101 protein-coding genes (2 of these 101 cut by a window edge) are annotated in these 115343 nt (G+C 55.9%); 32 read left to right on the forward strand and 69 right to left on the reverse strand.

Going from position 1 to position 115343, the window contains the following annotated elements; translation table 11 throughout:
- The 4 genes from pssA to Mag101_RS14320 all read right to left on the reverse strand — a co-directional run.
- Positions 1 to 840, reverse strand: partial view of a CDP-diacylglycerol--serine O-phosphatidyltransferase gene (gene pssA, locus Mag101_RS14305; protein WP_077406441.1) — the 5' portion only. 93 nt of this gene lie to the left of the window's left edge; the window shows 840 of its 933 coding nt (coding positions 1-840); its start codon is at positions 838 to 840; the stop codon falls past the left edge of the window.
- Positions 841 to 967: 127 nt separating this feature from the next.
- Positions 968 to 1993, reverse strand: a complete 1026-nt coding sequence (gene ilvC / locus Mag101_RS14310; RefSeq protein WP_077406444.1) for a ketol-acid reductoisomerase — start codon at positions 1991 to 1993, stop codon at positions 968 to 970.
- Between the two features lie 77 nt (positions 1994 to 2070).
- Entirely contained in the window at positions 2071 to 2562 is a 492-nt protein-coding gene (gene ilvN / locus Mag101_RS14315; RefSeq protein ID WP_077406447.1) for an acetolactate synthase small subunit, read from the reverse strand.
- 15 nt (positions 2563 to 2577) lie between these two features.
- Positions 2578 to 4314, reverse strand: coding sequence for an acetolactate synthase 3 large subunit (locus tag Mag101_RS14320; protein WP_077406451.1), 1737 nt, complete (start codon positions 4312 to 4314; stop codon positions 2578 to 2580).
- Between the two features lie 556 nt (positions 4315 to 4870).
- On the opposite strand from Mag101_RS14320, the gene Mag101_RS14325 reads away from it, so the two are divergent.
- Positions 4871 to 5353, forward strand: a complete 483-nt coding sequence (locus Mag101_RS14325) for a DUF4124 domain-containing protein (protein WP_077406454.1) — start codon at positions 4871 to 4873, stop codon at positions 5351 to 5353.
- A 57-nt stretch (positions 5354 to 5410) separates the two neighbouring features.
- On the opposite strand, the gene Mag101_RS14330 is transcribed toward Mag101_RS14325, so the two are convergent.
- From Mag101_RS14330 to rluD, 5 genes are all read right to left on the reverse strand, one after another.
- Positions 5411 to 8509 carry an efflux RND transporter permease subunit gene (locus tag Mag101_RS14330; protein WP_077406457.1) on the reverse strand — a complete coding sequence of 1033 codons (3099 nt, stop codon included), beginning with the start codon at positions 8507 to 8509 and terminating at the stop codon, positions 5411 to 5413.
- Positions 8510 to 8538: 29 nt separating this feature from the next.
- Positions 8539 to 9732 carry an efflux RND transporter periplasmic adaptor subunit gene (locus Mag101_RS14335; RefSeq protein WP_077406460.1) on the reverse strand — a complete coding sequence of 398 codons (1194 nt, stop codon included), beginning with the start codon at positions 9730 to 9732 and terminating at the stop codon, positions 8539 to 8541.
- Positions 9733 to 9841: 109 nt separating this feature from the next.
- Positions 9842 to 12448 (reverse strand): ATP-dependent chaperone ClpB, encoded by a 2607-nt coding sequence (clpB, locus tag Mag101_RS14340; RefSeq protein ID WP_077406463.1) that lies wholly within the window; start codon positions 12446 to 12448, stop codon positions 9842 to 9844.
- Positions 12449 to 12591: 143 nt separating this feature from the next.
- Entirely contained in the window at positions 12592 to 13353 is a 762-nt protein-coding gene (gene pgeF, locus Mag101_RS14345) for a peptidoglycan editing factor PgeF (protein ID WP_077406466.1), read from the reverse strand.
- Between the two features lie 58 nt (positions 13354 to 13411).
- Entirely contained in the window at positions 13412 to 14398 is a 987-nt protein-coding gene (gene rluD / locus Mag101_RS14350) for a 23S rRNA pseudouridine(1911/1915/1917) synthase RluD (protein ID WP_077406469.1), read from the reverse strand.
- Positions 14399 to 14562: 164 nt separating this feature from the next.
- Here rluD and Mag101_RS14355 point away from each other — a divergent pair, with 164 nt between their 5' ends.
- Complete coding sequence (locus Mag101_RS14355) at positions 14563 to 15471, forward strand: outer membrane protein assembly factor BamD (protein WP_077406472.1); 909 nt, start codon at positions 14563 to 14565, stop codon at positions 15469 to 15471.
- 76 nt (positions 15472 to 15547) lie between these two features.
- Here Mag101_RS14355 and Mag101_RS14360 read toward each other — a convergent pair whose 3' ends face one another.
- Complete coding sequence (locus Mag101_RS14360) at positions 15548 to 17176, reverse strand: NAD+ synthase (RefSeq protein WP_077406475.1); 1629 nt, start codon at positions 17174 to 17176, stop codon at positions 15548 to 15550.
- Positions 17177 to 17275: 99 nt separating this feature from the next.
- On the opposite strand from Mag101_RS14360, the gene Mag101_RS14365 reads away from it, so the two are divergent.
- On the forward strand, positions 17276 to 18964 hold the full coding sequence (locus Mag101_RS14365; protein WP_077406478.1) for a sensor histidine kinase: 1689 nt from the start codon (positions 17276 to 17278) through the stop codon (positions 18962 to 18964).
- A 40-nt stretch (positions 18965 to 19004) separates the two neighbouring features.
- Positions 19005 to 20426, forward strand: coding sequence for a sigma-54-dependent transcriptional regulator (locus tag Mag101_RS14370; RefSeq protein ID WP_077406481.1), 1422 nt, complete (start codon positions 19005 to 19007; stop codon positions 20424 to 20426).
- A 52-nt stretch (positions 20427 to 20478) separates the two neighbouring features.
- Here the strand turns inward: Mag101_RS14370 and Mag101_RS14375 are convergent, their stop codons facing one another.
- From Mag101_RS14375 to Mag101_RS14400, 6 genes are read right to left on the reverse strand one after another with little or no spacing between them, the layout of a single operon-like run.
- Entirely contained in the window at positions 20479 to 20892 is a 414-nt protein-coding gene (locus Mag101_RS14375) for a type IV pilin protein (RefSeq protein WP_077406484.1), read from the reverse strand.
- 27 nt (positions 20893 to 20919) lie between these two features.
- Positions 20920 to 24354 carry a pilus assembly protein gene (locus tag Mag101_RS14380; protein ID WP_198039995.1) on the reverse strand — a complete coding sequence of 1145 codons (3435 nt, stop codon included), beginning with the start codon at positions 24352 to 24354 and terminating at the stop codon, positions 20920 to 20922.
- Between the two features lie 33 nt (positions 24355 to 24387).
- The gene (locus Mag101_RS14385) at positions 24388 to 24927 is read right to left on the reverse strand and encodes a pilus assembly PilX family protein (RefSeq protein WP_077406490.1); all 540 of its coding nucleotides are present in this window, start codon (positions 24925 to 24927) and stop codon (positions 24388 to 24390) included.
- A gap of 25 nt (positions 24928 to 24952) precedes the next feature.
- A complete protein-coding gene (locus Mag101_RS14390) occupies positions 24953 to 26032 on the reverse strand; it encodes a PilW family protein (RefSeq protein WP_198039996.1) in 1080 nt (359 codons plus the stop codon).
- 25 nt (positions 26033 to 26057) lie between these two features.
- Positions 26058 to 26483 (reverse strand): type IV pilus modification protein PilV, encoded by a 426-nt coding sequence (gene pilV, locus Mag101_RS14395; protein WP_077406496.1) that lies wholly within the window; start codon positions 26481 to 26483, stop codon positions 26058 to 26060.
- A 30-nt stretch (positions 26484 to 26513) separates the two neighbouring features.
- Positions 26514 to 27065, reverse strand: coding sequence for a GspH/FimT family pseudopilin (locus tag Mag101_RS14400; protein ID WP_198040178.1), 552 nt, complete (start codon positions 27063 to 27065; stop codon positions 26514 to 26516).
- Positions 27066 to 27376: 311 nt separating this feature from the next.
- On the opposite strand from Mag101_RS14400, the gene Mag101_RS14405 reads away from it, so the two are divergent.
- Positions 27377 to 27892: a GspH/FimT family pseudopilin gene (locus Mag101_RS14405; protein ID WP_077406503.1), complete on the forward strand. Its 516-nt coding sequence runs from the start codon at positions 27377 to 27379 to the stop codon at positions 27890 to 27892.
- Between the two features lie 13 nt (positions 27893 to 27905).
- On the opposite strand, the gene ispH is transcribed toward Mag101_RS14405, so the two are convergent.
- From ispH to murJ, 6 genes are all read right to left on the reverse strand, one after another.
- Positions 27906 to 28841: a 4-hydroxy-3-methylbut-2-enyl diphosphate reductase gene (gene ispH, locus Mag101_RS14410; RefSeq protein WP_077406507.1), complete on the reverse strand. Its 936-nt coding sequence runs from the start codon at positions 28839 to 28841 to the stop codon at positions 27906 to 27908.
- A gap of 34 nt (positions 28842 to 28875) precedes the next feature.
- A complete protein-coding gene (locus Mag101_RS14415) occupies positions 28876 to 29316 on the reverse strand; it encodes an FKBP-type peptidyl-prolyl cis-trans isomerase (RefSeq protein ID WP_077406510.1) in 441 nt (146 codons plus the stop codon).
- Positions 29317 to 29349: 33 nt separating this feature from the next.
- Positions 29350 to 29895 (reverse strand): signal peptidase II, encoded by a 546-nt coding sequence (gene lspA / locus Mag101_RS14420; RefSeq protein ID WP_077406513.1) that lies wholly within the window; start codon positions 29893 to 29895, stop codon positions 29350 to 29352.
- Positions 29896 to 29960: 65 nt separating this feature from the next.
- Positions 29961 to 32765 carry an isoleucine--tRNA ligase gene (gene ileS, locus Mag101_RS14425; protein ID WP_077406516.1) on the reverse strand — a complete coding sequence of 935 codons (2805 nt, stop codon included), beginning with the start codon at positions 32763 to 32765 and terminating at the stop codon, positions 29961 to 29963.
- 426 nt (positions 32766 to 33191) lie between these two features.
- Complete coding sequence (gene ribF, locus Mag101_RS14430) at positions 33192 to 34169, reverse strand: bifunctional riboflavin kinase/FAD synthetase (RefSeq protein WP_077406519.1); 978 nt, start codon at positions 34167 to 34169, stop codon at positions 33192 to 33194.
- Between the two features lie 105 nt (positions 34170 to 34274).
- On the reverse strand, positions 34275 to 35828 hold the full coding sequence (gene murJ / locus Mag101_RS14435) for a murein biosynthesis integral membrane protein MurJ (protein ID WP_077408360.1): 1554 nt from the start codon (positions 35826 to 35828) through the stop codon (positions 34275 to 34277).
- A gap of 289 nt (positions 35829 to 36117) precedes the next feature.
- On the opposite strand from murJ, the gene Mag101_RS17905 reads away from it, so the two are divergent.
- From Mag101_RS17905 to rpsT, 5 genes are all read left to right on the forward strand, one after another.
- Positions 36118 to 36258: a hypothetical protein gene (locus Mag101_RS17905; RefSeq protein WP_157520416.1), complete on the forward strand. Its 141-nt coding sequence runs from the start codon at positions 36118 to 36120 to the stop codon at positions 36256 to 36258.
- A gap of 195 nt (positions 36259 to 36453) precedes the next feature.
- The gene (locus tag Mag101_RS14440; RefSeq protein ID WP_077406522.1) at positions 36454 to 37164 is read left to right on the forward strand and encodes an OmpA family protein; all 711 of its coding nucleotides are present in this window, start codon (positions 36454 to 36456) and stop codon (positions 37162 to 37164) included.
- 311 nt (positions 37165 to 37475) lie between these two features.
- Positions 37476 to 38168 (forward strand): proteobacterial dedicated sortase system response regulator, encoded by a 693-nt coding sequence (gene pdsR / locus Mag101_RS14445; protein WP_077406525.1) that lies wholly within the window; start codon positions 37476 to 37478, stop codon positions 38166 to 38168.
- A gap of 57 nt (positions 38169 to 38225) precedes the next feature.
- On the forward strand, positions 38226 to 40286 hold the full coding sequence (locus Mag101_RS14450) for an ATP-binding protein (protein WP_077406528.1): 2061 nt from the start codon (positions 38226 to 38228) through the stop codon (positions 40284 to 40286).
- A gap of 160 nt (positions 40287 to 40446) precedes the next feature.
- Positions 40447 to 40713: a 30S ribosomal protein S20 gene (gene rpsT / locus Mag101_RS14455; RefSeq protein ID WP_010132154.1), complete on the forward strand. Its 267-nt coding sequence runs from the start codon at positions 40447 to 40449 to the stop codon at positions 40711 to 40713.
- A gap of 49 nt (positions 40714 to 40762) precedes the next feature.
- Here the strand turns inward: rpsT and proB are convergent, their stop codons facing one another.
- The 4 genes from proB to rplU all read right to left on the reverse strand — a co-directional run bounded on the left by proB (position 40763) and on the right by rplU (position 43877).
- Positions 40763 to 41896, reverse strand: coding sequence for a glutamate 5-kinase (gene proB / locus Mag101_RS14460; RefSeq protein WP_077406531.1), 1134 nt, complete (start codon positions 41894 to 41896; stop codon positions 40763 to 40765).
- 72 nt (positions 41897 to 41968) lie between these two features.
- Positions 41969 to 43174, reverse strand: a complete 1206-nt coding sequence (cgtA, locus tag Mag101_RS14465; RefSeq protein ID WP_077406534.1) for an Obg family GTPase CgtA — start codon at positions 43172 to 43174, stop codon at positions 41969 to 41971.
- 102 nt (positions 43175 to 43276) lie between these two features.
- Entirely contained in the window at positions 43277 to 43534 is a 258-nt protein-coding gene (gene rpmA / locus Mag101_RS14470; protein ID WP_010132157.1) for a 50S ribosomal protein L27, read from the reverse strand.
- A gap of 31 nt (positions 43535 to 43565) precedes the next feature.
- Positions 43566 to 43877: a 50S ribosomal protein L21 gene (rplU, locus tag Mag101_RS14475; protein WP_077406536.1), complete on the reverse strand. Its 312-nt coding sequence runs from the start codon at positions 43875 to 43877 to the stop codon at positions 43566 to 43568.
- Positions 43878 to 44241: 364 nt separating this feature from the next.
- Here rplU and ispB point away from each other — a divergent pair, with 364 nt between their 5' ends.
- Positions 44242 to 45204, forward strand: a complete 963-nt coding sequence (gene ispB, locus Mag101_RS14480; protein ID WP_077406539.1) for an octaprenyl diphosphate synthase — start codon at positions 44242 to 44244, stop codon at positions 45202 to 45204.
- A gap of 81 nt (positions 45205 to 45285) precedes the next feature.
- Here the strand turns inward: ispB and Mag101_RS14485 are convergent, their stop codons facing one another.
- Positions 45286 to 46635: a phosphomannomutase gene (locus Mag101_RS14485; RefSeq protein ID WP_077406542.1), complete on the reverse strand. Its 1350-nt coding sequence runs from the start codon at positions 46633 to 46635 to the stop codon at positions 45286 to 45288.
- A 1-nt stretch (position 46636) separates the two neighbouring features.
- On the reverse strand, positions 46637 to 47473 hold the full coding sequence (gene galU / locus Mag101_RS14490) for a UTP--glucose-1-phosphate uridylyltransferase GalU (RefSeq protein ID WP_077406545.1): 837 nt from the start codon (positions 47471 to 47473) through the stop codon (positions 46637 to 46639).
- A 329-nt stretch (positions 47474 to 47802) separates the two neighbouring features.
- On the opposite strand from galU, the gene fabA reads away from it, so the two are divergent.
- Both fabA and fabB read left to right on the forward strand, forming a co-directional pair.
- Complete coding sequence (gene fabA / locus Mag101_RS14495) at positions 47803 to 48327, forward strand: 3-hydroxyacyl-[acyl-carrier-protein] dehydratase FabA (RefSeq protein WP_010132163.1); 525 nt, start codon at positions 47803 to 47805, stop codon at positions 48325 to 48327.
- Between the two features lie 76 nt (positions 48328 to 48403).
- Positions 48404 to 49627, forward strand: coding sequence for a beta-ketoacyl-ACP synthase I (gene fabB, locus Mag101_RS14500; RefSeq protein WP_077406548.1), 1224 nt, complete (start codon positions 48404 to 48406; stop codon positions 49625 to 49627).
- Positions 49628 to 49726: 99 nt separating this feature from the next.
- Here the strand turns inward: fabB and Mag101_RS14505 are convergent, their stop codons facing one another.
- The 3 genes from Mag101_RS14505 to Mag101_RS14515 all read right to left on the reverse strand — a co-directional run bounded on the left by Mag101_RS14505 (position 49727) and on the right by Mag101_RS14515 (position 52561).
- Positions 49727 to 50575 (reverse strand): sugar nucleotide-binding protein, encoded by an 849-nt coding sequence (locus tag Mag101_RS14505; RefSeq protein WP_077406551.1) that lies wholly within the window; start codon positions 50573 to 50575, stop codon positions 49727 to 49729.
- Positions 50576 to 50591: 16 nt separating this feature from the next.
- Positions 50592 to 51176 (reverse strand): single-stranded DNA-binding protein, encoded by a 585-nt coding sequence (gene ssb / locus Mag101_RS14510; RefSeq protein WP_077406555.1) that lies wholly within the window; start codon positions 51174 to 51176, stop codon positions 50592 to 50594.
- Positions 51177 to 51388: 212 nt separating this feature from the next.
- The gene (locus Mag101_RS14515; RefSeq protein ID WP_077406558.1) at positions 51389 to 52561 is read right to left on the reverse strand and encodes an MFS transporter; all 1173 of its coding nucleotides are present in this window, start codon (positions 52559 to 52561) and stop codon (positions 51389 to 51391) included.
- Positions 52562 to 52754: 193 nt separating this feature from the next.
- On the opposite strand from Mag101_RS14515, the gene uvrA reads away from it, so the two are divergent.
- Complete coding sequence (uvrA, locus tag Mag101_RS14520) at positions 52755 to 55580, forward strand: excinuclease ABC subunit UvrA (protein WP_077406561.1); 2826 nt, start codon at positions 52755 to 52757, stop codon at positions 55578 to 55580.
- Between the two features lie 22 nt (positions 55581 to 55602).
- Here uvrA and Mag101_RS14525 read toward each other — a convergent pair whose 3' ends face one another.
- Positions 55603 to 57780 carry a penicillin acylase family protein gene (locus tag Mag101_RS14525; RefSeq protein ID WP_077406564.1) on the reverse strand — a complete coding sequence of 726 codons (2178 nt, stop codon included), beginning with the start codon at positions 57778 to 57780 and terminating at the stop codon, positions 55603 to 55605.
- Positions 57781 to 58107: 327 nt separating this feature from the next.
- Between Mag101_RS14525 and Mag101_RS14530 the strand changes: the two genes are divergently transcribed.
- Genes Mag101_RS14530 through Mag101_RS14540 form a run of 3 tightly spaced genes read left to right on the forward strand, consistent with a single transcriptional unit; the run spans position 58108 to position 66180 of the window.
- Entirely contained in the window at positions 58108 to 58917 is an 810-nt protein-coding gene (locus tag Mag101_RS14530; RefSeq protein ID WP_077406567.1) for a CheR family methyltransferase, read from the forward strand.
- Complete coding sequence (locus tag Mag101_RS14535; RefSeq protein WP_198039997.1) at positions 58914 to 64838, forward strand: non-ribosomal peptide synthetase; 5925 nt, start codon at positions 58914 to 58916, stop codon at positions 64836 to 64838. Before Mag101_RS14530 ends, Mag101_RS14535 begins: the two co-directional genes overlap by 4 nt.
- A gap of 43 nt (positions 64839 to 64881) precedes the next feature.
- Complete coding sequence (locus tag Mag101_RS14540; RefSeq protein ID WP_077406573.1) at positions 64882 to 66180, forward strand: GNAT family N-acetyltransferase; 1299 nt, start codon at positions 64882 to 64884, stop codon at positions 66178 to 66180.
- A 137-nt stretch (positions 66181 to 66317) separates the two neighbouring features.
- Here the strand turns inward: Mag101_RS14540 and Mag101_RS14545 are convergent, their stop codons facing one another.
- The 5 genes from Mag101_RS14545 to Mag101_RS14565 form a co-directional block, all read right to left on the reverse strand.
- Positions 66318 to 67172, reverse strand: coding sequence for a glycosyltransferase (locus Mag101_RS14545; RefSeq protein ID WP_077406576.1), 855 nt, complete (start codon positions 67170 to 67172; stop codon positions 66318 to 66320).
- Positions 67165 to 68115 carry a glycosyltransferase family 2 protein gene (locus Mag101_RS14550; protein WP_198039998.1) on the reverse strand — a complete coding sequence of 317 codons (951 nt, stop codon included), beginning with the start codon at positions 68113 to 68115 and terminating at the stop codon, positions 67165 to 67167. Before Mag101_RS14550 ends, Mag101_RS14545 begins: the two co-directional genes overlap by 8 nt.
- A 30-nt stretch (positions 68116 to 68145) precedes the next feature.
- Positions 68146 to 69495: a hypothetical protein gene (locus Mag101_RS14555; protein ID WP_077406581.1), complete on the reverse strand. Its 1350-nt coding sequence runs from the start codon at positions 69493 to 69495 to the stop codon at positions 68146 to 68148.
- A gap of 94 nt (positions 69496 to 69589) precedes the next feature.
- Entirely contained in the window at positions 69590 to 70843 is a 1254-nt protein-coding gene (locus Mag101_RS14560) for a Coenzyme F420 hydrogenase/dehydrogenase, beta subunit C-terminal domain (protein WP_077406584.1), read from the reverse strand.
- A gap of 196 nt (positions 70844 to 71039) precedes the next feature.
- Positions 71040 to 72317, reverse strand: coding sequence for a polysaccharide pyruvyl transferase family protein (locus tag Mag101_RS14565; protein ID WP_077406587.1), 1278 nt, complete (start codon positions 72315 to 72317; stop codon positions 71040 to 71042).
- 330 nt (positions 72318 to 72647) lie between these two features.
- On the opposite strand from Mag101_RS14565, the gene Mag101_RS14570 reads away from it, so the two are divergent.
- Both Mag101_RS14570 and Mag101_RS14575 read left to right on the forward strand, forming a co-directional pair.
- Positions 72648 to 74135 (forward strand): oligosaccharide flippase family protein, encoded by a 1488-nt coding sequence (locus Mag101_RS14570; RefSeq protein WP_198039999.1) that lies wholly within the window; start codon positions 72648 to 72650, stop codon positions 74133 to 74135.
- Positions 74136 to 74145: 10 nt separating this feature from the next.
- The gene (locus tag Mag101_RS14575) at positions 74146 to 75708 is read left to right on the forward strand and encodes a hypothetical protein (RefSeq protein WP_157520419.1); all 1563 of its coding nucleotides are present in this window, start codon (positions 74146 to 74148) and stop codon (positions 75706 to 75708) included.
- 19 nt (positions 75709 to 75727) lie between these two features.
- Here the strand turns inward: Mag101_RS14575 and Mag101_RS14580 are convergent, their stop codons facing one another.
- Positions 75728 to 77224: a right-handed parallel beta-helix repeat-containing protein gene (locus Mag101_RS14580; protein WP_077406596.1), complete on the reverse strand. Its 1497-nt coding sequence runs from the start codon at positions 77222 to 77224 to the stop codon at positions 75728 to 75730.
- A 221-nt stretch (positions 77225 to 77445) separates the two neighbouring features.
- On the opposite strand from Mag101_RS14580, the gene Mag101_RS14585 reads away from it, so the two are divergent.
- From Mag101_RS14585 to Mag101_RS14645, 13 genes are all read left to right on the forward strand, one after another.
- On the forward strand, positions 77446 to 77868 hold the full coding sequence (locus Mag101_RS14585; protein ID WP_157520422.1) for a hypothetical protein: 423 nt from the start codon (positions 77446 to 77448) through the stop codon (positions 77866 to 77868).
- Between the two features lie 139 nt (positions 77869 to 78007).
- Positions 78008 to 79417 (forward strand): undecaprenyl-phosphate glucose phosphotransferase, encoded by a 1410-nt coding sequence (locus Mag101_RS14590; RefSeq protein ID WP_077406602.1) that lies wholly within the window; start codon positions 78008 to 78010, stop codon positions 79415 to 79417.
- Between the two features lie 289 nt (positions 79418 to 79706).
- Complete coding sequence (locus tag Mag101_RS14595) at positions 79707 to 80765, forward strand: outer membrane beta-barrel protein (protein ID WP_232325041.1); 1059 nt, start codon at positions 79707 to 79709, stop codon at positions 80763 to 80765.
- 17 nt (positions 80766 to 80782) lie between these two features.
- Positions 80783 to 81346 (forward strand): polysaccharide biosynthesis/export family protein, encoded by a 564-nt coding sequence (locus Mag101_RS14600; protein WP_077406608.1) that lies wholly within the window; start codon positions 80783 to 80785, stop codon positions 81344 to 81346.
- A gap of 12 nt (positions 81347 to 81358) precedes the next feature.
- Positions 81359 to 84457, forward strand: coding sequence for a GumC family protein (locus Mag101_RS14605; protein WP_077406611.1), 3099 nt, complete (start codon positions 81359 to 81361; stop codon positions 84455 to 84457).
- A gap of 335 nt (positions 84458 to 84792) precedes the next feature.
- Positions 84793 to 85926 carry a non-hydrolyzing UDP-N-acetylglucosamine 2-epimerase gene (gene wecB, locus Mag101_RS14610; protein ID WP_077406614.1) on the forward strand — a complete coding sequence of 378 codons (1134 nt, stop codon included), beginning with the start codon at positions 84793 to 84795 and terminating at the stop codon, positions 85924 to 85926.
- Positions 85901 to 87226, forward strand: coding sequence for a UDP-N-acetyl-D-mannosamine dehydrogenase (gene wecC / locus Mag101_RS14615; RefSeq protein WP_077406617.1), 1326 nt, complete (start codon positions 85901 to 85903; stop codon positions 87224 to 87226). The genes wecB and wecC overlap by 26 nt, the downstream gene beginning before the upstream one ends.
- Before the next feature lie 19 nt (positions 87227 to 87245).
- On the forward strand, positions 87246 to 88286 hold the full coding sequence (locus Mag101_RS14620) for a polysaccharide deacetylase family protein (protein WP_077406620.1): 1041 nt from the start codon (positions 87246 to 87248) through the stop codon (positions 88284 to 88286).
- Positions 88287 to 88373: 87 nt separating this feature from the next.
- On the forward strand, positions 88374 to 89159 hold the full coding sequence (locus Mag101_RS14625; protein WP_077406623.1) for a WecB/TagA/CpsF family glycosyltransferase: 786 nt from the start codon (positions 88374 to 88376) through the stop codon (positions 89157 to 89159).
- A 104-nt stretch (positions 89160 to 89263) separates the two neighbouring features.
- Positions 89264 to 90013: a 5-oxoprolinase subunit PxpA gene (pxpA, locus tag Mag101_RS14630; RefSeq protein WP_077406626.1), complete on the forward strand. Its 750-nt coding sequence runs from the start codon at positions 89264 to 89266 to the stop codon at positions 90011 to 90013.
- A complete protein-coding gene (gene pxpB / locus Mag101_RS14635; protein WP_077406629.1) occupies positions 90010 to 90780 on the forward strand; it encodes a 5-oxoprolinase subunit PxpB in 771 nt (256 codons plus the stop codon). Before pxpA ends, pxpB begins: the two co-directional genes overlap by 4 nt.
- Positions 90774 to 91730, forward strand: coding sequence for a biotin-dependent carboxyltransferase family protein (locus tag Mag101_RS14640; protein ID WP_077406632.1), 957 nt, complete (start codon positions 90774 to 90776; stop codon positions 91728 to 91730). Before pxpB ends, Mag101_RS14640 begins: the two co-directional genes overlap by 7 nt.
- A gap of 269 nt (positions 91731 to 91999) precedes the next feature.
- Positions 92000 to 93994 carry a glycoside hydrolase family 19 protein gene (locus Mag101_RS14645; RefSeq protein ID WP_157520425.1) on the forward strand — a complete coding sequence of 665 codons (1995 nt, stop codon included), beginning with the start codon at positions 92000 to 92002 and terminating at the stop codon, positions 93992 to 93994.
- A gap of 108 nt (positions 93995 to 94102) precedes the next feature.
- Here Mag101_RS14645 and Mag101_RS14650 read toward each other — a convergent pair whose 3' ends face one another.
- From Mag101_RS14650 to Mag101_RS14800, 31 genes are all read right to left on the reverse strand, one after another.
- A complete protein-coding gene (locus Mag101_RS14650; RefSeq protein WP_077406635.1) occupies positions 94103 to 94366 on the reverse strand; it encodes a YeaC family protein in 264 nt (87 codons plus the stop codon).
- Between the two features lie 129 nt (positions 94367 to 94495).
- The gene (gene rplQ / locus Mag101_RS14655; protein ID WP_010133817.1) at positions 94496 to 94888 is read right to left on the reverse strand and encodes a 50S ribosomal protein L17; all 393 of its coding nucleotides are present in this window, start codon (positions 94886 to 94888) and stop codon (positions 94496 to 94498) included.
- A 122-nt stretch (positions 94889 to 95010) separates the two neighbouring features.
- On the reverse strand, positions 95011 to 96015 hold the full coding sequence (locus tag Mag101_RS14660) for a DNA-directed RNA polymerase subunit alpha (protein ID WP_010133820.1): 1005 nt from the start codon (positions 96013 to 96015) through the stop codon (positions 95011 to 95013).
- A gap of 45 nt (positions 96016 to 96060) precedes the next feature.
- Positions 96061 to 96681 carry a 30S ribosomal protein S4 gene (rpsD, locus tag Mag101_RS14665; protein ID WP_077406639.1) on the reverse strand — a complete coding sequence of 207 codons (621 nt, stop codon included), beginning with the start codon at positions 96679 to 96681 and terminating at the stop codon, positions 96061 to 96063.
- Between the two features lie 15 nt (positions 96682 to 96696).
- Positions 96697 to 97086 (reverse strand): 30S ribosomal protein S11, encoded by a 390-nt coding sequence (gene rpsK / locus Mag101_RS14670; protein WP_010133822.1) that lies wholly within the window; start codon positions 97084 to 97086, stop codon positions 96697 to 96699.
- A gap of 48 nt (positions 97087 to 97134) precedes the next feature.
- Positions 97135 to 97491: a 30S ribosomal protein S13 gene (rpsM, locus tag Mag101_RS14675; protein ID WP_010133823.1), complete on the reverse strand. Its 357-nt coding sequence runs from the start codon at positions 97489 to 97491 to the stop codon at positions 97135 to 97137.
- 395 nt (positions 97492 to 97886) lie between these two features.
- Positions 97887 to 98003, reverse strand: coding sequence for a 50S ribosomal protein L36 (gene rpmJ / locus Mag101_RS14680; protein WP_010133825.1), 117 nt, complete (start codon positions 98001 to 98003; stop codon positions 97887 to 97889).
- 39 nt (positions 98004 to 98042) lie between these two features.
- A complete protein-coding gene (gene secY / locus Mag101_RS14685) occupies positions 98043 to 99389 on the reverse strand; it encodes a preprotein translocase subunit SecY (RefSeq protein ID WP_077406642.1) in 1347 nt (448 codons plus the stop codon).
- Between the two features lie 12 nt (positions 99390 to 99401).
- Entirely contained in the window at positions 99402 to 99836 is a 435-nt protein-coding gene (rplO, locus tag Mag101_RS14690) for a 50S ribosomal protein L15 (protein WP_077406645.1), read from the reverse strand.
- A 1-nt stretch (position 99837) separates the two neighbouring features.
- Complete coding sequence (gene rpmD / locus Mag101_RS14695; RefSeq protein ID WP_077406649.1) at positions 99838 to 100023, reverse strand: 50S ribosomal protein L30; 186 nt, start codon at positions 100021 to 100023, stop codon at positions 99838 to 99840.
- 62 nt (positions 100024 to 100085) lie between these two features.
- Positions 100086 to 100595: a 30S ribosomal protein S5 gene (gene rpsE / locus Mag101_RS14700; RefSeq protein ID WP_010133830.1), complete on the reverse strand. Its 510-nt coding sequence runs from the start codon at positions 100593 to 100595 to the stop codon at positions 100086 to 100088.
- 10 nt (positions 100596 to 100605) lie between these two features.
- The gene (gene rplR / locus Mag101_RS14705) at positions 100606 to 100956 is read right to left on the reverse strand and encodes a 50S ribosomal protein L18 (protein ID WP_010133831.1); all 351 of its coding nucleotides are present in this window, start codon (positions 100954 to 100956) and stop codon (positions 100606 to 100608) included.
- A gap of 9 nt (positions 100957 to 100965) precedes the next feature.
- Complete coding sequence (rplF, locus tag Mag101_RS14710) at positions 100966 to 101499, reverse strand: 50S ribosomal protein L6 (RefSeq protein WP_077406652.1); 534 nt, start codon at positions 101497 to 101499, stop codon at positions 100966 to 100968.
- A gap of 12 nt (positions 101500 to 101511) precedes the next feature.
- A complete protein-coding gene (gene rpsH / locus Mag101_RS14715) occupies positions 101512 to 101904 on the reverse strand; it encodes a 30S ribosomal protein S8 (RefSeq protein ID WP_077406655.1) in 393 nt (130 codons plus the stop codon).
- Between the two features lie 27 nt (positions 101905 to 101931).
- A complete protein-coding gene (rpsN, locus tag Mag101_RS14720) occupies positions 101932 to 102237 on the reverse strand; it encodes a 30S ribosomal protein S14 (RefSeq protein ID WP_010133834.1) in 306 nt (101 codons plus the stop codon).
- A gap of 9 nt (positions 102238 to 102246) precedes the next feature.
- Positions 102247 to 102786 (reverse strand): 50S ribosomal protein L5, encoded by a 540-nt coding sequence (gene rplE, locus Mag101_RS14725; RefSeq protein ID WP_077406658.1) that lies wholly within the window; start codon positions 102784 to 102786, stop codon positions 102247 to 102249.
- Positions 102787 to 102800: 14 nt separating this feature from the next.
- Complete coding sequence (gene rplX, locus Mag101_RS14730; protein ID WP_077406661.1) at positions 102801 to 103118, reverse strand: 50S ribosomal protein L24; 318 nt, start codon at positions 103116 to 103118, stop codon at positions 102801 to 102803.
- Positions 103119 to 103138: 20 nt separating this feature from the next.
- Positions 103139 to 103507, reverse strand: coding sequence for a 50S ribosomal protein L14 (gene rplN / locus Mag101_RS14735; protein WP_077406664.1), 369 nt, complete (start codon positions 103505 to 103507; stop codon positions 103139 to 103141).
- A gap of 50 nt (positions 103508 to 103557) precedes the next feature.
- Positions 103558 to 103821, reverse strand: a complete 264-nt coding sequence (gene rpsQ, locus Mag101_RS14740) for a 30S ribosomal protein S17 (protein ID WP_077406667.1) — start codon at positions 103819 to 103821, stop codon at positions 103558 to 103560.
- A gap of 2 nt (positions 103822 to 103823) precedes the next feature.
- Positions 103824 to 104015 (reverse strand): 50S ribosomal protein L29, encoded by a 192-nt coding sequence (rpmC, locus tag Mag101_RS14745; protein WP_010133840.1) that lies wholly within the window; start codon positions 104013 to 104015, stop codon positions 103824 to 103826.
- The gene (gene rplP, locus Mag101_RS14750; protein ID WP_077406670.1) at positions 104015 to 104428 is read right to left on the reverse strand and encodes a 50S ribosomal protein L16; all 414 of its coding nucleotides are present in this window, start codon (positions 104426 to 104428) and stop codon (positions 104015 to 104017) included. Before rplP ends, rpmC begins: the two co-directional genes overlap by 1 nt.
- An 11-nt stretch (positions 104429 to 104439) precedes the next feature.
- Positions 104440 to 105120 carry a 30S ribosomal protein S3 gene (gene rpsC / locus Mag101_RS14755; protein WP_077406673.1) on the reverse strand — a complete coding sequence of 227 codons (681 nt, stop codon included), beginning with the start codon at positions 105118 to 105120 and terminating at the stop codon, positions 104440 to 104442.
- Positions 105121 to 105139: 19 nt separating this feature from the next.
- Complete coding sequence (gene rplV, locus Mag101_RS14760) at positions 105140 to 105472, reverse strand: 50S ribosomal protein L22 (protein ID WP_010133843.1); 333 nt, start codon at positions 105470 to 105472, stop codon at positions 105140 to 105142.
- Positions 105473 to 105487: 15 nt separating this feature from the next.
- The gene (gene rpsS / locus Mag101_RS14765) at positions 105488 to 105766 is read right to left on the reverse strand and encodes a 30S ribosomal protein S19 (protein WP_010133844.1); all 279 of its coding nucleotides are present in this window, start codon (positions 105764 to 105766) and stop codon (positions 105488 to 105490) included.
- Positions 105767 to 105803: 37 nt separating this feature from the next.
- Entirely contained in the window at positions 105804 to 106628 is an 825-nt protein-coding gene (gene rplB, locus Mag101_RS14770; protein WP_077406676.1) for a 50S ribosomal protein L2, read from the reverse strand.
- A 14-nt stretch (positions 106629 to 106642) separates the two neighbouring features.
- Positions 106643 to 106939 carry a 50S ribosomal protein L23 gene (gene rplW, locus Mag101_RS14775; protein ID WP_077406679.1) on the reverse strand — a complete coding sequence of 99 codons (297 nt, stop codon included), beginning with the start codon at positions 106937 to 106939 and terminating at the stop codon, positions 106643 to 106645.
- Positions 106936 to 107550 (reverse strand): 50S ribosomal protein L4, encoded by a 615-nt coding sequence (gene rplD / locus Mag101_RS14780; RefSeq protein ID WP_077406682.1) that lies wholly within the window; start codon positions 107548 to 107550, stop codon positions 106936 to 106938. The genes rplW and rplD overlap by 4 nt, the downstream gene beginning before the upstream one ends.
- Before the next feature lie 18 nt (positions 107551 to 107568).
- On the reverse strand, positions 107569 to 108204 hold the full coding sequence (gene rplC, locus Mag101_RS14785; protein WP_077406685.1) for a 50S ribosomal protein L3: 636 nt from the start codon (positions 108202 to 108204) through the stop codon (positions 107569 to 107571).
- 110 nt (positions 108205 to 108314) lie between these two features.
- Positions 108315 to 108626: a 30S ribosomal protein S10 gene (gene rpsJ / locus Mag101_RS14790; protein ID WP_010133849.1), complete on the reverse strand. Its 312-nt coding sequence runs from the start codon at positions 108624 to 108626 to the stop codon at positions 108315 to 108317.
- 107 nt (positions 108627 to 108733) lie between these two features.
- Positions 108734 to 110425: a ShlB/FhaC/HecB family hemolysin secretion/activation protein gene (locus Mag101_RS14795; RefSeq protein WP_198040001.1), complete on the reverse strand. Its 1692-nt coding sequence runs from the start codon at positions 110423 to 110425 to the stop codon at positions 108734 to 108736.
- A gap of 116 nt (positions 110426 to 110541) precedes the next feature.
- Positions 110542 to 115343: the 3' end of a leukotoxin LktA family filamentous adhesin gene (locus Mag101_RS14800; RefSeq protein ID WP_077406691.1), read on the reverse strand. It continues 17200 nt past the right edge of the window; the window shows 4802 of its 22002 coding nt (coding positions 17201-22002); its start codon lies beyond the right edge, outside the window — the gene reads right to left on this strand; it ends in the stop codon at positions 110542 to 110544.

The raw sequence follows: 115343 nt of genomic DNA on the forward strand, positions 1-115343 counted from the left end.
GTGTATTTCCGCAGCTGCGGCATTCGCGCTGCGGCGCTCGGCAACAAAGTTCCAACCCCACATGGCGGGACCAGAGAAGGTATAGATAATTGCAATCACCAACAGCACACGCGGTGGGTCAATGGTGACCAGGCTGAACACCAGGATGATTGCCAGCATCATCACAAAGGGCACACGCCCCTTGAAATCGAGCTTTTTGAAGCTGGTGTAGTGAAAATTCGAAACCATCAATAAGCCAGCGGCGGCAGTCACCAGCGCAGCAACAATGGCCAAACCCGTCCCTACATCTGTCTCGTGCCCCGCCCACACCATACTGGCAACGATGGCTGCTGCGGTCGGACTGGCGAGACCAATAAACACACCTTTATCGACGGTATCAACCTGTGTATTGAAGCGAGCAAGCCGCAATGCAGCGCAAGCCGCATACAGGAATGCTGCGGCCCAGCCAAGCTTACCCAAGGGCGCCAGGCCCCAGCTAAAGACCACCAGCGCCGGTGCAAGACCAAAGGAGACCATGTCTGACAGGGAGTCGTACTGCACCCCAAAAGCACTCTGGGTGTCAGTAAGGCGTGCAACCCGCCCATCGAGACCATCGAGGATCATCGCCGCAAAAATAGCGATCGCTGCCGCTTCGAACTTGCCGCCCATGCCTGCAACAATGGCATAGAAGCCACTAAACAACGCGCCGGTGGTAATCAGGTTTGGCAGCAAATACACGCCTTTTGCGCGGACCTTTTTGCCATTCTCCCAAACCTCTTCTTCCACATGCTCATCCACAGGCAAGCGGATTTCTTCATCGGATCCCGGGCCCTGCGGCCGGGCGTCCTTGTTATCGCTCATACAGGCTTCCTTAAAAGCACGACTGACTAATTACCCTCGCAGTGTACAGTGGCGCAGCGGCAAAAAAAAAGCGGTGAGGCCATCAAGCCCCACCGCTTTGTGATCGAACGCTGCTAATTCAACGGAATTAGCTGTTGCCTTCGGTCTTGTCGATGATCTTGTTTGCCTTGATCCAAGGCATCATCGCACGCAGCTTGGCACCAACCTCTTCGATCTGGTGCTCGCCACCGATACGGCGCTCCGCTTTCAGGCGAGGCTGGCCAGCGAGAGATTCCAGCATGAAGTCTTTGGCAAATTTTCCGGTCTGGATGTCGCTCAGCACGCGCTTCATCTCAGCCTTGGTCTCTTCGGTTACGATGCGAGGACCGGTTACGTAGTCGCCGTACTCTGCGGTGTTGGAGATAGAGTAGCGCATATCCGCGATGCCGCCCTGATACATCAGGTCAACAATCAGCTTCAGCTCGTGCAGACACTCGAAGTACGCCATCTCCGGCGCGTAACCCGCTTCGGTCAAGGTTTCGAAACCAGCCTGCACCAGCGCGGAAACACCACCACACAGTACCGCCTGCTCACCGAACAGGTCGGTTTCGGTTTCTTCGCGGAAGTTGGTCTCGATGATACCGGAACGACCACCGCCATTTGCAGAAGCGTAAGACAGTGCCAGCTCTTTCGCGCCACCGGAAGCGTTTTGGTAAACCGCAATCAGAGTCGGCACACCACCACCTTCCAGGTAAGTAGAACGCACGGTGTGGCCCGGGCCTTTCGGTGCGATCATGATTACGTCAACGTCCTTCGGCGGCTCGATCAGCTCGAAGTGCACGTTGAAGCCGTGTGCGAAAGCCAGAGCAGCACCGGCCTTCAGGTTCGGCGCTACCTGCTCGCGGTATACCGCAGCCTGGTACTCGTCCGGAGTCAGAATCATTACCACGTCGGCATCTTTTACTGCGTCAGCTACTTCGGCTACGCGCAGGCCGGCTTTTTCTGCTTTGGCCCAGGAAGCGGAGCCTTTGCGCAGACCAACAACAACATTGCTAACACCAGAATCTTTCAGGTTGTTGGCGTGGGCGTGACCCTGGGAGCCGTAGCCGATGATGGCTACCGTCTTGGACTTGATCAAAGAGAGGTCACAATCTTTATCGTAATAAACGTGCATAACTTACTTCCTGCTTAATGTGCTTTGAATTTCACTCTGGACCCAAATCCAGAAATTCCTGTTTGGTTGTTTGACGCTCAAATACTGAGAATTTTCTCACCGCGGGCAATACCGCTCACCCCGGAACGCACTGTTTCCATAATGGTGTGCTCACCCAGGGCCTGTAAGAAAGCGTCGAGCTTTTCACTGGTGCCAGACACCTGCACCGTATACATGTTGCTGGTGACGTCGACAATCTGACCGCGGAAAATATCCACACTGCGCTTAACTTCATCGCGCTGTGCACCGGTCGCGCGCACCTTCACCAGTAGTAGTTCGCGCTCAATGTGCGAACCCTCGGTGAGGTCCACCAGCTTCACGACATCGATCAGCTTGTTCAGATTCTTGGTGATCTGTTCGATCTTATGATCATCCCCGACGGTCGTCAGCGTCAGACGCGACAACGTCGCATCTTCGGTTGGCGCCACCGTGAGACTTTCAATGTTGTAGCCACGTTGGGAAAACAGGCCAACTACCCGCGACAATGCCCCGGGCTCGTTCTCCATCAGAACTGAAATGATTCTGCGCATCCTGTTTATCTCCCTTTACGTCCGTTCCGTCTTGCTAAGCCACATATCCCGCATGGAGCCACTCGGCATCACCTGCATTGGGTATACATGCTCAGTCGGATCGACATAAACATCGATAAACACAGTGCGATCTTTGATCGCGAAGGCTTCGGCCAGCTTGCCGTGCAGCTCGTCGCGATGTTCGATCTTCATTCCAAGGTGCCCGTAGGCTTCCGCCAGTGCGATAAAGTCCGGCAGGGACTCTTCATACACACTGTTGGAAAGACGCCCCTCGTACTGCATTTCCTGCCACTGCTTCACCATGCCCAGGGCCTGGTTATTCAGGCACAGAATTTTTACCGGCAAGTTGTACTGGGTCGCCGTAGACAGCTCCTGGATACACATCTGGATGCTACCTTCACCGGTCACACAGACGACTTCTGAATCCGGGTGTGCCATTTTCACCCCCAGTGCCGCCGGCAGGCCGAAGCCCATAGTGCCGAGGCCACCGGAATTGATCCAACGGCGCGGCTTATCAAACAAATAGTACTGCGCTGCGAACATCTGGTGTTGACCCACATCAGACGTCACGAATGCATCGCCACCGGTGATCTTGTGCACCGCACTGATCACCTCTTGCGGCATGATCATGTCGCCATCGGTGCGGTAGCGCGGCGCGGTGTAAAGGCCGTGACGCTCACGCCAGTCGTCGATCTGACGCCACCAGTCAACAATTGCAGACTGATCGGGCATCTCTTTCGAGGACTTCAGCATTTCCAGCATTTCACCCAGCACCGACTGTACTGTGCCAACGATTGGCACGTCTGCGGTGATGGTCTTGGAAATAGACGCGGGATCCACATCGATGTGGATTACCTTAGCCCCAGGGCAGAACTTGTTCGGGGTGTTGGTTACCCGATCATCAAAGCGTGCACCCACTGCCAAAATCACATCGGCATGGTGCATCGCAGTGTTCGCCTCAAAGGTGCCGTGCATACCCAGCATACCCAGGAAGCGCTTGTCGGTACCGGGGTAAGCACCAAGGCCCATCAGGGTATTGGTTACCGGGAAGTTCAGGCGCTGCGCCAGTTCGGTCAGCAGCTCAGAGCCATCGCCCTGAATCACGCCGCCACCGGCGTAAATTACCGGGCGCTTGGCAGACAGCAATAGCGCTACGGCTTTACGAATCTGGCCGGCGTGGCCTTTACCCGCTGGGGTATAGGAACGCATGCGCAGCTTTTCCGGGTACTGGTAAGGGTAGCGGTCTACCGGGTTGGTAACATCCTTCGGAATATCGATGACCACGGGGCCCGGACGGCCGGTCGCAGCAATATAAAACGCCTTCTTGACCACCTCGGGAATATCTTCGGCTTTCTTCACCAGGAAGCTGTGCTTCACGATCGGGCGGGAGCACCCCACCATATCGGTTTCCTGGAAGGCGTCTTCACCAATCTTGTCGGAAGGCACCTGACCAGAAATCACCACCATAGGAATAGAATCCATATAGGCAGTGGCAATACCGGTAATGGCATTGGTAGCACCGGGACCAGACGTCACTAGCACGACACCGGTGTTACCGGTAGCACGGGCGTAGCCGTCTGCAGCGTGCGTGGCACCCTGCTCATGACGCACTAGCACGTGTTTGATGCTCTTCTGCCGGAAGATTGCATCGTATATATGCAGCGCTGAACCGCCGGGGTAACCAAAAATCAGGTCTACCCCTTCATCCTGCAGCGCGCGAACCAACATATCGCCGCCGGAGAGTAATTCCACGTGAGCCCCCTCAAAAATACCTAAATTTTAGGATCCGCATCATCCACAAGCGAAAGAAACGCCAGGCGTGCGAAAGCCAGACGGCGATTCTAAAGGAAAAGCGTGATAAATATCAGCCTTAAACGCACAAATAGCCCGTTTTTTAGGATAGCTTCACGGCAGTGCTATTTTTGCGCGGAACCCGACCGGTCATCGAACCGGAGTGCGCGTTCCAAGGCCTCCAGATGGGGAGGACCTCCTCGGCAGGAGGTAGCGGGTGCTTAACCCGCTGGGGAGAGAGTACAGGCCGCAGGGTGTTGCGGGGGCATCTACTTCGCCGAGCGAGGCGCAAATTGTCCAGTTTGAACCGCCAGTGTCAACCAACCCGGGGCCTCAGGGGCCAAATAGAGGCAAATAGAGGGCAATCACCGGCCAATTTGCCCCGGATTGGGTCTGCTCGGACTGACTACCGCCGGCAAAGTGTTAACTGGGTTGCGAGATACCCGCCTTCGCCCGGTACAATGGCCGCATAACAACACTGATAGCAACAACAGCAATTCTCACAAGGCGACTTCCCATGCGCACTCTGCTTGTATCCCTTTCTCTATCTCTGGGCCTGATGGCGGCCGCCCATGCAGATGGCATCTATAAATGGGTAGACGAAAATGGGGTGGTGCACTTTGGCTCGCAGCCACCGCAGAAGGGCCAGGTCGAAGTCGTCAAAGCGCCCAAGTCCGAACGCTTCCGTCAATGGCAAAATGAACAGCAGACCCTGCAGGCCAACCGCCAGCTTGCCACCGAAGCAAAGCCCGAAGAAACCCCGGCAACCGCGCCCGCGCAAACTGCTCAAGCTGATCAAGAGCAGCAGGAACAACTCGATCAGGCCGAAATGGCCGCTCGCGCCCAGCGCTGCCAGAGTGCTCAGCGACGCCTGCAAGAGCTTGAGGCTCGATCTCGTGTACGTGAAGTGGATGCCAGTGGTAATTACCGCGTACTTGGGGAAGACGAGCGCCAGCAGCGCATCCAGCAGACCCGTGAAATTCTGCTCAACAACTGCTGATTACTGACACCAGACACCCCTCCCCCCCGAGGCCCCGCTCACTCAACGCGCGGGGTCCTAGCTTTCCGACAGTTCACCATCATTCCCCGAATCGCCCCTCTGGCGCTCGCGCGCAAAATCCGTCCCCAGCAACAGATACATTGCCGGCACTACAAACAAGGTAAACAGAGTGCCGATGGTCATGCCGGATGCGACCACCAGCCCCATGGCGAAACGCGCCCCACCACCGGGACCGGCGGCGAGTAACAGCGGCACCATCGCCAGCACCAGGGAGGCGGTGGTCATCAGGATCGGGCGCAGCCGGATGCTCGACGCCTCCTCAATGGCCTGCCGTTTACTTCTTCCCTGTAGCTGCAGTTGATTGGCAAACTCGACGATCAAGATACCGTGCTTAGAGATTACTCCGATCAGGGTAACCAGCCCCACCTGGGTATAGATATTCAGAGTGGTCAGGCCGAGACTCACGAAAATCATCGCCCCGCACACACTCATGGGAACCGTCACCAACATGATTAATGGGTCGCGCCAGGATTCAAACTGTGCGGCGAGCACCAGGTAAATCACGATCATGGCAAAGAAGAATGTCACTACCAGATCAGACCCTTCTTTTTTGTACTGGCGCGACTGGCCGGAGTAGTCCACGGAATACTCCCGCGGCAACACTTCCTGCGCTGCACTCTCAAGCACCCCCAGGGCCTCACCCAGTGGTACGCCCGGCCGGGGCACGCCGGATATGGTCACCGCATTTAGCTGCTGGAAACGCTTCAGTTGTTGGGGCTCGACGGTTTCTTCCAGACGCACCAGTGTCGACAAGGGGACCAGAGTGCCGTCACCGGCGCGAATATAGTATTGCTTGAGCTGATCGGCGGAGAGGCGCTCGACACGCACTACCTGCGGGATCACTTTGTAGCTGCGGTTTTCCAGGGCAAAGCGGTTGGTGTAGGCACCGGACATCATGGCGCCAAGTTCGCGCGCGATATCCGCCATGGTTACACCGATGGAGGCCGCCTTGTCGCGATCGATGACCACTTCTATGCGCGGCTTGTCGATCTTCAAATCTGCGTCGAGGAAGATGAAGCGGCGGCTGGCGCGCGCGCGCTGCATAATGTCATCGGCAAAACCGGCCAACGTCGATATCGGCTCGGTGGTACCCACCACAAACTCCACCGGTAACCGCCCACCGGCCGTCGGCAGGCTCGGCGGTACAAAGGTGGCGATCTTCAAGCCGGCAATCTGTGAAACCTCACCGCGGATAACCTCGCGCATTTCCTGGGTATCCTTGTCGCGCTTGTTCCACGAAGACAGCACGAAACCAGCAATCGCACTATTGGGGCTATTTCCCGCGCCGCCCACACCATTTAGCAGAAACAGGTTCTCCACTTCCGGATGCCGATCGCGCACGCCGTTAATTTCCTCGGTGAACTGCTCCATATAGTCCAGGGTAGCGAAGGAGTCGCCGCTGGCAATGCCGAGGATAAAGCCACGATCCTCTTTCGGTTCAAGTTCGCTGGGGGAAGTAATAAACAGGAAGTAGCAGCTGCACAGAACCACACCACCAAATACCAGAATGACCAGCCGCGCGTCCAACGCGCGGTGCAAGCGACGGCGGTACCCAGACTCCAGCGCACCGAGGCGCCGTTCAATCCAGGCCTCAAAGCGGTTGCCCCGCTTACCATCTTCCGGGCGCAGTACCTTCGCCGCCATCATCGGTGACAAGGTTAACGCCACAACACCCGACAGGAGTACTGCTGCGGCGAGGGTAAACGCAAACTCCACAAACAGGGTGCCGGTAAGACCGCCGAGAAAACCGATGGGCAGGTATACCGCGATCAAGGTTGTGGTCATGGCCACGATGGGCCAGGCCAGCTCGCGCGCCCCCTTGATCGCCGCGTCCATCGGCGTCATTCCCTCTTCGATATGCCGATGCACGTTCTCCAGTACGATGATTGCATCATCCACCACGATACCGATGGCGAGCACCATGGCGAGGAGTGTCAACAAATTAATGGTGAACCCCATCAGCAGCATCAGGAACAGCGCACCGACCATCGACAGCGGCACCGCGATTGCCGGAATGATTACACTGCGAATCGACCCCAGAAACAGGTAGATCACCACGATCACAATCAACACCGCCTCGGCGATGGTTTTTACCACCTCGTTGATTGAATCCTGAATGTACTCGGTGCTGTCGTAGGGAATCTCCCCCAACATACCCTCGGGCAGCTGCGGGAAGATTTCGTTATAAAGTTCGTCGCGCACATCGGCAATCACATCCAGCGCATTCGCATCTGGCGCCACCTCAACCGCGACAAAGGTGGCAGAGCGCCCATTGAAGGTCACCGAGGTTTCATAGGATTCCGACCCAAGCTCTACATCGGCGACATCCTCAAGGCGCACCAGCTGATCGCCGTCGGCACGCACCACCAACTGGCGAAATGCCTGCTCCGTCGCAATATCCGTATCCGCGCGGATATCCATTGCCACACGCGTGCCTTTGGTACTGCCAATGGAGGCCAAAATATTGTTCTGGCGCAGCGCACTGCTGACATCTCCCGGGGTAACACCCTGTGCAGCCATCTCCGCTGGCCGCAGCCAGACCCGCATGGCAAAAGTGCGATTGCCCAGCAGCTGCGCCCGCTGCACACCGGCAATGGTGGAAAGCTTGGGCTGCACCGCGCGCGTGATGTAGTCAGTAATCTGATTGTTATCGAGGATTTCAGAGGAGAACGACAGGTACATGGCAGCAATGGTTTCACCCACCGCCAGATCTACCGTGGAGTCTTCCGACTCCAGCGGCAATTCATTGCGCAATTTGTTGACCTTGGCCACCACCTGGGTAAGGACCTGATTGGGGTCGTAATCCAGCCGCACATAGGCCTGAATGACCGAAATACCCTGAATGCTGGTGGAAACAATGTAATCAAGCCCATCAGCGGTGGAAATCTCCTGTTCAAGAGGTGTTGTAATAAACCCCTGTACCAGATCCGCGTCGGCACCGACGTAGACGGTACTGATGGTGATGACCGCATTTTCCAGCTCGGGGTACTGACGCACATTGAGTTCGGCAGTGGAGCGCAAACCGAGCAGAAAAATAAACAGGCTGACTACACAGGCCAAAACCGGTTTACGAATGAAGATGTCGGTAAACTGCACTCGGCGTCCCTGCCAGCGGCGTTTGCGCGTTAACTATTACCCGGCTTTGGAGCCAACTGCTCCGGCGGTGGGTTGTCGTTGTTGATAATCACCCCACCCTCGTTACGCAGTTTCAGCAGGCCACTGGTTGCCACTTGCTCGCCGGCCTGGACGCCCTCGGTGATTTCGATCATGTCACCGCGCACCTCACCGGTTTTGACAAACCGCTTTATTGCCACCAGATCCGTTTGCGGTGGCGGTGCCCGCCCGAGTATTGGCTTTTGTGGTGCCTTTGGCTCGGGCTTACCCTGCTGCTTGCGAATAATAAATACCGAATTTCCGTAGGGCGCATAGCTGATCGCGGTGCGCGGCACTACGAGCACAGTGCGAAACTTCTCCACCTTTACCGCAACGTCGGCAAACATGCCTGGGCGCAAGCGCCCCTCGGGATTTTCCAGCGTAGCCTGTAGTAAAAAAGTGCGATTGCGCGGGTCGATGGCAGGGTCGATAGCGGTGATACGCCCTTCAAACGTCTGCGAGGGAACCGCCGGAGCACTGAGCTCTATACCCTGCCCTTCCTCAACGCGCGAAAAGTCCTGCTCGGAAAGGGAGAAATCCACAAAGATGGGGTGCAACTGCTGCAGAGAGACGACGGCATCACCCGGGGCCACGTTTTGCCCCAGATCAACCCGGCGAATGCCCAGGCGCCCGGAAAAAGGGGCAGTAATCGAGCGTTCTTCAATGGTGGCCCGCTGTACCAGCAGGCTTGCGAGGACCTGGTCGATATTCGACTGGGCTTCGTCCAGTTCGCGCAGGGTGGCGACACCTTTCTTGTAAAGCTCAGATATCCGCCTGAATTCCCGTTCCGCCAGACGGCGTTCCGCTTCCAGCACTTCGATCTGCGCGGTTTCCGGTTCCGCGATCAGCTCAACCAGCAAGGCGCCCTTGTCGACGGGCTGGCCAGATTCAAAATAGATCGCTTTTACTTTGCCCTGGGCCTGAGTGGTGACGTCGACGCCATTGACGGCACGTAAACTACCGACCGCATTCAGGCGGGCCTGCCAGCGCTGCTGCTGTACGCGAGTCGCGGTCACGGTAGCAGGGGGCAGCGACATGTTGTCCATGGCCCGGTTCATCATGTGCAGGCCAAAAAACTTAAAACCGAAGATACCGCCAAACACTACAAGGCAGGCCAGCAGCATCCAAAACATGCGCCAGTTAAATAGCTGCCTTGCCAGTGTCATACATCCCTTCCATTACCACCGATCTAATACCACCTACCTATTACCAGCGGCCTATCACCGGTGCCCATCCATGGGACTATCCCGGTATCAAGTAAACGTCACCTGAATATCATTTGTTGAAAACCGCCTTGTCTCCCTCAAGGGTCGCGTGAATGGTGTCACCCGGCACGAATTTGCCGGACAGCACATCCTGAGCCAGTGGATTTTCGATCCACATCTGGATGGCGCGCTTGAGTGGACGGGCGCCGTATACGGGGTCGAAGCCCACGTCGGCCAGCTTGCCCAGCAGTTCGTCGGAGATCTCCAGTTTCAAATCCCGATCCAGCAGGCGCTTGCGCAGATTCTGCAACTGAATCTCGGCAATCGCGCGCACCTCTTCGCGTCCCAGCGGATGGAATACCACGACCTCGTCGATACGGTTGATAAACTCCGGACGGAAGTGCTCACCCACCACCTCCATCACTGCAGCCTTCATCTGCCGATACTGGATTTCCGAGTCGATTTCATCGTCGTCGCGGCCGCTGGCATATTTCTGAATCAGGTCCGACCCGAGGTTGGAGGTCATCACCACAACCGTGTTGCGGAAGTCCACGGTGCGCCCCTGGCCATCGGTCAGACGGCCGTCTTCGAGAACCTGCAGCAAGATGTTGAACACATCCGGATGCGCCTTCTCTACCTCATCCAGTAGCAGTACCGAGTAAGGTTTACGACGCACTGCTTCAGTAAGATAACCACCCTCCTCGTAACCCACATAGCCGGGAGGTGCGCCGATCAGACGGGCAACCGAGTGTTTCTCCATAAACTCCGACATATCCACCCGCACCATGGCGTCTTCGGTATCGAACAGGAATTGCGCCAAAGCTTTACACAGCTCCGTTTTACCCACGCCGGTGGGGCCAAGGAACAGAAATGAGCCGTTGGGACGATTGGGATCTGCGAGGCCGGCACGAGAGCGGCGCACGGCATTGGAAACCGCTTCAACGGCTTCGTCCTGGCCAATCACCCGGTCGTGCAGCACATCCTCCATGCGGAGAAGTTTCTCGCGCTCACCTTCGAGCATTTTCGACACCGGAATGCCGGTCCAACGGGATACTACCTCGGCGACTTCCTCGTCGGTTACTCGATTACGCAGCAACTGATTTTCACTGGTGTCGCTGCTATCCGAGGCGAGCTTCAGTTGCTCTTCCAGCTGCGGGATTACTCCGTACTGGATTTCGGACATGCGCGTGAGGTCACCGGCGCGGCGGGCGGCATCCATATCCAGCTTGGCCTGCTCCAGCTTGTTTTTAACGTCGGCGCTGCCGGCGAGCTTGGCCTTTTCAGCCTTCCAGATTTCTTCCAGGTCAGCGTATTGTTTTTCGATCTGGTGGATATCTTCTTCGAGTTTTTCCAGACGCTTCTTGGCGGCCTCGTCGTCTTTGTCTTTCTTGACCGCTTCGCGTTCGATTTTGAGCTGGATCAAGCGGCGTTCGAGCTTATCCATCTCTTCCGGCTTGGAATCGATTTCCATGCGAATGCGACTGGCAGCTTCATCGATCAAGTCGATGGCCTTGTCCGGTAGCTGGCGATCGGTGATATAGCGTTGGGACAGTTTGGTCGCGGCGATAATTGCGGAGTCGGTGATATCCACACCGTGATGCACTTCGTAGCGCTCTTTCAGACCACGCAAAATCGCGATGGTGTCTTCTTCCGAGGGCTCATCCACGAGAACCTTTTGGAAGCGCCGCTCCAGCGCCGCATCCTTTTCAATGTACTGGCGATACTCGTCGAGCGTCGTCGCGCCGACACAGTGCAACTCACCACGAGCGAGGGCAGGCTTGAGCATATTGCCCGCGTCCATGGCACCTTCCGCTTTACCGGCGCCCACCATGGTGTGCAGTTCATCGATAAACAGAATGATGCGCCCTTCCTGCTTGGATAGTTCGTTGAGCACGGCTTTTAAGCGCTCCTCAAATTCACCGCGGAATTTTGCCCCGGCGAGCAAGGCGCCGAGGTCCAGCGACAGCAGGCGCTTGTCTTTCAGCCCTTCCGGAACTTCACCGTTAACGATACGCTGGGCGAGACCTTCAACAATGGCGGTCTTGCCCACGCCGGGCTCGCCGATCAGTACCGGATTGTTTTTGGTGCGGCGCTGCAATACCTGAATAGTGCGGCGAATTTCGTCGTCGCGACCGATCACCGGGTCGAGCTTGCCCGCCTCGGCGCGCGCGGTCATATCCATGGTGAACTTGTCCAGGGCCTGACGAGCCTCTTCCGCTTGCGGGTCGTCTACCTTCTCATCGCCGCGCACTTTGCGAATCGCGTCTTGCAGGTGTTTCAGGTCACCATTGGCGTTAAGAATCTTGGAAACTTCACCGGCTGCGGGATCGAATGCCGCCAGTAGTACGGTTTCACTGGCGATAAAACTGTCGCCATTTTTCTGGGCTTGCTTATCTGCGAGATTAAACAGGCGCATTAACTCTTGCGACATTCCCACATCGCCGGTCGGGGTGGCGACGGTGGGCAAGTTGTCGAGGCGTTTGGCAAGGTCGTTGCGCAGGCCGTTGATATTAAATCCGGCCTGATTCAAAAATGCGGAGACACTGCCGCTGGACTGATCCAGTAGCGCCTGCAAAAGGTGTTCGGGATAAATTTGATTATGGTCGCGGCCGACGGCAATAGATTGAGCGTCGGCAATCGCCGCCTGCAGCGGGTTGGTCATCCGGTCGATGCGCATGCGTACTCCCCTCTCCTGATCATTGGCGCGTCGAAAAAGAAAAGTGCGACGCGCGGAAACACAATGACGAATACAGTCTAGTGCTGATCAGTAATTTGCGGGCTTACTGCGAATTTTCAAGTTCGCAGAGTCGAAGACACGCTTTACTCAAACCAGATAAGGGACGCCATGCGACCGGTATCACGGTCCCTGCGGTAGGAAAAGAAGGCGGATTCCTCGGTGACGGTGCAGCGATCTCCTCCAAAAAATTGGGTGACACCGAGGTCGGCCAGCTCCGCGCGACCGAGAGCGTAAATATCCGCAAGGAAATGCAACGGTTTTTGCGCGTGCGGCACAAAACATTGGGCAATCGCTTCGGCATGGGCTTCGCTCATGGACGACTCGAACGCCGCCTCCAACACGTCCACACCACACTCGAAGGCCTGCGGGCCAATAGCGGGCCCCAGCCATACCAGCAAATCCTGCGGGTCACTTTGCATTACAGACAGGGTTTCCCGAATCACACCGCCGGTGAGTCCTCGCCATCCCGCGTGAATAGCGGCGACCTCGCTACCCTCGCGGTTGGTCACCAGCAGCGGCAGGCAGTCCGCGGTAAGTACCGCACACACGGTGCCGGGTTCGCCGGCAATACTGGCGTCGGCAGTAAGCACCTTGCCATCGGTGCCGGCAACCACCGCCTTATCGCTGTGAATCTGTTCCAGCCACTGGGGTGCGTTAGGCAGGTTCAATTCCTGCTGCAGCTGTCGTCGGTTTGCGGCTACGGCCTCCGCTGCATCGCCCACGTGATCAGCCTGGTTGAAAGCGGCATAGCATCCCTCGCTGTGACCGCCCTCGCGCAAAGTGACAACAGCGCGCACATTTGCCGGTGCCGGCCAGTCGGGTTTGAGGTAGTGATCCGCAGACATGGATGATCCTGTGTAGCAATAAGTCGTTTTGCGAAAAGCTGTAAAAAGCGCCGGGTAATCAAACCGAGCCCGGACCAGAATCCTTGCGATCGGCACGCAGCAGTGTGAGCAGCTGCAGCATATCCTCCGGCATCGGCGCCTGCCAGTGCATTGGCTCACCGGATTCTGGGTGAATCAGTGCCAACTCCGCGGCATGCAGTGCCTGGCGGGAGAACTGCTGTAAGGTTTCCACCAGTTCTCTAGTGGCGCCCTGTGGCAATTTTCCGCGCCCGCCATACAGCGGATCGCCCACTAATGGATGGCGGATATGCGCCATGTGTACCCGGATCTGATGGGTGCGCCCGGTTTCCAGCTGACAGCGCACCAGCATATGGCTACGAAAGCGCTCCTGTAGGCGATAGTGAGTAATCGCTTCCTTGGCGCCGCCCATTCCTGCGTTGGGTAGTACGGCCATTTTCAGTCGATGCGTGCGATGGCGGCCCATAGGTGCGTCTACGGTACCGCCGCCGCTCAAGGTCCCCTGCACAACGGCGTCATACAAGCGGCTCACACTGCGCTCCTTGAGCTGGTCCACCAGATCCGTCTGCGCCTGCAGGGTTTTGGCCACCACCATCAAGCCGCTGGTGTCCTTATCCAGGCGGTGCACGATACCGGCGCGAGGAATGTTCTGCTGCCCCGCATTGTGTGCCAGCAGGCCATTTAGCAGCGTATTGTCCGGATTGCCCGCCGCCGGGTGGACCACCAGGCCTGCGGGCTTGTTGATGACCAGGATGGCGCCATCCTCGTAAACGATGTCCAGATCCATTTTTTGCGGCAGCCACTCCCCTTGCGGCTCCAATTCCGCGCGTAAAACCAGCCGCTCTCCACCGAAAAGCTTGTCTTTCGGCTTGCCGGAACGCCCGTCAACAGTAAGCTGGCCGCCTTTTATCCAAGTTTGTAGACGCGCGCGTGAATAATCAGGGATCAAATCCGCCGCAGCCTGGTCAAACCTCTGCCCGGCACATTCCGCGGGCACTTCAATTTCAAGATGTATTTGATTGCTCATCCGAGAGGGTCTAATACTTTGGGCTGGCGAGGCGCTGTGGTTAAATAGCTGCCCTTCAGTCCCCAGTGAATTTTTGGGCGGCTAGTTTAATAAGGTTGAGACGAATAATGATAGAGCGAGGGGCCATGTGGTCTTGGAATAATCAGGCCTGGAAAACCCTATTTATGGCAATTCTGGCTGTATTGGTGGCTTCGTGCGCCAGTACGGACGAAGAAGAAGAGGGCCTGCCCAGCGGAAACCGCACCGAGCAGGCGTTCTATGAGGCTGCCCAGCGGCAGCTCCGCTCCAGCCAGTGGGAAATGGCCATCAAGAATCTGCGAGCGCTGGAAGATAACTTCCCGTTCGGTAACTACGCCGAACAGGCACAGCTGGAGCTGATCTACGCCTACTACCGCGACTACCAGAACGATGCGGCTATTTCTGCGGCGGACCGTTTTATTCGCCTGCACCCACAGCATCGCAATGTGGATTACGCCTACTACATGAAAGGCCTGGCCTCCTTTACCGAGGGCAGTGGTCTGTTCGAGCGTTTCCTGCCAACAGATATGACCCGCCGTGACCCGGGATCGGCGCGGGAGTCTTTCGCGTATTTCGCCCAGCTGATGGCGCGCTACCCGGAGAGCCGCTATGCCCCGGATGCACAGAAGCGCATGATCCACCTGCGTAACCTGCTGGCGCGCTACGAGATCCATGTGGCCAACTACTACTTTAAGCGCGGCGCCTACGTAGCTTCCGCCAACCGCGGCCGCTTTGTGGTAGAAAACTTCCAGCAGACACCTTCTGTACCAGATGCGCTGGCGGTGATGGTGCAGGCCTACCATCTCCTGGAGATGCCCCAACTGGAGTCCACCTCCCTGGCGGTACTGCGGGATAACTACCCGGATCACCCGGCATTCCGCAGCGATGGCAGCTTTAACTACAAGTATTACGCCGGCGCCAGCGGCCGCAGCTTCCTGCACCGCATCACCCTGGGCCTGTTCGAGAAATCCGACCCCAGAGGGTTCGATAGCCGCGAACTCTACAATGCCGAGTTCCAGCGCGAGCAAGCGCCACTGCCCCCGGAACTGCAGTAATCCGCAGGCACAAAAAAGCCCCCGCTACGCAAGTAACGGGGGCTTTTTTATTGGGCGGCTGTTAGTGGCGCATTGGTTACTCGCCAGCCTGCCAGCCATTGGTGATCGGGTAACGCCGGTCGCGGCCGAAGCCGCGCTCGGAGATACGCACCCCAACCGCCGCCTGACGGCGCTTGTATTCGTTGCGATCCACCAGGCGCACCACGCGCATGACGATGTCTCGATCAAACCCTTTGCCGATAATCGTCTCGGCGCTGTAGTCGTGATCGACGTACAGACGCAAGATCTCATCCAGAATTTCATAGGGCGGCAGACTGTCGGAGTCTACCTGATCTGGCGCCAGTTCCGCGCTCGGCTCGCGGGTGATCACGGTTTCCGGAATGACCTCGGACACCGAGTTGCGGTAGCGGGACAGGGCATACACCAGGATTTTGGGCACGTCTTTCAGGGCGTTATAGCCGCCCACCATGTCCCCATAGAGCGTGGCATAGCCCACGGCCATCTCGCTTTTGTTACCGGTGGTCAGCACCATGTAACCCTTTTTGTTGGAGATCGCCATCAACAGCATGCCGCGGGCACGAGCCTGCAGGTTTTCCTCGGTGGTATCCCGCTCGCTGCCTTCAAATTCCTTGGCGAGCGCCGCCATCGCCGCATCGAAGATTCCCTCGATACCGATCACCCGGTAGTGGATACCCAAGCGTCGCGCCTGATCCGCCGCATCGTTTTTCGACAGATCGGAGGTATAGCGGAACGGCATCATTACCGCTTCCACCCGGTCCGGACCGAGTGCGTCCACCGCGATCGCCAGCGTCAACGCGGAATCGATACCACCAGACAGCCCCAGGACCACCCCCCTGAAGCCATTCTTATTCACATAATCACGCACCCCTAACACCAGCGCCTGATACACCGAGGCGAGGTCTTCCAACGGCTCCGCGTCATTGCCCTGGGCAATGCGCACATCGTCGCCACCGGCCTCTACCGTGACCGGCAGCAAGCTCTCGATAAATTCGGGAGCCCGTCCACGCAGGCTGCCGTCTTTATCTACGGCAAAGGAGCCTCCATCAAATACCAGCTCGTCCTGGCCACCGACGGAATTGACGTAGACGATCGGCATGTCACCGGCCTGCGCCTGTCGTGCCAACAGCGCGAGGCGTTCCACTGCCTTGCCGCGATGGAAGGGAGAGGCATTGATATTCAGCATCAGTTTGGCACCGGCATGCTTGGCCTGCGCCACGGGTTCCGGGTGCCAGATGTCTTCACAAATGGTAATCGCGGTAGGGATACCCTGGATGTCCACCACGCAGGGCTGCTCGCCGTGGGCAAAGTAGCGCAGCTCATCAAACACCTGATAGTTGGGGAGCTTCTGCTTGGCGTACTCGGCAACCAGCTTGCCACCCTGAATCAGCCCCGCCATGTTGAGCACGGTACCGCCGACGACACGGGGGTATCCCACCAGTATCGCGCAGGGGAGCGCCGCTTCCTGCAATTGATTCAGGGCGTCGTCAATACGCTTTTGCATACTGGGGCGCAGCAGTAGGTCTTCGGGTGGGTAACCGCACAGGGTCAGCTCCGGAAACAGAACCAGATCGGCACCGTGCTCGCGGCGAGCCCGGCGAGCGACCTCGACCACTTGGTCGGTATTGGCCGGGATATCCCCCACCATTAGATTGATTTGCGCCAGTACTAGCTGCAAAGTAGACATCTTGTAACCCCATTACGTTGAGGCGGCTATTGTAGCCGCGCAGCCAGAGCGCACAATATCTGCCGGGGCAAGAACTTACTCACACCAAGAGAATAAAAAGTGAGCGACCAATCCCCGCCGGCCAACCAACCTGCGAGTAGCTCGGGTTTTTCCATACCATCCGCTACGAATACAGAAACCCTTGCAAACACCAGGGCCAGCTCGAGCCGAACACCGAGGCAGTTACGCCTGCGTCAGCGCGATCTGCTGAAGATCTATGCCTGGTACCGAGTTGCCATCAGCCTTGTCCTGCTCGGGCTTTTCATCTCCGGCATCAGCCGCGGTTCTGTTGGCACCCTGTTCCCAGCGCTCTATCTCAACACCGCTATCAGCTATTCGATCCTGAACATCGCCTGGCTCATGTTCCTGTACCCCAGCGGATTCCGCACATCGCCCCGGCGCATCGGTAGCATCCTCGGCTGCGATATCCTCGCCTTTTTGCTATTGATTCAGGCGAGTGGCGGGCTCGACTCCGGCATTGGATACCTGTTGCTGACAACCTGTGCCGTGGGCTCACTGTTGCTGGATCGACGCATGAGCGCCTTCCTGGCGGCAATCGCCAGTATGGCGGTGATAGGCCAGCAGGTACTAAACACCTTGAGTGGCCGGGGAGATACTCAGGATATCGTATCTGCGGGCAGTCTCGGCATTCTGCTTTTCACCTGCGTAACCGTACTGCAATACCTTTCCATCCACATCCAGCTAGCGAATGAGAAAGCAGAGCAACAGCGTAGACAGGCCGCACGGCTACAACGCCTGACCCAGCAAATTGTGGCGCAAATGCGCACCGGTGTGATGGTACTGAACGCGTCGGGGGAACCCGAGCTAATCAACCGCGCCGCGCGCCAGCTACTCGGCCCGAAGCAACTGCAAGATCGCGGTCTGGAAGGCGACCTGCTCATGCATTTGGTCGAACTACGTCATCAACCCGGCAAAACCAGTGGTATTGTCCAGGGTGATCCTGGTAGCGAAATCCGGGCCACTGTCACTGCACTAAATGGCGACACTTCCGATAGTTCGCTGGTGTTCCTGGAGGACAACCGCAAACTGACTCAGCAGGCACAACAACTCAAACTGGCCTCTCTCGGCAGGCTTACCGGCTCCATCGCTCACGAAGTGCGCAATCCACTCAGCGCAATCAACCACGCTGCCGAGCTACTCGCGGAATCCGAGTCAATCAGCGGTGAAGACCGTCAGCTTACCGAGATCATCGGCCGCCATAGCCAGCGGGTGAACCAGATCATCGAAAATGTGATGCAGCTATCGCGCCGCAAGGCACCACAAACAGGTATGCAGGACCTTCTCCAATGGACCACCACATTTTTGGAGGAATATCGACGTGAAACCAATCACCAGTACGAAATAACGCTCACATGCCCCGACTCGCCAGTACACGCACGTTTTGACCCGAATCAAATGGCGCAGGTTGCGACTAATTTATGTAACAACGCGGTGCGACACTCCCATCAAGCGCTTGGGCGTTCCGCTGCAGAAATCGCTATTCGATTTAACCCGAGCCGGGAGTGTGCGCAACTAGATTTTATCGACCTGGGCGACGGCGTAACGGAAGAGCACAAAGACAAGATTTTTGAGCCTTTTTTCACAACTGCAGCAACCGGAGCCGGACTGGGGCTGTATATTGCCCGGGAATTATGCGAATCTAATCAGGCTAACCTGTACTATTGCAGAGACCCAAAAAATCGCAGCTGCTTTCGAATAGATTTCGCCAGCACCGAACAGATTTTCTGACGATGTTTCTGATTGTCGATCAATAATAACGCTGAACAAGATGACCGACCGTCAACCCATTGCCCTGGTTGTCGATGACGAACCAGATATTTGCGACCTGATCTCCATGACACTGCAGCGCATGCATGTGCGGGCGGATATTGCGATGTCGGTTGCTGAAGCGCGCCGGCGCCTGCACGAAAAGCAGTACGATTTCTGCCTGACGGATATGCGCCTGCCTGATGGCGACGGACTCGATCTGGTAGCAACCATACAGAACCTTCCCGCAGATCGTTCCCTGCCCGTGGCGGTAATCACCGCCCACGGCAATATGGATACGGCAATTGCCGCGCTCAAGCTTGGCGCCTTCGACTTTGTCAGTAAGCCTGTTAACCTCGCACGCCTGCGTACGCTGGTGCAAATGGCACTGCGCCTTGGTGAAGATCGATACCTGCAAAAGCAGGAGTTTCCTGCACTCCTGCAAGGGCAATCATCCGCCATACAGACGCTGCGCAATACAATTGAGAAAGTTGCGCGGAGCAACGCACCAGTTCACCTTGTTGGCGAAGCTGGTGCCGGTAAAGAACTCACCGCACGCAGTATTCATCAGCTAGGCCCGAGGGCTGATAAATCGTTTACAACGGTCCATTGCTCAGGCATTCCTGCAGAGCAATTTGAGCAGGTATTGTTCGGCGATAAAGACGATGAAAGCGAGGGGCTTCTCGCTGCCGCCAACGAAGGCACTGTATTTTTTGACGAAATCGCCGAGCTACCGACAGAAATTCAGGGAAAACTGATTCAGGTTATTGAGGAAAAGCGTCTTCCCGCGGGTGCATATAAAAGTTCGATGCCACTCGACGTGCGCATTATCAGCAGTACCCGAAAACGACTTTCCAATCACACACGCAGCGGTCACTTCCGCAGTGATCTGTACTTCCGACTGAATGTGATTGAACTCGTGGTACCGCCTCTGCGAGACAGGATCGACGACATTCCTTTACTGTCGCGTTTTCTACTGCGCAGACTAAACGAAAATCAGAGTGGCAGTACGCCGCGGGCCAGTCAGGAAGCAATACATTCTCTGCAGTCCTATTCCTTCCCCGGTAATTTACGCGAGCTGGAAAATATCCTTGAGCGGGCACTGACGCTGTGTGAGTCCAGCACCATTCGCCCGCAGGATCTGGATTTAGGCGGTACCCACCCGGTACCCGTACCGCCCTTACCCGCGAAGGCAGTGGGTAGCGAATTCAGCGAGCCAGCCTGCGGCGAGCGCAGCACCAGTGAGGGAGCCAGTTACCCCGGGCAATTTAGTGCAGCCGATCATGAAACACTAGACGACTTCCTGGAGACCATTGAGCGCGATGCCATTGAATTGGCGCTCAGTCAGACCCGCTGGAACAAGACCGCAGCGGCAGCAAAACTCGGCATCAGCTTTCGCTCACTACGATACCGTTTAAAAAAATTAGGTCTGGAAAACGAATAACCCGGCAAGCGCCGGGTTATTTTTGTCCGTTAACAACTAGCAAACCATCAGATCACCAGCACTCGGCACCATAGGAGCCAGTGGCATTACGTATTCCCGCACTGGTTAAGGTCAGGCTGCCGCACTTGGTATCAGCCGCCTGACTGCTGCCCGCTACTGGGGCCGCGGTCAGCGTGTAGGTAGTCGCCGTTACCGCCGCTGTTACGCTGTACATTCCTTCCGCCGAGGTAATAGTTCCGCCATCAAGCGTGTTCGCCACTGAGCAGTTAGCATTGTTGTATGCGCTATACGTGGTGAAGCAGCGCTGCAGACGGTGTGCTACATCATTCAGCGTCGCCTTGGCATCGGCACGATTACTCTTGCGCACGGATTCCATATAAGACGGATAAGCGATCGCCGAAATAATACCGACAATAGCCACAACGATCATCAGTTCAATTAAGGTAAAACCTTTCTGTTTTTGCATCTTATTAACTCTCAACCTTAATAAAATTTATCGTAACTGGCGCCAGGACATACGGCCTACCGCATCGATAGGGAAGTCACCCTCAGGCACAGCTACATCACCGCGAATATTACTGGTGGGCAGATAGGCTTTTTCGCCGCTGCGGATGATTTCCGAGTAACTGATTACCGCATAATCCACTTCCACACCATCTTCGCCGAAGATACTGTGGCCTTCATAACGGTCACCTACCGCCACCAGTTCCATCAGCCAACCACTACCGCCAAACGAACAGGGGTCGGTTGAAGTAATAGTGGTGGGGAACAGCAGGCGATCGTATACCAACAGGGGCTTGCTGATTACGCGCTCACCGGTAACACCTCCTCCGTAAGACAGGTCGAGGTACCAACCTTTTTTGGTCTCCCAGAAACTGGTATCCGTATTACCGGCCACTTCGCGCACGCCATCCGCTTCCGTGGAAATGGTTTTCTGGAACAGCTGATCCCGCCCTGTCACCTGAGCGCCTTCATCCGCAATCGCATAGAAAGTATTAACCACAGTGCCCACAGTATTGTCAGTACTCGCCATGTATTGACCAGTACCGAAATAAAGCATGATTGCATTGCCCAATTCACCATTGAGACCAAGTGTCGGCGTCGAGGTGATCGGCTGTGGATTGCCGCTCGCATCTACCGCAGTAAACAATGGTAAATTGGTTTGCCCCTGGGATAAGGCTACATCCCAGTTACTCGCATTATTTGCACTGAGATCGAACTTCCACATATTACCGAGTAGGTCACCAGCATAAGCGGTAATTACCTCGCCATCTGCATTGGCAATCAGCGCCGGACCGGCGAGACCATTATCACCCGCGTCATTTACTTCAATCACCTGAGTTTCCGTCAATGGGTTTTCCAGGTCTACCGCAAACAAGCGCGCACGATCATTTTCAGAGTTATAGCCGTTACCGAAAAACAATTTCCAGCCATCATTGGTCGGGGCAATCAGGGGCTCTCCGGTGATGTTGCCGATACCCGGGAAGTCCGCATCGGTCAATTCAAACAAGATATCCGATGCGTCGAAGCCATCCGGGTTAGTGACGTCCAGGGCAAAAATACCGCGGCCTCCAGCACCTAGCGAGCCCACCAAGATGTTCTTCCAGGCACCGTCAACAAAGGCATCGCCGACAAATAGCTTGCCGTCCATGCTGTAAGCATGTGGGTTCGTGGTAGAGCCATAATCGGTCTCACTCATATTTGCCAGCTGATCGTATACACCGGAGGGAATATACGCGAACAACTCGTCACCGGTAGAGGCATCGAACGCGTGTAGCATGCCGTCATTTGCGCCGACATAGATAACCTGGCGACGGTTGTCCTTCTGGCTGGAATGGTAAGTATCGTAGGCGAGGCCACCCAGCGCTTCGGAAAGATTGCTGAAGTTGTACTTCTGATCACCGGCAAACACGGGGCTGGAGTTTACAATATCCCCCAGCAGCGAACTGCGCTCACGCAGGCCGGCAACGTCCGCACCGCGTACCCAATTCAAACGCGCCTGCCCCTCTGCATCGGTTTCACCATCTTTCAGAGCATCTTGTTGTGCTGTCGAAAGGTTAGCCCAGACAAAATCGGTACCTGCGGTACCGTTGTGAGTGTAGATATCCCGCAAGGCCGAACTGGCAAAATCAGCATCTTCAGTCTGCCACTTGGTAGCGCCAACGCTGCCGTCACTGTTCAGGTTCAGCGCTCGGATTTCACCGCTCCAATCGGTGCTATTAAAGCGCGCCTGATAAATCACGGTATCGGTACCGAGCCGGGTGGAGTTGGTGGCTACCGAGGAGGCTGATCCATCGGTACGGCCAACGATGTTTTCCAATACCTCAGACAGATCGTCGGCAAACGCCTGCGGGTCGGCGGCACTGAAGAAGCCGCCGCGACCGTTCACGGAGGCATGTAGCAGGTCATCTACTTTCGCCGCGTTGGAATTTGGATTCGGCCAGGTGATGGTTGCACCGGATTCAATCGCGGCAAAGGCTGTGTCCTTATTCACCGAACCTTCCACACCAAACGCCACGCCGAAGGTAACCATGTGCTGCCAGAAGGCAGGATCGATGGTGTCGTCTTTTACCGGCACTTGGTTGGAAAGCCCCGGGCGCAGGTCATTCTTCCAGTAATACATTGCCACATCGGCGAGGGTGTTACTGTGCGTATCCTTAAATGGCGATACCGCGCTATAGGTATAGGACTGCCCTTCAGGGCCGGTAATTTCCGCTCCCGCATTACCGTCGACATTACTCCGCGCGGCTTCTGTGTCAGCTTGGCTCGAGTTCCAATAACCATCAGTCATTAGAATCGTATAGGCAGCGCGGCATGCAAGCTGAGGAGTCGTATCGTCGGTACCAGGATTAAGTCCCCAAGGGCCTTTATTATCGGTACGCGAGAAGTACTGCCCGGCGTCATCCAGCGCACGGCGCAGCGGTGTGCCAGAGGTAGGAACATCACCCTGATACAGTTTATCGAAAAAGTTGGATCGATCAGTGCCAGAAAATGCCCGCACCCCCGTATCGACGGTGCGCGTACTCACACCGTCGACATCGTTGTTGCCCTTATTGATTGAACCGTAACCAACGCGCAGATCTTCACCCTGAGCATGGAACGCCCGGCCGATTCCCGCACGCGCTGCCAACGTCCGCGAGCGATAATAGGTATACCAGTTGGCGAAATTTTGGATTTCTTCGGCGTAGGTACAGCTATCCGCAGCGCAGTCGGTACGCTCATCTCGACCATGACCGGCGTATGAAGTTGTAGAATCGCGGATTTCAGTTTTACTAAAATTTGAAACGTCCCACTGATCGCCGGAGCTATACCAATAGTAACTTGCCGGCCAATACTCTTTACTCTCATCGGTCGATGTACAGCTAATATTGCCATCCGTACCTTTACTGCAGCTTCTCCAACCGTTTCCGTTATAGTTACTATTAGTGACAGTAAGATTTCTCGCTTTCGAATTGACCGTATTATCACCCGTGGGGCAATCACTGGTCGTATGATCTGGATTATGCAAAGCACAATTTGTAGTGGCATTCGGATAGTAAGTCCCATCGGATTTAATCCACGGTGTATAGGTAACCGATGGATCATAGTAAGACTTATTTATTTGCGGTGAACGCATCATAGCGCCATACGCATTCGTTGCATCTACGGTAGGTACCTGATAATCCCCCCCCGTTGACTGGTTAAAGTTTCCTGAACCGTACACACCATCGGCACGCGGAAAAATAAAGGCTGTATCACGTCGATAATCTTCCGGGGTGATTTCAAACTGCATTGAACCCGAGTCATCGAGAACAAACATAACGTTCGGCGGTGCGCCAGTACTGAGAAACAGCGGGCTCTGCGCCATGTCTACCGACATTGCACTATGCGTTACACCCAGACTTAGTACAGCGGCAGCCAGTCCGGCAGAGAATTTTTTTGCGTTCATTTTTATGCTCATCAGTTATTCCCTTCCCCAGACTTAGCGCTTGTAGGTGGACTGGAGAATCACCACTGCATCCGCGGTACCGCCTTCGGCGCGACTGGTAACCCGGTAATACACGGTATCTTCCGTCTTCAGGGTGCTGGCGAAGTCCACCGCACCACCATCGGATGCATTAATCGTGATAGTTGAAGTCACTTCTTCGATCACATACTGGGGCTGGCTCGTCACCATCTGAACCCCCTCCGAGGAACGCACCGAGCCCGCGTCCCATCCGTAGCTATCCCAGTAGCCGGTACTGCTGGAACCATCCATCGCCTCTACCAAGCCTGCAGTGGTGCCATCAAATACAGGAATGGTTGCACCGGTGAGCACTTCCTCCCCCGCGCGCAGACCGGCTTCCGCAGACTGAAACGCGAGGTTGCGGTCGCGCATATTACCGGCCATGAGTTCCTGCATGCCGCTGCCGCGAATCGCCGCCATACCCACCAAGGTCATCAGCAGCACCATAATAAGGCCAACAATCAGCGTCATACCCCGCTGACCATGCATTGCATTGAAGCTTGTTACTTTTTTCATAATCTTCTCGTGATTGACGCTTCGATCAGGGCAAGCGACTGCGGATGCCTACGGTATTGATAAAAACCTGGCGCAGGCGGCGATCACCGGGAGCGGCATTGGTTGTCCCATTGAAGGTATACGGCTGCTCTTCCGGCAATAGATTGTCTTCCGTGCTCTGGATTAACAGCTGAACGCGCACGCTGGAAACATCCTCCCAGGCAGCAGCCGTGGTGAGAGCAGAGGCATCCACATAGCTATCGGGAATACTGTTACCCGAGGTATCGCGGCCGTAGGTGAGCTGCATATCTTCGACGCCCTCAAGCAACTCCAACGGAGTGCCGCCGTTGGTTTGCTGCCACAGGCTCGGTTGGCCGCTGGCGGCATTATTGGCAATGTAATACACGGAGGTATTCATTTTGATGATCTCAGAATCATCTCCAAAGGTTTCCTCCGGGTTGCTGTTGCCGCCCCACGAAGAGATTGCATTACCGGGCGTGACACTATTATTTCCGGAGTGCACAACGTTGACTTCAAGCGTACTGCCACCGGTTGCCTGCAGGTTTGTCACCTGAAAAATGCGTGCCTTACTGCAGTCCGTAGCAACCAGAATATCCTGCTCACACAGCCCGCTGAAGCTATCGAGACCCGTACCACAACTCGCTGTTACCCCGGTGTTTTCCGCAAAAAGCTGGGCACTATTATTATTTTGGGTAACGTCCACGCCATTGCCATTAGCGCCACGCACGACCAGTACATCGGTGCCCGCCACAATATCGCTCGGATAGCCCGCCGGGGGCGTAGCGCCAACGTTATTCAGTCCCTCGATACCAATCTCGAAGTTGTACGCGAGGTCGCCTGAATTGTTCAATGTATTGGTCACATTCAGATTGCGGCTCATACACCCCATATAACCGGCCATGCGAATATCTTCGGCAAGAAACTCCATGGCGAGGCGGCCACTTTCCTGCACCCGCGCCAGCGCCTGTTGAGTAGAAAAGGTGGCCCGGCTGGACAGGAACAGCTGAACCACACCTGTCATCAAAATCAGGCCGATAGTAATGGAGATCATCAACTCAACCAGAGAGATACCCCTCTGGCCATACATGGTCCTTTGAGTATGCATTTTTCTTAACATTGCTTACTTCTCCTCAAAGCCGCGTGGTGTAGACGAACTCACTTTCGTCTTCGTTAGCATCGCCGGAACTGTTTTGCTCGCCCCATTGGATAGTGACGGTACAAAAACTGGTGGCGGACACACATTCAATACCCCCATCGGCACCCGGCAGCATGGTTTCCACATTGGTGAGCCACTCGTTCATATCCTGTTGTGCCAATGTGCCCCCAGTAGGCTTGGCATCGTCAACCCCGAGGGAATAACTCGCGACATTGGCGCGGTTGATGCGCGCGCGATCGAGAATGTCGTAGGCAAGAATATTGGCCTGGGAGCGCAAATAGGCGCTGTGGTTGTATTGCAGGGATTTACTCTGCAGTGCGGCAAGTGCGAGCAGTGAGGTACCGAGAATCAGCACGGTTACCATGACTTCGATCAGGCCAGCGCCTTGTTGTTTCTTCATTGGGATTCCCTTTGTAGGTCCGGCCGTTGATCAGGAGCAACCCGAGGTGCTGCGTTTGGTATTCAACATGCCCGCTGCGCCCACGGTAATCTGCCGCGCACGGTTGCTGCTGCAGCCACTAACGCTGGTGGTCAGGGTCACCTCACCGGTGCCCGACAGGCCCAGCGTTCCCTTACGGGTAAAGCGCACAAAGGTTGGCGTCCCACCACCCTGGGCGGCAGCTACCGCGGCACCATTTTCCGGGGCCTCCCAGAAGCGCAACACCGCTGCGGCATCGGCCACAACGGGAGAGGCAGCGTCATCGGTCGCTGCTGTATCCACTACCACAATCCAGTTATCCATCCAGCCACCATCACAACTGGAGCCATCGGAGCTGCCACACAAGGTCACCCGCGCACCGCGCTTGATAGCTTCACTGCGCGCAAACTGGAGTGCGCCGACCATTTCTTCGCCGAGAGTGGCGGAGCGGGTGTTCTGGATCATGGTATTGAAGCCTGGTACGGCAATGGCAACGATCACTCCAAGAACGGCGAGCGTGATCATTAGCTCGATCAGGGTGAGCCCCTGCTGTTTGGATCCCATAGTGTGTAAGTCCCGGATATTCTGCTTTTTATGTCTGCTGGAATATTGTTCAACTTTCAACCATCGATTGTCGGTAAGGTCTTGCATTACAGATGGTACGGTTGAACCTCTAATACTGGCGCTGATTCTATCTTATGCGGCATTTCCAGTATGCCCTCACTGGATGCCCAGCTGGCGCGATGCTAACTTTTGCGCACCCTATCACGCTCGTAGCGCGTAAAGCAGCAAAGGCCGACAAACGGTGAGTTGAAGGGAACAAGCGGCGGCCAGGACGGCAGCCGCTGAAAATACATACAATTCAGGGAGGAATTGTGCACCAACGCGGTCTCACACTGATTGAGCTGTTGATCACATGCAGCGTTCTTGGCGTATTGCTCGCCATCGGGATACCCAGTTTTCAACAGCAGCTGGAAGCCAACCGCACAAGGGTAGCCGCCGATACACTGCTGCAAGCAATCCACCTGACACGCAGCAAGGCCATTAGCACAAACCGCCGGGCAACCCTGCGCAGGCTCGACACCTGGCACGCAGGTTGGGAAGTCTTTTACGATCGGGATTTCGACGGAGAGCGAGATACCAACGAGCAACAAATCACCAGCGCGTCAGCTCTCGACGGAGTGACGATAAATGGTAATGGGCCACTTGCGGACTACATTTCGTTTATTGGCTCAGGGGAAAGCCGCTATGCGGGCACCGCCAGCGGTGGTGGTTTTCAGGCTGGAACCTTCACGATCTGCCCGACAACCCCGGGGGAGGGTTACCAGTTGATACTCGCGCGCAGCGGCCGTGTCAGAATAGACAGGGCCGCTGCTGCAGACTGCGAGTAGGTTACAGCGCCGGTCAGGCCCGCAACTCTTTGGGCAGGCTAAAACTGATGTTTTCCGGGATACCGGCCACCTCATCCGGGGCGTCCGCGCCCAGGTCACGTAACTTCTTGATCACCCGCTCCACCAGCACCTCCGGTGCAGATGCACCGGCAGTGATACCAATGCGTTTCTTGCCCTCTAGCCAGGATGCATTAATACAATCCGGGCCATCAATCAGGTAGGCCTCGGCACCACAGCGCTCGGCGAGCTCGCGCAGACGGTTGGAATTGGAACTGTTCGGGCTTCCCACTACCAGCACCAGGTCACACTCCAGCGCCAACTGCTTCACCGCATCCTGACGATTCTGGGTGGCATAACAGATATCGTCCTTGCGCGGACCTCGAATACTCGGGAACTTGGCTCGCAGGGCGTCGATGACACGGGAAGTGTCATCCACGGACAGTGTGGTTTGAGTAACGAAGGTCAGGTTGGACGAATCCTTTACCTCAAGCTCCGCCACGTCTTGTTCATCTTCCACCAGATAGATAGCGCCGCCATTACTGGTATCGTACTGGCCCATGGTGCCTTCCACTTCCGGGTGCCCCTCGTGGCCGATCAGAATACATTCGCTGCCATCGCTGCTGAATTTACTGACCTCGATATGCACCTTGGTGACGAGCGGACAGGTCGCATCAAACACTTTCAAACCGCGATCGGCGGCCTCCTGCTGTACGGCCTTGGATACACCGTGCGCGCTGAAGATCACGATCACGTCGTCTGGCACTTCATCCAGCTCGTCCACAAACACCGCACCGCGTTCACGTAAGGTATCCACAACAAACTTATTGTGCACCACTTCATGGCGTACATAGATAGGGGCTCCAAACACATCCAGCGCACGGTTCACGATATCAATAGCGCGATCGACACCGGCGCAGAAACCGCGGGGATTGGCGAGGCGAATTTGCATCTTTCTGTGTCCTTGACCTGTTTATGCCGTCTAATTAATTGACCGAGGCCACTTCGAGAATTTTCACATGGAAGAATACGGTTTGACCGGCGAGAGGGTGATTGAAATCCACCTCGACATCGTCCTCACCAATTGCGCGAACCACACCCGGCAATTCACCATCTCCGTTATCAAACGAAACCACCAACCCCTCTTCCAGCTCCATATCCGGTGAGAAATGGCCTTTTTTCACCTTCTGGATATTGGATGGGTTACGCTGCCCGAAGCCCGCTTCCGGAGGCACTTCGATTTCAGCCTCGTCACCCGCCTTCAGGCCGAGTAACGCGCTTTCAAAACCAGGCAGCAGATTACCGTCACCAACGATAAATGTGGCCGGCTCACCTTCAAAATTGGAATCAATTTCCGAACCGTCATCCAGCTTCAATGCGAAGTGCAAGGTGACCCGGCTGTGTTCGCCAATTACGTTATTACTCATACTACTTCTCTAACAGATACGCCTGTTCAGCGATTAGGCTTCCGCGCCGCCCTTGTTCGATTCTTCGTCTTTTTCTTTAAAAAACAGCAGTTCGATCAACAACATTGCGGCGCCTACGGAAATCGCCATATCGGCAACGTTGAATACCGGAAAATGCCAGTCTCCGTAGTACACGGAGATAAAGTCACGTACATAACCGAGCAACATACGATCCCACAGGTTACCCAGCGCGCCGCCAAGAATCAGTGCCAGCGCCATAGGCTCCCAGCGCTTAGCCGCCGGCAGCTTCTTAATCCAGACGATCACCACCGCACTGAATATCACTGCCACCGCGCCGAAAAACCAGCGTTGCCAGCCACCGGCATCCGCCAGAAAACTAAATGCAGCTCCGTAGTTTTCGGCATAAGTAAACTGCAGAAAGCCAGGGACAATCTGCAATGGCGGCCCATACATAAAACGGTCCACCGCCCAAACCTTGGTGGCAATATCAATCACGATGACCACCAGCGACAGCAGGTACCACCGCCAGGGTGCCGCGAACAGGCCAAACGAGGGCTTGGGCTTGAGACCGTTAGGCATAGTGTTCCTCATGCAAAATCGCGTTGTTCATGCAAGGTCGCGTTGTTCATACAAAATAGCGCTTATTATGCGAAGTGACGCTCTTCGCCATTGCCACTCACGTTTTCTACACAGCGCCCGCACAATTCCGGGTGCTCACTGTTGCTGCCAACATCTTCACGATAGTGCCAGCAACGGCCACATTTCGGTGCATCCACTTTATGCACAGACACACGCAAGCCGGCAAGTTCGGTCTCCTCGGCACCGGCCGCATCGGCAATCGGCTGCACGGAGGTGGAAGAACAAATCAGCACAAAGCGCAATTCATCTTTCAGTGCATCCAGCTTGGCTTGCAATGCTGGGTCGGCAAACAAAGTAACCGCAGCCTGCAGGGAGCCACCGATATTGCCCGCCGCACGCTGCTCTTCGAGCACCTTGTTCACTGCAGTTTTCACATCGGCAATGGCAGCCCAGAAGTCGTCTCCCATTTCAGTGCCCTGCGGTAACTCGGGGAACTCGTGCCATTCCGCCAGCATAACGCTGTCTTCGGTATTGCCCGGAATGAATTTCCACAGCTCTTCCGCAGTAAAACTCAGGATCGGCGCTACCCAGCGCACAAACGCCTGCATGATGTGATACAGCGCAGTCTGTGCGGAGCGACGCGCGACGCTGTCTGCCTGGGTGGTGTACTGGCGATCCTTGATGATATCCAGGTAGAAGCCACCCATTTCCACTACACAGAAGTTGTGCAACTTCTGATAGATCTGGTGGAACTGATAGCGATCGTAGGAAGCGATAATTTCTTCCTGCAACTTCGCGGCCTGCTCCAACGCCCAGCGGTCCAGCGCCAGTAGATCTTCTACCGGCAACAAGTCTTTCGCCGGGTCAAAACCCGCCAGGTTAGACAGGAAGAAGCGCGCGGTGTTGCGCAGGCGGCGGTAAGAGTCCGCGGTACGCTTCAGGATTTCATCGGAAACCCCCATCTCGCCGCTAAAGTCGGTGGCCGCAACCCACAGACGTAGTACGTCTGCACCCAGTTTATTGATCACATCCTGAGGCGCCACCACGTTGCCAACGGACTTGGACATCTTGCGGCCCTGCGCATCCACGGTGAAACCGTGGGTCAGCACCTGCTTGTAGGGGGCGCAATCATTGATAGCGATCGAGGTTTTCAGGGAAGACTGGAACCAGCCACGATGCTGATCCGAACCTTCCAGGTACAGGTCCGCCGGGAACCGCAGGCCTTCACGACGCTCAAGCACCGCCTGATGTGTCACGCCGGAATCGAACCATACATCCAGGGTATCGGTGACCTTCTGGTAATTATCCGCTTCATCACCCAACAGTTCTTTGGCATCCAGTTCGAACCAGACGTCCATACCGCCTTCTTCGACCTTCTGCGCCACTTTTTCCATCAGTATCGGAGTGTCCGGGTGTATCTCCTGGGTTTCTTTATGCACGAACAGCGCAATAGGAACACCCCAGGTACGCTGACGGGATATGCACCAATCGGGGCTGGCATCCAGCATGGAGTCGATGCGCGCTTTACCCCAGCCCGGGATCCACTCTACTTCGTCCGCCGCTTTTTGCGCGTGCTCCAGCAAATCGTTCTGTTGCATGCTGACAAACCACTGCGGGGTAGCACGGTAAATCAGCGGCGTTTTGGTGCGCCAGCAGTGCGGATAGCTGTGCAGCAGTTTGTCCTCAAACAGCAGCACACCTTTTTCTTTCAGCAGCTCGACAATTTTACCGTCAACTTTATAGACATGCTCACCGGCAAACACCGGCACCGCATCGCGGAATACACCGTTGTCGTCAACATAATTCAGGGTCTCGATGCCGTAACGCTTGCCCACATTGAAGTCGTCCGGGCCGTGGTCGGGTGCCGTGTGCACACAGCCGGTACCGGCATCGGTAGTGACGTGATCACCGAGGATGATCGGCAGCTCTTTGTCATAGAAGGGGTGCTTGATCTTAAGGTGTTCCAGCGCGGCACCGCGAATATGGCCAACCACTTCACCTTCCAGGCCGGCACGCGCCAAAACGTCATCTTTAAGTGCCTCGGCGAGTAGCAGACGCTTGTCACCTACCTGAACAACCACGTACTCCAGGTCGCCATTTACGGATACAGCCTGGGACGAAGGCAGGGTCCAGGGGGTGGTGGTCCAGATCACTACGGACAGCTGACCATCACCTGCGTGGCCACCGGCAGCATCGGCAATAGCCAACGCGGTTTCGTCGGTTACCGGGTAGCAAACGTCGATGGAGAAGGAGGTTTTATCCTGGTACTCGACTTCCGCTTCTGCCAGGGCAGATCCGCCCACTACGCTCCAGTAGACCGGCTTGAAGCCGCGGGAAAGGTGGCCATTTTTTACCACGCCCGCCAGGGAGCGAATGATGTCAGCTTCGAACTGGAAGTCCATGGTGCGGTAGGGGTTGTCCCACTCACCGAACACACCGAGACGAATAAAGTCTTTCTTTTGACCTTCTACCTGCTTGGCTGCGTACTCACGACATTTCTGGCGGAACGTTTTGTGATCTACCTTGACGCCAGCCTTGCCAACTTTCTGCTCCACTTTGTGTTCGATGGGCAGACCGTGGCAGTCCCAACCGGGCACGTAAGGGGCGTCGAAGCCGCTGAGGGTTTTCGACTTTACGATGATGTCCTTGAGGATTTTGTTAACCGAGTGGCCAATATGAATATCGCCGTTGGCATAGGGAGGACCGTCGTGCAGGATAAATTGCTCGCGACCGGCGCGGGCTTCACGAATTTTTTCGTAGAGCTTGCCTTCTTGCCATTTTTTCAGAATCTCCGGCTCCCGGTTAGGCAGGTTGCCACGCATCGGGAAATCGGTTTGAGGAAGATTCAGGGTCGCTTTGTAATCGGTCATTGGCTATCTACTTCGGTTGTAGCTCAGAAATAATTCATTCTTTGAGCCTTCACACACTTCGTTAGGAAAACTTTCTTACGAAGTGCAAGGCTAAAAACCTAAGCTGGAGTGCTGGGGATCAGGTTTCAAAACCGTCGGTGACAGGACGTCACCGCCGGAGCGTACATGGATGTACTCGCAGCGATTTTGAAACCTGATCCCCAGTGCTCCAGCGCCACCGGAGAAAAGAAAGAGCTCCGGGGTTCTTTAATCTCGTTCAGTGGCGGCAGGGCACTGGGGGCGAGTTTTCAGGACCGCTGTAAACCCATCCCTGGGCGCTGCGGCGCAAACTTCCTGTTTGCGACGCTCCTGAAAACTCGCCCCCAGCCCCCTACCTTCGCATCTCACAAAATACTTCGTTGGATGCGACGGGGTAATTCGTGATGCTCAAGCTGGCTTGCGGTTAGCAAACCAGGCTTTTGCATTTTCAATGTCGTCGGCGATTTTTTGTTTGAGGATATCCAGCGACTCAAACTTTTCTTCATCGCGCAGTTTGTGGCAAAAGGTCACCGCAATTTCACGGCCGTAAAGGTCGCCGTTGAAATCGAATAGATGCACTTCCAGCAGCGGCTTGGCGCCCTCGCCTTCTACCGTGGGGCGGAAACCCACATTGGCAACGCCGGCTACTTCCATACAGCTGCCACTCATCGGAGTGCCATTAGTCCGCTTAGCCGCCACCGTGTATACGCCAACCAGTGGTGAACGGTAGCGGTGCAACCGCACATTAGCCGTGGGCGCGCCGAGCTGCCGGCCGAGCGCACGCCCGCGGGCGACAAGCCCGGTGATGCGGTACGGCTTGCCCAAAAGCTGCTCCGCCAGGGCAAAATTCGCATCCTGCAGGGCCTTGCGAATGCGTGTACTGCTCACCCGCTCACCACCGATCTGCAAGGTGGCGGTATCCTCGACACTAAAGCCGGATTTGGCGCCGGCCTGCTGTAGCAAGGCGTAATCACCGCTGCGGTCACAGCCAAAGCGGAAGTCATCGCCCACTACAAGGTGGCGCACCCCCAGGCCATCAACCAGAACCTGCTGGATAAAAGCGTCGGCGCTCAAGCTGCGCAGGCGCTCGTTGAACTGCAGGCACAACACCCGGTCCACACCCGCATCAAACAGGGCCAGCACCTTCTCCTTAAAGCGCATCAGGCGCGCTGGGGCTTTTTCGCCGGAGAAGTACTCGTGGGGCTGGGGTTCGAAAATGATCGCCACCGAGGGCAGCTGGTGCTCAGCAGCCCGCGCGCGCAGCTGGGTGATAATGGCCTGGTGCCCCAGGTGTACGCCGTCAAACGACCCGATGGTGGCCACGCATCCGCGGTGGTGCGGCCGCAAATTGTGCAGCCCGCGTATCAGCTCCCGTTGTTCGGTCACAGTGCTCCAACCACCCTTTTCCGTCCTGGCAAAATCGAGCGGCGCAGTATACCGGATTTCACCGGCCTCTGGGCACCGCCAACCGTCGTGCAACCCCCCGAGAATTCAGGAAGTCGCCCGGAAATGCCGCGGCCGCAGGCCGCTGGCCAGTAGGACCAAGCCGTAGGTGGCGCCACCGGCGGCAACAAGCGCGCCCATGCGCCAGGCTCGCTCCCACCACAGCCACTGATTCCACTCGCCCCAGAAATGCAAGATTGTTAGCAGTATTGCGGCCATGGCCAGATTAGCCAACAGCAGGCGCACAAGATACATCCGCCAGCCGGCCTCTGGCGCATAGACGCCGCCCTGGCGCAGGCCGCGGTACAGGAGCCATGCGTTGATTGCCGCCTGCCCGGCGGTGGCCATCGCCAGCCCCATATGACCAAGCTTAAAGTAGATATGCAGCGGGACGACGAACAGCAGGCTCAACAGCATCTTTGAGGCGATGGCGATCAGACCAAACTTCACCGGTGTGGCGGTGTCCTGACGCGCGAAATACCCCGGAGCTAACACCTTGATCAGCATGAACGACAGCAGGCCGAAGGTATAGGCACGCAGTGACCAGGCAGCCATCTCCATGTCCCGCGGGGTCATATTGCCGTACTGGAACAAAACGGTGAGCAGGGGCTCGGCCAGCACAAACAGGGCGACCGCTGCCGGCAGCGCGATCAGAGTGACGCTGCGCAGCGCCCAATCGATGGTGTGGCGGAACTTGCGCGGATCGCCGCCGGCGTGCTGACGGGAAAGGTTCGGCAGAATGACCGTTGCCACGGCCACCCCAAACACGCCCAGCGGCAGCTCGGTCAGGCGATCGGAAAAGTACAGCCAGGTCACCGAGCCGGTTGGCAGGAATGAAGCCAGTACCGTATCCAGCACCAGGCTGATCTGCGTCACCGACACCCCGAAGATTGCCGGCGCCATCAAGCGCAGAATCTTGCGCACCCCCGGGTACTGCCAGTCCCATTTTGGTCGCGGCATCAGCCCCTGCTGGATCAGGAAGGGGATCTGGAACAGCAACTGTACAACGCCCGCCGCCAGCACCCCCCAGGCAAGCGCCATCACCGGCGGCTCAAACCAGCCGGCGGCAATCGTGGCCGCACCGATCAGTACCAGGTTCAGCAATACAGGGGTCAGCGCAGGGATTGCGAAGCGGTCGAAGCTGTTCAGCATGGCACCGGAAAAACCGGTCAGCGAGATCAGCATCAGATACGGAAAGGTAATGCGCAGCATTTCCGTGGTCATGGCGAATTTCTCAGGCTCGTTGCCGCCCCACCACCAGCCAAACGCGAAGATACCCGCTACCAGCGGCGCACACAGAACGCCGAACAGCGTCACCAGTAGCAGGGTGCCGCCCAGCGCACCCGCGACACGATCGTTCAGTTCCCTAACCGCAGCGATACCACCGTTCTGGCGATATTCCGCCAACACCGGCACAAAGGCCTGCGAGAAAGCGCCCTCGGAGAACAATCGACGAAAGAAGTTGGGGATTTTGAACGCCACGAAGAAGGCATCGGCGGCATCACTGGCGCCGGTAAGGCGGGCAAATACGATATCCCGGGCCAGCCCCAGCACCCGCGACAATAAAGTGGCGCTTCCAACCACCGAACTTCCGCGCAACAGCCCCCGTTGCGGACTATCTTTTGGAGCCTGCGGGGCCTGCTCGGGAGGGTCCGGGTTCGGATTGGAGGTCTGGTTTGGCGAAGATCCTGCCACTTCCCTGATTCCTGGTTCACGATCACAACATAATGGCCGGCAAGTCTACCGCAATCTACCTACTCGGCCATCTGGTCTGGGGAACTAATCCCGCATTTCATCCGCGCCGCGCCCTACGCTTGGCGCAAGAGGGAACTATACTCAAGTTATGCAGTTGGCGCGCTACAGGGACTAGTGGCAACAGAGGAGTAACGGAATGACCATCAACGCCTTGATTATTGCACTGATACTGGCGGTTCTGCTGTATATCGCCGTAGCCATGGGCCCGCGCCCAAGGCGAGTGCGTGTTCGCATCGAGCAACCCAGAGACCGGCGATACCGCCGTCCTCAAGACTGAGACGCCCCTCAAACCAAGAGGCAGAACTCAGTCACAAGGGGCGACGCCATATTTCGCCATAATTGTTGCGGAATTCGCCCGAGGGGCGCCACGCCAGTGCCTCCTTGCGGGATTTAAATAACTCTCAACCGAAGCGGGAAACACCCGATCGGAACCAAGAGAAGTTATTTCAATCCAATCGCAAGGAACACGATCATGAAAAAGTTGTTGATGGCAGTAACCCTGAGCACTCTGACCCTGAATGCTATTGCTTCCGCTGAAGCCGCTACTGACACCGAAATTGATTCACAGGGCTCTGTCCTGACCCCGGCCGCACAGGCCAGCGTATTCACCGGCGCCGCAGTTGCGGGAGCCGTCGTAGGAGGCCCCATCGGCTTTATCGCCGGGGCAATCGGCGGAGCCTGGCTGGGCGATCAGATCAAGCAAGCAGAAGAGGCAGACATGCTCGCAACGCAACTTACCGAAAGCCGCACCGAACTGGGCAACCTCGCACAACAACTGGATGCGGCGCGACTGTCCGCCAACGACGCCCGCGAGCTGGCTCTGGAGAGCCTCGAATTCCAGATGCTGTTTACCACCGGCGACGACGAACTCCAGGAAGCTCAGGAACGTCAGGCTGCAGCCATGGCCGACTTCCTCAACCGCCACCCGCAGCTGCAGGTGTACCTGGAAGGACACTCCGACCCTCGCGGCAGCGACGGTTACAACAATGTGCTGTCTGACCAGCGCGCACTGAGCGTACAGCGTGCCCTGGAAGCCTACGGTGTCGCTCCGGAACGCATCGAACGCCGCGCCCTCGGCGCCAGCCAGTCCCAAGCCAGCAAAGGCGACCACGACGCCTACGCACTGGAACGCCGCGTCGACATTCACTTCGGTATGCCGGAAGCGGTTGCGGGCTCCTTCTGAGCGAGCAAACTATCGCAACGCACTAAACAGGCCGGCCACCGCTCTACAAAAGTGGCGGCCGGCTTCCCCGAGCACGACTCCCCCTAGGGCAACGGCTCAGACCCCCTCAAGCTCAACCCTGTATGTGGTATTTTGCGCGCGGCACGCCTGTAGCTGCGCGCCTTTTTACTGCCTGAGTTGCCGCCTGAATTGCCGTCCAAATTGCCGCCCGAGCAGATTCAACCTCCAGATATCTTTGCCTCCGGCACCGCTAATCGGGCATGATTTTCCGCTGAACCAAATCTAATAATTCGTCACAGCGCCGGAAACCTATGAGCAGCCCCACCATTGCCATCGTCGAAGATGAAATCGCCATTGCGGAAAACTACCGCGACGCCCTGCGCCGCAGCGGCTACCAGGTGAACCTCTATCACACCCGACCGCACGCACTGGCCGCTTTTCAGCAGAGGCTGCCAGATTTGGCGGTGATCGATGTGGGACTGGGGGCTGAAATCGAAGGGGGCTTCGAACTGTGTCGCGAACTGCGCGCCATGGCGCCAACACTGCCCATTCTGTTTCTGACCGCGCGGGATTCCGAGCTGGATATCATCTCGGGCCTGCGGCTGGGCGCGGACGACTACCTGACCAAAGATATCTCACTGCCTCATATGCAGGCGCGGATTAGCGCCCTGCTGCGCCGTGTCAGCGTCATGCAGTCGAATACCGGCGATGACGATACCATCACCCAGGGTAACCTGAAGCTGGACGTATCCCGCCTGCACTGCCACTGGCAAGGCGAGCCGGTGGATCTTACGGTGACCGAATTCTGGATTGTACACGCGCTGGCCAAGCGCCCGGGTCACGTCAAATCCCGCAGCCAGTTAATGGAGGCCGCGCGGGTGGTGCTCGACGACAACACCATCACCTCCCACGTAAAACGTATCCGCCGCAAATTCCAGGCAATTGACGCACAGTTCGATGCCATAGGCACTGCCTACGGCATGGGTTACCGCTGGCAGACCTGATAAAGCACCTTTTGATAACGCATCCTCTGATAAAGCACCCTCTGATAAAGCACCTCAATGAATTTACGTCGCCAACTGGTCCTGCTGAGCCTTTGCACGCTCGCCCTACCCTGGGCGGGCTGCCAGTATTTACGCCAGGTCGACCAGGCCCTGAGCCAGGGGCAAATGCAGACACTGGAGGCCACCGGTAACGCCATCGCTGCGCGCCTCGCCAGTGCACCGGAGCTGGTTGCACCAGATCCCAGACGCACCGGCCGCCCGCCCGGAGCCCAGCTATACCTGCACCCGCTGGAGGCGACACCGCAATTGGACGGCTACGGAGCGGAATGGCATGGGCGCGGTTTGCAACCGAGGGTACTGACCGACTCAGAGGGCGAACCTCTCGCCCAGGTCACCCTGGGCAAACGCGGCAGCCAGGTTTACCTGATGCTGACTGCCAAGGATGCCAGCCCCAGCTACAAGGACCCACGCGTCCCGGGAATATCCAACGGCGACACCGTAGAAATTCACACCGCCCACCAACAGTACACCTTGCCTGTGGCCAGCCAGGGGCCGGTGCAAGCCATGTGGTACAACCCACGACGGGGCGAATACGAACGCGAGCTGCGCATCCGCGGACGCTGGACCGCATCCCCGCAAGGCTACCAACTTGAACTGGCGATGCCGTTTGCACTGACCGGCGGCGAGCTTGCACTGCGCGTGCTCGACCGCCAGCGCAGCGACGGCGGCAAACCCGCGCGCCAGGCCAGTACCCTGCCCGCCGATGGCCGCCCAGGCATATTGGTAGAACCGCTGCCCGCGCTGCAAAGGGAGCTGGAGCACTTCGCCCGCCCGGAGCTGCAACTCACGATTGTCGACCAGGAAGGCTTCGTGCTGGCCCGCACCGGCCGCGACTGGTATCAGGACAGTGGGCAATACGCTAGCGGTGCAGAGAGTAACTGGCTGCAGGGCTGGCTCAACCGCCAGATTCTTGCCACCGACAAGCTGCCACCGCTCCCGGAAGACGCATTACCAGAGACCCTCACACAAAACCGGGAAACCGCGAGCCAGTGGTTCAGTTTGCCGACGGCGCGCGCAAACGGTGTCTCCGAAGAGCGCATCGCTGCGGTGAGCGTGCCGGTGGTAACCCGTGCCGACAATATCATCGAGCGGCCGCTACTCGGCCGAGTCATTACCACCCAATCCTCCAACGCCCTGCAGTCGCTTACCGAGTCTGCGGCACAACGGCTCTGGCTGACCACCGCCGCCGCGGCAGGACTGGTGCTGCTGCTGCTACTGGGTTACGCCAGTTGGCTGTCCTGGCGTATTCGCAAGCTGCATCGGGCCGCGCAGACCGCGGTGGACAGCAGCGGCCGCCTGCGCGGCGAATTCCCCAGGGCTTACCTGAACGACGAGCTGGGGGCACTAAACCGCGCCTTCGCCAGCCTGCTGGCAGAACTGGACCACTACCACCAATATTTGCGCAGCCTCGCCAGCAAGCTGTCCCACGAGCTGCGTACCCCCCTTGCTGTGGTCCGCTCTTCGCTGGACAACCTTGCGGAGGGGGAGCTGGATACGGACAGTCGGCGCTATGCCGAGCGCGCCGCAGAGGGTGGGGCGCGCCTGTCGTCCATCCTCAACGCACTTTCAGCCGCCAACCAGCTGGAAGCCAGCATCAGCCAGGCGGAGCGCGAGGAATTCGACCTGCGCGACCTGCTGCAGCTACTCACCCAAAGCTACGCCGACGCCCACCCCGAGCAACAGTTTGCGCTGGACAGCCCGGACGGCCCTCAAAACTACTACGGGGCCCCAGAATTGCTCGCCCAGCTACTGGACAAGCTTGTGGATAACGCCGCCAGCTTCGCCCCGGAGGGCAGCACAATTCAGCTTAGTCTGGAGGCCGACGATGCAACCTACCGCGTCAGCGTCAGCAATGTGGGGCCACTCTTGCCTGAGGGCTTTGAGCAGAAGCTGTTTGACTCGCTGGTATCGGTGAGGGATGACGGCGGCAAGGCAGGCCATCTGGGGCTGGGGCTGCATATCGCACGCTTGATCGCCGACTTCCATCACGGGGAGCTGCAGGCGGCCAATCGCAGCGATAACAGTGGAGTAGTTTTTACCCTGAGACTGCCACGCTGAACGGTGCTGCGCACGCCACCTCGGCAAAGCTATCCCCAGCGGTCACAAACAAGCCGCCAAGGCGGTTGACAAACAACCAACGCTGGGGATAATGTCGCGTCCCAAACGGGCCCCCGGCCCGATTGTTCGAGATTTTATAGATTCCAGACAGGAGCAACCGGTGGCCAACTCACCCCAAGCGAAGAAACGCGCGCGCCAAAACGAAAAGCGCCGCAATCACAACGCCAGCCTGCGCTCCATGGTGCGCACCTACATCAAAAAGGTAGTTGCGGCCATTGATGCAGGTGACGCAGAAAAAGCCAAGACCGCTTACGCGGAAGCTGTGCCGGTTATCGACCGCATGGCTGACAAGGGCATCATTCACAAGAATAAGGCTGCTCGCCATAAGAGCCGCCTGAATGCCCAAATCAAGAAGCTGGCTGCCTAAGCCACCGCTTCCTGAGCACAAAAAACCCCGCTTATGCGGGGTTTTTTATTTACAACAGAATAAGATTGTCGCGATGGATTAGCTCATCATCGTCGCGATAACCAAGCAGCTCAACAATGCGGTCGGAAGACTGGCCACACACCTTGGCAGCCTCTGTACTGTCATAGTTGACCAGCCCGCGGGCAACCTCCACACCAGTACTGCTCACGCAGCTCACCAGTTCACCGCGGTGAAAACGCCCCTCCACGCCAACAACACCCACCGGCAACAGGCTTTTGCCCTGGTTACACAGCGCGCGCTCGGCACCAGCGTCCAGCACCAGCCTGCCGCGAACCTGCAGCTGCCCCGCCAGCCAGCGCTTGCGCGCCGTCAACGGGTCCGCTTCCGGCAACAACAAGGTGCCCACATCTTCGCCAGCAGCGACACGCTCGATCACCCCGTCGATACTGCCACCAACGATCACCGTGCGCGCACCTGAACGCGCCGCCAGTTGCGCTGCGCGCACCTTGGTGGCCATACCGCCGCGCCCGAGACCACTACGAGAGTCCCCCGCCATCGCCGCGAGCCGCGGATCTGTCGCGGCTGCTTCGCGCACCAGCTCCGCATCCGGATTATCCCGGGGATCTTCGGTAAACAGGCCGTCCGCGTCGGTGAGAATCAGCAGGGCATCCGCCTCCACCAGGTTCGCCACCAACGCCCCCAGAGTGTCGTTATCGCCGAAGCGAATCTCGTCGGTGACCACGGTATCGTTTTCATTGATGATGGGCGCGGCGCCCAGGGACAGCAGTGTCTTGATGGTACTGCGCGCATTGAGATAGCGAGTGCGATTGGAGAAGTCGTCATGGTCGAGCAGGATCTGCGCGGTACGGCAGTCGTACTGCCCAAACGCGTGCTCGTAGACCTGCACCAGGTGGCTCTGACCAATGGCGGCGGCCGCCTGTAACTGATGAATGGAGTCCGGGCGCTTACGCCAGCCCAGGCGGTCCATACCTGCGGCGACCGCGCCGGAGGATACCAGTAACACCTCGATCCCTTGCCGGCGCAAAGCGCTGATCTGGCCGGCCCAGTTCTGGATGGCCGCGCGATTAACCCCGCGACCATTGTCGGTTAACAGGGCGCTGCCAATTTTTACGACCCAGCGCTTGCTCGCCGCAAGCTGCCGGCGTGGCGAGATGGAATCCATTTCTTCCTCATATGGAGCATGCCCCCGGCAAAAAACCCTTATTCAGGCTTTTACGCTGCGAGGACCGATAAATCAGGGACGATATTCTATATCGACGTCGTGGTCGTCGTCGTCCCATTCTTCATCATCTTCCCCAAGTTCTTGTTCACCCTTGCGCTTGGCACGCTGCGCCTCACGCAAGTGCTCGATGCGCTCGCGGGCCTCACGCTGCATCTGGCGCTGCGCTTCCTGCTCAGCCTCAAACAGATCGCCGTCCAGCTCTTCCTGCTCCTTACGCTCTTCGAGGTAGTCCATCAGCTGGCCGGACAACACATCGGTGCCATCGCCACGAATGGCCGCCACGCGGAATACCGGCCCCTGCCACCCCAGCGCGTTTACCACGGCCTGGCAACGCTCTTCCAGCTCCTCCGCCGGTACCAGGTCGGTCTTGTTCAACACCAGCCAGCGCTCGCGCCCAGCCAACGTCGGACTAAAGGATTCCAGCTCGCGCTCGATGGCCAGCGCATTCTGCGCGGGGTCGGAGCCGTCGAACGGCGCCAGGTCCACCAGATGCAGCAACACACGACAACGAGTCAGATGCTTGAGGAAGCGAATACCAAGTCCCGCCCCCTCGGCGGCACCCTCGATCAATCCGGGGATGTCGGCAATGACAAAGCTGCGGTACTTCTGCACTTTCACCACGCCGAGGTTTGGCACCAGGGTGGTAAACGGGTAATTAGCCACCTTGGGCTTGGCCGCGGACACCGCACGGATAAACGTCGATTTGCCCGCATTCGGCAAGCCCAGCATGCCCACATCGGCGAGCACCTTCAGCTCCAACTTCATATTGCGGCGGTCACCCTCGCTGCCCGGGGTGGTCTGGCGCGGCGCGCGGTTGGTACTGGATTTAAAGCGGGTATTCCCCAGGCCGTGCCAGCCGCCCTGTGCCACCAGCAACTTCTCACCGGGCTCCAGCAGGTCGCCGAGGGTCTCCCCGGTGTCCACGTCAATGGCGGTGGTACCTACAGGCACCTTCAGCACCAGGTCTTCACCCTTGGCGCCGGTACAGTTGCGCCCGCGCCCACCTTCGCCGTTCTGGGCTTGGTAGCGGGGCTGATAGCGGTAGTCCACCAGGGTATTCAGTGACTCATCGGCCACCAGATACACGGAGCCGCCGTCACCGCCGTCGCCACCGTCGGGGCCACCCTTGGCGACAAACTTCTCGCGACGAAAGCTCAAACACCCTTTACCGCCGTTGCCGGCCTGCACCGAGATCGGCGCCTCATCTACAAATTTCATGTGTCTACTTACCGGGTTATCCGGTCTTCAGTGTAATTTGCGGTCCATCAATACAAAAAAGCCCCGCGAGTGCGGGGCTTTTCGATCGGGCGTTGTGACCGCTTAGGCTGTTTCGATAGAAACAAACTTACGGTTGTTAGCGCCTTTCACCTCGAACTTCACTACGCCATCAGCGGTAGCGAACAGGGTGTGATCTTTGCCCATACCAACGTTTACGCCAGCGTGGAACTTGGTGCCGCGTTGACGAACGATGATGCTGCCTGCGGAAACCGCTTGGCCGCCAAAGCGCTTAACGCCCAGGCGCTTACTTTCGGAATCGCGACCGTTTCGCGTACTACCGCCAGCTTTCTTATGTGCCATGAGTAGTTACTCCTCTTTTATTACCCGGGGATTAGCCTTTGATGCCAGTGATTTTAACTTCGGTGTACCACTGACGGTGGCCCTGACGCTTCATGGAATGCTTACGACGACGGAACTTGATGATCCGTACTTTTTCGCCGCGGCCGTGGCTCAGCACTTCTGCAGTCACCTTGGCACCTTCCACTACCGGCGCACCGATGTTGATGGAGTCACCGTCCACTACCATCAGAACCTTGTCGAAATCGACAGATTCGCCAGTAGCGACTTCAATTTTTTCCAGGCGCAGTACTTCGCCTTCTTCTACACGGTGTTGTTTGCCACCGCTCTCGATAACAGCGTACATATCTCTATGCTCCAAAATGGACGACACGAAGCAGCGGCAGGGTCACAACAAGGGAGGTGACTGACTAACCAGCATTTTGGGAGCTTGCGCCGTTGGTGTTAAGAACTTCTTCCCCACCCACACTGCATCCACAAAACACGGAGGCGGCTTGAGCGGGGCGCAGATTCTAATCAATTCGCTGGCTGGATACAATAGTGCGTTTTTCGGACAGATCAGCCCCCGACTGCCCGCCAACCGGGGCGTTGCAGGCCCTTTCTAGCCAAGCGCCTTTCCCAGTGAAGACAAAACCGCTAGTCTTGCCGCCGTGAGAGAGATAAGCGCGGAAATCGAGCGCAGTAATAAGGAACCTTGTAAGGACCCCCGCATGTTGCCCTTCCACCAGGTAGCCGCCGATGACTTCGCGGCCGTCAACCAGCAAATCATCGACCAACTGCATTCCGACGTCCCTCTGGTGGAGAATATCGGACACTATCTGGTCGAGGCCGGCGGCAAACGCCTGCGCCCATTACTGGTACTACTGTGCAGCCGCGCTGCGGGTTATGAGGGGAATGCCCACATCACCCTGGCGGCGATTATAGAATTTATCCACACCGCCACCCTGCTCCACGACGACGTTGTGGACACCTCCGACATGCGTCGCGGCCGCCTGACCGCCAATGCCCAGTGGGGCAACGCACCGGCGGTACTGGTCGGTGATTTCCTGTACTCGCGCGCCTTCCAGATGATGGTGGCACTGAAGGATATGGACATTATGTCGATCCTCTCGGACACCACCAACACTATTGCCGAGGGCGAGGTACAGCAGCTGGTGAACGCCGGTGACCCCGCGGTGAGCGAAGCGAACTACCTCAGCGTAATCCACAAGAAAACTGGCGCCCTGTTCGAAGCAGCCTGTGAAACCGCCGCGGTGCTGGCGGGATGCAGCGCCGACGAGCGCGAATCCCTCAAGCTCTACGGTCGCCACCTGGGTTCGGCGTTCCAGCTGGTGGATGACGCGCTGGATTACCGCGGCAACCCGGAAGAGCTGGGCAAAAATGTGGGTGACGACCTGGCTGAAGGCAAGCCGACCCTGCCGCTTATCTACGCAATGGCAAACGGCACGAATGAACAGGCGGCGCTGGTGAAAGAAGCCATTGAACAGAAGAGTTCCGAAAAACTGACGGAAATTGTTGCGGCCATCGAGAGCTGCGGCGCGCTGGACTACACCTTTGAACGCGCCAACAAGGAAGTCGAACTCGCGCTGGAGAAGCTGGAATTCCTGCCCGACGGGGAGCACAAAACAGCGCTGCGCCAGCTCGCAGAATTTTCGGTAGCGCGCACCAAGTAACACGCACACCCAGCACCAAACAAAAAAGCCCCGGATTGTTCCGGGGCTTTTTATTTTACAGTCGTTAAGATTAAAAGACGGTTAACCGTCAATCAGGGTTAACAACTCTTCGGTCTTGGCCTTCATCAACGCCGCATCGCCACGGGATTCGACGTTCAGTCGAACAACCGGCTCGGTATTGGACATGCGCAGGTTAAAGCGCCAGTCGTCAAAGGCCACACTCAGGCCATCCACGTGCTCCACGCTATTCGCGCCCGCGGCATACTTTTCTTCCGCCGCTTGCAGCAGCGCCTTGGGGTCTTCCACCTTGGAGTTAATCTCGCCACTGCAGGGGAAAGCAGCCATGCGCTCACCCACCAGCTGGGACAGAGACTTGCCGCTGCGGCTCACCAGCTCGGCCACCAGCAGCCAGGGAATCATACCGCTGTCGCAGTAGGCAAAATCGCGGAAATAGTGGTGTGCACTCATCTCGCCACCGTAGATGGCGTCTTCCTTGCGCATGCGCTCCTTGATAAACGCATGGCCAGTTTTACTCTGTACCGGAGTGCCGCCAGCAGCTTGCACGATGTCTTCGGTGTTCCAGGTCAGCCGCGGATCATGCACGACCTTCGCACCCGGGTGCTTCGCCAGGAACGCCTCGGCCAGCAGGCCAACGACGTAGTAACCTTCAATAAACTCACCACTTTCATCAAAGAAGAAGCAGCGGTCAAAGTCGCCATCCCAGGCAATACCGAAATCGGCGCCGCTTTCACGCACCGCAGCGGCGGTAGATTCGCGGTTCTCCGGCAGAATCGGGTTGGGAATACCGTTGGGGAAGTTGCCATTGGGTTCGTGGTGCACCCGCACAAATTCAAATGGCAGACTTGGGGCCAGTGCATCTACCACAGAGCCAGCGCCACCGTTACCCGCATTGACTACCAGTTTTAATGGCTTCAGTGCAGAGGTATCTACGTAGCCGAGCAGGTGCTGTACAAAGTCATCGCGGTGGGCAAAGGTGTGCAGCTCGCCACGCGTCTCGGCCGCGGCAAAATCATTGTCCTCAGCCAGCTTCTTGATATCCAGCAAGCCGGTATCGCCGCTGATCGGGCGCGAACCCGAGCGGACAAACTTCATACCGTTGTAATCCATGGGGTTGTGACTTGCGGTCACGCAAATGCCACCGTCAAAGTCCCCGTGAAATGTCGAGAAATAGATTTCCTCGGTACCGCACTCACCAATGTGATAAACATCTGCACCAGCATCGCGCAGGCCATTGGCCAGCGCATCGGTCAGCTCGCCACTAGTCAGGCGAATATCATGGCCCACTACGACGCGACGGGCATCGAGAAATTGGGCGAAAGCCCGACCTACGCGATAAGCGACATCCGTGTTCAGCTCATCCGGCACTCGGCCGCGCAGATCATAGGCTTTAAAACAGGTTAATTCAGACATCTCAGCCACTCTCCCCTGGCAAATAGACATTTTGGTAAACATGATTGGTGGCTTCGATAAAGCCGTCGACAGAACCGCAGTCAAAGCGGCGCCCTTTGAATCGATATGCAAGAACACAGCCACGTTTGGCTTGGGTCAACAGGGCATCGGTAATTTGGACCTCACCATTTTTGCCCGGCGGTGTCTCGCGAATCAGGTCAAAAATATCCGGCGTCAGCACATAGCGGCCGATAATGGCCATATTACTGGGGGCGTCTTCCGCCTTGGGTTTCTCCACCATGTCGGTGACCTGGTACAGGCCCGGTTTGATTTCGTTGCCGGCAATCACCCCGAACTTGTGGATCTGCTCCTTCGGCACTTCCTCGACGGCGACGATGCTGCAGCGGAACTGTTTGTACAGCTGCACCATCTGGCCCAGCACACCGAGGTCATCGTTCAGGCACAGGTCATCCGCCAGTACCACACCGAAGGGCTCGTCACCAATCAGGCGCTGCCCCTGCAGGATCGCATCCCCCAGACCGCGCATTTCCCCCTGACGGGTGTAGGAAAAACTCGCGCAGTCGATCACTTTGCGCACGCTATCGAGGTATCGCTCTTTGCCGGTGCCCGCAACCTGATGTTCCAGCTCAAAATTTGTGTCGAAATGGTCTTCGATCGCACGCTTGCCGCGGCCGGTGACAAAACCGATCTCGGTCAGGCCCGCCTCAATGGCTTCCTCGACGCCATACTGGACCAACGGCTTGTTAACCAGCGGTAACATCTCCTTGGGCATGGCTTTGGTGGCCGGCAAGAACCGCGTGCCGTAGCCCGCGACCGGGAAAAGACACTTTTTGAGCATTGCAGGTCCCTCATTATTAAATCGATTCCGTGTAACTTGTGCCGAAACGCTGTATTTCAAGAGCAAAACGGCAAAACCACGGATATCCGTTGACCGCGCAACTTATCACAAATGAATGACAGTCTTCAGGCACACATCGTCACAGCAACACAGGACTAGCGGTCTCTGCGGGCAATCTGGCAAGATGTCCGGAGTTTCGAGCCAAACACCGAGGGTCAAGGGCTAATTGGGACAGTTCCAGTCACAAAAAGCGTTATGACTGACTGGACAAGATATCCTTAGCGCTTAGAATGCCGGCTCGTGTAAGAAATACCCAGAATGGGGACCCAATGAGTAATTTCGTTCAAAAAAGCAGCTACACCCGTGAGGAACTTCTGGCCTGTGGCCGCGGTGAAATGTTCGGACCGGGCAATGCACAGCTGCCGACTCCCAACATGCTGATGCTGGATCGCATCACCCACATCGCCAAAGACGGCGGTGAATTCGGCAAGGGAGAATTGATCGCCGAATTGGATATCACTCCAGACCTGTGGTTTTTTGACTGTCACTTCCCCGGCGACCCGGTAATGCCCGGCTGTCTCGGTCTCGACGCCATGTGGCAACTGCTGGGTTACTTCCTGGCATGGAAAGGCAACCCCGGTCGCGGCCGCGCACTGGGTTGTGGCGAAGTGAAGTTCACCGGCCAGATCCTGCCGACCAACAAAAAGGTCACCTATCACATCCAGATGAGTCGTCTGGTAGAGCGCAAGCTGGTCATGGGTATCGGCAATGGCTCTGTGTCCGTGGACGGCCGGGAAATCTACACCGCAAAAGACCTGCGGGTGGGCCTGTTTACCCGTACCGACGACTTCTGATACGGCAGACAGTCACAGCAGTGACTGTCACATAGAAATATAACAATTCACTCTACAAGTTTTATTGGAGATCACTATGCGCCGCGTAGTCATTACCGGAATGGGTATCACGTCTTGTATCGGTAACAACACACAAGAAGTGCTGGCCTCCCTGAAAGCTGGTCGCAGCGGTATCCGCGCGATGGAAGAGTACGCAGAGCTTGGCCTGCGCAGTCAAATCGCCGGTGTGGTCGATATCGACTTCAAAGAGCACATTGACCGCAAGCACCTGCGTTTCATGGGTGACTCCGCGGCCTACGCCTATATCTCCATGGCGGAAGCGATCGCCATGGCAGGCCTAGAAGAATCTGAGGTTTCCAACCCGCGCACCGGCCTGGTGATGGGCTCCGGCGGCACTTCTACTGCAGCCATCATCGAAGCAGCCAACATCCTGAAGACCAAGGGTGTGCGCCGCGTGGGCGCCTATCGCGTTCCCCAGGTGATGGGCAGCACCGTATCCGCGTGTCTGGCCACGCCATTCAAGATCAAGGGGGTGAACTACTCCATCTCCTCCGCCTGTGCCACCTCCGCACACTGTATCGGCAACGGCGCAGAGCTGATCCAGATGGGCAAACAGGACGTGGTATTCGCGGGCGGCGGCGAAGAGCTGGCCTGGAGCCTGACGCACCTGTTTGACGCCATGGGCGCCCTGTCTTCCAAGTACAACGACGCCCCAACCACCGCATCCCGCCCCTACGACGCGGACCGCGACGGCTTTGTAATTGCCGGCGGTGGCGGCTGCCTGGTACTGGAAGAGTACGAACACGCCAAGGCCCGCGGTGCAAACATCATCGCGGAACTGGTGGGCTACGGCGCTACCTCAGACGGTTACGACATGGTGGCTCCGAGCGGCGAAGGTGCGGCCCGCTGCATGCAGCAGGCACTGGCCGGTATGGACGGCAAGGGTCTGGAAGGCAAAGTGGACTACATCAACACCCACGGTACTTCCACGCCGGTGGGCGATGTCGCCGAACTGCGCGCCATGAAGGAAGTGTTTGGCAACGATGTACCTGCCTTCGCCTCCACCAAGTCCCTCACCGGTCACTCTCTGGGCGCCGCCGGTGTACAGGAAGCCATCTACTCCCTGCTGATGATGCAGAACGACTTTATCGCGGCCTCGGCCAACGTTGAGACGGTAGATGAGGCAGCGGAAGGACTGGACCTGGTCACAGAGCTGCGCGAGGCCAAGGTCAGCCGCGCGCTGTCCAATTCCTTCGGTTTTGGTGGCACCAACGCCAGCCTGGTGTTCGACAAGATCTGATCGCTGCGCGAGGGCCATTCGCGGCCCTCAACGCAACAAAAAGGGCGAACCGCTATGCGGTTCGCCCTTTTTTATTCTGCGTATTTCTAGGAGCCAGTTTCAGGAGGCCGGCTTTTGCAAGCGTTCCAGCCACAGCTCCACCTGGCGAGTGAGCCCCTGCCGCCAGCTGCGCTGCTGGATACCGAACACATCCCGCAGGCGAACACAGGCGAGCACATAGGAGCGATCCTTTTCCGCGGGCTCCAGCACGGTCAACTCCGCGGTGAAGTCATCCCCGTTTAGCGAGCGCATCCGATCGACCACCTCATGCCCAAAATCCATGGCGGTGCAGGTATCAGCGGAACCGTAGTGATACAGGCCGGATGTAGGTGCGCCGCTGGCAAGCTGCTGGGTAATCGCCACAACAACACGCACCAGATCGGACACGGTCACCGGATTACCCAGGCTGGCGTCATCCAGCGACACCGCGCGCCCGTCCAACAGGCTGCGAATGATACGGCCCAGTAGCGCCTGCTCGCTGCGATCTACCTGCCAACCCAGGCGCAAGATACTGACGTTATCCAGCGAGGTGAGTGTTTGCTCGCACGCGAACCAGTCGCGGCCGCGCTCGGAAAGCGGATCCGGTTCGGCATCCTCATCAATTTTTCTGCTGCCTACATGGCCGAAGACCCCGTAGGAAGAAAGGTGCAGTATGGCGTGGCACGATTGGTTTAGCAGTGCGTGACACACCGCCTTGGCCTCGGGCATGCGAATACCGCCAGCACAGCTGGCGGCATTAACGATAATCGGGCGTACACCTTCCGGGAGGCCGCCCTCGATAAATTGCTCGGCACTCAGCAATTGCACCCGGAACCCTACTTTCTGCAGGCCCTTTTGCAAGGCGCTATCCATTGCGTTGCCCGCACCGATCACAACGACGGTATCGGGCTTGTAGCCAGTGTGGTGCATGGCGGTTCAGGCCAACTTAGAAGGGAATGTCGTCGTCGAAGCTGTTATCAAAGCCACCGGCGGGAGGCTGGTTACCCGCGGGGCGATTCTGCGGCTGGCCGCCACCCTGCTGCTGGTTGGACGGCGCCATCGGTGAAGGCGCAGAGCGGCCCTGGGCGAATTCGTCCTGGTAGCCACTCTGATCCTGCTGGAAACCACCGCCCTGGTTTTGCTGCTGGAAGCCACCACCCTGGCCCTGCTGCTGGTAGCCACCTTCGCCACGGCTATCCAGCATCTGCATTTCGCTGGCAACGATTTCGGTAGTGTAACGGTCCTGGCCGGAGTTCTTGTCCTGCCACTTGCGGGTACGCAGGGAACCTTCCAGGTATACCTTGCTGCCTTTGCGCAGGTATTCACCGGCAATTTCAGCGAGGCGATTGAAAAACACCACACGGTGCCATTCGGTACGTTCCTGCTGCTGACCGCTCTGCTTGTCCTTCCAGGTCTCGGAAGTCGCTACGGTCACGTTGGTTACGGCACCACCGCTCGGCATGTAACGGGTCTCGGGGTCACCGCCCAGGTTGCCCACCAGGATTACTTTGTTCACGCCTCTGGAAGCCATGTGCCTCTCCTCTCTGCGCCCCGGGGCGACCGGGACTCTCATGTTCTAGAAAATGTTAAAAATATTGTCGGAAAACCAACGGGGCTGCGGCAGGGCAAGCCCCGGCGCAGCCAACGGTGTATTTATATCCAGCAGCATACAATACTCGGCAAGGGCCGTCACCGCCGGGGCGAATGGCTGCAGTGGCCCTGGCTAAGATACGGGGTATGTGGTTAGTTGCTGGCAACCGGCACGCGGATTCCTCGCAGCTGCCACCAGCTGATCGACCAGAGCACCAGCACCCCCAACACGAAGGTCGCGACGCTGCCAGCGCCGCCCTGGCCGTATAGAAGCCCGCCAAGGCTACCGCCAGCAAACGCACCCAGAAACTGGCAAGTCGCATAAAGGCCAGAAGCCGCACCGCGGCACTCGGCCGGTGCTTCCCGAGTCAGTTGTGCGGGTAGCAGCGCCTCGAGCAGGTTGAACGCCAGGAAGAACAGCGCCAGACAGGCGACAATCCAGCCCCCCTGGGTCGACGGCATCAGCGCAACTCCGCCAAAAACCAGTCCCAACAGGGCAAGTCGCATTGCCGCGGGCACCTGCTGGCGTTTTTCCGCCATACGCATCAGCGGCACCATCACCACGAAGGTACCCAGCAACAGCGGCGCGTAAAGCTTCCAGTGGTCCGCACTGGGCAACTGCAGTTGTTCCACCAGCAATAGCGGCAGGGGAATAAACAATGCGGTCAGTAACAGATGCAAGAAGAAAACCCCACACACCAGACGCCACACCGAGGCATTACTGAGCACACGCGCGAAATCGCCCGATACCGGGCCACGTCGTATCTGAACTGGCGGGTTGGGTACCAGGCGCCACACCAACAGTATCCCCAGCAGCGCGAGAAGCGCGGTCAGCCAGAATATTGCGGACAGGCCACCCAGATTTGCCAGCAGCGGGCCGAGCACGACTGCGAGCACGAAGGCCACACCAATGGAAGCGCCGATGATCGCCATCGCCTTACCGCGATTCTCATCCCGAGTCAGATCGGCTGCCAGCGCCATGGTTGCTGCGGCAATGGCACCGGCCCCCTGTAGAATGCGTCCACCGATCAGGCCGAACACCGACTCGCTCGTGGCAGCCACCACGCTGCCGATCGCGAACACCGCCAAGCCCAGAAATATCACCGGCTTGCGCCCCCAGCGGTCGCTCAGCACGCCCAGGGGGATCTGCAGGATAGCCTGACTCAACCCATAGGCTCCAAGCGCCAGCCCCAGCAGGGCCGGGGTGCTGCCGGTATAGTCACTGCCGTATAGAGACAGCACAGGCAGGACCATAAACAGGCCGAGCATGCGGAACACATACAGGGAGGCGAGGCCGGCGAGCGCGCGGCGTTCGGTGGAGTTCATGCAAAAAATCCGGACACAGGAGAAATCGGGGCGCATTGTACCAGTGCGGGCCGCAGGAATTGATCCCCCTCGGCGTATCGCGTTACGCGGATTTTGGCACGTCGGCGCCTGGGATTATACTTGACCGTTTGTTTCCGCCGGGCCACACATGGTCCGACGCGCGAGTCACACACTTTTTGCAACAGGAAGACGAGTGGACACGATTTACGTCAGGGGTGCACGCACCCACAACCTGAAGAATATCAACCTGGATATTCCCCGCGACAAACTTATTGTGATTACCGGCCTGTCCGGATCGGGTAAGTCCTCACTCGCCTTCGACACCCTGTATGCCGAGGGGCAGCGCCGCTACGTGGAATCCCTGTCCACCTACGCGCGCCAGTTCCTGTCGATGATGGAAAAGCCAGACGTGGACACCGTGGAGGGGCTGTCGCCAGCGATATCCATCGAGCAGAAGTCCACGTCCCACAACCCGCGTTCCACCGTCGGTACCATCACCGAGATTTACGACTACCTGCGCCTGCTGTTCGCCCGTGTCGGTGAGCCGCGCTGCCCGGATCACGACGTGCCACTGCAGGCCCAGACCATCAGCCAGATGGTAGACCACGTGCTGGCCCTCCCGGAGGGCACCAAGATCATGCTGCTGGCACCGGTGGTGCGCGACCGCAAGGGTGAGCACCTGCATGTGTTTGAGCAGTTGCGCCGTGACGGTTTTGTGCGCGCGCGTATCGACGGTACCGTGTGCGACCTGGATGACACCCCCAAGCTGGACAAGCGCAAGAAGCACACCATCGAAGTGGTAGTGGACCGCTTCAAGGTGCGCGAGGACCTTCAGCTGCGCCTGGCCGAATCCTTCGAAACCGCCCTGAACCTCACCGATGGCATCGCCTCGATCAGCTTTATGGATGGCGACCGCGACGACTACCTGTTCTCCGCCCGCCACGCCTGCCCCATCTGTGACTACTCACTGGAAGAGCTGGAACCGCGGCTGTTTTCCTTTAACAACCCCGCCGGCGCCTGCCCCAGCTGTGACGGCCTCGGCGTGAAACAGTTCTTTGACGAAGACAAGGTGATCCTCGATCCCGAGAGCAGTATCTCCGAGGGCGCTATCCGCGGCTGGGACCGACGCAACATTTACTATTACCACATGCTCGATTCCCTCTCGCAGCACTACGGCTTCGACCTGGACAAGCCGTGGAAAAAACTGGCGAAGAAGTACCGCGCGGTAATTCTGAATGGCAGTGGCGAGACTGACATCGACTTCAGCTACGTCAACGACCGCGGTGATATCACCGTGCGCCGCCACACCTTCGAGGGCATTATCCCCAACTTCCAGCGCCGTTACCGGGATACCGAGTCCCAGTCGGTACGGGAAGAGCTGGCCAAGTACCTGAGCACCCAGAAATGCCCCGAGTGTCACGGCACCCGCTTGCGCCGCGAAGCGCGGCATGTCTTTGTGGATGACCGCACCCTGGCGCAGATTACCGAGCTACCCGTGGGCGACGCCTTCGAATACTTTGCCAACCAGCTGAAATTCAAGGGCGCGCAAAAAGAGATTGCCGACAAGATCCTCAAGGAACTGCGTGATCGCTTCCGCTTTCTGGTGGATGTGGGCCTGAACTACCTGACCCTGAACCGCAGTGCCGAAACCCTGTCCGGCGGTGAGGCCCAGCGAATTCGCCTGGCCAGCCAGATCGGCGCCGGCCTCGTCGGTGTGATGTATATCCTCGACGAGCCCTCGATCGGCCTGCACCAGCGCGACAACGAACGTCTGCTCAACACCCTCACCCACCTGCGCGACCTGGGCAACACCGTGATCGTTGTCGAGCACGATGAGGACGCCATTCGCAGTGCCGACTTTATTGTGGATATCGGCCCCGGTGCCGGGGTACATGGCGGCGAAGTGGTGGCTGCAGGTACCTCGAAGGAAATTACCGAGTGTAATCGCTCGCTTACCGGGCAGTACCTGTCCGGTGAGAAGAAGATCGCGATACCGGAAGAGCGCTATGTGTTTGACCCGGATTACGTACTGCGCATAGAAGGTGCCACCGGTAACAACCTACAGTCGGTCAATCTGGAAATCCCGGTGGGCCTGTTCACCTGTATCACCGGTGTATCCGGTTCCGGCAAATCCACACTGATCAATACCACCCTGTATCCGCTGGCGGCTACTGCCTTGAACAAGGCCACCACCCTCAAAGCCTCGCCGCACAAACAAATTGAAGGGCTTGAGCACTTCGACAAATGTGTGGATATCGATCAGAGCCCTATCGGCCGTACACCGCGCTCCAACCCCGCCACCTATACCGGCATCTTCACCCCCATCCGCGAATTGTTTGCCGGTACTCAAGAAGCCCGCTCACGGGGATACAAACCCGGGCGTTTCAGCTTCAACGTCAAGGGGGGCCGCTGCGAGGCGTGTCAGGGCGACGGTGTGATCAAGGTAGAAATGCACTTCCTGCCGGATATCTATGTGCCCTGCGATACCTGTAAAGGCAAACGCTACAACCGGGAAACGCTGGAAGTGCAGTACAAGGGCAAGAACATCCACGAAGTTCTGGAAATGACCGTGGAAGATGCGCGGGAATTCTTCGACCCGGTTCCGTCCATCGCGAAAAAACTGCAGACACTGATGGATGTGGGCCTGTCCTATATCAAGCTCGGCCAGGCCGCTACCACACTTTCCGGCGGTGAAGCGCAGCGGGTAAAACTCTCCCGCGAGCTTTCCAAACGGGATACCGGGCAAACCCTGTATATCCTCGACGAGCCCACCACCGGACTGCACTTTGCCGATATCCAACTGCTGCTGGATGTACTGCACCGGCTGCGCGATCACGGCAACACCATCGTGGTGATCGAGCACAACCTGGATGTAGTGAAGACCGCAGACTGGGTTGTCGATCTCGGTCCGGAGGGCGGCTCCGGCGGCGGCCAGATTATTGCCACCGGTACGCCGGAAGACGTCGCTGAGGTAGAGGGTTCCCACACCGGCCGCTTCCTTGGGCCGATGCTCGGTTAAGACCTCGATTTAAGAACTTGGCTTATTCGCCTGCAGCAGAGTCCGAGTACTGCTGCGGGCGATAGCGACGCACCGCCTGTCGCTCAATCTGTGCACGATCAAAATACACGGCACGCAATTGCTCATTGGCAAACAGAGTCGCCTGGTCCGCGTAGTGCGGTGAGGTAGTGTCCAGCGTGGCGCTGCCAAAGTTATGCACCGCGCGCGATTGCACCTCACCGCCCTCGGGCCAGCTGATAAACATCACGTAGCTGTCGCCGGCGCGATTCTCCCAGAAGCCCTCGTCGTTTAACTCACCCCCATAAACCGCACGCAACGTATCCGCGGCGCCGCTCAATGGCAGGCTAAGATCTCCGCGCACATGTCGGTTGACCTCGCCGAATGGCACCCGATGCTGCCCGTGCGCGTCAACCAGATCATCCACCGCGGTACGGAAGGCCTCGTCCACTAGCGTGTCGGCAACCTGCGCAGAGTTCGCAGCCTGGAAAGGGGCAAGGGTCAACGCCGCCAGCGCGGCCAAATTATCGGTCTGCGCAAAGCTCCCCGACCAGCTGCGCAAATCCTCCAGCGCAGCGGCATAGTCCGTATCAACGAAACGTTCGTGGGCGTCACTTAACCACGCATTCAATCCGGTTAACTGATAGGAGTCCGGGTGGTAATCGGCATCGTACTTGAAGGTTTCAAATTGCTCGGGAGAGATTTGCACGCTGTCGCCATACAGGGCTTCGATCTGCAACGCGCGGTTGGTGTATACCGACTCGATACCCATTGATGCGGGGAACAGCCCGACGTGCGGGTCGTCGTCGCCATCGGTCGCCTGGAACGGTGGATTGTTCGCGTTGTATACCAATCCGGAAACGGGGTTAACGGTTTTCGGCATTTGCACGAATGGACGGTACCCCTGCCAGATCAATTCGGAGCGGTCGCCCGGCAACACCTTGGACCAATCCCAACCTTCGATCCGCTGCGGGAACTGCGCGTTGTAGTAATGGGCGATATTGCCGGCGCGATCGGCGTACACATAGTTGATGCTGGGCATTGCCTGCAGGCGCAACGCGGCTTCGAAGTCATCCAGGTTTCGTGCCTTGTTAAGTGCCAGCATAAAATCCAGCGTGCGCGATTCCTGCATGCCCGCCCAGCGCAGTGCATAAACACCGTGCTCGGTTTCCATCACCGGTCCGTGTTTTGAGCGCAGCACGTCCTTGTCAAAGGTCCAGTGCAATGGCCCGAAGAACTTCACCGTCATCGAAGCTGTCTCGCGCTCAAACTCTACCCATTCGCCATCCAACCGATACTCGTTGGCGTTTTCCGGGTTAATGCGCAACCGGTAGATATCCACAAGGTCTGGCTTATTCACCGTATTGGCCCAGGCAACATCGCGGTTGTGGCCGTGAATAATCACCGGCGAGCCGGGGAAGGTACTCCCCGCCATATCCAGCCCCTCATCGGAGTGAATACTCGCTTCATACCAGGCCACCGGCCCGGTCAGTGGCTGGTGCGAGTTCACCAGCAATCGGGTCGCACCATCCGACGAGCGATGGGGGGCCACGGCGATACCCTGGCTACCAATAGGCAGGTTACTGCGCGGCTGCCAGCTCAGCGCGTCGTCACCGGCCACCGCAAGCTCAAGGGGCTGCTCACTATTCAGCAGCTCGCCGAGCGCCTTGTCGAAGCCATAGAACATTGGGGTCTTGAAGGTAAAGCCGGCAACAAGGTCTTTCCCCGTGACCGGTAACAGCGCGCGCGCAACAGCATCTGGATGCTGCACCGCATACAGATTAATTCCCGCCGCGTAGGCTTCGGCCATGGCCCGCCCTTCTGGTGTCAGGCGCTGCTGGTAGCCGCTATTCACCGCATCCCATACCCCCATCCACTGCACCAGGTAGTCCGTCTTGATCGCGGACCAGCCCTTGTGTGTTGCCAGGCGACCGCGTGTCGCCAGGACCACATCCTGAATGGTGGCGAAATCATCCTCGGCATGGGCGTATGCGAGTCCGAAGGACGCATCCGCATCGGTGACACCAAAAACATGCGGAATACCCCATTCGTCGCGCAGGATCTCCGCGCTGTAGTGGCTCGCGGCAGTTTCCATTTGGGCACGCAAGGTGGCGTCGACAGGGGCTGGCAAGTTCTGTTCAGCAGCATACCAAGCGACCGCAAGGCAGCCGGAGGTGGCCAATAGAGATGTGAGCAAACGCATTGTTATTTTCTTATTGCAAATAATTCGTCAGTTTCATGCCCAATGCGCGACAGGTAAAGCAGCGAACCTGTCTGGCTGGTCAACTTCACCAATAATTAATTGTCCGGTCATTCATCGACTGCGCCGGTGATACCGCAACCAATATCTATAATTTTCGCGGTAAACCGGAGCGGGAAGCACGGACAAAGGTGTTTCTTCCACACCATACCAACGACCTCCGAAAACCAAAAAGCAACGAAGCTCTGACGATCCTTCCCGCCGAATAACAGTAATTGCCGGCGCGGAAACTTATCGCCCTGAACAAGCCGACAAAGGACGTTCTCCTACATGGAAAACCCATCGCCCATCAAAAATTTACTGCGGCATTTAAAACACTGGTATGTCGTGAAAACCACGCCGCGCACCAATCGTGTGTACACCCAGTTCCACCGGTTCCCGCACCAGTATCGCGCTATGGTGGAGCGCGTGTTGCCGCAGATAATCAGCGATCCGGCCGCACAATTACGCATCCTTATTTTCGGTTGCTGTAGTGGTGCCGAGCCAATCTCTCTGGCCACCACCCTGCGCCGTCACTTTCCGGATCTCGATTTTCATATCGAAGCGTTCGACATAGTCCCTGAGGTAATCGAGCGCGCACAAAACCCGATGTACTCGCGCGAAGAGGTCTACCAGGGTCCATTTGTCACCGAAGATTTTGTCAGCAGAACCTTCGATATAGAGGGCGACAACTACCGGGTTAAACCAGAAATACTGGACAGCATCCAGTTCCATGTCGGCGACATGCTGGACAAAAACTTTATCGCGGGATTGGGGCATGCGGATTTGGTGTTTGCCCAAAATGTTCTTTTCCACCTGCCGGCCGCCAATGCACGTCAGGCATTTGTCCATCTGGAGAAGCTGCTGGCGCCGGGTGGTGCGCTTTTTGTCAATGGCATGGATATGGACATGCGCGTGCAGCTCACCAAGAAATTTCAGCTGCAACCGGAAGACTACCTGATCGAAGAAATTCACAACGATGCCCGGCGCGACCGCGGTGACGGTTGGGCTGGCGCCTACTGGGGCAGAAAACCATTCAGCCGCCGCTCTCGCGAATGGATTCGCGAACACTGCACTATTTATCGAAAGGCCACCGTATGACCACTGTCGAAGCAACCGCACAGAACGCCACCGAATTTACCCTTGCAGATACCGAGCAATCTGTTGCCCAGCGCTTTGAGAAACTGGTTGAGCGTTATGGAGATCGCCTAGCCATCACCGACGCCAGCGGGTCGGTTACCTACAGCGCCCTCAATCAGCTGGCAAACCGCTTCGCACACCAGATTATCGCCCGGGTCCCCGCCGAGAAACCGGCGCGGGTAGCTCTGTATCTGGAAAAAGGAATTCCGCAAATTGCGGCCATTCTGGCGATATTAAAGTGCGGTCACACCTATGTCCCCATCGACCCAGCGTTTCCTCAGGCACGCAACCGATACATCTATCAGGAATCCCAGGCAGCCCTGATCATCGGCAATGGGGCAAGCCTGAAAGCAGCCCGGGAACTGGCGGGCGACGACACCGCGGTAATCAATCTCGACAGCGTCTCCGAACATAACGACAGCAACAACCTCGATATATCTGTTTCACCGGACACACTGGCGTACATTATCTACACGTCAGGTTCTACCGGCACCCCGAAAGGCGTGGTGCAGAACAATCGCAATTTGCTGCACGGCTGCATGCGGCGCAGCAACCTGCAAAATGTAGTACCCGAAGACCGCATGACGCTATTGTACTCCTGCAGCGTCATCGCTTCTGTTTACTGTATTTTCGGCGCCCTGCTCAATGGTGCGGGCCTGTTCCCCTACGATTTCCACCGGGAAGGTGTGGAAAAGTTGGCAGATTGGTTGAAGTCACGGCGCATCACGATTTATCACTCGGTGGCCTCACTGTTCCGGGAGTTTTCCGCCCAATACCGCCCGAAAGAAAACGATGAATTCTCTATTCGGCTTGTGACCTTCGGCGGCGAGAGAGTCCTGACCAGCGACATCGAGTTGGCGAGAAAAGTCTTTGCTCCGAACATCGAGTTCTATACCGGGCTGGGTTCCACCGAGACCGGTACCATACGCTACTTCCACATAGGTCCAGACACCGAGCTCGATGGCGACGTGGTGCCCATTGGCTACCCGGTAGAGGGTGTGGACATATTGCTGCTCGATGAAAACGGTGCAGAAGTCGCGCCGGGAGAAGTCGGTGAAATTACCGCGCGCAGTCGCTACCTGGCACTTGGTTACTGGAAAAACCTGGAGGCGAGCGCCAAGGCATTTAGCCGCGACCGCCAAGACCCCAGAATCACAATTTATCGCACCGGCGACCTCGGCCAGATGGATGCCGATGGCCTGCTGCACCACCGTGGCCGCAGGGATTTTCAGGTGAAAATTCGCGGGTTTCGCGTGGAAGTCAGCGAAGTCGAAGCGCGACTTCTGGCCCACCCGGACATCGCCGAGGCGGTAATCGTTGCGCGCGAACATGCGCGGGAAACGCAACTGGTCGCTTATCTGGTGCCCGCAGAAAGCGCAGCACCAAGCGTCCAGCAGCTGCGCGACCATATGAGCGGGACGCTCAATTACTACATGATCCCGACGCTATACGTGCAACTCGAGCAATTGCCCAAAACCCCCAACAATAAAGTCGATCGCAATGCACTGCCGTCAGTAGCGGAAAGTAAAACGCTATCCGGTACACCCTACATGCCCGCTCAGGGACAAACCGAGGCCCGCTTGGTCGAGTACTGTCAGGAGCTACTCGGCAAAGACACCGTCAGTATCACCGACAACTTCTTTGCACTCGGTGGCCACTCGCTGAACGCCACCCAATTACTGGCGCGCATCAACGAACAGTTTGATGTGAACTTGAATATGCGCAGTATCTTCGAAGAAAAAGACCTTCGCGCACTCGCCGCCCGCATCGAAACCTTTAAAGCCAAAGCCAAAGCCAAAACCAACACCAATACTGGAGAACGAGTCGTAGAAAAAGGGATTGCCCGTGCGCCCGCCGACACGCGGATTCCACTTAGTTCGGCACAGAAGCGGATGTGGCTGGCAGAAAAGCTGTGGGGGAATAACCGAGCCTACAAAATCTCTAACTCGGTACTGCTGCGTGGGGCGCTGAATATCACAGCCCTGGAGCAGGCAATTGCGACCCTGCTTGAACGCCACGATGTGTTGAGAACGGTATTCCCGGAAGACGCGGATGGACCCTATCAACAGGTGCTGCCGTACACCTCGTTCAGTCTCAACACAATAGACCTGCGTCGGGAACCGCAAAAAGGGCGCGCCACTCGCGCCCTCGCCTACTGCCAGAAAATACTGCGGGAACCCGACTCGCTGAAACAGGGCCCGCTATTTCGCGCCCACCTGATCCGTATTGATGACGAAACGGCGATTCTGGCCCTGAGTTTCCACCACATCATTTACGACAACATCTGGTCCAGCGGAATATTCTTTGCGGAACTGGGAAAATTGTACGACGCACTGGATGCTGGAAGAGCAATTTCACTGCCATCGCAGCCACTGCAGTTTTCAGACTTTGCCTACTGGGAGCAAAAGCGTGAAGCCTCGCCAGCCTATCGCGAGCAATTAAACTACTGGCGCAACCAACTTGCAGCACTGCCCACACCCCTGGATGTTCCCGCAGACCGCGCGCGCCCAGAAGCACCGGATTTCAACGGTGGTATGGTGACCTTCAAGTTACCCGCAACCTTGACCGCAGAGCTACATCAGCTGGCCCGTCAGGAATCCGCGACCAGCTTTATGCTGCTACTCGCAGCGTGGCAATTTTTGCTGCATCGTTATACGCAACAGAGCGATATCGTTATCGGCACGCCCAGTGGTCGCCGCCCGCATACACAGACCGAATCCATGATTGGTCTGTTTATCAATACTCTGGTGATGCGCACGGATTTTTCCCAGGCCAAAAATTTCCGGGATTTGTTGCAGCAAGTACGCACAACCACCATTGATGCCTTCAGCAACGATCAGGTCCCGTTTGAAGACCTGGTAGCCGAACTGAATCCTCCGCGCGGCTCCGGAGAACCGCCCTTTTTCCGCCACCTGTTCATCCACCGCAAAGAACGCGCCGGACAATGGAAACTGCCCGGGCTTCGTACAACGCCACTAACCACCCATGCTGGCGGAGCAAAATTTGATCTCACGCTCTCAATATTGGAAGGGGAATCGACCCTGTCCGGGACACTGGAGTACCGCTCGGCACTGTTCGACCGGGAGACAGCAAAAAACCTTACGCTCAATCTGGAACAGCTATTGAGCAGTATCGTATCTATGCCCGACAAGCCACTCACAGAACTGCCATTACTGGCGGCTGAAGAGCGCAGTCTGGTATGCCAGCATTGGAACCAGACCCAGACCGCGCTTCCCGTGGAAGCCACGGTGCCACAGCTGTTCGATCAGCAGGTGCAAATCCATGCAACAAAGACCGCGGTAATTGGGACGGATACCCAGCTAAGCTACCAACAGCTCAACCTGCGCGCCGACGGGTTTGCACAGGAACTGCGCGTGCGCGGGGTTAAGCCCGGAGCTTTGGTCGCCATATGTATGCAGCGTTCGACGAACCTAATGGTGGCGCTACTGGCGGTGTGGAAGGCGGGCGGCGCCTTTGTCCCACTGGACCCGATGTTTCCGGCGGAACGGCTCGGCCATATCTTGGACGACAGCGGCACCAAGTTGCTGATTACCGATAGCGCCAGCCGCGACCAGCTACCCACGTTCACCGGCGAAACGATCCTGCTGGACGCAAGCGCGCGCTTCGAAAGTAGTGAAAGAACCGCTTGTGAGCTCCCCCCTTCCACGCAGGCGTTTTCCTCAGAAGAAACGCAGCAACCTCAGCCAAATGCGCCGGCCTATGTTATTTACACTTCGGGCTCTACCGGCCGCCCGAAAGGCGTGCAGATTTCCCAACGCAGCCTGGTAAATTTTCTCTGCTCCATGCAGGAAAAACCGGGCTTCTCCGCGGACGATACCCTGCTCGCGCTCACTACCGTCTGCTTCGATATCGCGTTACTGGAACTGTTCCTCCCTCTTCTGAGCGGAGGCCGGCTGGTCATTCAGGATTGGAAGCAATCACGCGATCCCAAGGCAATACAGGCAACGTTGCGCCGCGAGAGCGTCAGTGTGATGCAGGCGACCCCCTCTACTTGGCGTATGCTCCTTGACCACGGCTGGCAAGGTGATCCGTCAGTGCGCGTTCTGTGTGGCGGCGAGGCCATGGGCAAAGACCTGGCGACACGCCTGCTAGATCGCGGTCAGGAGGTCTGGAATCTCTATGGCCCCACCGAAACCACAATCTGGTCTTCGGTCAGTGCCGTGGCGACCCCAGAAGATTCGGCATTTATCGGCATGCCCATTGCGAATACCACGCTCTACGTGCTGGATTCCGCAGCCCAGCCACTGCCAGTGGGTGTACCGGGTGAACTGTGTATCGGCGGTGAAGGTGTTGCGATCGGCTATTACAATCGCGAAGAGCTTAACCGTGAAAGGTTTTTCTCTTGTCAGGCCCTCAACGATGAGCGGCTATACCGAACTGGAGACTTGGCAGTACGCCATCGCGACGGCCGTATCGAATATCTCGGGCGCATGGACCACCAGGTTAAGATCCGCGGTTTTCGGGTCGAAGTCGGCGAAATCGAAGCGCGCATTGCCGAGATTCCGTCGGTGCGGCAGTGTGTGGTCATCCCACATGATGACGAATCCGGTGGAAAATACCTGGCTGCCTACCTCCTCGGCCAGCAGCTAGAAAATTCCGGGCAAGCAATCGCCGACATACCCGATAGCGAGGTCCTGCGTCGGCAGCTGCGTTTCACACTCCCGGAGTATATGGTACCAACCCTCTATATCCCGGTAGAGTCCTTTCCGCTTACCCCCAATGGCAAAGTGGACCGCAAGGCGTTTGCACCACCGAATACAAGTGCAACCACGCACCCCACAGAAGTCCGTGACACATCCAGCACTGCAATAGAGCAGAAAAACAAAGCCGTCAACGAAAATTCGACAACGGCCGCAACGCCAGAAGACATCAGTAAAACTATCCAGGATGTGTTCGAAAGCCAGCTCAAAATTTCGGTAACGAATGTGGAGAGCAGCTTCTTCGACCTTGGTGGCCACTCGCTATCGGCACTCAACGTGATTGCGCAACTGAACAAGCTATTTGTGCTGGAACTGCCACCGACACTGCTTTTCGATTTTCCCAGTGTCAGTGTACTGTCGCAGGCTATTTCCCAGTTCCGCAACGGCAAAACCGAAGCACAGGTACTTGCCACTGCAACCATCGACGAGAAAACAGAACTACAGGTCAGCAGTATTCTGGAAAGGTTACGTGATAACCGACAGGCCAGTGACCTCCCGACATTCCCTCATGGCATGAAGATGCAGCGTTCAAAATTTGCGAGCAAACTGCTGGCCCCAATGTTTGCGATACAGCGGCATCTGGTGCGCACTGTCATACAGAAACTGATTCTTAAACTGGAGGGCGGCTCCACATTCAGCCTGACCATGCGGGACCTCTATCGCAAGTACTACGATATCCAGGTGGGCGATTTCACCAGTGTCAGATTTGAACCCTCCAAGTTAAAGCGCCAAACCCGCGTTGGTAAATACTCAACGATCTATCCGACGGTCCAATTCCAGACCGCAGACCACCCCCGCAATACACTGTCGACACACGGCATTTTTTATCATTCCCGTCTGGGTTTCAGTACAGGTTACGAACTAGATCGAACCAACATTGAAGTAGGCAACGATGTATGGATCGGTGACGGAGCGAAAATACTCTACCCGACGCAAAAAATTGGGGATGGTGCGGTGATCGCCGCAGGCGCAGTGGTTATCGAGGATGTACCGCCTTACGCAATCGTAGCCGGCTACCCGGCACGGGTTGTCCGCTATCGATTTTCACAGGACACCATTGCCAAACTATTGAAACTACAGTGGTGGACCATGTCCGGAAAACAACTCCACCACAGCCGCCGGGAATTTCTGAAGCCTTTGGAGGGAGAACGCATCAGGTGAACGGGAGTATGCAACCCGTTAATTGAGATACCAGAACTAAATCATGAAGGACCTGATAATGCCCACTGAAGTTGAAACGACTTTGCAGCCAGAAGCGAGTGCCGAGCTTGAACAAGCGAACTTCGTTTCTGCTACTGCAGATACGTTGAGGGAGTCTATTGATGATGGCTTCGCACCACAGGTCGCACGTACCAATGATGAGGCGCGCCTACTGCTTGAGCACTGGGAGTCATTTTCCCAGTCGCGCAGCGATGTGCCCGCTTCACTCCACGCGCATTCCAGCTTTTACCTGCCATTTCTTACCTCCAATAGTAGTTGCCGCAGTCCGCGAGTCATTCTTTGGGAGTCCGCCAGTGCTCCTCGGGGAATTTTGATCGCCCGTATCGCGATGACCAGAGCCAAGTGTTCATTGGGACCAATCTCGGTGCCAATGCCGCAACTAAAGACTCTTGAGATCGTACACGGCGGGTTTGTTGCCGACAGCCCCGAGGTTGCACAGCAACAGTTGCAGTACCTTCGCGATCTACTTGCCAGCAAGGAAATCAATTGTGTCGCAGTCCACCATCTTGCCTGCGACAGTGCACTTGGCGAAGCCTTGTCACAGGGTCTGCGAAAAAAAGGCGAAGGCAACCCGGTACATACGGAGCATTGGTACACTGAGCTGACCGATAGCGAAGGGGAACCAGTGATCACCAACTCCTCGAAAACCCGCGGTTCCTTCCGGCGCAAAGATCGCAAGCTTGAGCGCCACTTCGAGAACAAGATCCAAATCGATGAAATCACCGAACCTGACCAGATAAAGTCTTTGATTACCGCGGCCTCAAAAATAGGCGACCAGAGCTATCAGGGAGGGCTGGGCGTCGGTGTCCGCGATAATCCGCACTGGCAAAGCATTTTGCGTATTCTCGCAGAGAACGGCCAGTTAAGAGGGTTTTTACTACAAGCGGATGGAAAGAACATTGCGTACGCTGTGGGCGGTTTGTGCAACGGCTGTTTCTGCTATATGGCTGCCTCTTTTCTGCCCGAGCATCGCGAAATTGCGCCCGGTGGTTATCTGTTACGCCGCATTCTGGAAAAGCTGCAAGCCGAGGGCGTGCGCTGGTTTGATTTTGGCTTTGGTGATGCGAGCTACAAGGCGCTGTACGGCAACAAAAATGATCAAGAAGTAACCCTGCACTTCTATGGGAACTCTATCGCTGCACAGGTTACGCGACTAGCGGATGGGGCCACCCGGGTGGGCAAGCAGTGGACGCGCACATTGTTGGTAAAAAGCGGGCTGATGACCTGGACGAAACGCCAATGGCGACGCCGTCTCGAGCATCGCACTAACAAGCCAGTATAGATCTGGCTTATACGAAAATGGCCGCGAAGAATATGCTTCTGGGCCATCAGGTCGCCATGAAGCAACGAAGCAGCTAAATAGCTAGGTAACTAATTAACTAAGCAACCAATTAACTAAGTAACCAATTAGCTAAGTAACTAGGCAAGCTCGCGGCTAGACTCATCCCGCTGCCAGCGATACTGCGCATTGGTATGCCGGTAGCGCCATGCATTCAGATAACTAAGACCGTTAACTCCGTAATACACCAGCAACTCCAACATACTGGGACGCTGTGTAAACACCGCGTTACTGCCTGTCTTTGGGGTATGGCATTCGGCCAACTGCAATAGCTGTAACTTGCCAAGTTTGCTGCGGGTCTTGATCTTCAGCAGGTCCAGGATACCTTTTGGTGCAACCACGCGACTCTGGCTCTTCCGACTCACCACAATGTTTTCATAACCGAACACCGCACGCACATAGCCGTCATCAGAAATAATATCCGGGAACAGAGTAAAGCGCTCACGCGCGGCCCGGTTCAGCCCATAGACCCCTGCACCATAACCAAACTCGCTGCAGAAGCGCGTTTTTTGCCAGGCGGCATAGTAACAACGAACCAGATAGCTACTGTGCGCCATATCCATTACGCCTTCGGGCGCAACCACGGTGGGATTGGCATCCTCACTAGTTTCCCGGCACTGATCCAGAAGGTGCAACAGTGATATGTCGTCAATGCTGACATCCGCATCAACATAAATACGTGGATACCCCAGATCCAGCTGTTCCGCCTCATTAATCGCATGCGTTTTGCCCGCACGCTGAATTTCCAGACAATGCACCTGAGGGAACTGACTGCGTACAATCTCCGCGGTGGCATCCATGCAGCCATTACAGGCCACCACCACGGAATAGTGACCCAGCAGGACACCAGGATTTACGGCCTCCAACAAGATCGCGATCGAGTGTTCTTCGTTATACGCGGGAATAATGATCGCGGGTTTGTGTGGGTCAAGCATCTCTGTGCGCCTTGTACCATTGCCACTGGTCGTCCAGAAACTGCCTCCACACAGACTGCTGCTCTTTACTCCCTTTACCCAAGTAAACCAAAGTCGAGAAGGCCGCAAAGCGTATCGCGGAGCCCAGTGCGACCAGTCCCCGCGCAACGGCAACGGTCACTGGGGATCCGTGTTTGGCGAAGTACTGTAATTTCGAGCGATACAGGTGGTTGAGCTTGTTGATACCAGAGAGCGTCTGGCTACCGGCATGTAATACCACTGCATTACCGGTGACCCGCGGTTGCGCACCAAGAGTACGCGCCCGACGGCACAAGTCTATTTCCTCGGAATACAGGAAAAAGCCTTCATCAAACCCATTCAGCAGTCGGAAAAGTGCCTGATCGATCAATAGAAAGCAGCCAGATACCGCATCCACCCCAATACCTTTACGCAAAGTACGCGGGGAGTAACCACCACTCGTACGCCCGAGCGTTCTGCGCAACAGGAAATCCCCACCCAGGCTCCAGCTCAATAAATCGATTAAGGAAGGTTCTCGCCAGGCAGACTTTCCGTCGTACTCCCCCTGCGCGTCACAGGTCACCCCACCCCAGATGCCAGCGCCGGGGGTGGCGACTGAGAATGCCAATAAATTACTCAAGCTGTCGTGCTGCAAGCGCACATCGGGATTTAGAAACAGGATCGGCGCCGAATTATCGATTGCTGCGGCACCGAGATTGCAGCCCGCCGCAAAGCCTATGTTCTCTTCCGATTCGATCAGGTGAATTTTCGGAGAAAGAGGTCTTAAAACTGCCAGGGAATCATCCATCGAAGCATTGTCGACGACAAAAAGCTTGATGGATTCCAATGGCAAATCACCATCATCAATATCCGCAAGTAACCTGACAATATCTGCACCACAGTTGTAACAGACGATAACGATATTGAGCCGAGTCGAATCAGACACACTCATCTCCAGAATTTATTGGAATAAAACTTAATTTGACGTTGCCGGGGTTAACGCTTTTTGCGTAGGCCTCGTTGCGGCAGGCAGTCGCCGCCGGAGTTCCGTAACCGCAACAACCGCACCGCAGAAAAGATAGAACAGGCAGACCATCTGTCCAAAATACGATACGGCGAGAAAACTGACACAATGAACAAACAGAGCCACCGCCATGCCCCACAGCAGACGGCTCTGGGCGTGAGAGCGGGTAAATCGTTGTGCGCGTCCCAGGCGGACAAACAGGGCTAGCAGGAAGAAGGAAAACAGTAGCAACTGAACGACCCCGCCATCGACGCCTTCGAGCACATACTGGTTCGTTATGTCTTGCATGCCCCAACCCCAATGCGCGGTCGCGGTGGTGCCGAACGCCCACCACTCGCCGACATGGTTAATGGACTGCTGAATCAGGTTGTAGCGATGCCAGCCGGTCGAGCCACCAGTAATGTCAATCCGTGACAGCAAATGCCAAACGGGGGTATCCATGGAAAAATGCAGCACAGTAAGCACGGCTACCATGCCCAGTGCCATCGCGCGCATATAATGGCGAAATGCGTAGCAGGCGAGTCCGGCGAAACCACACATAAGAGCCACCACGGGAGTACTGGACGCGGTGGCCATTACGATCAGCGGCATGCTGGCTATACCAGCCGCTATGAGCAAGCGGGTACCGACTTTTCCCTGCCACAGAGCAACAAGGCATGGAAGAATCGTTGCCCAGCAAATACCCGCCATAATCGGGTGCATAAACGGACCTTGAGCCCGCAACCGGCCATAGCGCGCTAGCGTCTCTGCCGGTACACCGCCAAATACGGAAAATACATTGCGACCACTGAGCTGCTCCAAAACAAAGAATGCGAGCATCGGCAGGGACAACAACGCAAAACACAGCAGTAATCGCCGCATATCGGCGAATGAGTGCAAGTAAGCCCGGCCAACCAGGTAGGCCCCGAAGGTATCAAAGGCACCACCGGCACTGGTAATCACGCCATCAATGCTACCAACTAGAATCCCCGATGCGAGCATATTCCACATCGTGGCCGCCAGAATCAAAGAGTCCGGCAGCCCCCAGCGTATCGTGCGCAACTGCCCATTCAATATTGCCACAGATAGCGTGGCCATGATCATGATACGAACGAAGGTGAAATCGAGAGAGAGCACAACGATCCGCTGGGCACCAGGCAGTGCAACAGCGATCAGCAACAGAGGGATCAATTGAAAGCGTCGCGGTAGCACGAACAGCGCGAGCAGAGCGGCAAGCAACGCGGCAAGCCCTATGGGGTGCACCATCGTCTGGTCCGCCCACAGGGCGCCGCCAAAATGCTCCGGCATTACACGTTCAGTCATCCACGATCACTCCAGGAATACCTTCCAGAAACACTTTCCAGAAAAACTCTCCAGTTGCCGTACCCCAGATTTCGCGCCTTGAGATTTCGACACGCTAGCGCGATTCGACAACTGGCTCACGAAGCCGTTTTCGGTAAATTCGTCTTGCCGTCCCAACGAAGGAACGCACCTTATCCATCAGCCTGAGCTCAGCTAACCAGAATGGGAAAAATGCAAACCCCACATAGTTAGGAACGGCTGCGCCAAACAGGCGCAGAGTATGTAAGCGCGCCCATAAGTTTCCACGCGCAGCAAGTAGGTTTGGCTGCGAGCGTGGCAGTAACGATGCATCGCGCGCGGTAATTTTCAGGTAGCCCGCGGCAATCGCAGCCTCAACGATTTCCTTTCCGCGCTGACTGCGAACAACAATCAGAGAACTGCCGGGTTCTCCCGGGGCTATCTCGCGATACCAGGGGTCACCCACCGCAATATCGGCAAATTCACCGGTATGGTCTGGGCATATGTAACAGCGCCATTGCCGGTGGCGCTGTAAATAGTCCCAGGACTCGGCATAACTCATTTCGCGCCGCTGGAGTTCGTCTTTATTATCCACAAACTCCAGTGACCAGACCCCGGGCCAGCCGTTGCCGCGGTAACGCAGCGAGCGAATCGACTCTGGTGATTTCGCACCCTGCATCGCTGCGAGTTTCAAAGACGCATTGGTCGACGGCACACCGGCGCAGAATAAAGCAATACTGACACCGAGCTTTTCCTTCAGCGCAGGAGAGACTTTCTGCGCTGCATGTACCGCTGCCACATCACAGGGTTTGCCAATAAATACACAAGGACCATCGGCTTCAGTGATCTGTCGCAATTCCGAGCAAGGGCTAGACGGTGCGTACCGCGAACCACCCGCAGTAAGAAGTGATGCGCGATCCCGGCTAAACACCGTACGGTTTCGGTAAGGTTGCTCCGGATCCGCAGCAGTGTGAAGCGCGCCACGCATGTTTTGCTGCTCGAGGCAAAACAAGGCGATGGCAGTGATGGCGCCACCACTGGAAGAGCCCCGCCGAACTTCTTCGTCCGACGCATAGCCCTCCAACACATCGTACACAGGCCCCCAGCCAGCCCTAAGACTTTCATGAAGTTGTGGATCTTTACCACGAGCGTCGTGCTTGAGCTGCGCTCCCGGACAGGCCGAGAATGCTTTACCACTACTCTCAACGTCAGCGTTTTTCACATAGGGACGAATTCCCTCGCCGGGGATATCCGCCATGGAATAGCGGCTACTCTCGAGCTCCGCGCATACACCACAACCGGTGCACAACTGATAATCCCGTACATCTTCAATCGTGTTGATTTTCTGCATGAACTTCTATATCCGAAAGACTTCTTCGTAACTGCATCAGCCAGAAAACTAAGCCTGAATCGACGCTGCAAACTTCCTCTTGAGGAAATAAACCATGAAAATATTAGCCCACCCCAGATAGAGCACTGTGCCCGCCTACAAAAACGGCGCATATTACTCGCGTGTACTTACCCACCATCCATCCCGCGACATCGCCTCACAGGTTCACGCAGCACTCCGCAATGGTGTCCATCTGCGCACGTGCAATCGACAGCACTCGCGGAAGCTTTTCTTGCAGCAAGGGGGCTAACTGTGCACGCCGTGCACACGATTCGAATACAGAATCAATTAATTCCTGCGTATGTATAGTGCGAGGATCAAACACCTGCTCCTGCTGTCCACAGCTTGCAAAGACACCCAGGGTCTTGTCGCTATAAGCAATGGCCGCACTAGGCACACCGGAAGAGAGGGAGGCGATGGTTGAATGCATGCGGGTACCGCAAAACCACTGCAACCGTGCGATAACCCATTTGATTTCCATCTCGCTGTATTGCCCGGTGAGCACTCGCACTCGATCTGAGGCTTGCGGCCCAAGCCTATCAAGCAGTTGTCGACAGGCTCTCAGATCGGACTCAACCTCTGCCTGCGGTACATTCACGTGCGGTACCAGCAGGATATTGACGTCGGACTCCGTTAACAGCCGCTCTACAAGACGCTGCACCGCCAGCGCATAGTTTGCAGAAATTCCATATTGGCGTGCGGCGGAATCGCCGCCGTTGTATATAAGCCCACTGATGTTCAGGCCGATGACGTCGGGGTTGGCACCATCGGTGCCCTGCTCCAGCCAATCGGTAACAGAGTCTTCCAGTCTGGGTGGACGTACTGACGGCAACAGGAAAGCCACATCGACACCGCACTTATGTCGCTCACTGTCGAACTCCGTCCCCAGCAAATCCACCATTATTTCGAAGCTGCGGGCGTCTCGCGCCCAGGTTGCACGACTCCGCCTGACAATCTCCGCCGCGCGAACATGCGCTCGCTTAGAGCGGAACGGACCGTAAGTTTGCGGCAGTAGAATCAGCGGCTTGCGTGCAGCAAGTGCGATCTCTTTCGGGCGACTAATCAATTCAAATCGGCGACTGCCATACAGATCGGTAAAACTGTCACCGCCGCTGATATCAAGTACAACGCGGGACTGCAGAATGGTCTGTATCCCGGGATTCATTAACCCGGGAAACATCTGACTGAGACGCATATGGGCCAGGCTTTCCCGCTTGTAGACACGCCGGCTATTAATCAGCCCACAGCCGCGCAAGGACCACTCACTATCGCCGATACGAAGGTTTCTACGACGAATTCCTTTTCCATTATCAAAAACGCATAAATCTGCGTCAGGGATCCGTTCTTGAATGGCATGTACGACAGAGTTGGAGAGCGCATTGACACCGAGATTTCCGGTATCCGGCGCAGCGCCCAGAAGCGAAATACTTGTCATTTAGGGTTAGCCTTTAGGAGTACTTTCCCAACACCAGATGCGGATTGTTATATATATCCGAATTTGGCATTGGCAATAATTATTTGCACTCGCAGAAGATTAGTTCATGCAGGAATAAAATATGTTTCGAGAGATGCATCGACATGCAATTCAAAATTAGTGAAATATATTTCGCCGGATAGTTGGCGTTTGTTCGCTCGCCGACCTCCCCATCCGACCTAAACTAGCGAGGGTCTTGGCGGGTGCATCGAGAGCTTGCTCGCCGATGCGTCGTTGGCTGGTTCATGAAAGCCACACTGCCTCTATATACCCTGTACGCAGGAGTCAGGTTTGTCCGTTCGTTCAAGTATTCTCAAAGGCGCATCCATACTCAGTGCGAGCCAGGGGCTCGTCGCAATCAGCTCAATGCTGCGCAACATTATTGTTGCCCGCCATATAGATAGTGAGAATTTTGGTATTGCGACAACGTTTGCACTGACCATTTCCCTGGTAGAAATGACCAGTAATTTGGCACTGGATCGCGTACTGGTACAGGACGACGAAGGCGATAGCGACGCCATGCTGGGTTCAGCACACTTGATTCAGTTTGCCAAAGGCATACTAATTGCTTTGGTCCTGATCGCGATCGCAGGCCCGGTGGCAAATTTATTTGGCCTGCCCCACCTGATTCACGCTTTTCAACTGGTGGCCCTGATCCCCGCGTTACACGGATTGATGCATTTCGATTTCGTTGTGCGACAGCGCAAGCTGGACTTTTTTCCCACAGCGCTATTCGACACCCTGCCCGAGCTGCTCACCCTGTTGGTCGCCCTGCTGGCGACCCTCATATTCGATGACTACCGCGTAATGCTCACCGTGATCCTGCTGCAGGCGGTGCTCAGTGTGGTCGCTTCTCATCTGCTTGCGCGCCGCCCATATCGCTGGACGTTCAATTGGCCGCTGGCGCGGCGCAAGCTTCGTTTCGGTTGGCCATTACTGATTAATGGCTTTCTGATGTTTGGCATCTTTCAAGGTGACCGAGTCATCATTGGCTCGCAATTCGATATGCACACGCTGGGTTGGTACAGCGTTGCATTTTCCCTTTGCATGCTACCGACAATCATTTTTGCAAAGCTCAGCGCTTCCATTCTGATGCCGATACTTTCGCGCAATCGCGACAATAGTGAAATATTCATCCCCTGTTGCACGATGAGCCTCACCGCATGCGCCGCCTTCGGTTTATTGATGGTACTGGGATTTGCTCTGGCGGGCTCTGCATTGATTCAGTTGAGTTTTGGGGATCAATATATTCAGGCAGCGAGCGTCATTGTCATACTGAGTATCATGCAGGCATTGCGGGTACTGCGTATCGCCCCATCCATCATCGCCAACAGTCAGGGGCGTACTGAGAATGCGATGATCGCGAATATTTTTCGGAGTCTAGCGCTGCCTGTTGCCATCTACCTCGCTGTCACAGGGCACTCCGTGCAGGCGGTAGCTGCCTGTGGTATTGCCGGGGAGGCCGTTGCGCTCGGTATCTCGGTATACCTGGCGCCGATCAAACACGGAAAAGTCATGTTCGTACGGCGACTGCTCCTGCTTTCCGCATGCGGTGTTGCAATTGCAACTGTCACGATTGGACTAGCGCCCGCGCAGACAACAGCCGGCGAATTTTCAGACCTTATTCTCCAGTTATTCTATGGCGGCGCTATCGCCCTGCTGCTCGCCAGCCTTCTTGCGCTGACAGATCCCCACTTGCGCAAAGAGTGCCGTCATCTCTGGCAACGGACGCGTGACACAAAGACCCCAGAACAATCACTTATCAACAATGACACCTGAAACAAACACCATGCACCTACCCAAGCAATACCTGATCGCGAAGCAACCAGTCTCGGCGCTCTCCGGTTGGCGCAGCATAGAATATCTGGGGTGGTGCCTATCCCTCGCCAAAGAAGTGCCGCTGATCACGGTTGAGGACCTCGATGGCAACCTGGTCGGAAGAATCATTGGTTGGGTGATCTGGCAGGGAAAACTGCTGCAGGACGGAGACGTTATCCAGTCCACCAATCAGACTGACGGCGTCGCCGTGGAGTATGACGCGTTTTGTGGGCGCTTTGTGTACCTATACGCGCTCCACCAGCAACTAGCAGCAATCACGGACGCTGGCGGCATGATGTCACTGGTATACAGCGCCGAACTTGATGCGGCCGCGGCTACGCCCGCAGCGTTACAAATGATCCAGGAACTGGAGTTTGACCAGATAACCTTCGACGCGCTAACAGCGGGAGCACCAAAGAAATGGCTGCCTTTTGGCGTTACCCCCTATCACGGGGTAGCGCGATTGCTCCCCAACCATCGGCTTACGCTGCGTGATTGGCGTGTCGAGCGGATATATCCCTACCCTGTCAGCGCTAGTGATCGAAACATCAATGTTAAAGATTCAGTGGATTCAATCCATCCGAGCACACCCTATTCAAGCGCAGCACCTATCGACGGCTCAGATATCGATAATGTTACGGGCATGATCGCCGGTTGGGTAAAACAAAACATCGCGGCACTGGTGCATGCAGGACATAACGTGGCGCATTTAACCGGCGGTGTCGACTCCAGAATGATACTGGCGGCATCCAGAGATCTTTGTGACCAAATGCGCTTCCAGACGGTGAGCGCTGATGATGTCGGCACACGTCTGGATAACCATATCGCGGGGAGAATCGCTAGGAAGTTTGGTCTCAATTACAGTACCGTGCAGTTTCAGCAGCCCACAGACGAAGAAGTTCATGCATGGCGCCAACGTACCGGCCACTGCGTAGAGGACGCGGTCACCCAGTTGTGTACTACAGCGCGTATGCACAATAATCATTGCCACGAAATGACCGGCACCTGCGGCGAAGCATTGAAAAGTCCCTATTGGTATCCAGGAGACGAAAACCTGGCCACACTCACGACTCAGGGACTACTGCGCCGGTTTGAATTCCCCGAAAACGACGTCACCACCAGACTGGCAGAAGCATGGATAGCTGAGTTCCCAGCGGTTATCAGTGCCGGGAATCTCCTCGACCTCGCCTATATCGAACTGCGACTGGGTTGCTGGGCCGGTCCCAGCATGTTTGGTCACGATATACCCTTCCCGTCAATCAGCCCATTCAATAGCGCACGCTACTACCGGGCGATTTTGTCCGTCTCTGAAAAAGTGCGCGCCCAGGGAGACTTGATCCCCGCCGTTTACAGGCACCTCTGGCCTGAATTGCTGGATACACCATTCAACCGCGCCACAGGGCTTGCCAAATTGCTTTTTCTTTCGGAAGAAATACGCCGAATGTTGCCGGTGGAATTCAAGGATCAGATCAAACGTATTCGCTCTGCGTTACATGCGCGCAAGACGCGATCCAGCCAGAGGGCTCAGGTTTAGCCTGCCTCCTGGCGGGGAGTCATGGACTGGCTGTAACAGGCTGCGTTTCCGAAGTTTCCGCTTCTGCTGATGCGGTAAATTGCACAGGACCCGGTACCGGCCGCAGAACCCGGCTTCGCGCCACGGGCGCACCAAGAAACCCGCTGTCCTGTAACGGCGCAAGAAAGTATTCCGGCAGTTGATCTCCCGCCACCTTTTGCCAATTTTCTTCTCCACCAAACAGCGTCAAATCAAGTATCGACTTTTCTGGGAAGGTCAAATCATCTCGCACACGGAAAAACTCGCCATTTTCCATCAGCATCGGATGCTCCCCGCAGCCGCGGTCGCGCCCAACAACCAGGCGTGACGCAGTATCTACAGGCTGGATCTGCCACTTTTTACCACGCTTCAGGGACCAGAAGAAATTGCTTCGCTCCTCTGCAGCCGGCGGGATCATGGCTGCCCCCAGAAAGATATTGTTGTACAGCTTAAGTCCGGACCCGTCGAATCCCTCGGCAATGGAGTGAACGTTTAGCGCAACGTTGTAGCGATAATGACCGTCATTTGTCACACCGTTACATTTCCCGGGCCGTTTTTTCGAGAAAAAGAAATTATTGCGCAGCACGACGTTCTCGCCGAGATTGTAGATCCGTAGCGCGCTGTTATTCGAGGTATCGTACAGCGCATTACTCTCTATCAGAATATTGCGGTAGGCCGTCACATCTGCGGGGATATCATTTTGGTACATCATCATGCCGGAAGAATTCCCGATACCGTGCAGCAGGTTGCCGCGCACTACCAGATCGTTGGCGCTAATCGCGATAATACTTTGGTGGGGCTTATGGTATGCCAGAGGGTCCTCGGGGTAGCGTATGTAGTCCCTGCCGGTTATGTGGTTATTTTCAATGAGCCCGTTGCGGCTCCGGCTCATGTAAATGATCCCTGAAGATCCAGTGACAGTAATAAAGTTTCCTCGAACCGTGACGTCATTTGATCTGCGAATCAACACACCGCGAAATACCTCATAAAATTTATTTCTCTCAATTAGTACCTTTTCAGTACGCCGCAGGTTGATCGCATAGACCCCGTCATCGGGTCCGCGTGACCAACGGTCCGAGTGCAATACGCTGTTGCGAATAACCAAGTGGCGGGCATTAATGACCTGCACCAGTCGCAGACGACGCGTACTAAAGATGTCAAAGCCATCAAAAGAGATAAAGCTATCCGCCGGTTCGGGGTAGTGGATTTCGATTCCTTCTAGTCGCGGACGTGCTCCTGGCGCAGCCACATACTCAAGAAATCCGTCAGAGTTCCTGGCCTCGTTCTCGACAAATGCGCTGTAGTCACCATCGTGAACAATTATTTTCGCCGGACCATTGAGCGTCCGGCGCGCTTTTTCCAGTGTTGCCCAGGGAGAATCCGCCGTGCCACGGTTGCTATCGTCGCCGTTTTTTCCGTCGACGTGATAGTCCGCCCAAAGATGCACGCTGAATGTCAGAAACAAGAACATCCAGAGATTGATCACCCGAATTTTCACTCTCAGTACCTCTTACGCATATGTCGTGGTATCTATGCACAGCGTAATCAGGATAGTCCTGTTACCCATCTCAGGAATATGAATTCGATTGACATCGGTAAACGACTAATAAAGTGGCGGCTGGAAGTATGTTGCGACCCACACTTTTCACTTGATGGCACATATACTCATTACTACCGGTGCCCAACTTCTTCTCTTGCTCTGAGCGGTAAATCTCTAACGTGAAACTTAACCTCCAGGATACTTCTGAACGTCATCAGGGAAAGTGGCGGCTACTGCTCTTTCTGATGCTACTCATCTGCTTATATGCCGGCTTGCGGCCAAACCCGATTCCCCAACTCTTTCGTAACTTCGATCTGGTTCTGCACTTCGCCGCGTGTGCGGGTGTGGCCTATGTCACCGTATTTGCATTCCGCCCACCCTTGCGCCACTGGATCATCGCTGCACTGTTCATCGCAGCGATTTTCATTGAGATGGCACAGGGCGCGCTGTTATCACGTCGCGCTGCTTCCACTGCCGATTTCTTTGCCGGTATCGCTGGAATCCCTATTGGTTGGTGGCTAGCGAGGGAAGTAAGGAGACGCCTGCGTCGTTGGTGTAAGCAGAAAAGTTGGCAGGTTCCACGCACACGCAATCATTGGTGACAATACTTTGCAGACAACCTTGCGAGCTTCGGATACTCGTCCAATATTATGTTCAAAAGATGTTCAATTGGTTTAATACTCGACCAAACCGATTGAACTATCAGCAGTAAGTTGTAGAAGTGATCCCGGAGGTAGCGCAGTGCAGCAGGGATGGATCCGCACGCATCAAAGTGATTTGGCCGCTGTTTATCGTCTGCTTGATGGTGCGCTGATACTCGGCGCCTTGTTGGTCTGCACGCTCGTCGGTGGAATTGCGCTCGACAAGGATTGGCTTATTGCCGGTCTTACCGCGGTGATACTGTTTGCCTTTATTGGTGAATCACTCGAGCTGTACCGATCATGGCGGACAGAAAGCTTTCGCAATATGCTTTTGACGACCGCACTCGCCTGGGCAGTGGTATGCCTCCTGCTGCTACTCATCGGCTACTTCTCCGCACAGGCCGCTATTTACTCCCGCTTAGTGGTAGGCAGTTGGTTCTGTTTAACGTTGTTTGGGCTAGGGTTATGGCGTTTAGCTTTGCGGCAACTGCTCCACTACCTGAGGGTCAATGATCACAATACCCGTTCCGCAGCAATCCTTGGAGTCAATCAAGCGGCAGTCAAACTGGCGGAAGAATTACAACGCAATCCCCAATTAGGCATTCGGCTACAGGGTATCTACCGGCTGCCCGGGCACGACGGGGACACAGACACGGTAGCGCCCGAAAACTCCCACCTCCTCGCAGGCGATTTGGAACAGGCATTATCCGCTGCCAGGGCCGGCGATCTCGACTTGATCTATATCGCCCTGCCAATGGGAGAGGCACGCCATATCGGCGAGCTACTGGCGGCTTTGGGAGACACCACCGCCACCGTCTTTCTTCTTCCAGATATCTTCGGCAGTAACCTATTGCGAACGCGCTGGCAACGTATCGGTGGCAGTACAGTACTAAGTATTTACGACAGCCCCATCCAAGGAATCAACAGTTGGTTAAAGCGGCTCGAAGACCTACTGGTTTCGACACTGGCTTTAGCCCTTTTGAGCCCATTGATGTTACTCATTGCGCTGGGCGTAAAACTTACCAGTCCCGGCCCGGTACTATTTAAACAACGTCGCTATGGTCTCAACGGACACACAATCGACGTCTGGAAATTTCGCTCAATGACGTGTACGGAAGATGGCCCAAGCATCCAACAGGCGCAAAAAAATGATGCGCGTATAACACCATTCGGTCGATTTATACGGTGCACTTCGCTGGATGAATTGCCACAACTATTCAATGTGCTCGGCGGCACCATGTCCATTGTGGGGCCACGCCCACACGCGGTTGCCCACAACGAGCAATTCCGTTCCATCGTGAGCGGCTACATGCTACGCCACAAAGTGAAGCCAGGTATTACCGGCTGGGCACAAATCAACGGCTGGCGCGGTGAAACCGATACGCTCGAAAAAATGCACAGGCGTGTCGAACACGATCTGGACTACATTCGCAACTGGTCAATATTCCTCGACCTGCGAATTTTATGCCTCACAGTTTCACGTGGTTTTGTGGGTAAAAATGCATACTGAATTAACACCGCGCCGATTATCAGCTGTTTTAGTGCAGTTCATGTGCACTCTTCGCAGGTGCTTCTAAACTCAGATTTCAGTAGAAAAGAACCACCGAAATTGTTTTAGACGGGTTAGTAGCAGTCCCCGCCTCAACGCGATATCGCATGCAGGAAGGACGTATATGCTCTCCAATACCCGTTCCTTGGCAACTTGTATTCTTGCCACTGCGCTCTCGGCATATTGTGTTGTCACTTCCGCCGACCCAATAAAACTTGGATCTGGATTGCTGCTTACCCCCGCAGTCGGCATGGATTTACGATATGACGACAACATCAACAATGCGCCCGAGGATGGGATCGATAGCTTTCTGTTACTCACCACCCCCCGAGTGGGACTCGAGTACGATCGCGGGGCGATTGTCTACTCGATGGAGTATGCCCTTTCACACGGCAACTACCTGAATAGCGGCCGCAGTTCCTTTACCGACCACGCGCTGAGCGGCACCGCCGATTGGGATCTGGGTAGACGGCACAATCTCACCTTCGGCGCCGCCTATCTCAGTATCAATGACGAATTCAACGATCAGGTTGTAGATGATCTGGAAAGTCTCATTTTCGAGCGAGACCGTTATCGCCAGTCCGACCTCTTCGTATCCTACGGGTTCGGCGCAGAAGGTGCGCGCGGCTTTCTCGGCGTTACCCTGGGCACAAGCAACCGCGATTACCGGGAAGAAATCGTCGCGCGTGATCGACGAACCCCTTTTATCAGCGGTACATTCTCAGCAAATATCGGCGGTAATACGGCCCTGCTCGCCAATCTGGAAGGACGACGTATCCGTTACGACACTCCGGCTGCCGACATACTGGATCGCGACAATGACGAAGCCACACTGATGGTGGGTATCGAACGCGAGACCGAAAAGATCACTGCCACGCTTCTCGGTGGCATGGTTAAGAAGAGCTACACCGATTCAGCAATATCAGACTATCGCCGGCCGCGCTGGCAAGCAGCGCTGACTTGGAGCCCTCTGGAAACAAGTGAATTGATCCTCACTGCGGAGCGGCGCCCAATCGACTCGGCGGCTGGCATTGCAAACTTCGTTGATGCGACTTCAGGATCTGTCGCATGGCGACACTCGTGGAACGAAAAAGTCGAGAGTGATCTGTTCTTTCGTTACACAAAGGCCGATTTTACCGGTACCGAATTAACCGAAAACATCCGTCGCTGGGGCACCACCTTGCGTTATCAATTCCGCCCCTGGATGGACCTAAGAACCGGCATATCCACCCTGAACCAGGGGGCAACCAGCCAACTTTTTTCCTACCAACGCAATCAAGTATTCATCGGATTTGACGCGTCCTACTAAAGATGTGAGGAGAGTTTATGCGCAAATATAGAATCCGCTGGGCCATGTGCTTTCTAGCTCCATGGTTTATAGCTGTAATCATCACCCACGCGAACGCTGAGGTATCGTCAAGATTACTTGATGACCAGTATCAACTCGGCGCTGGCGACGTCATCAATATTCGCGTATTTGGCGAAGAGGAGCTTTCCCTTGAAGTGCGCCTCAGTGATAGCGGAGTTATCAACTATCCGTTTCTAGGTGAGGTCAAGGTCGCCGGACTCAGTGCGTCACTTGTAGAGAAAAAGATTGCGGCCGGTCTACTTGATGGATATCTGGTTAACCCCAGTGTCGAAGTGACGATCACCCAATACAGATCATTCTTTGTCGATGGCGAGGTCAACACACCAGGCAGCTACGCCTATTTGCCGGGCCTCACGATCAACAAAGCCGTCGCTATGGCCAGCGGGTTTACGCCACGTGCGTCGCAAAACAAGATTCTGATCAAGCGCGGCCAGGGTAACGAGCAAATCACCATCGAGGCGGACCTGGATACCAAGCTATATCCCGGTGACATTATTACCGTAAAGCAGAGCTTTTTTTAGTAGAGAAACCATATGAACTATGCACAGGGCAATGGTGGCGACGAACTACCTCAGGAACAAAGCCTGGATTTACTTCGCTACTGGAAAATTCTCTTCGCCAAGCGCTGGCTGATCTTCGGCCTCAGCGTGGCTATGTCCGCCGTCGCAATCGCATTTATCTACAAAATGCCATCGCGCTACCAGGCCACCGCATCGCTGGTTTTTGAAGTGGATCAAGCCAATCCGGTTTCGGTCGAGGAAATCTATGACCTCGGCGCACAGCGTCGTGACTACATCCTCACGCAGACGGAGATGTTAAAGTCACGCCAACTCGCCGAGCGGGTCATACAACGCCTGAATTTGGTGAATCACCCTGAATTCGCTGCGCAAAGTAAGTCCGGGCTGTTCGGCCTATTTTCAAAGGACAGCGCGTCAGACAGCTCGATGTCGGCCAAGGCAGAAACTGCGACACTCGACAACGTCACCTCAGCGTTTCTCAAGCGTTTGACCATATCGCCCGCGCGTAATACAAACCTTGTGAAAGTACAGTTTGAAGCGAAATCGGCAAAACTCTCTGCCGACGTTGCTAACGCTCTTGTGGAGGAATTCATCTTCTTCCAATCCGAAGCGAAAGAGCAGTTCACGAATCGGGCAACGTCCTGGCTTAATGAGCGCCAAGAAACACTGCGCTCCAAGCTTGAAGCGTCAGAACAGAACTTACAAAATTTTCGCGAAACAGAAGATCTCGTTGATCTCAGTGGCGTGCGCGGCCTTTCCGAGCAGGACCTGAATGCTGCCACCACCCAACTTCAGGAAACACGGCGTGAATTCAAGCAAATTGCCAGCGTTTTCAATCAGTTTGAGCGTCTGAAAGGTAATGAGCTCGCGCTGGCCAATTTGCCGGAAGTCATCAGCAATCCACTGATTCAGGAAATAAAGCGCAATGAAGCAGCGGCCGAGCGCAATGTCTCAGAGTTGGCCAGACGCTACAAGCCAAAGCACCCAACGATGATTGCGGCCAGTAATGAGCTGGATATGATCCGTGATCAGCTTGCCAGCGAAGTCCGTATTCTGGCTGATTCTATTGAAAGCCAATACAACACTGCGCAGGCGAGAGTTGCAGCGCAAGAACAGGAAGTGCAACGGGCAAAAGCTGCCTACCAAAACGTTTCACAGAAAGAGTTTCGCTATCAAGAGCTGGTTCGAGAGGTAGAAGCAAATCGTCAGCTCTACGATACCTTCTTTACCCGCGCGAACGAAACGCGCGAGGCTTCGGGCTTCGAAATCGCCCCGGCACGCTTTCTTGATTCAGCGGTAATTCCTAACACGGCGACCAAGCCCAACAAAAAGCTGTTGGCAATGATGGCAATTGCCTTGAGTGCCGTGTTTGCTACTGCGATCGCCCTGTTACTCGATTTCCTCCGCATGGGCGTGCGTAGCCCGGAAGATGTAGAAGTACATCTCGGCCAGAACTTGATTGGCCTGCTGCCACAAGTAAGTACACCCAAAGATTCAAAGCTGAATCTGCGCACCTTCTTCGACCCGAATCATTACACATTTAGCGAAGCTGTCCGCACGCTGCGCACAGGTGTGGTACTGACTGGTCTCGGCAAGTCCATGCGCACCATACTGATCACGTCCTCTGTTCCCGCCGAAGGCAAAACAACGGTCGCAGAAAATCTCGCATTCGCGCTCAGCCAGGTGGAACGTGTTCTTCTTGTTGATCTTGATCTACGCAAGCCCACTGTTGCAGCGGATTTCCGCATAGCCTCCAATCACCCGGGAATAACCGACCTAATCCAGGGCAACAAGCCATTGGAAGAGTGTGTCTACAAGGACATTGGCAGTAATTTGCATGTAATGCCCTCGGGAGGCCACCTAACGGACCCGCAACAGCTACTGGTTTCTCCACGCTTTTCAGAGACCATCAGTAGTCTAGCGCAGGACTACGATCGGATTGTGATCGACAGCCCTCCTGTCCAGGCCGTAAGCGACGCACTGATCATTTCACATCTGGCAGATGCTCTGCTGTACGTCATTAAGTATGACTCTACCAACAAACGGACCGTTTCTCGCGGTATTGAACGGCTCACCAAAATCAACAGCAAAATTGACGGTATCGTTCTCACCCATGTTGACACGAGCAAGGACGCTATATACGCCGATGAGTACTATGACTACGACTACGGTAACAGCCGGCGTGATCGAAAGCCTGTGGCACCAACCGTTGCGAGTTCTCAAGCGTTAGGGGCGGTTTCTTCTCCCAGAGTTCACACCGACACTGTATCTACTCGAATCGCCGCGGAGCCCAAAAGCGACACTTATGCTGTCTCGCGCTCGAACATCCACACTGATCACACGCCGGTGCATACCGCCAATAGTGAAACGACAGTAGCCAATGAGCTTGTCGAAGACGATGTAGCAGTTGTCGCCGAACCGGAGTATCAAATGGTGGCCGAACCCGAGGTGACGACTGAAGTCGAGAATGCGTTCGTAGCGATGGAAGCCGCGGTCGACGTAGAGGAACAACACGCAACAGAGGCTGAGATCGATCCCGCAGAAACGGTATTCGTACGTGCCGAAGATCACGTACCAGATGATCTTATCAGTGATGCCGATGTTGTTGCTGGCTCCGACGTAAGTACCGATTCCGAATTTACCCAAGAAAGCATCCAAAGTGCTGTCGAAGAGGCTGCCCACGAAGCTATTCATGAAACTATTCATGAAGATATCCAGGAAGCTGTTCAGGAAAGTATTCGGGAAGACTCCCAGGAGGCATACCAAGGGAGATTAACCCAAAGCAGCCTTGATAGGATTGTGGAAGCCGAAAAAGCGACTAGCTATTTTAGCGCGCCTACTTCCCTGGAAGATGACACGGCGGATGCTTCTATCGATCGAGAATTACTCTCCGATGTGACTCCCCATGAGATTTCCCAAGAAATCCCCCAGTTTGAAGTGGAAAAGTTAGCAGAAGAGGATACCTCTTCAGAAGTCGACCTCGAAGACGGATCGACTTCCGTCACTGACGAAAAGTCAAAGAAGAAGTCTCGCTCTCCGCGAAGTCAAAGATCAAGAGCTAAAAAGAAGCAACGGAAGAAGCGCGCCCGCGCCAAACGCAGAGCCGCGAAGTAGCGTATATCGAGCTATCGCGCTTCCGTAAAATCGGCAACGCATATACACGCTAAATATGCCAACCTATAGCCACAAAATATTGTGGCTATAGGTATTTCCTCAATGTAAGTTATTTCCCCCCTCATTTCCTTCGCCGCTCCTTGTTGGGTCCTTAACAGCGGTTGCGAATGACGCACACTGGCCATTTCACATCAATTTTGCATAAAAAACACATGCAAAAATATGGGCATACATTCCTTCGGCCAGTTACAAATTTTATAGGTCAAGCGTTCCACTCAGAGCTATAAAGAAAAGGGTGTTGTTAATAAATTCCTCGAAGCTGGAATCGAAGAGTTATGCGAGTATTACTTGTTTTTGGAACGCGGCCTGAAGCGATAAAGATGGCTCCACTGGTAAACCTTCTGCTTGGAGACTCGCGATTCGAAACAAAGGTTTGCGTCACCGGCCAGCATCGCGAAATGCTGGACCAAGTCTTATCTCTCTTCGATATTGAGCCGGATTATGACCTGGACATTATGGAGCCGAATCAGGATCTGTTTCAGGTAACCTCGCGTATTTTACTCGGCATGCGGGATGTACTTAACGACTGCAAGCCAGACCGTGTATTCGTACACGGCGACACTACCACGACGCTTGCAGCATCTCTGTCAGCTTACTATTGCAAAATACCCGTAGCCCACGTAGAAGCTGGCCTGCGTACGGACGACATCTACAGTCCGTGGCCGGAAGAAATGAACCGCAAGATAACTGGTGCTATCGCAGAATACCATTTCGCACCCACCACATTGTCGCGTCAGAATCTGCTCAATGAGTCAGTTGCGGAAGAGAAGATTACGGTCACCGGCAACACCATCATTGACGCACTCATTGATGTAGTGCGCCGTATCGAAACCGATGACAATCTCAGTGCAGAACTCAAATCACAATTCCCCTTCTTGCATCCGGACAAAAAAATCGTATTGGTTACCGGTCACAGAAGGGAAAATTTTGGCACTGGACTCGAGAATATTTGCCACGCAATTCGTGAACTCGCCACCCGGGATGACGTGCAGTTTGTCTACCCTGTGCATCTCAATCCCCGTGTGCAGGGTCCCGTCAATCAAATGCTGTCAGAGCTCGATAATGTGCATTTGATCAGTCCGCTTACCTATCTTCCATTTGTTTACCTGATGCACCGTGCGCACCTTATTTTGACGGATTCCGGTGGCATTCAGGAAGAGGCGCCATCTTTAGGAAAGCCAGTACTGGTAATGCGGGACATCACCGAGCGCCCCGAGGGAGTAAGGGCGGGCACGGTGAAACTGGTGGGAACCGACAGCGCAAAAATTGTCGCTGGCGTTAATACGCTGCTCAATGATGAATTCGCCTATGAAGCAATGAGTGCAGCGGTAAATCCGTACGGTGATGGATTCGCCTGCGAGAAGATTTTGAAAGGAATTTTACATGCAACGCAGGAAGTTGCCGTTTAATCGGATTTCCGTTATTGGCCTCGGATATATCGGTCTGCCTACCGCCACGGTCATCGCCGCCAGAGGCATTGAGGTAGTTGGCGTCGACGTAGCGGCTCCCGCTGTCGAAGCAGTAAATGCCGGCAGAGTGCATATTAGCGAGCCAGGTTTGGAACGACTGGTAAACCAAGTGGTCGGTGCTGGGAGATTGCGCGCGGTGACGAATCCCGAACCCGCAGACGCCTTCATTATCGCGGTGCCAACCCCCTTCGTGGAAGATGCATCATCCGAGACGCCGACGCCAGACCTGAGTTATATCCGGGCCGCTACGGAGTCGATCGCACCCGTGTTGAAGCCCGGCGATTTAGTGATTCTGGAGTCCACATCGCCTGTGGGCACGACTGAGAAGCTTACGAGTTGGTTGCGCAGCGCGCGCGGCGATCTTTCCTTCCCGGTTCAAGGTCAATGCGGAGCGGCAGATGTGCATATTGCCTACTGTCCCGAACGCATCCTACCGGGTAAAGCTCTTGAGGAGCTGGTCGCTAACGATCGAATCATTGGCGGGGTAAGCGAGGCCTGCAGCCATGCCGCACTCAGTCTTTATCATCTTTTCGTAGAAGGCGATTGCATCGTGACCGATGCACGCACGGCGGAACTATCCAAGCTGACCGAAAACGCATATCGGGATGTAAACATCGCATTTGCCAACGAGATGGCATTTATCTGTGATGAGCTGGGTGTCGACGTCTGGGAGCTGATTCGCCTGGCCAATCGTCATCCTCGAGTCAGCATCCTCAACCCGGGGCCAGGGGTGGGCGGCCACTGCATCGCTGTGGACCCCTGGTTTATTGTTAGTAGCGCTCCGCAACAGGCAAAGCTCATTAGCCGGGCCAGGAATGTCAATGACGCGCGCCCTGCCTACGTAGCGGAACAGGTTTTACAAGCATCGCAAAATCACGCAGCCCCAGTGATCGCGTGCCTGGGGCTTGCATTCAAGCCGGATATCGATGACTTGCGGGAAAGCCCAGCCATGGAAGTTGTGCGGGAATTGTCGGAGCGCTGTGGTAGTCAGCTACTTGCGGTAGAGCCACACATCGACATATTGCCGGCGGACATTGCGTCGAACGGCGTCAGTCTTACGTCACTGGAGGAAGCACTAGCCCGCGCAGATATCGTGGTGGTGCTCGTCGATCACTCGTCATTTCTCGTCATAGACAGCAATCAGCTCACAGGAAAAACGGTGATCGACACCCGTGGGTTGCTTCCGCGGCTAAAGAAGCAGGCAGAGTCTGTGGATAACTACACAACGATAGCCGAATAGCCGCGGCGGATTGCCACGTATGCATATCGCATTAACCCTGGATTATGAGCTGTTCTTTGGCAGGCAGACGGGTAGCCCCGACGCCTGCCTGTTTAAGCCCTGCGACGCCCTGTTACGTATACTCGATGCATTTTCAGCGCCAGCGGTGTTCTTCGTCGATGCCAGCTATCTTGTCCGATTACGCGAGTCTGCGGAACAGTTTCCACACCTGCAGCAAGAGTACCTTGCTGTGGTATCGCATATCCGCGAACTAGAAGCGCGCGGCCATCAAATCCAGCTACATATACACCCACACTGGTTTGACTCCTGGCATGACGGCCACCAGTGGCATACCGTCATTGATCGCTACAGGCTCACGCAATGGTCATCGCATGACATCGCCTCAATTGTTGATCGATGCACGCGGGAGTTGAACCAGCATCTCAATCACAAGGTATTTGTGTTCCGTGCCGGCGGCTGGTGTATACAGCCATTTGCCCCTCTCGCACAAACACTGATGGACAATGGCATTAGCGTTGATAGCTCGGTCTATCACGGCGGCGGTGCCTGTTCTCAAGCGCACGATTTTGATTTCCGCTCAGCCCCTACCATTGCACGCTGGAACTTCGATCGCGATCCATGCAAAGCTGTGGATAGCGGCAAGTTTACCGAGGTGGCGATCTCTTCTCATCAGGTATCCCCCCTCTTCTACTGGCGTTTTGCGCTGAACCGCCTGCTCGCACGCGGTGAATACCACACACGCTTTGGGGATGGCTGCGCGGTGGCCAACAGCCGAGCCGACTTACTGCACTTGCTCACACATTCCTCGCACATGGCTGTATCAGTGGACGGCTTTAAGGCAAGCCTGTTGCAGTGTGCATTCGATAGTGCATGGCGCAAACAACAGGATGGCTTCGTGGCAATGGGGCATCCCAAGTCGCTCACCCCTTACAGCCTCGGCCGGCTTAATCGCTGGCTACAAGGGGTGTATGACAAGGGGCTTCGGCTATCTGGCTATCACCGTCCTACGCCTGCGCGAACATCCGCCGCCCCGGCCGTCATCAAGGCTATCCACGAGTAGTTTGACCACAGCCAAAACTACCCCAAAGGTACACGTAATTGTCTTTTGTGGGTTGCCCTAACACGTATAGAAAAAGGATTTCACTCCATGCACAGAATTGAATTGCTTGGTGCTCCCATGGATGTTGCATCCCGGCAAGATACCGTGACACTGATTGGCGAGCGCATTCAATCACATACCTTTACCCAGCATGTGGTCGTCAACGTGGCGAAGCTGGTTCATATGCAGAATGACCCCACGCTGGCCGAGTCGGTCGGGTCGTGTGACATCATAAACATTGATGGTACCGGCGTAGTTTGGGGCGCCCGCTTTCTTGGTCACGATGTTCCAGAACGGGTAGCCGGTATCGACCTGTTTTACAGCCTGCTGGAAATGAGTAGTGAAAAAGGGTTCCCGGTATATTTTCTTGGCGCCCGAGCGCCGGTAGTATCAAAAGCGGTTTTGAGGCTAAAATCGCGCTTTCCCAAGCTCAATGTAGCCGGGTGGCATCATGGCTACTTTTGGGAAGATGAGCAGTCGGTGGTAGATGACATCCGTAGGTCCGGGGCGAGATTACTGTTCGTTGCCATCACATCCCCGCACAAGGAAAATTTCATCCACCGCTGGCGTGAGCAGCTTAACGTCGACTTCGTCATGGGCGTTGGTGGCACCTTTGATGTGGTGGCGGGCAAGGTGCAGCGCGCGCCCATATGGATGCAACGAGCCGGCTTGGAATGGTTGTTCCGGCTACTACAAGAACCGCGCCGCATGTGGCGCCGCTACTTGGTCACCAATAGCGTATTTGCCTGGCAGCTTCTGGTAGAAAAATTCCGCACGGGATTTAAACCGGGCTCCGCGCACCATGCACAACAATCAAATCAATCAAGGGAGTGACTCGCCTTTAGTGCACGGCAGCTCCCGCCTCCAGATTAACGCATGCCAGAAAGCTGGACGCATAATCTGGAACACTAGGAATACCGCTGGGGAGGTATCCGCGCGTGAATATCGATATAAATTGCGATCTCGGTGAAGGGAAAACGGCTGAAGACTGCGCGCGCGATGCACTACTAATGCCATATATCTCGCGCTGTAATATTGCCTGTGGTGGCCATGCGGGCAATCAGAAAACCATGGCTATCTCGCTTAAGAACGCGTCAGAGCACCAACTATCCATCGGCGCTCACCCGGGCTATCCCGACCCCGAAAACTTTGGCCGCAAAAGTTTGAACATCTCGGGGGAAGAACTCGCTGCATCGGTATCGGCACAAATCCAGGTGCTCGTGGATCTCGCCAGCCAGCAGGGAGTCGTTCTCGATCACGTAAAATTGCATGGGGCTCTCTACAACGACGCGGAAGCTAATCCCGTGCTGGCGACGCTGCTCACCGAACTGATCCATCGTAATTTTCCCGATCTGCGGATTCTTGGACTCGCGAACGGTGCGATGGAAGCCGCCGCCAAGGCGCTCGCGCACCCATTTATTCGCGAGGGTTTTATGGATCGCCGTTACCTCAACAAACAACGACTGTCCCCCAGATCAATGCCCGGCGCGGTCATTGAGGATTTTGACCACTGTATCCAACAGACCCTCGGGCTCATTCGCGGCGACGGCTTCCCTTCCATCGACGACACCGAGCTTACCTTTACCGCAGACAGCATCTGCTTGCATGGTGACAATCCCAACGCCGTGTATATCGCGGAAAAGCTCGTGGACGCCCTGCAGCGCGAACAAATCCGCGTTAGCGCATGACCGATAAAATGCATCTATCCGGCTTTGTTATCCAGAGCAATGGCGACACCGCCTGGGATATCTGTTTCGACGGCGAGGTGTCGGAGGGATTGAGCGCTCTGATTATTGGTATCGAGACCCATCTTGAGCAACAGATGGCGAGCGGCGAGTGGCCCGAGATTATCGAGCTAATTCCAGCCTACCGCTGCCTGACAGTCCGCTACGACCCGCTGCAATCCTCCCCTGAACTAAAGGAGCGACTGGAAAGACTGGTAGTTGAACTGATTGAGTTAAACGATCAAGCCCGCACTCCCAGTCAGCCGCCGGGTGCCACGACTGTTGAAATCCCGGTGTGCTACGAAGGCGATTACGCTCCAGATATGAATGCGTTGTGCGAACGCGTTGGCCTTACACGCGATGAGATCATTCGCCGACACAGCTCTCCCCGCTATCTAGTGCATATGCTCGGCTTCACGCCAGGGTTTCTCTATCTCGGAGGCCTCGACCCTCGACTTGCGTGCCCCCGTAAAGCCAAGCCCGCACTGAAGCTCGCAGCAGGCTCGGTCGGTATTGGAGGCAGCCAGACTGGTGTTTATCCACAGGAGACGCCTGGCGGCTGGCAAATAATCGGCCGCACACCAGTGCAGCTGTTCAACCCAGCGCGGGACTACCCATTTATAGCGCGCCCCCTAGATCGGATTCAGTTTGTTCCTATTTCGGCGGCAGAATTCAAAGCTCTCGCACTTTTGCAGGAGCAGGGACTGCCAGGGGAAAACCCATCATGTTGAATATCCTCTCGGGCGGGCTACAAACAAGCATTCAAGACGGCGGTCGTAGTGGCTGGATGCGATATGGCGTTGCGCCCGGTGGCGCTGCCGACCCTGTTGCCATGGCAATGGCCAATCAACTTGTGGGGAACACGCCAGCAGCAGCTTGCCTCGAAGTCACCTTGGTCGGCCCCAAAATTCAGTTCGAGGAAGAGTTGTGCCTTGCCGTGTGTGGCGCTCGGTTCGATTTGTCACTGAACAATATGCCGATTGGGAACGACACTGGCATCCAGGTTCATCCGGGAGACATTCTTGATTTTGGTGCTCTACGCAGTGGTGCCCGTGCCTATCTCGCAATATCTGCTGACATAAGAGTCCCCAGCGTATTCGATAGCCAGGCCACCCAGTTACAGGTTGGGCTTGGCGGCTTCCGCAACCGCGCATTACAGACAGGAGACCGTATCCCCCTGTGCAACCGGCGTGTGCCGGTCACACGGCAATTGCCGGTCGAGTTCCGACTGAACTACCGTGGTCGCCCCCAGCTGCGTGTAATCGAAGGCGCCGAAGCGACGTATTTCACTGCGCAGGACCGGGAGCGATTTGCCTCGACAACCTATGAGGTTTCGCCCCAGAGTAACCGGATGGGGATTCGCCTTGAGGCTACTCCTTTCGACACCTCGGAGTTACCGCAAATGACATCGTCTGGCCTTTGCCCAGGCACCATTCAGGTGCCACCGAGTGGTCAGCCCATAGTGTCGTTTGTAGAGGCGCAAACCATCGGGGGCTATCCGCGCATCGGCCATGTTATTGAAGCTGACCAGCACTTGCTTGGCCAACTCAAGCCACGCGACCGCATTAACTTCACTCCAGTAGCACTGGATATTGCGCACCAACTCCTCAGGGAAAAACACGCACTATTAGCGCAACTTCCTGCACGCCTCGATAAAGCAATTCACCCGACTTCGATGTAAGCACTCGCTTATGCACCCCCCTCTCCAACATTTGCATACCGGTTTAGCGCTTTAATCCTTAAGTGTTGCAATCTACCGGTAAGAAAACGTGCGCCCCCTCTCAACATAGCTCTCGTGGCGCCTGCTCCCCTTCCCTAGCCCCCAGGCAGCCTCTAAGGTGCATGCGCTTTTCACAAGAAATGACAACGCTGTCAACAAGTCATCACTTGCGCCACTGAAAGCCTGGCCGACCCGGTGATCGGTCCGAAATAACAATAAATGGAGACAATATGACTACTTTCGACACCTCTCGTTGGATCCCCTGTTGTGCGCTATTCCTTGCCGGAACGTTTTCCTGCGTAACACAGGTAAGCGCGGCATCCGCTCCCACATACGATTCAACACAAAGTTACGCCGGTGGCAGCGAGGTCTGCTATCAGTCTGACCTGTTTCGTGCCCAATGGTGGGCCGGACCCGGACAATCACCCGCGGCGGTATACACGGCGACAAACAGCTGGGACAGTCCCTGGCTGCTAGCGACCGAGGGAGGCTGCACAGACAGCAACCCGAACGCCACTCCGGTTGCTGTAGCTTCTGTATCACTTTCCGAGATAACTGGTGCGGGGAGCGTGGTCCTGGACGCTGCCGGCTCATACGACCCTGACGGCGACACCCTCAGCTTTGCGTGGAGCCAAATTTCGCCCGCCGCGCCACTCGCGAGCATCACAAGCCCGCAGAGCGCGACTACTGAAGTTCAACTTCCCGCCGTTGCCACTGACACCACCTACCGTTTCCGAGTGACCGTCAGTGATGGAAGTTTGACCGCAACGGATTCCATCAGCTTGCTCCAACGTGCTGATACAACCCAGGGCAACACCGCCCCAGTGGCGCGAGCCGAAGTGGATCAGTCTCAGGTGAGCTGCCCCGCAATGGTATTACTCGACGGAAGTAAATCTTCCGATAGAGACCTTGATAGCCTTTCCTTCCAGTGGCGCCAGACCGCAGGTGCGACAGCCCAAATCAGCTCGCCCAACGATCCAACCACTCAGGTAACTCTACCAAGTTCGGCCGGAAATTTTTCGTTTGAGCTAACGGTGAGTGATGGTGCACTACAACACAGTGATGCGACCACTATCTCCCAACAATGCGGGGGGAGTGGTTATCCAATTTCCCTGAGTGCTCTGCAACAGAAAGAAGCCGAACTGACTTCTAGCGACCTGTTCCGAGCGGTAAAGGAAAGCATCGCAACACGGTCTAACACAGCAGTTGAACAGGTGGCACCGGGGCTCAATTCAAACCCAGCTAACGTGCGCCGTGCGGAAGCAATCGTTAGCAATCAGGAGTGGGATTTTCTGTTCCCGGTCCGGGCACCGGAATACTCGTACTCCAATTTTCTCCGCGCAATCGCAAAATTCCCGGCCTTCTGCGGTGATTACACGGACGGGCGCGATGCGAACGCCATCTGCCAAAAATCTCTGGCGACCATGTTCGCGCATTTCACCCAGGAGACCGGTGGACACACAAGTCACTGGGTCGAACCCGAGTGGCGCCAGGGGTTGTACTTTCTGCGCGAGCAGGGCTGGACCGAGAGTGCCGCGAACGGCTATGGAATTTGCGATCCATCAACCTGGCAGGCACAACAGTGGCCGTGCGCGACCTTTGCCGACGGTAGCTACAAAAGCTACTTTGGTCGCGGCGCCAAGCAATTAAGTTATAACTACAACTACGGGCCATTTTCTGCAGCGATGTTTGGCGATGTAAATGTCCTGCTCGAATCACCCGAGTTAGTGGCTGACACCTGGCTTAATCTAGCCAGCGCCGTGTTCTTTTTCGTCTATCCGCAACCTCCAAAACCCAGCATGCTTCACGTCATCGACGGAACCTGGCAGCCGAATGGTCAAGATCTCACCAGCGGCCTGGTACCCGGCTTCGGTGTAACAACGATGATCATAAACGGCGGCATCGAATGTGGCGGTAGTACGGAACATGCGCAATCGCAAAATCGCATCGATTACTATCGAAACTTCGCAGAGTATCTGTCTGTACCGATTCACGCAGATGAAGTACTAGGCTGCGCCTCAATGGACAGGTTCGCAGTAGGCGGTGCAGGCGCAATGGAAATCTATTGGGAGCAGGATTGGAGCTGGGACCCCAGCTATCCGAATGGTGAGAGTTACGCGTGTAAACTCGTTGGTTACCAGACGCGCTTCTCGGCATTTATTGACGGCGACTATGTGCGTTGCGTCGACCATTTCTTTGACGTGAATATCGACTACAACAACTAGCGCGATCCTGTAACAGACGTGTGCAAGGCCGCACTGTTTATCAATGCGATGTACAGTGCGGTTGTACGGGGATGATTGCGACGTAAAACGTGGGCAGCAATCTGGAGGTTAAGAGTCAATCCAAGTTATAGAAGACTCATCGTCTCCATGCTTATTAGCACACGGATTGGACTTAGGTGGAACCACACCCATACGACTCTTCGGGTCGGTATGCTGCTGTTCCCAATGCGCCACCGCTTCCGCGCAAAGCATCTTCTGTTCTGCGGTAATCGCAACACCGTTTGGCCATTTGCCCAACTCAATTGCGCGCTTCAGGCTACCGACTATCTGAGGATTGAGTATCTTCAATAGTTCATCGAGCGATTGGAACATCTTCGAATCACCTTCGTATTCAACAAAACAGACACACCAAAAAAAAGCCGGTCAAAGACCGGCTTTCCTTTGCTCGGATACTATCGGCCTTTCGACCGACAGTTTACCGACGACTCAAGACACGTGGTCTTAAGCTTCTGCAGCTTCTGCAGTTTCGTCCGCAACCGGACGATCCACCAGCTCAACGTAGGCCATCGGCGCCTTGTCGCCTGCGCGGAAACCACATTTCAGGATGCGGATGTATCCACCAGGACGGGCTTCGTAACGAGGACCCAGCTCGTCGAACAGCTTGCGCACAGCATCCTTATCACGGATACGGGCGAAAGCCAGACGGCGGTTAGCAACACTGTCTTTCTTGGCCAGGGTGATCAGCGGCTCGGCAACGCGACGCAGTTCCTTGGCTTTAGGCAGTGTGGTTTTGATCAGCTCGTGCTCTACCAGAGAGGCGGTCATGTTCTTGAACATGGCCTTGCGGTGAGAGCTAGTACGACTGAATTTACGGCCACTATAACGATGACGCATAACTCAATTCCTCACGACTAGAATTGCTTTCTCAGCAAGTCGTTTGTGAGTGGTATTTGCTATGGGCACACACCACTCGGGTTTCTTACAGGGCCGGGCTCAACACCCGCACCACAAACGCTTTACAGGGGGCTCAGCTTGCTATCGCCTTTGAGGCTGGCCGGCGGCCAGTTCTCAAGACGCATACCCAGCGAGAGACCGCGAGAGGCCAGAACGTCTTTGATCTCGGTCAGAGACTTCTTACCCAGGTTCGGAGTCTTCAGCAGCTCTACTTCGGTACGCTGAATCAGGTCGCCGATGTAGTAGATGTTTTCTGCCTTCAGACAGTTAGCCGAACGAACGGTCAGTTCCAGGTCATCAACCGGGCGCAACAGCACCGGATCAACTTCCTCTTCCTTCGCTTCTGGCTGAGCATCCTTCTCACCTTCAAGGTCCACAAATACTGCGAGCTGCTGCTGCAGAATAGTGGCGGCGCGACGGATTGCTTCTTCCGGGTCCAGAGTACCGTTGGTCTCCAGATCCAGAACCAGCTTGTCCAGGTCAGTACGCTGTTCCACACGCGCGGATTCCACGCTGTAGGACACGCGACGAACCGGGCCAAAAGATGCGTCCAGTTGCAGACGGCCAATGGCGCGGGTCTCTTCTTCGTCTTCGCGGCGTGCGTCGGCGGGCTGGTAGCCACGACCGCGCGCAACGGTCAGACGAATGTTGAGTTCAACATCGCCAGTGATGTTAGCGATCACATGCTCAGGGTTCACGATTTCAATGTCGTGGTCCACCTGAATGTCGCCTGCGGTAACCGCACCTGGGCCTTTCTTGCTCAGGCTCAGTACTGCCTGGTCCTTGCCGTGCATCACCACCGCAATTTCCTTCAGGTTAAGCAGGATTTCGATTACATCTTCCTGCACACCTTCAATTGCGCTGTACTCGTGCTCAACACCGTCGATCTCAACTTCAGTGACGGCGCAGCCCGGCATGGACGACAGCAGGATGCGGCGCAGCGCGTTGCCGAGAGTGTGGCCGAAACCACGCTCCAGCGGTTCCAGAACCACTTTAGCGTGATTCTGGTTGTACTCGGTGACGTCAATACGACGAGGTGTCAAAAACTCGTTGACAGCAGTCTGCATAGCCATACCTGTATTACAGTTTTATTCCTTAAATGGAACAGAGCCTTACTTGGAGTAGAGTTCCACGATAAGGTTTTCATTGATCTCTGCCGGCAGATCTACGCGCTCCGGAACACGCTTGAAGGTACCTTCGAGCTTGCTCGCGTTCACGTCTATCCACTCAACGTCACCGCGCTGTGCAGCGAGGGAAACGGAGTTCTGGATACGCATCTGCTTCTTGGACTTCTCGCGAATGGAGATAACGTCGCCTTCTTTAACAGAGTAAGAAGGGATGTTTACGGTAGCGCCATTCACCAGGATCGCCTTGTGAGATACCAGCTGTCGTGCTTCAGCACGAGTAGAGCCGAAGCCCATGCGGTAAACCACGTTGTCCAGGCGTTTTTCCAGAAGTTGCAGCAGGTTCTCACCGGTTGCACCTTTCAGACGCGCCGCTTCCTTATAGTAGTTGCGGAACTGCTTTTCCAGCACACCGTAGATACGGCGTACTTTTTGTTTTTCACGCAGCTGAATACCGTAGTCGGACAGACGGCCGCGACCAGCGCCGTGAACACCCGGCTTGGTTTCAGCACGACATTTGGAGTCGTGCGGGCGAACGCCACTTTTCAGCTGAAGATCGGTACCTTCCCGACGGGAAAGCTTACATTTTGGTCCAATATAACGTGCCATTTCGTCAACCCCCTCTTACACGCGACGTTTCTTGGGCGGACGACAACCATTATGCGGGATTGGCGTCACGTCGGTGATGTTGGTGATCTTGTAGCCGCAGTTGTTCAGTGCGCGAACAGCAGATTCGCGACCGGGGCCAGGGCCCTTAACTTCGACATCAAGGTTTTTCAGGCCATACTCCTGAGCAGCAGTGCCTGCGCGCTCAGCAGCAACCTGGGCTGCGAATGGGGTGCTCTTACGAGAACCACGGAAACCGGAACCACCAGCGGTAGCCCAGCTCAGAGTATTGCCCTGACGGTCAGTGATCGTCACGATCGTGTTGTTGAACGATGCGTGGATGTGGGCAACACCGTCGACAACGGTCTTTTTGACCTTTTTGCGAGCAGTAGTTTTTGGCTTAGCCATACCTATATCCTAAATCCTGTACTTGTGAAGACTTACCGACGTAAGTAATTACTTACGGATCGGCTTGCGCGGACCTTTACGGGTACGAGCGTTAGTCTTGGTGCGCTGACCGCGAAGCGGCAGGCTGCGACGGTGACGCAGACCGCGGAAGCAACCCAGATCCATCAGACGTTTGATGTTCATGGATACTTCACGACGCAGATCACCTTCAACGGTCAGTTTTGCAACTTCACCGCGGATGGTTTCGATCTGGTCTTCGGACAGATCACGAAGTTTGGTGGATTCAGCGATACCTACCGCTGCCAGAATAGACTTGGCCGTAGTGCGTCCGACACCATAGATATGGGTCAGGGAGATCACGGCGTGCTTGTGGTCTGGTACGTTTACACCAGCAATACGTGCCATAGAGGCGTACTCCACGTATTGTGAACCGCACAACTTTGGTTGTGGCGCGATTCAATTCTTAATTCGGCGCTGACAGCGAATAAAAAGCCACCAACACCACCAAAAAGGCGCGCAAGAATAGCTTTTCATACACCAAATTGCAATAGCCCGCCTTCCCAGAGCCGAAACTCAGGGTGAAACGGACGACAGTCAACGCCCCCTTTTTAGACCGCAGAGACAGCTAATACTGCCTCCTTGGTCTGACCGCAGATCAAAACATCTGCGGTGCGCCTTTTACCACGGGGCTGTACTAAAAGGCAAATTCTTTCACGAACTATTGGTTTCCTAACCAAATCGGCGCAGTTGCACCGAAACTCGCCTTCCCTGGCGAGCCACTAATCGACAAAATGTGCCGATTAGCCCTGCCGCTGCTTGTGACGAGGCTCAGCGCTGCAGATAACCCGCAGAACGCCTTTGCGACGTACGATTTTGCAGTTACGGCAGATCTTTTTAACAGAAGCGCGTACTTTCATGACCTTACCTCAATTCAATCCTGCTGCCCGGGTCACCGATTAACGGCGACCGTAGCCTTGCAGATTTGCCTTTTTCATTAACCCATCATACTGGTGGGACAACAGGTGCGACTGCACTTGCGCCATGAAGTCCATCACAACGACCACAACGATCAGCAGTGATGTACCGCCCAGATAGAACGGAATGTTCAGCCCAACTACCAGGAACTGCGGCAGCAGGGATACCAATGCGATGTAGCAAGCACCCACCAGGGTCAAGCGAGTCAGAACACTGTCTATATAACGAGCGGTCTGTTCACCTGGGCGAATACCGGGTACATAGGCACCGGATTTCTTCAGGTTATCTGCCACTTCATTCGGGTTAAACATCAACGCCGTATAGAAGAAGCAGAAGAAGCCGATCAGCAGAGCGAACAGAATAATGTTCAGGGGCTGACCCGGGCCCAGCTGCAGTGCCATCCACTGCAGAATCTGTGCACCAATGCCTTCACCACCCTGGCCGAACCACTGCGCGAGTGTCGCAGGGAACAGCAGGATACTGCTGGCAAAGATCACCGGGATCACACCGGCCATGTTGACCTTCAGCGGTAAATGGCTGGACTGTGCCGCAGGCGCCTGCGAGTAACGACCTGCCTGACGACGTGCGTGGTTGATAGTAATACGGCGTTGACCGCGCTCCATCACCACTACGAAGTAGACTACCGCCAACGCAACGAAGCCGATGGCCAGCAGCATCAGGATGTGTAGTTCACCCTGACGCGCCTGCTCGAAAGCCTGACCGATGGCACTGGGGAGACCAGCGACGATGCCAGCAAAGATCAGCATCGAAATGCCGTTACCAACACCGCGCTCGGTGATCTGCTCACCCAGCCACATCATGAACACTGCTCCGGTTACCAGTGACACTACGGCCACAAAGTAAAAACCGAATGCGGGCTCTGCGGAATAAGCCAGGTTTTGTCCGGCGAGACCAAAGGTCATACCGATACCCTGGATCAGAGCCAGAAACACCGTCAGATAACGAGTGTACTGGTTGATTTTACGACGGCCTGCATCACCTTCCTTCTTTAACGCTTCCAAAGAAGGCGTTACTGCGGTCATCAACTGCATGATGATGGACGCAGAGATGTAAGGCATGATGCCGAGCGCGAGAATACTCATCCGCTCCAGTGCACCACCGGAAAACATGTTAAACAGACCCAGGATCGTTCCCTGATTCTGATTGAACAGATTCGCCAGTTTTTCCGGATCAATACCGGGCACCGGAATGTGGGTCCCTATGCGATAAACAAGAATCGCGAGAAACAGAAAACGAAGGCGAGCCCAAAGCTCGCCTAATCCCTTGCCGTTGCCCAGGGAGTTAACACCAGTTCCTGGTCGTGCCATTGGGGCCTCGATTTAGTCTTCTACTTTTCCGCCAGCAGCTTCGATGGCTGCTTTAGCACCCTTGGTGACACCCAGACCTTTAACGGTTACCGCTTTGGTCAGTTCACCAGAAAGGAACACTTTGGCGCGCTTAATGTGGTTGCCGATAATATCGGCATTCTTCAGCGCTGCCAAATCAATAATGTCACCCTCTACCTTCGCCAGCTCCGCCAGACGCACTTCCGCAACGAAGCGGCCAACGCGAGAGGTGAAACCGTACTTCGGCAGACGCTTCTGCAAAGGCATCTGACCGCCTTCGAAGCCCGGACGAACACTACCGCCGGAGCGGGATTTTTGACCTTTATGGCCGCGACCGCCGGTTTTACCCAGGCCGCTACCAATACCACGACCAACGCGCTTGGCGCTGCTCTTGTGACCCTCAGCGGGAGACAGTTCATTCAAACGCATGTTACGCCTCCTCTACTTTAATGAGGTAGTTCACTTTGTTGATCATGCCGCGCACAGAGGGAGTGTCTTCCACTTCCACAGTGTGACCAATGCGGCGCAGACCCAGACCAGCAACACACGCCTGATGATTCTTCAGACGACCGTTGATGCTTTTAACCTGGGTTACTTTGATGGTCTTCTTAGCCATGACTCATTCACTCAAAGCAAGTTCAGACCGGGCTGCAGCGGATCACTACAGCCCGAACCGAATCAGTTCAGGATTTCTTCCACAGACTTGCCGCGCTTGGCAGCAACGTCTTCTGGGCTACTCATTTTACCCAGCGCACTGAAGGTGGCGCGTACGACGTTTACCGGATTGGTAGAGCCGTAGCACTTGGCCAGTACGTTGTGGACGCCAGCCATTTCCAGTACGGAGCGCATGGCACCGCCGGCAATTACACCGGTACCCTGGGAAGCGGGCTGCATGTATACCTTGGAACCGCCGTGGCGACCGTTGGTAGCGTACTGGATGGTGTCACCATTCAGGTCTACTTGGATCATGTTGCGACGCGCAGCTTCCATAGCCTTTTGGATGGCTACCGGCACTTCGCGGGCTTTACCACGACCAAAGCCAACGCGGCCATTGCCATCGCCAACTACGGTCAGAGCGGTGAACGCGAAGATACGACCACCTTTAACGGTTTTGGCAACACGATTGACCTGAACCAGTTTCTCCTGGAGGCCTTCGTCGTTGCTCTTTTCGACTTTTTCTCTAGCCATAACTCAACCCTTAGAATTTCAGACCGGCTTCACGGGCAGCGTCAGCCAGGGCCTTAACACGGCCGTGGTATTTGAAACCGCTACGATCGAAGGCTACCGCTTCAACGCCAGCAGCTTTCGCACGCTCAGCGATCAGGGTGCCAACGGCTTTAGCGGCGTCGACGTTACCAGTTTTGCTTTCACGCAGGTCCTTATCCAGAGTAGAGGCGGTGGCCAATACCTTGTCGCCATCGGCGGTCAGGATCTGTGCGTAAATGTGGCGGGGAGTGCGGTTCACTGTCAGGCGAACGGCGCCCAGCTCACGGAACTTGGCGCGGGCACGACGTGCACGACGCAAGCGAGTTTGCTTCTTAACGTTCATATCTATGCCTTACTTCTTCTTGGCCTCTTTACGATACACGCGCTCGTCGGCGTAGCGGACACCCTTACCTTTGTAGGGCTCCGGCGGACGGAATGCGCGGATCTCTGCGGCCACTTGACCTAACAGCTGCTTATCGCTGCTCTTCAGTACGATTTCAGTCTGGCTCGGGGTTTCAGCAGTAACACCTTCCGGCAGTGCGTAATCTACCGGGTGAGAGAAACCGAGAGTCAGGTTAACGGTCTTACCAGATGCTTTCGCACGGTAACCTACACCGTTCAGCTGAAGTTTCTTTTCGAAACCCTGACTGACACCGACCACCATGTTGCTAACCAGCGCGCGGGTTGTGCCGGCGAGGGCACGTGCCTGCTTGGAACCATTGCGTGCAGCAAAGGTCAGCTGATTCTCTTCCTGTTTAACTTCAACGTCACTGTGCGCGGAGAAGTTCAGGTTGCCATTACCACCTTTCACAGCGATTTCCTGACCTGTAAGGCTCACGGAAACGCCAGCGGGGATACTTACGGGACTATTAGCTACTCGAGACATATTAACCCCCGCTTAGAATACGGTGCAGAGCACTTCGCCGCCGACACCAGCCTGACGGGCAGCACGATCAGTCATCACACCCTGAGAGGTGGAGACGATAGCGATACCCAGGCCACCGCGAACGGACGGCAACGCTTTCTTACCTGCGTAGTTACGCAGGCCTGGACGGGAAACCCGGTCCAGCTCAGCAATTACCGGCTTGCCCTGGAAGTATTTCAGTTCGATAGTCAGTTCAGGCTTGGCACCTTCGCTGACGGCTACTTCAGTAACGTAACCTTCGCTCTTCAGAACGTTTGCTACGGCTACTTTCAGTTTGGAAGAAGGCATAGAAACACTGCCCTTGCCGCGCGCCAAGGCGTTGCGAACACGGGTCAGCATATCTGCCAACGGATCTTGCATACTCATTACTTAAGACTCCTCAAGTGTGCCGTATTACCAGCTGGACTTAACCAGACCGGGGACATCACCACGCATAGCGGCTTCACGCAGTTTGTTACGGCACAGGCCGAACTTGCGGTAGACAGCGTGGGGGCGACCAGTGATACGACAGCGACGTTGCTGACGTACCGGGCTTGCATCGCGCGGCATTTGTTGCAGCTTGAGTTGAGCCTCCCAGCGCTCCTCATCGGAAGCACTGGCACTGGCGATGATCGCCTTCAGCTCTTGACGCTTTTCGGCGTACTTAGCTGCGGTTCGAGCGCGCTTGTTCTCACGCGCAATCATGGATTTCTTCGCCATGGAATCCTCTTAACCCTTGAAAGGGAAGTTGAATGCTTTCAGCAGTGCACGACCTTGTTCGTCGGTAGCTGCTGTAGTAGTGACACAAATATCCAAGCCACGAATTTTGTCTACTTTGTCGTAGTCAATTTCCGGGAAGATAATTTGTTCTGTTACACCCATTGAGAAGTTACCACGACCGTCGAACTGCTTCGGGCTAATGCCACGGAAGTCGCGGATACGTGGGATAGCGATACCAATCAGTCGCTCCAGGAACTCATACATGCGCTCACCGCGCAGAGTTACCTTACAGCCGATCGGCCATTCTTCACGGATTTTGAAACCCGCAATAGACTTTCGCGCTTTGGTCACAATAGGTTTTTGACCAGTGATAGCAGTCATGTCATTGACTGCATGTTCCAGTACCTTCTTATCACCAATGGCTTCACCGACACCCATGTTGACGGTGATTTTGGTGATGCGCGGCACGGACATTACGTTCTCAAGTCCCAGCTCTTCTTTAAGCTTGGACGCGAGTTCTTTGGTGTAGAGCTCTTTAAGCCTTGCCATGTTTTCCACCTGACTTATGCGTCAACGGCTTCGCCGCTGGATTTGAAGACGCGGATCTTAGTGCCATCTTCCAGTACTTTGAAGCCTACCCGGTCAGCTTTTTGGGTATTCGGGTTGAAGATGGCAACGTTGGAAGCCTGAATAGCGGCCTCTTTCTCAACGATCCCACCGGCAACACCCAACTGTGGGTTCGGCTTCTGGTGTTTTTTGATCATCTGAACACCGGATACGATCAAACGGCCATCGTTCAGCACCTTGGTTACGGTGCCACGCTTGCCCTTGTCGCGACCGGCGATAACGATCACTTCATCGTCACGCTTGATCTTGCGCATTACTCTTCTCCGCTCGTGGCTTAGATAACTTCGGGAGCCAGTGAGATGATCTTCATGAACTTCTCACCACGCAACTCACGAGTTACCGGGCCAAAAATACGGGTGCCGACCGGAGCTTGGTTCTGGTTCAGCAGCACCGCTGCGTTATCGTCAAATTTGATCAGGGAGCCGTCTGGGCGACGCACACCTTTTTTGGTGCGAACCACAACAGCGGTCATTACCTGACCTTTTTTCACTTTACCGCGAGGAATCGCTTCCTTAACGGTTACTTTGATAATGTCGCCAACACCAGCGTAGCGACGGTGGGAGCCGCCCAGCACCTTGATGCACATGACACGGCGAGCCCCACTGTTATCGGCTACTTCTAAGTAGGATTCTGTTTGAATCATTGTTCCTCTCCGAAAACCGGTTTAGGTTTTCACAGTCAATGGGCCCAGGATTAAACCTTCGCCGCACGCTCTACAATAGTTTGCAAGGACCAGGACTTACTCTTGGACAGCGGACGAGACTCTTCAATGGTCACAACATCACCGATGTTGCAGTCATTGTTCTCATCATGTGCCTTGAGCTTGGTGGACTTGTTCAAAATTTTGCCGTAGATCGGGTGCTTAACACGGCGCTCGATCAAAACGGTGATGGTTTTATCCATCTTGTCACTCACAACCTTACCGGTCAGAGTACGCTTCAGTTTTGCTTCAGCCATGATTAATTACCTGCCTTCTCGGTCAACACAGTCTTAATGCGAGCAATGTCGCGACGAGTCTGCTTCAGCAGATGGGTCTGAGTCAGCTGACCGGTGGACTTCTGCATACGCAGCTTGAACTGTGCTTCAAGCTGGGTAATTAGTTCCTGGTTCAGTTCTTCAACTGACTTTGAGCGTAGATCTGCAGTCTTCATTACATCACCGAACGCTTAACGAAAGTTGTCTTTACAGGCAGCTTGGCCGCAGCGAGGTCAAACGCTTCGCGAGCCAATTCTTCGGAAACACCCTCCATCTCATAGAGGACCTTACCTGGTTGAATCTGGGCAACCCAGTATTCAACGCTACCCTTACCTTTACCCATCCGAACCTCGAGAGGTTTGTTGGTGATGGGCTTGTCTGGAAACACACGAATCCAGATTTTACCGCCACGCTTAACGTGACGAGTCATTGCGCGACGAGCCGCTTCGATCTGACGCGCAGTAATGCGTCCACGACCGATGGCCTTGAGGCCGAACTCGCCAAAGCTCACTTTAGAGCCGCGCTGAGAAAGACCGCGGTTGCGACCCTTCTGTACCTTGCGGAATTTTGTACGCTTTGGTTGTAGCATCTGCGCACCCCTTACTTAGAAGCTTTCTTGCGAGGCTTCGCTGGTTTCTCTTCGGCAACTTCGTCACCGATGACTTCACCTTTGAAGATCCAAACTTTCACACCAATGATGCCGTAAGTCGTGCTGGCTTCAGCGGTGCCGTAGTCGATGTTGGCACGCAGAGTGTGCAGAGGTACACGACCTTCGCGGTACCATTCGGTACGTGCGATCTCGGCGCCGCCCAGACGGCCGCTAACCTGGATCTTGATACCTTGTGCGCCCTGGCGCATTGCGTTCTGTACGGCACGCTTCATAGCGCGACGAAACATAACGCGACGCTCCAGCTGCTGAGCAACGTTCTGGCCAACCAGAGTGGCGTCCAGATCAGGCTTACGCACTTCTTCGATGTCGATGTGCACGGGCACACCCATCTGAGCGCTCACTTCGTTGCGCAGACGCTCTACGTCTTCACCTTTTTTACCGATCACGATACCCGGACGCGCAGTGTGAATAGTCACACGAGCGGTGTTGGCCGGACGTTCGATCTCGATACGGCTCACAGAAGCGTGGGCCAGTTTTTTGCGAATAAATTCGCGAACTTTCAGATCCGTGTACAGCTTGTCTGCGTACTCGTCGCTGCCGGCATACCAAACAGAAGTATGCTTTTTAACGATACCCAGACGAATGCCGGTAGGATGTACTTTTTGTCCCATGGTTTTCTCGCCTGCTCTCTTATTTCTCGGCTACTTTCACAGTAATGTGACAAGTACGCTTCAGAATACGATCGGCACGACCTTTTGCACGCGGCTTAATGCGCTTCATGGTCATACCCTCATCCACGAAGATGGTGGAAACCTTCAACTCGTCGACGTCGGCACCTTCGTTGTGCTCGGCGTTGGCGATTGCAGATTCCAAAATCTTCTTGACGATCGCAGCACCCTTCTTGTGGCTGAAAGCCAGGATATCCAGGGCTTCCTCGACACCTTTGCCGCGAATCTGATCAGCTACCAGGCGCGCTTTCTGTGCCGAAAGACGAGCACCGCGTAGTTTTGCTTGCACTTCCATCTCTATAACCTCGGCTTAGCGCTTCTTCGCTTTCTTATCCGCGGCGTGGCCACGGTAAGTGCGGGTAGCGGCGAATTCGCCCAGCTTGTGGCCAACCATTTCTTCGTTGACCAGAACGGGCACGTGTTGACGACCGTTATGTACAGCAATCGTCAGGCCCACCATTTCCGGCATAACCATAGAACGGCGGGACCAGGTTTTAATCGGCCGGCGATCATTTTTCTCGATCGCTGCCTCCACCTTTTTGATCAAATGCAGATCAATAAAGGGACCTTTCTTTAATGAGCGTGGCACTGTCGATTCCTCTCTAGCAGCTCAGACATCGCGCGGCTTATTTGCCGCGACGACGTACAATCATGTTGTCGGTGCGCTTGTTCTTACGCGTTTTCTTACCCTTAGTCGGAACGCCCCAAGGTGTCACAGGGTGACGACCACCGGAGGTACGACCTTCACCACCACCATGCGGGTGGTCTACCGGGTTCATCGCCACACCGCGAACGGTAGGACGAACACCGCGCCAGCGTTTGGCACCAGCTTTACCCAGCTTGCGCAGGCTGTGTTCAGAGTTGCTCACTTCACCCAGGGTGGCGCGGCACTCAGACAGAACTTTACGCATTTCACCAGAACGCAGACGGATAGTCGCGTACTGACCTTCACGGGCAACCAGCTGTACAGAGGCACCGGCAGAGCGGGCCAACTGAGCACCTTTACCAGGCTTCAGCTCGATGGCGTGAATTACAGAACCAACCGGGATGTTACGCAGCGGCAGGGTATTACCTACAGCGATAGGCGCAGCGTCACCAGATTGGATCTTGGCACCGGCCTTGAGGCCTTTTGGCGCAATGATGTAACGACGCTCACCGTCGGCATAGCACACCAGGGCGATGTGCGCGCTGCGGTTCGGATCGTATTCCAGGCGCTCAACGGTGGCAGGAATGCCATCTTTGTTGCGCTTGAAATCCACTACGCGATAGTGATGCTTGTGACCACCACCGATATGACGGGTGGTAATGCGACCGTTGTTATTACGGCCACCGGTCTTGGACTTCTTCTCAACCAGCGGAGCGTAAGGCGCACCTTTGTGCAGGTCGGTGTTAACAACCTTTACCAGGTGACGACGGCCAGCAGAGGTCGGTTTTGCTTTTACAATAGCCATTGCAACTCTCCCCTTTACTCAGCGGCTTCGAAGTTGATGTCGCTGCCTTCGGCCAGACGAACGTAAGCTTTTTTCCAGTCGTTGCGCTGACCCATGCCAGTGCGAGTACGCTTGGTTTTGCCCTTAACGTTCACGGTGCGAACCTGCTCAACAGAAACGTTGAACAACTTCTCTACCGCGGCCTTGATTTCGGCTTTGGACGCGTCGGTGGTTACTTTGAAAACTACCTGGTTGGCGGCGTCCGCCAGCACAGCAGCCTTCTCGGAAATTACCGGGCCCAGCAGTACTTTGTAGATTCGCTCTTGGTTCATCCCAGCACCTCATCAATTTTCTTCAGTGCAGAAACGGTAACCACGACCTTGTCAAAGCGAATCAGGCTTACCGGATCGATACCCTGTACATCGCGAACATCGATCTTGTGTAGGTTGCGCGCGGCCAGGTAGAGGTTTTCATTAACCTCTTCGGTCACGATCAACGCGTCGGACAGATCGTACTGTGCCAGCTTGGTTACCAGCTGCTTGGTCTTCGGCGCTTCAACGTCGAAAGACTCAACTACAACCAGACGCTCCTGACGAGCCAACTCAGAGAGAATGCAGCGCAGTGCAGCGCGGTACATTTTCTTGTTGAGCTTCAAACTGTGATCACGCGGCTCGGCAGCGAAGGTTACGCCACCAGAACGCCACAGCGGGCTACGAATAGTACCAGCACGAGCACGGCCAGTACCTTTTTGGCGCCACGGCTTCTTGCCGCCGCCGGAAACCGCAGAACGGTTTTTCTGAGCCTTGGTACCTTGGCGAGCGCCAGCCATGTAGGCGACAACTGCCTGGTGCACCAGGTCCTGATTGAATTCACGACCGAAAGCCACTTCAGAGACTGCAACAGTGCCTTTAGCGCCTTCGGGAGTAGCGATATTCAGTTCCATATCTATTTCCCCTCAGACTTAGGCTTTAACTGCCGGACGAACGATAACGTCACCACCGGGAGCGCCAGGTACGGCACCTTTAACCAGCAGCAAGTTACGCTCGGCATCAACACGAACCACTTCCAGGTTTTGCGTGGTTACACGCTCAGCACCCATGTGACCGGCCATTTTCTTGCCTTTCCACACACGACCAGGAGTCTGGCACTGACCGATAGAACCGGGAGCGCGGTGAGACAGGGAGTTACCGTGAGTAGCGTCTTGGGTACGGAAATTCCAGCGCTTAACGCCACCCTGGAAACCTTTACCTTTGGAAGTGCCGGTTACGTCGATCTTCTGACCGGCTTCAAAGCCAGATACAGTGATTTCAGAACCGATTTCGAAGGACTCTTCAGAACCGTCAGTACGCAGTTCGAAAAGTGCAGAGCCAGCCTCAGTGTTGGCTTTGGCGAAGTGGCCCGCTTGGGGCTTGGAGACACGGGAAGCCTTACGGGAACCCACAGTTACTTGAACCGCGGAGTAGCCGTCAGTTTCCACAGTTTTCACCTGAGTGACGCGATTCGGAACTACCTCGATAACAGTTACCGGGATAGAAGCGCCATCTTCAGTGAAGACGCGAGTCATGCCGCTCTTGCGGCCGACAATACCTATAGTCATCTTTTCAACCTCTCAGTGCACGGGGCTTTAACCCACTGCGGCCGCCCAATTTCAGAGCGTTACACTACCCAGACCGTTTTCGCCTGGGATTCGGTAGTTAATTTAACGTGTTAGCCGAGACTAATCTGAACCTCAACACCGGCCGCCAGATCGAGCTTCATCAGCGCGTCAACGGTTTTCTCGGTAGGCTCTACGATGTCCAGCAAACGCTTGTGAGTACGAATCTCGTACTGGTCGCGCGCGTCTTTGTTGACGTGCGGAGAAATCAGTACGGTGTACTTCTCTTTACGAGTCGGCAGCGGGATAGGACCGCGTACTTGTGCGCCAGTGCGCTTGGCCGTCTCAACAATCTCCTGAGTAGACGCGTCGATCAGCTTGTGATCGAACGCCTTCAGGCGAATTCGGATGCGTTGACCCTGCATGGAATCAAACTCCAATAATAAAAGCTAAAGAACGTCCTTTTACGCAGCCCCGAGGGCGGGCGAAAAGGAGCGCGAATTCTACGGGCGAAGTTTTGAGCTGTCAACTGCTAATAGCGAACGCTCATGCGGGCATAGAACACGGCTGAATCCTGCTTGGGGGTCGCCTCTTTAGTAGGTTCTGCGTAGTTCATCGAGAGTGACCAGAAGGTGCCCGAAAGTGCCAATCCAACGCCACCCGCACCAAGCGGGGTTTCAACGTTAATTTTTTCCGTTCCGTCCGCACCACGGTCGAGAGATTTTGCCTCTCCGTAGTCAAAGAAAAGATATGGCTCTACGGTCACATCCCAAGGTTGCCAGCCATCGTAATGCAGCTCGGCCTGCCCATACCATCCCCGATCACCGCTGACAGCGCTGGGCAAGTAGCCCCGAATACTGGTGGGTCCACCGAGCGAGAAAGACAGCGAACCCGGCAGTTGCGCATCATTACTGTGCTGCCAAGAGGAAAGCAGGATGCCGTAGAAGCCTGTAGTGCCCGCGCGCACGTAACCGGTCAGCGCACCGTTATACAGGGTTTCCTGAGTAGCCTGGCGTGCAGAGCCTACGTCGGATTTGTCGTCAAAATCAGTGTAGGCCAGCATTTGGCGGCCGGTCACCTGCCAGTTGCGCCCTACCCAGTTGACGCTGACACCAACCTGACCCTGCAGGATAGCGTCATCACTAAAGACGACCCCAGCAATTTCAGTGGTAGAGCGGGTATAGCCCGCAGCGCCAAGCACATTCAGCCAGCCGCGCTCACCTGACCACGCCAGCCAGGAGGACTCGAGCCCGAGGCGGTGCGAATCGCCCTGTACCTCGGAAGTGGCAAAATCCCCCTCGGTCAAGTCTGTGCGAGTCAGTGACGCACTGCCGCCGACACGCCAAAGGGTACCGGGAAGCGGCCGGTTGTAGCTCAGACTGAGAGACTGTGCGCCCTCGCTACCCGACAGGTAAGCAATGGCGCGGTCGCCTCCGGAAAGCAGGTGCTGGCGGCGGTACATAAAACCGAGCGACTCGCGCCCGGAGCTCTCGTAGCCGTAGTTGTCGGCGAAGGTCTGGAAAAAGCCGCGCTCGGGCTCCTGCACGGTGACCACAATATCTGTCAGACCAAAGGATTCACCGCGACGCAGTTCCGCGCGAATGCGCTCGTCATGCAAGCGGTTGAACTCGAGGATATCCGCCTGCAGCCGCGGCATATCCACGGTTTCCTGCCCCTGGTGCTCGACCATCCACTCAGAGAAGAAGGCGTCCGGGGTGTATTCGTTACCTTCAAAGCGAATCTCACCCAGCTTGCCCTCGATCAGGCGAATCGATACCACACCCTCTTTTACTTCCTGCTGCGGCAACACCGCTACGGCGGTGTAGACCCCAGATTCGCGGTAGGTGCGGTTGATCGACTCTACGATCTCCATCAATTGGCTGTGGGCGACCTGCTGCCCCAGATAAGGTAGGACGATGTCCCGCAGTTGCTGCTCGGTAAGCAGCTCTGATGGACTGAAGCGCACACTGCGCAGCTCGAATATCGGCCCCTCCAGTTCTCGGGGATCTCCGGTCACTTCAACCTCATCGATCAGCCGCAAAGCCGGCATCGCAGGACGATCCATCAGCAACTGCTCGCGACGACGAATCTCCGCCGCCTGCTCCCCCGCATCGGCGCCGGGAATATGGTCGGGCAGATCAACTTCCGTCTGCGCCCAGGCACAGGGCACCGCCACTGCGAGCGCCAGTGCCTGCGCGAGTTTTCCAAATTCCAACCTTGCCACTTTCATCACCATTCAGGTTTATCGCCAATTCCCGGCGGCTCGTGCCGGGACGGCCGTGTTACATCTTTTATATAAACGTCGTTCACGCTTACCCCCTCAAACAAGGGGGGAGACAATTAGCGCATGGCCAGCGTGTCGTCGGTAGAGATTTCTGCATAACCGGGTTCATCATTTTCCGAATCCATCTCACTGTACTCATCTGGGTCCAGCCAATCGACCGGGTTCCAGAAGTACTCTTCCGCATTCAGATAATCCAGCGGACGACTGAACCACAAGCGCCACAAGTCGCGACCTTCGGCACGCTCACCGTCGATAGAGTTTTCCAGCTGGTGCTCGATGGAAAGACGACTGAAGCCGGGATCACCGATCACATACTCACCATCTTTACCCTGATAGGTCAGAACCAAAGGATCGCGATAGCGAGTAACCTGCGCATTAGTGAGCAGCAAGTTGCCCTGCACATCCAACCAGAACTCTCCATAAGGCGTAACCAGCTGGCCATTCAGATCCTGAGGAGACAGGTCGACGTTATCCAGAGTCAAACTCAACACCCCACTCTGCATATCCAACTCTGAAATCACCTCCGCACTTTCGATACGCAGGTCACCGCTGGTAGATATTGCGCCGTAATCCGTCATCAGGCGGTCGATGGTCAAGCGCTCATTGTTCTCCACATTGACGCCTACCCACTGAGCGGCTGCGCCATCAATATTGGTCAGCGCCAGGAACAGTTCCGGGTTGCCCTGACTATCCACGTTCATATCGATGGTCGGTGCGCGCAACTCCAGCTCACCAGAAGCGGTCATCAGCACCTGATCAATCTGGATACCTTCTTCGGCTATGAAGCTGCCTTCTGGAATGGTCATTTGGTTCGCCAGCAGGAAGCCGTCGATCCACAGATGCGGGGTACCAATCAGCTCGGCAATTTCTACATCGCCGAAGGCGCGCATATGAATGTCGCCATTCTGCGCAGACAGCAGCTCCGCATGTGCGTCATTCAACAGGATCAAGTTGATATCACCTTCGTCGGTGACAGCAGAGAACCAGGGCACATCCATGATCAGAGGATCACCGATACCTGTTGCCGCGCTCAGGTAGCTGCGACCACCGGCCACACCCTGCAGGTGCAGGTCGGCGTCACTGCGCCCGTCAATACGGCCGTTGCTGCTCAACAGGTCAAATGCGTAATCACCACTCCAGCTACTGCTCAGTTCCGACAGCAACATGCTTTCGGAGCTGTGCACGCGGATACCACCTTGCGATTCCAGGCGGCTAGCACTGCCCATGGTCCAACGGTTGGTATCGATGGCCACAGCGCCACCCGCTCTCACCAGGGTGTCCGCAGACTGGGAGACGTCGCCAGTAGCGTGCAAGGTGAGTGCGCCACCGGTATGCACGTCGCGGCGCAGCTCTACGTCACCGCCGTTGGTGAGCGTGAAATCACCACCAACATTCAGTAACTGCAGATCCGCATCGCCAACGAGCGCGACATCGCCGCTACCTACAACCTGCACGCGCGCATCGCTATCCATTTGCCAGCTTGCTGCCGATGCGGACAGGTCACCATGCACGACCAGGTGCTGACCTTCGGCCTGCGCCATTTCAGCGGCGACATCTAACTTCATGCTACCGAAGGTTTCAGCACGCTCATTAAGCTGGAGCGCTCCACCTGCGGTAATTTCGGTATTGCCCTGGCCAATAAATTCGGCCAATACGACATCGCCCGCGCTATCGAGATAAGTATCCCCAGCTACTTGCAGCAGACCGCCCTGCCCCATCACAAAGCTGTTAGCTCGCAGGGTAAATGTATCGCCACTCACCACATCCAGAGTTGGATCCACGCTGACAGTACCCGCTGCAGACAAGAGCACCGCCCCTCCGGCAGTCAGGTGATCGCGCAGCTGGATGTCAGACATAGAACTGCTCAGGGAAAGCGCACTGCCACTATCCACTCTCGCCAGGCTCATGCCTGCCACAGTGGCAATATCCATTGCCCCCCCCACCTGCAGCAAGGCGTTGTCGCCCATGGTCCAGCTGTTGGCGGAAGCCGACAGGTCGTTGCCGATGGTGAACTGCTGGCCGGCAGACTGGGTAACGTCACCGCTCAGGGTGAGGTTCGCGTTACCGGTAACCGCAACGTGGTCGGCCATGGTCAGGTTGTCGCCATCGATGATGGTGAGATCACTACCAATGTTGGCAGCTTCGCTGAAGGCGATGTCGCCACCGGCAGTCAGAACTGCATTGCCATCCACATCTACCAACGCGTAGTACTGGCCATTGGTCGTGGTTGCGTCGAAGTCAGCGGCCACTTGCAGGTTGGCGCCGGTACCCATGGTGAAGCTGTCGCTGCTCACACTCAGGCTGTTGCCGCTTACCAGCTGTGCGGCATCGCTCAGGGTGATGGCATCGGCTGCCTGCAGCGTAATACTGTCAACGGCGTTCATGGTTTCACGCAGTGCAATCTCGGCACCACCGGTGAAAGTCAGCGTGCTGCCGCTATCCAGCTGTGCCAGATCCATACCGGCAACGGTATCAATCTGCATGGCACCGCCGCTCTGCAGCAGAGCAGCATCGCCCATGCTCCAGCTGTTGGCGGAAGCCGACAGGTCGTTGCCGATGGTGAACTGCTGGCCGGCAGACTGGGTAACGTCACCGCTCAGGGTGAGGTTCGCGTTACCGGTAACCGCAACGTGGTCGGCCATGGTCAGGTTGTCGCCATCGATGATGGTGAGATCACTACCAATGTTGGCAGCTTCGCTGAAGGCGATGTCGCCACCAGCAGTCAGAACTGCATTGCCATCCACATCGACCAGCGCGTAGTGCTGTTCGTTAGTGGTGGTTGCGTCGAAGTCAGCGGCCACTTGCAAGCTGGCACCGGTACCCATGGTGAAGCTGTCACTGTCTACAGACAGGTTGTTGCCACTCACAAGCTGCGCAGCATCGCTCAGGGTAATGGCATCAGATGCCTGCAGAGTGATGCTGTCGACGGCATTCATGGTTTCACGCAGCGCGATCTCGGCGCCGCTGGTCAGGACCAGCGTGCTGCCGCTTTCCAGCTGTGCCAGATCCATTCCAACAACCGTATCGATCTGCATGGCACCACCACTCTGCAGCAGGGCGGTGTCGCCCATGCTCCAGCTGTTGGCGGACGCGGTCAGGTCGTTGCCGATGGTGAACTGCTGGCCGGCGGACTGGGTAACGTCACCGCGCAGGGCGAGGTTCGCGTTACCTGTAACCGCAACGTGGTCGGCCATGGTCAGGTTGTCGCCATCGATGATGGTGAGGTTGGCTCCAATATTGGCGGCTTCGCTGAAAGCGATATCGCCACCGGCAGTCAGAACTGCATTGCCATCCACATCTACCAGCGCGTAGTGCTGTTCGTTAGTGGTGGTTGCGTCAAAGTCACTCGCCACTTGCAAGTTAGCGCCGGCGCCCATGGTGAAGCTGTCGCTGTCCAAGGACAGGTTGTTGCCACTTACCAACTGTGCGGCATCGCTCAGGGTGATCGCATCGGCTACCTGCAGGGTGATGCTGTCGACTGCGTTCATGGATTCACGCAGGGCGATCTCGGCACCGCTGGTAAGAGCCAGCGTGCTGCCGCTATCCAGCTGTGCCAGATCCATTCCAACAACCGTATCGATCTGCATGGCACCACCACTCTGCAGCAGGGCGGTGTCGCCCATGCTCCAGCTGTTGGCGGACGCGGTCAGGTCGTTGCCGATGGTGAACTGCTGGCCGGCGGACTGGGTAACGTCACCGCGCAGGGTGAGGTTCGCGTTACCGGTAACCGCAACGTGGTCGGTCATGGCCAGGTTATCGCCATCGACGATGGTGAGGTTGGCTCCAATATTGGCGGCTTCGCTGAAGGCGATGTCGCCGCCAGCGGTAAGGGTCCCACTGCCATCCACATCGACCAGCGCGTAGTGCTGTCCGTTGGTGGTGGTTGCGTCAAAGTCTCTCGCCACTTGCAAGTTAGCGCCGGCGCCCATGGTGAAGCTGCCGCTGCTCACACTCAGGTTGTTGCCACTTACCAGCTGGGCGGCATCGCTAAGGGTAATGGCATCGGATGCCTGCAGCGTAATGCTGTCAACGGCGTTCATAGATTCACGCAGTGCAATCTCGGCACCACTGGTGAGAGCCAGCGTGCTGCCGCTATCCAGCTGTGCGAGGTCCATACCTACAACGGTATCGATCTGCATGGCACCGCCGCTCTGCAGCAGAGCCGCGTCGCCCATGCTCCAGCTATTCGCAGAAGCAGTCAGATCACCGCTGATGGCGAAAGTCTCGGCGGCAGATTGGGTAACGTCACCACGCAAAGTGAGATGCGCATTTGCAGTACCCGCGGAGCCAACGGTGACATCATCAACAAGATTCAAGTGATTGCCATCGGCGATGGTCAAGGCACCACCGAAGTCAGCCGTTTCACTAAACTGGATATCGCCGTCTGCACTCAACTGCGCGCTATTGGTTACATTCAACAGGGCGAAGTCGATACCTTGCTGAGCGATCACATTCATCGCGTCGCGGGTATCGACCAGACTGCCGCTGCCGGCAGTGAAGCTACCAACACGTGCGGAGGCTTCGGCAATACCCTGCCAGTTGCCATAAGTCAGCAAGGTTGCCGCGTTGGCGAGAGACACATCGCCATCTATATTCAACAGCAGATTTGCACCGGAGACATTCGAACCGACGGTAACGTCGTTCAGGAAGTCGATGTCACCTGCGCTATCGATAGAAAGGTCACCCCCACTGGTAAGCAACCCGAAAGTACTGGCAGTGCTTGCAGAGGCAAATTCAAACGAAGAGCCTGCGCCACTTTGCAGCGCACTGTTTGCGGCCGCGGCCCAGGCAAGCGCTTCAGCACTGACTGCACCGCTGGCACTGGTGGATTGGGCTGCGGACTGCACAACCGAGCCGC

The sequence above is a fragment of the Microbulbifer agarilyticus genome, from assembly GCF_001999945.1.
GTDB classification, from domain to species: Bacteria; Pseudomonadota; Gammaproteobacteria; order Pseudomonadales; family Cellvibrionaceae; genus Microbulbifer; species Microbulbifer agarilyticus_A.

Coding starts and splice junctions, on each gene's coding strand:
- Mag101_RS14375 (WP_077406484.1), bottom strand. CDS start 20,892: ATGCAAAAACAGAAAGGTTTTACCTTAATTGAACTGATGATCGTTGTG.
- lspA (WP_077406513.1), bottom strand. CDS start 29,895: ATGCCTAACGGTCTCAAGCCCAAGCCCTCGTTTGGCCTGTTCGCGGCA.
- pilV (WP_077406496.1), bottom strand. CDS start 26,483: ATGAAGAAACAACAAGGCGCTGGCCTGATCGAAGTCATGGTAACCGTG.
- rplC (WP_077406685.1), bottom strand. CDS start 108,204: ATGACTATAGGTATTGTCGGCCGCAAGAGCGGCATGACTCGCGTCTTC.
- Mag101_RS14325 (WP_077406454.1), top strand. CDS start 4,871: ATGCGCACTCTGCTTGTATCCCTTTCTCTATCTCTGGGCCTGATGGCG.
- rpsK (WP_010133822.1), bottom strand. CDS start 97,086: ATGGCTAAGCCAAAAACTACTGCTCGCAAAAAGGTCAAAAAGACCGTT.
- Mag101_RS14530 (WP_077406567.1), top strand. CDS start 58,108: ATGGAAAACCCATCGCCCATCAAAAATTTACTGCGGCATTTAAAACAC.
- wecB (WP_077406614.1), top strand. CDS start 84,793: ATGCGAGTATTACTTGTTTTTGGAACGCGGCCTGAAGCGATAAAGATG.
- rpsJ (WP_010133849.1), bottom strand. CDS start 108,626: ATGCAGGGTCAACGCATCCGAATTCGCCTGAAGGCGTTCGATCACAAG.
- rplR (WP_010133831.1), bottom strand. CDS start 100,956: ATGAACGTTAAGAAGCAAACTCGCTTGCGTCGTGCACGTCGTGCCCGC.
- Mag101_RS14400 (WP_198040178.1), bottom strand. CDS start 27,065: ATGGGATCCAAACAGCAGGGGCTCACCCTGATCGAGCTAATGATCACG.
- Mag101_RS14555 (WP_077406581.1), bottom strand. CDS start 69,495: ATGACTGAACGTGTAATGCCGGAGCATTTTGGCGGCGCCCTGTGGGCG.
- Mag101_RS14355 (WP_077406472.1), top strand. CDS start 14,563: ATGGCAATTCTGGCTGTATTGGTGGCTTCGTGCGCCAGTACGGACGAA.
- pxpB (WP_077406629.1), top strand. CDS start 90,010: ATGACCGATAAAATGCATCTATCCGGCTTTGTTATCCAGAGCAATGGC.
- rplV (WP_010133843.1), bottom strand. CDS start 105,472: ATGGAAGTGCAAGCAAAACTACGCGGTGCTCGTCTTTCGGCACAGAAA.
- Mag101_RS14440 (WP_077406522.1), top strand. CDS start 36,454: ATGAAAAAGTTGTTGATGGCAGTAACCCTGAGCACTCTGACCCTGAAT.
- rplP (WP_077406670.1), bottom strand. CDS start 104,428: ATGCTACAACCAAAGCGTACAAAATTCCGCAAGGTACAGAAGGGTCGC.
- cgtA (WP_077406534.1), bottom strand. CDS start 43,174: ATGAAATTTGTAGATGAGGCGCCGATCTCGGTGCAGGCCGGCAACGGC.
- Mag101_RS14525 (WP_077406564.1), bottom strand. CDS start 57,780: ATGCGTTTGCTCACATCTCTATTGGCCACCTCCGGCTGCCTTGCGGTC.
- Mag101_RS14645 (WP_157520425.1), top strand. CDS start 92,000: ATGACTACTTTCGACACCTCTCGTTGGATCCCCTGTTGTGCGCTATTC.
- Mag101_RS14565 (WP_077406587.1), bottom strand. CDS start 72,317: ATGACAAGTATTTCGCTTCTGGGCGCTGCGCCGGATACCGGAAATCTC.
- Mag101_RS14625 (WP_077406623.1), top strand. CDS start 88,374: ATGCACAGAATTGAATTGCTTGGTGCTCCCATGGATGTTGCATCCCGG.
- rplU (WP_077406536.1), bottom strand. CDS start 43,877: ATGTACGCTGTTATCGAGAGCGGTGGCAAACAACACCGTGTAGAAGAA.
- galU (WP_077406545.1), bottom strand. CDS start 47,473: ATGCTCAAAAAGTGTCTTTTCCCGGTCGCGGGCTACGGCACGCGGTTC.
- rpmD (WP_077406649.1), bottom strand. CDS start 100,023: ATGGCTAAGAAGACCATCAAAGTAACCCAGGTTAAAAGCATCAACGGT.
- Mag101_RS14605 (WP_077406611.1), top strand. CDS start 81,359: ATGAACTATGCACAGGGCAATGGTGGCGACGAACTACCTCAGGAACAA.
- Mag101_RS14600 (WP_077406608.1), top strand. CDS start 80,783: ATGCGCAAATATAGAATCCGCTGGGCCATGTGCTTTCTAGCTCCATGG.
- rpsD (WP_077406639.1), bottom strand. CDS start 96,681: ATGGCACGTTATATTGGACCAAAATGTAAGCTTTCCCGTCGGGAAGGT.
- Mag101_RS14535 (WP_198039997.1), top strand. CDS start 58,914: ATGACCACTGTCGAAGCAACCGCACAGAACGCCACCGAATTTACCCTT.
- Mag101_RS14650 (WP_077406635.1), bottom strand. CDS start 94,366: ATGTTCCAATCGCTCGATGAACTATTGAAGATACTCAATCCTCAGATA.
- rplO (WP_077406645.1), bottom strand. CDS start 99,836: ATGCGTTTGAATGAACTGTCTCCCGCTGAGGGTCACAAGAGCAGCGCC.
- rplX (WP_077406661.1), bottom strand. CDS start 103,118: ATGCGCAAGATCAAGCGTGACGATGAAGTGATCGTTATCGCCGGTCGC.
- Mag101_RS14595 (WP_232325041.1), top strand. CDS start 79,707: ATGGATTTACGATATGACGACAACATCAACAATGCGCCCGAGGATGGG.
- rpsH (WP_077406655.1), bottom strand. CDS start 101,904: ATGAGTATGCAAGATCCGTTGGCAGATATGCTGACCCGTGTTCGCAAC.
- Mag101_RS14450 (WP_077406528.1), top strand. CDS start 38,226: ATGAATTTACGTCGCCAACTGGTCCTGCTGAGCCTTTGCACGCTCGCC.
- Mag101_RS14385 (WP_077406490.1), bottom strand. CDS start 24,927: ATGAAAAAAGTAACAAGCTTCAATGCAATGCATGGTCAGCGGGGTATG.
- Mag101_RS14360 (WP_077406475.1), bottom strand. CDS start 17,176: ATGTCTACTTTGCAGCTAGTACTGGCGCAAATCAATCTAATGGTGGGG.
- Mag101_RS14560 (WP_077406584.1), bottom strand. CDS start 70,843: ATGCAGAAAATCAACACGATTGAAGATGTACGGGATTATCAGTTGTGC.
- Mag101_RS14335 (WP_077406460.1), bottom strand. CDS start 9,732: ATGACACTGGCAAGGCAGCTATTTAACTGGCGCATGTTTTGGATGCTG.
- Mag101_RS14545 (WP_077406576.1), bottom strand. CDS start 67,172: ATGCTTGACCCACACAAACCCGCGATCATTATTCCCGCGTATAACGAA.
- ispH (WP_077406507.1), bottom strand. CDS start 28,841: ATGCAAATTCGCCTCGCCAATCCCCGCGGTTTCTGCGCCGGTGTCGAT.
- proB (WP_077406531.1), bottom strand. CDS start 41,896: ATGGATTCCATCTCGCCACGCCGGCAGCTTGCGGCGAGCAAGCGCTGG.
- fabB (WP_077406548.1), top strand. CDS start 48,404: ATGCGCCGCGTAGTCATTACCGGAATGGGTATCACGTCTTGTATCGGT.
- secY (WP_077406642.1), bottom strand. CDS start 99,389: ATGGCACGACCAGGAACTGGTGTTAACTCCCTGGGCAACGGCAAGGGA.
- pgeF (WP_077406466.1), bottom strand. CDS start 13,353: ATGTCTGCGGATCACTACCTCAAACCCGACTGGCCGGCACCGGCAAAT.
- clpB (WP_077406463.1), bottom strand. CDS start 12,448: ATGCGCATCGACCGGATGACCAACCCGCTGCAGGCGGCGATTGCCGAC.
- Mag101_RS14370 (WP_077406481.1), top strand. CDS start 19,005: ATGACCGACCGTCAACCCATTGCCCTGGTTGTCGATGACGAACCAGAT.
- Mag101_RS14640 (WP_077406632.1), top strand. CDS start 90,774: ATGTTGAATATCCTCTCGGGCGGGCTACAAACAAGCATTCAAGACGGC.
- pdsR (WP_077406525.1), top strand. CDS start 37,476: ATGAGCAGCCCCACCATTGCCATCGTCGAAGATGAAATCGCCATTGCG.
- Mag101_RS14505 (WP_077406551.1), bottom strand. CDS start 50,575: ATGCACCACACTGGCTACAAGCCCGATACCGTCGTTGTGATCGGTGCG.
- ispB (WP_077406539.1), top strand. CDS start 44,242: ATGTTGCCCTTCCACCAGGTAGCCGCCGATGACTTCGCGGCCGTCAAC.
- rpmJ (WP_010133825.1), bottom strand. CDS start 98,003: ATGAAAGTACGCGCTTCTGTTAAAAAGATCTGCCGTAACTGCAAAATC.
- rplF (WP_077406652.1), bottom strand. CDS start 101,499: ATGTCTCGAGTAGCTAATAGTCCCGTAAGTATCCCCGCTGGCGTTTCC.
- Mag101_RS14660 (WP_010133820.1), bottom strand. CDS start 96,015: ATGCAGACTGCTGTCAACGAGTTTTTGACACCTCGTCGTATTGACGTC.
- rpmA (WP_010132157.1), bottom strand. CDS start 43,534: ATGGCACATAAGAAAGCTGGCGGTAGTACGCGAAACGGTCGCGATTCC.
- rpsE (WP_010133830.1), bottom strand. CDS start 100,595: ATGGCTAGAGAAAAAGTCGAAAAGAGCAACGACGAAGGCCTCCAGGAG.
- wecC (WP_077406617.1), top strand. CDS start 85,901: ATGCAACGCAGGAAGTTGCCGTTTAATCGGATTTCCGTTATTGGCCTC.
- rpsC (WP_077406673.1), bottom strand. CDS start 105,120: ATGGGACAAAAAGTACATCCTACCGGCATTCGTCTGGGTATCGTTAAA.
- rpsM (WP_010133823.1), bottom strand. CDS start 97,491: ATGGCACGTATTGCTGGTGTAAACGTACCAGACCACAAGCACGCCGTG.
- Mag101_RS14390 (WP_198039996.1), bottom strand. CDS start 26,032: ATGCATACTCAAAGGACCATGTATGGCCAGAGGGGTATCTCTCTGGTT.
- rluD (WP_077406469.1), bottom strand. CDS start 14,398: ATGAGCAATCAAATACATCTTGAAATTGAAGTGCCCGCGGAATGTGCC.
- rplD (WP_077406682.1), bottom strand. CDS start 107,550: ATGGAACTGAATATCGCTACTCCCGAAGGCGCTAAAGGCACTGTTGCA.
- rplQ (WP_010133817.1), bottom strand. CDS start 94,888: ATGCGTCATCGTTATAGTGGCCGTAAATTCAGTCGTACTAGCTCTCAC.
- Mag101_RS14540 (WP_077406573.1), top strand. CDS start 64,882: ATGAAGGACCTGATAATGCCCACTGAAGTTGAAACGACTTTGCAGCCA.
- rpmC (WP_010133840.1), bottom strand. CDS start 104,015: ATGAAGACTGCAGATCTACGCTCAAAGTCAGTTGAAGAACTGAACCAG.
- Mag101_RS14620 (WP_077406620.1), top strand. CDS start 87,246: ATGCATATCGCATTAACCCTGGATTATGAGCTGTTCTTTGGCAGGCAG.
- ssb (WP_077406555.1), bottom strand. CDS start 51,176: ATGGCTTCCAGAGGCGTGAACAAAGTAATCCTGGTGGGCAACCTGGGC.
- ilvC (WP_077406444.1), bottom strand. CDS start 1,993: ATGCACGTTTATTACGATAAAGATTGTGACCTCTCTTTGATCAAGTCC.
- rplE (WP_077406658.1), bottom strand. CDS start 102,786: ATGGCAAGGCTTAAAGAGCTCTACACCAAAGAACTCGCGTCCAAGCTT.
- rplN (WP_077406664.1), bottom strand. CDS start 103,507: ATGATTCAAACAGAATCCTACTTAGAAGTAGCCGATAACAGTGGGGCT.
- ilvN (WP_077406447.1), bottom strand. CDS start 2,562: ATGCGCAGAATCATTTCAGTTCTGATGGAGAACGAGCCCGGGGCATTG.
- ileS (WP_077406516.1), bottom strand. CDS start 32,765: ATGACCGATTACAAAGCGACCCTGAATCTTCCTCAAACCGATTTCCCG.
- rplB (WP_077406676.1), bottom strand. CDS start 106,628: ATGGCTATTGTAAAAGCAAAACCGACCTCTGCTGGCCGTCGTCACCTG.
- Mag101_RS17905 (WP_157520416.1), top strand. CDS start 36,118: ATGACCATCAACGCCTTGATTATTGCACTGATACTGGCGGTTCTGCTG.
- rpsQ (WP_077406667.1), bottom strand. CDS start 103,821: ATGGCTGAAGCAAAACTGAAGCGTACTCTGACCGGTAAGGTTGTGAGT.
- rplW (WP_077406679.1), bottom strand. CDS start 106,939: ATGAACCAAGAGCGAATCTACAAAGTACTGCTGGGCCCGGTAATTTCC.
- Mag101_RS14415 (WP_077406510.1), bottom strand. CDS start 29,316: ATGAGTAATAACGTAATTGGCGAACACAGCCGGGTCACCTTGCACTTC.
- Mag101_RS14380 (WP_198039995.1), bottom strand. CDS start 24,354: ATGAACGCAAAAAAATTCTCTGCCGGACTGGCTGCCGCTGTACTAAGT.
- Mag101_RS14515 (WP_077406558.1), bottom strand. CDS start 52,561: ATGAACTCCACCGAACGCCGCGCGCTCGCCGGCCTCGCCTCCCTGTAT.
- Mag101_RS14485 (WP_077406542.1), bottom strand. CDS start 46,635: ATGTCTGAATTAACCTGTTTTAAAGCCTATGATCTGCGCGGCCGAGTG.
- fabA (WP_010132163.1), top strand. CDS start 47,803: ATGAGTAATTTCGTTCAAAAAAGCAGCTACACCCGTGAGGAACTTCTG.
- Mag101_RS14575 (WP_157520419.1), top strand. CDS start 74,146: ATGCACCTACCCAAGCAATACCTGATCGCGAAGCAACCAGTCTCGGCG.
- rpsN (WP_010133834.1), bottom strand. CDS start 102,237: ATGGCGAAGAAATCCATGATTGCGCGTGAGAACAAGCGCGCTCGAACC.